77 protein-coding genes and 1 tRNA gene (1 of these 78 only partly in view) are annotated in these 115343 nt (G+C 53.5%); 35 read left to right on the forward strand and 43 right to left on the reverse strand.

What is annotated here, in order from left to right; genetic code table 11:
- Window positions 1-1126 precede the first annotated feature (1126 nt).
- The 8 genes from RIB44_14265 to RIB44_14300 all read left to right on the forward strand — a co-directional run bounded on the left by RIB44_14265 (window position 1127) and on the right by RIB44_14300 (window position 14179).
- A complete protein-coding gene (locus RIB44_14265; GenBank protein MEQ8617733.1) occupies window positions 1127-1396 on the forward strand; it encodes a hypothetical protein in 270 nt (89 codons plus the stop codon).
- A 55-nt stretch (window positions 1397-1451) separates the two neighbouring features.
- Window positions 1452-1865, forward strand: a complete 414-nt coding sequence (locus RIB44_14270) for a hypothetical protein (protein MEQ8617734.1) — start codon at window positions 1452-1454, stop codon at window positions 1863-1865.
- Between the two features lie 2 nt (window positions 1866-1867).
- Entirely contained in the window at window positions 1868-2359 is a 492-nt protein-coding gene (locus RIB44_14275; protein ID MEQ8617735.1) for a hypothetical protein, read from the forward strand.
- 587 nt (window positions 2360-2946) lie between these two features.
- Window positions 2947-3279, forward strand: coding sequence for a hypothetical protein (locus RIB44_14280; protein MEQ8617736.1), 333 nt, complete (start codon window positions 2947-2949; stop codon window positions 3277-3279).
- A 4-nt stretch (window positions 3280-3283) separates the two neighbouring features.
- Entirely contained in the window at window positions 3284-6577 is a 3294-nt protein-coding gene (gene mobF, locus RIB44_14285) for a MobF family relaxase (protein ID MEQ8617737.1), read from the forward strand.
- A gap of 10 nt (window positions 6578-6587) precedes the next feature.
- Window positions 6588-9059 carry a type IV secretion system DNA-binding domain-containing protein gene (locus RIB44_14290; protein MEQ8617738.1) on the forward strand — a complete coding sequence of 824 codons (2472 nt, stop codon included), beginning with the start codon at window positions 6588-6590 and terminating at the stop codon, window positions 9057-9059.
- A gap of 59 nt (window positions 9060-9118) precedes the next feature.
- Window positions 9119-9634 (forward strand): hypothetical protein, encoded by a 516-nt coding sequence (locus RIB44_14295; protein MEQ8617739.1) that lies wholly within the window; start codon window positions 9119-9121, stop codon window positions 9632-9634.
- A 156-nt stretch (window positions 9635-9790) separates the two neighbouring features.
- The gene (locus RIB44_14300) at window positions 9791-14179 is read left to right on the forward strand and encodes a strawberry notch family protein (GenBank protein MEQ8617740.1); all 4389 of its coding nucleotides are present in this window, start codon (window positions 9791-9793) and stop codon (window positions 14177-14179) included.
- 414 nt (window positions 14180-14593) lie between these two features.
- On the opposite strand, the gene RIB44_14305 is transcribed toward RIB44_14300, so the two are convergent.
- The 12 genes from RIB44_14305 to RIB44_14360 form a co-directional block, all read right to left on the reverse strand.
- On the reverse strand, window positions 14594-16726 hold the full coding sequence (locus RIB44_14305; protein ID MEQ8617741.1) for a heavy metal translocating P-type ATPase: 2133 nt from the start codon (window positions 16724-16726) through the stop codon (window positions 14594-14596).
- Window positions 16727-17114: 388 nt separating this feature from the next.
- Window positions 17115-17630 (reverse strand): hypothetical protein, encoded by a 516-nt coding sequence (locus RIB44_14310; protein MEQ8617742.1) that lies wholly within the window; start codon window positions 17628-17630, stop codon window positions 17115-17117.
- A 56-nt stretch (window positions 17631-17686) separates the two neighbouring features.
- Complete coding sequence (locus RIB44_14315) at window positions 17687-20887, reverse strand: efflux RND transporter permease subunit (GenBank protein ID MEQ8617743.1); 3201 nt, start codon at window positions 20885-20887, stop codon at window positions 17687-17689.
- Window positions 20888-20907: 20 nt separating this feature from the next.
- Window positions 20908-22287 carry an efflux RND transporter periplasmic adaptor subunit gene (locus RIB44_14320; GenBank protein ID MEQ8617744.1) on the reverse strand — a complete coding sequence of 460 codons (1380 nt, stop codon included), beginning with the start codon at window positions 22285-22287 and terminating at the stop codon, window positions 20908-20910.
- A 718-nt stretch (window positions 22288-23005) separates the two neighbouring features.
- Window positions 23006-24376: a TolC family protein gene (locus tag RIB44_14325; GenBank protein MEQ8617745.1), complete on the reverse strand. Its 1371-nt coding sequence runs from the start codon at window positions 24374-24376 to the stop codon at window positions 23006-23008.
- Window positions 24377-24422: 46 nt separating this feature from the next.
- Window positions 24423-25565, reverse strand: coding sequence for an ABC transporter permease (locus RIB44_14330; protein ID MEQ8617746.1), 1143 nt, complete (start codon window positions 25563-25565; stop codon window positions 24423-24425).
- A gap of 2 nt (window positions 25566-25567) precedes the next feature.
- A complete protein-coding gene (locus RIB44_14335) occupies window positions 25568-26278 on the reverse strand; it encodes an ABC transporter ATP-binding protein (protein ID MEQ8617747.1) in 711 nt (236 codons plus the stop codon).
- Window positions 26279-26297: 19 nt separating this feature from the next.
- Window positions 26298-27920 (reverse strand): HlyD family efflux transporter periplasmic adaptor subunit, encoded by a 1623-nt coding sequence (locus tag RIB44_14340; protein MEQ8617748.1) that lies wholly within the window; start codon window positions 27918-27920, stop codon window positions 26298-26300.
- A gap of 43 nt (window positions 27921-27963) precedes the next feature.
- Complete coding sequence (locus tag RIB44_14345; protein ID MEQ8617749.1) at window positions 27964-29133, reverse strand: ABC transporter permease; 1170 nt, start codon at window positions 29131-29133, stop codon at window positions 27964-27966.
- A 64-nt stretch (window positions 29134-29197) separates the two neighbouring features.
- Window positions 29198-29758 (reverse strand): hypothetical protein, encoded by a 561-nt coding sequence (locus RIB44_14350; GenBank protein ID MEQ8617750.1) that lies wholly within the window; start codon window positions 29756-29758, stop codon window positions 29198-29200.
- On the reverse strand, window positions 29755-30453 hold the full coding sequence (locus RIB44_14355; protein ID MEQ8617751.1) for a cation transporter: 699 nt from the start codon (window positions 30451-30453) through the stop codon (window positions 29755-29757). Before RIB44_14355 ends, RIB44_14350 begins: the two co-directional genes overlap by 4 nt.
- A 184-nt stretch (window positions 30454-30637) precedes the next feature.
- The gene (locus tag RIB44_14360; GenBank protein ID MEQ8617752.1) at window positions 30638-31171 is read right to left on the reverse strand and encodes a hypothetical protein; all 534 of its coding nucleotides are present in this window, start codon (window positions 31169-31171) and stop codon (window positions 30638-30640) included.
- 451 nt (window positions 31172-31622) lie between these two features.
- Here RIB44_14360 and RIB44_14365 point away from each other — a divergent pair, with 451 nt between their 5' ends.
- Window positions 31623-32654, forward strand: coding sequence for a hypothetical protein (locus RIB44_14365; GenBank protein MEQ8617753.1), 1032 nt, complete (start codon window positions 31623-31625; stop codon window positions 32652-32654).
- Window positions 32655-33007: 353 nt separating this feature from the next.
- Here the strand turns inward: RIB44_14365 and RIB44_14370 are convergent, their stop codons facing one another.
- Window positions 33008-35170, reverse strand: coding sequence for a CHASE2 domain-containing protein (locus RIB44_14370; GenBank protein ID MEQ8617754.1), 2163 nt, complete (start codon window positions 35168-35170; stop codon window positions 33008-33010).
- Between the two features lie 163 nt (window positions 35171-35333).
- On the opposite strand from RIB44_14370, the gene RIB44_14375 reads away from it, so the two are divergent.
- Window positions 35334-36413, forward strand: a complete 1080-nt coding sequence (locus RIB44_14375; GenBank protein MEQ8617755.1) for a hypothetical protein — start codon at window positions 35334-35336, stop codon at window positions 36411-36413.
- A 1025-nt stretch (window positions 36414-37438) separates the two neighbouring features.
- Here RIB44_14375 and RIB44_14380 read toward each other — a convergent pair.
- Complete coding sequence (locus RIB44_14380; GenBank protein MEQ8617756.1) at window positions 37439-38353, reverse strand: hypothetical protein; 915 nt, start codon at window positions 38351-38353, stop codon at window positions 37439-37441.
- Between the two features lie 62 nt (window positions 38354-38415).
- Complete coding sequence (locus tag RIB44_14385; protein MEQ8617757.1) at window positions 38416-38832, reverse strand: hypothetical protein; 417 nt, start codon at window positions 38830-38832, stop codon at window positions 38416-38418.
- A 268-nt stretch (window positions 38833-39100) separates the two neighbouring features.
- On the opposite strand from RIB44_14385, the gene RIB44_14390 reads away from it, so the two are divergent.
- From RIB44_14390 to RIB44_14400, 3 genes are all read left to right on the forward strand, one after another.
- Window positions 39101-39973, forward strand: coding sequence for a zf-HC2 domain-containing protein (locus RIB44_14390; GenBank protein ID MEQ8617758.1), 873 nt, complete (start codon window positions 39101-39103; stop codon window positions 39971-39973).
- Between the two features lie 40 nt (window positions 39974-40013).
- Window positions 40014-42410, forward strand: coding sequence for an efflux RND transporter periplasmic adaptor subunit (locus RIB44_14395; protein ID MEQ8617759.1), 2397 nt, complete (start codon window positions 40014-40016; stop codon window positions 42408-42410).
- 72 nt (window positions 42411-42482) lie between these two features.
- Window positions 42483-46475, forward strand: coding sequence for an efflux RND transporter permease subunit (locus RIB44_14400; protein ID MEQ8617760.1), 3993 nt, complete (start codon window positions 42483-42485; stop codon window positions 46473-46475).
- Window positions 46476-46786: 311 nt separating this feature from the next.
- On the opposite strand, the gene RIB44_14405 is transcribed toward RIB44_14400, so the two are convergent.
- On the reverse strand, window positions 46787-47335 hold the full coding sequence (locus tag RIB44_14405) for a hypothetical protein (protein ID MEQ8617761.1): 549 nt from the start codon (window positions 47333-47335) through the stop codon (window positions 46787-46789).
- Between the two features lie 475 nt (window positions 47336-47810).
- Between RIB44_14405 and RIB44_14410 the strand changes: the two genes are divergently transcribed.
- A complete protein-coding gene (locus tag RIB44_14410; protein ID MEQ8617762.1) occupies window positions 47811-48392 on the forward strand; it encodes an RNA polymerase sigma factor in 582 nt (193 codons plus the stop codon).
- Between the two features lie 14 nt (window positions 48393-48406).
- Here the strand turns inward: RIB44_14410 and RIB44_14415 are convergent, their stop codons facing one another.
- A complete protein-coding gene (locus RIB44_14415) occupies window positions 48407-49972 on the reverse strand; it encodes a TolC family protein (GenBank protein MEQ8617763.1) in 1566 nt (521 codons plus the stop codon).
- A 175-nt stretch (window positions 49973-50147) separates the two neighbouring features.
- On the opposite strand from RIB44_14415, the gene RIB44_14420 reads away from it, so the two are divergent.
- The 6 genes from RIB44_14420 (at window position 50148) to RIB44_14445 (ending at window position 59437) form a co-directional block, all read left to right on the forward strand.
- Entirely contained in the window at window positions 50148-50741 is a 594-nt protein-coding gene (locus tag RIB44_14420; GenBank protein MEQ8617764.1) for a hypothetical protein, read from the forward strand.
- A gap of 542 nt (window positions 50742-51283) precedes the next feature.
- Window positions 51284-53221: an efflux RND transporter periplasmic adaptor subunit gene (locus RIB44_14425; protein ID MEQ8617765.1), complete on the forward strand. Its 1938-nt coding sequence runs from the start codon at window positions 51284-51286 to the stop codon at window positions 53219-53221.
- Window positions 53222-53231: 10 nt separating this feature from the next.
- Window positions 53232-56795, forward strand: coding sequence for an efflux RND transporter permease subunit (locus RIB44_14430; GenBank protein ID MEQ8617766.1), 3564 nt, complete (start codon window positions 53232-53234; stop codon window positions 56793-56795).
- Between the two features lie 105 nt (window positions 56796-56900).
- Window positions 56901-58313 (forward strand): hypothetical protein, encoded by a 1413-nt coding sequence (locus RIB44_14435; GenBank protein MEQ8617767.1) that lies wholly within the window; start codon window positions 56901-56903, stop codon window positions 58311-58313.
- A gap of 158 nt (window positions 58314-58471) precedes the next feature.
- Window positions 58472-58747: a hypothetical protein gene (locus tag RIB44_14440; protein MEQ8617768.1), complete on the forward strand. Its 276-nt coding sequence runs from the start codon at window positions 58472-58474 to the stop codon at window positions 58745-58747.
- Between the two features lie 93 nt (window positions 58748-58840).
- The gene (locus RIB44_14445; protein MEQ8617769.1) at window positions 58841-59437 is read left to right on the forward strand and encodes a GNAT family N-acetyltransferase; all 597 of its coding nucleotides are present in this window, start codon (window positions 58841-58843) and stop codon (window positions 59435-59437) included.
- Here the strand turns inward: RIB44_14445 and RIB44_14450 are convergent.
- The 8 genes from RIB44_14450 to RIB44_14485 all read right to left on the reverse strand — a co-directional run bounded on the left by RIB44_14450 (window position 59424) and on the right by RIB44_14485 (window position 70199).
- Entirely contained in the window at window positions 59424-60890 is a 1467-nt protein-coding gene (locus RIB44_14450; GenBank protein ID MEQ8617770.1) for a SpoIIE family protein phosphatase, read from the reverse strand. The two genes, RIB44_14445 and RIB44_14450, sit on opposite strands and share 14 nt — an antisense overlap.
- A gap of 84 nt (window positions 60891-60974) precedes the next feature.
- On the reverse strand, window positions 60975-62033 hold the full coding sequence (locus tag RIB44_14455; GenBank protein MEQ8617771.1) for a potassium channel family protein: 1059 nt from the start codon (window positions 62031-62033) through the stop codon (window positions 60975-60977).
- A 5-nt stretch (window positions 62034-62038) separates the two neighbouring features.
- On the reverse strand, window positions 62039-62365 hold the full coding sequence (locus tag RIB44_14460) for a metal-sensitive transcriptional regulator (GenBank protein ID MEQ8617772.1): 327 nt from the start codon (window positions 62363-62365) through the stop codon (window positions 62039-62041).
- Between the two features lie 69 nt (window positions 62366-62434).
- Window positions 62435-63979: a copper oxidase gene (locus tag RIB44_14465; GenBank protein ID MEQ8617773.1), complete on the reverse strand. Its 1545-nt coding sequence runs from the start codon at window positions 63977-63979 to the stop codon at window positions 62435-62437.
- Between the two features lie 14 nt (window positions 63980-63993).
- Entirely contained in the window at window positions 63994-65418 is a 1425-nt protein-coding gene (locus tag RIB44_14470; protein MEQ8617774.1) for a TolC family protein, read from the reverse strand.
- A gap of 153 nt (window positions 65419-65571) precedes the next feature.
- Window positions 65572-67968 (reverse strand): heavy metal translocating P-type ATPase, encoded by a 2397-nt coding sequence (locus RIB44_14475; protein ID MEQ8617775.1) that lies wholly within the window; start codon window positions 67966-67968, stop codon window positions 65572-65574.
- A 1003-nt stretch (window positions 67969-68971) separates the two neighbouring features.
- Entirely contained in the window at window positions 68972-69454 is a 483-nt protein-coding gene (locus tag RIB44_14480; protein MEQ8617776.1) for a hypothetical protein, read from the reverse strand.
- Between the two features lie 13 nt (window positions 69455-69467).
- Window positions 69468-70199 carry a hypothetical protein gene (locus RIB44_14485; protein ID MEQ8617777.1) on the reverse strand — a complete coding sequence of 244 codons (732 nt, stop codon included), beginning with the start codon at window positions 70197-70199 and terminating at the stop codon, window positions 69468-69470.
- 1851 nt (window positions 70200-72050) lie between these two features.
- Here RIB44_14485 and RIB44_14490 point away from each other — a divergent pair.
- Window positions 72051-72227: a hypothetical protein gene (locus RIB44_14490; protein ID MEQ8617778.1), complete on the forward strand. Its 177-nt coding sequence runs from the start codon at window positions 72051-72053 to the stop codon at window positions 72225-72227.
- Window positions 72228-72418: 191 nt separating this feature from the next.
- Window positions 72419-73378, forward strand: coding sequence for an ArdC-like ssDNA-binding domain-containing protein (locus tag RIB44_14495; protein ID MEQ8617779.1), 960 nt, complete (start codon window positions 72419-72421; stop codon window positions 73376-73378).
- Window positions 73379-73415: 37 nt separating this feature from the next.
- Here RIB44_14495 and RIB44_14500 read toward each other — a convergent pair whose 3' ends face one another.
- Together RIB44_14500 and RIB44_14505 are read right to left on the reverse strand one after the other, a co-directional pair.
- Window positions 73416-74558, reverse strand: a complete 1143-nt coding sequence (locus RIB44_14500) for a hypothetical protein (GenBank protein MEQ8617780.1) — start codon at window positions 74556-74558, stop codon at window positions 73416-73418.
- Between the two features lie 164 nt (window positions 74559-74722).
- Complete coding sequence (locus RIB44_14505) at window positions 74723-75007, reverse strand: hypothetical protein (GenBank protein MEQ8617781.1); 285 nt, start codon at window positions 75005-75007, stop codon at window positions 74723-74725.
- A gap of 725 nt (window positions 75008-75732) precedes the next feature.
- On the opposite strand from RIB44_14505, the gene RIB44_14510 reads away from it, so the two are divergent.
- The 4 genes from RIB44_14510 to RIB44_14525 all read left to right on the forward strand — a co-directional run bounded on the left by RIB44_14510 (window position 75733) and on the right by RIB44_14525 (window position 79062).
- Window positions 75733-76698 (forward strand): choice-of-anchor D domain-containing protein, encoded by a 966-nt coding sequence (locus tag RIB44_14510; protein ID MEQ8617782.1) that lies wholly within the window; start codon window positions 75733-75735, stop codon window positions 76696-76698.
- A 162-nt stretch (window positions 76699-76860) separates the two neighbouring features.
- On the forward strand, window positions 76861-77148 hold the full coding sequence (locus RIB44_14515) for a hypothetical protein (protein MEQ8617783.1): 288 nt from the start codon (window positions 76861-76863) through the stop codon (window positions 77146-77148).
- Window positions 77149-77392: 244 nt separating this feature from the next.
- Window positions 77393-77734 (forward strand): helix-turn-helix transcriptional regulator, encoded by a 342-nt coding sequence (locus tag RIB44_14520; GenBank protein ID MEQ8617784.1) that lies wholly within the window; start codon window positions 77393-77395, stop codon window positions 77732-77734.
- Window positions 77734-79062, forward strand: a complete 1329-nt coding sequence (locus tag RIB44_14525) for a type II toxin-antitoxin system HipA family toxin (protein MEQ8617785.1) — start codon at window positions 77734-77736, stop codon at window positions 79060-79062. Before RIB44_14520 ends, RIB44_14525 begins: the two co-directional genes overlap by 1 nt.
- 91 nt (window positions 79063-79153) lie before the next feature.
- On the opposite strand, the gene RIB44_14530 is transcribed toward RIB44_14525, so the two are convergent.
- The 4 genes from RIB44_14530 to RIB44_14545 form a co-directional block, all read right to left on the reverse strand.
- Window positions 79154-81490, reverse strand: a complete 2337-nt coding sequence (locus RIB44_14530; protein MEQ8617786.1) for a S8 family peptidase — start codon at window positions 81488-81490, stop codon at window positions 79154-79156.
- On the reverse strand, window positions 81483-82607 hold the full coding sequence (locus RIB44_14535; GenBank protein MEQ8617787.1) for an ATP-binding protein: 1125 nt from the start codon (window positions 82605-82607) through the stop codon (window positions 81483-81485). The genes RIB44_14530 and RIB44_14535 overlap by 8 nt, the downstream gene beginning before the upstream one ends.
- Before the next feature lie 106 nt (window positions 82608-82713).
- A complete protein-coding gene (locus RIB44_14540) occupies window positions 82714-84267 on the reverse strand; it encodes a ThiF family adenylyltransferase (protein ID MEQ8617788.1) in 1554 nt (517 codons plus the stop codon).
- A complete protein-coding gene (locus RIB44_14545; protein ID MEQ8617789.1) occupies window positions 84264-85349 on the reverse strand; it encodes an E2/UBC family protein in 1086 nt (361 codons plus the stop codon). The genes RIB44_14540 and RIB44_14545 overlap by 4 nt, the downstream gene beginning before the upstream one ends.
- Before the next feature lie 169 nt (window positions 85350-85518).
- Here RIB44_14545 and RIB44_14550 point away from each other — a divergent pair, with 169 nt between their 5' ends.
- Together RIB44_14550 and RIB44_14555 are read left to right on the forward strand one after the other, a co-directional pair.
- Window positions 85519-85944 (forward strand): helix-turn-helix transcriptional regulator, encoded by a 426-nt coding sequence (locus tag RIB44_14550; GenBank protein MEQ8617790.1) that lies wholly within the window; start codon window positions 85519-85521, stop codon window positions 85942-85944.
- Window positions 85931-86851 carry a hypothetical protein gene (locus RIB44_14555; GenBank protein MEQ8617791.1) on the forward strand — a complete coding sequence of 307 codons (921 nt, stop codon included), beginning with the start codon at window positions 85931-85933 and terminating at the stop codon, window positions 86849-86851. The genes RIB44_14550 and RIB44_14555 overlap by 14 nt, the downstream gene beginning before the upstream one ends.
- A gap of 142 nt (window positions 86852-86993) precedes the next feature.
- On the opposite strand, the gene RIB44_14560 is transcribed toward RIB44_14555, so the two are convergent.
- Entirely contained in the window at window positions 86994-88247 is a 1254-nt protein-coding gene (locus RIB44_14560; protein ID MEQ8617792.1) for a hypothetical protein, read from the reverse strand.
- 131 nt (window positions 88248-88378) lie between these two features.
- Here RIB44_14560 and RIB44_14565 point away from each other — a divergent pair.
- A tRNA-Arg gene (locus tag RIB44_14565) sits at window positions 88379-88452 on the forward strand.
- A 67-nt stretch (window positions 88453-88519) separates the two neighbouring features.
- Here the strand turns inward: RIB44_14565 and RIB44_14570 are convergent.
- Entirely contained in the window at window positions 88520-90532 is a 2013-nt protein-coding gene (locus RIB44_14570) for a right-handed parallel beta-helix repeat-containing protein (GenBank protein MEQ8617793.1), read from the reverse strand.
- Window positions 90533-90975: 443 nt separating this feature from the next.
- On the opposite strand from RIB44_14570, the gene RIB44_14575 reads away from it, so the two are divergent.
- Entirely contained in the window at window positions 90976-91737 is a 762-nt protein-coding gene (locus RIB44_14575) for an NAD-dependent deacylase (GenBank protein ID MEQ8617794.1), read from the forward strand.
- A 744-nt stretch (window positions 91738-92481) separates the two neighbouring features.
- Window positions 92482-93990 carry a hypothetical protein gene (locus RIB44_14580; protein ID MEQ8617795.1) on the forward strand — a complete coding sequence of 503 codons (1509 nt, stop codon included), beginning with the start codon at window positions 92482-92484 and terminating at the stop codon, window positions 93988-93990.
- Window positions 93991-94050: 60 nt separating this feature from the next.
- Here RIB44_14580 and RIB44_14585 read toward each other — a convergent pair whose 3' ends face one another.
- The 5 genes from RIB44_14585 to RIB44_14605 all read right to left on the reverse strand — a co-directional run bounded on the left by RIB44_14585 (window position 94051) and on the right by RIB44_14605 (window position 101038).
- Entirely contained in the window at window positions 94051-95871 is a 1821-nt protein-coding gene (locus RIB44_14585; protein ID MEQ8617796.1) for a DUF5060 domain-containing protein, read from the reverse strand.
- Window positions 95872-96286: 415 nt separating this feature from the next.
- Window positions 96287-97162, reverse strand: coding sequence for a PEP-CTERM sorting domain-containing protein (locus RIB44_14590; GenBank protein MEQ8617797.1), 876 nt, complete (start codon window positions 97160-97162; stop codon window positions 96287-96289).
- Window positions 97163-97234: 72 nt separating this feature from the next.
- Window positions 97235-98305 carry a hypothetical protein gene (locus RIB44_14595; protein MEQ8617798.1) on the reverse strand — a complete coding sequence of 357 codons (1071 nt, stop codon included), beginning with the start codon at window positions 98303-98305 and terminating at the stop codon, window positions 97235-97237.
- Window positions 98306-98512: 207 nt separating this feature from the next.
- Window positions 98513-99163: a response regulator transcription factor gene (locus RIB44_14600; protein ID MEQ8617799.1), complete on the reverse strand. Its 651-nt coding sequence runs from the start codon at window positions 99161-99163 to the stop codon at window positions 98513-98515.
- Window positions 99164-99175: 12 nt separating this feature from the next.
- Entirely contained in the window at window positions 99176-101038 is a 1863-nt protein-coding gene (locus RIB44_14605; protein MEQ8617800.1) for a histidine kinase, read from the reverse strand.
- 238 nt (window positions 101039-101276) lie between these two features.
- Between RIB44_14605 and RIB44_14610 the strand changes: the two genes are divergently transcribed.
- Together RIB44_14610 and RIB44_14615 are read left to right on the forward strand one after the other, a co-directional pair.
- Window positions 101277-103652 carry a sulfatase gene (locus RIB44_14610; protein ID MEQ8617801.1) on the forward strand — a complete coding sequence of 792 codons (2376 nt, stop codon included), beginning with the start codon at window positions 101277-101279 and terminating at the stop codon, window positions 103650-103652.
- A 151-nt stretch (window positions 103653-103803) separates the two neighbouring features.
- Window positions 103804-104355 (forward strand): hypothetical protein, encoded by a 552-nt coding sequence (locus RIB44_14615; protein ID MEQ8617802.1) that lies wholly within the window; start codon window positions 103804-103806, stop codon window positions 104353-104355.
- A 142-nt stretch (window positions 104356-104497) separates the two neighbouring features.
- Here the strand turns inward: RIB44_14615 and RIB44_14620 are convergent, their stop codons facing one another.
- The 3 genes from RIB44_14620 to RIB44_14630 form a co-directional block, all read right to left on the reverse strand.
- The gene (locus RIB44_14620) at window positions 104498-105976 is read right to left on the reverse strand and encodes an ankyrin repeat domain-containing protein (GenBank protein ID MEQ8617803.1); all 1479 of its coding nucleotides are present in this window, start codon (window positions 105974-105976) and stop codon (window positions 104498-104500) included.
- A 17-nt stretch (window positions 105977-105993) separates the two neighbouring features.
- Complete coding sequence (locus tag RIB44_14625) at window positions 105994-107358, reverse strand: DUF1552 domain-containing protein (GenBank protein ID MEQ8617804.1); 1365 nt, start codon at window positions 107356-107358, stop codon at window positions 105994-105996.
- Between the two features lie 199 nt (window positions 107359-107557).
- Window positions 107558-109987, reverse strand: coding sequence for a DUF1592 domain-containing protein (locus tag RIB44_14630; GenBank protein MEQ8617805.1), 2430 nt, complete (start codon window positions 109985-109987; stop codon window positions 107558-107560).
- Between the two features lie 196 nt (window positions 109988-110183).
- Between RIB44_14630 and RIB44_14635 the strand changes: the two genes are divergently transcribed.
- Together RIB44_14635 and RIB44_14640 are read left to right on the forward strand one after the other, a co-directional pair.
- On the forward strand, window positions 110184-112559 hold the full coding sequence (locus RIB44_14635; protein MEQ8617806.1) for a multiheme c-type cytochrome: 2376 nt from the start codon (window positions 110184-110186) through the stop codon (window positions 112557-112559).
- 49 nt (window positions 112560-112608) lie between these two features.
- On the forward strand, window positions 112609-114351 hold the full coding sequence (locus RIB44_14640; protein MEQ8617807.1) for a hypothetical protein: 1743 nt from the start codon (window positions 112609-112611) through the stop codon (window positions 114349-114351).
- A 94-nt stretch (window positions 114352-114445) separates the two neighbouring features.
- On the opposite strand, the gene RIB44_14645 is transcribed toward RIB44_14640, so the two are convergent.
- Both RIB44_14645 and RIB44_14650 read right to left on the reverse strand, forming a co-directional pair.
- Window positions 114446-115174 carry a DUF4252 domain-containing protein gene (locus RIB44_14645; GenBank protein ID MEQ8617808.1) on the reverse strand — a complete coding sequence of 243 codons (729 nt, stop codon included), beginning with the start codon at window positions 115172-115174 and terminating at the stop codon, window positions 114446-114448.
- 54 nt (window positions 115175-115228) lie between these two features.
- Window positions 115229-115343, reverse strand: the 3' portion of a protein-coding gene (locus RIB44_14650) for a hypothetical protein (GenBank protein MEQ8617809.1). It continues 1919 nt past the right edge of the window; the window shows 115 of its 2034 coding nt (coding positions 1920-2034); the start codon falls outside the window, past its right edge; its stop codon occupies window positions 115229-115231.

A 115343-nucleotide genomic window follows, 5' to 3' on the forward strand; every position in this document is an offset into this window, starting at 1 on the left:
TAAGAGCCCCCGCAAATTGAAGTCTTAGCGGTCTAGCCATGCCCAATAGGGTAACGGGGCAGAGCGGGTGCGGCAATCACTGAGTGACAAAATGCGCTCTGACCCCACTGGTTCGTTGCCGTAACACGGGACCAAAAAAAGTTGCTTCTCTCACTTCTGCGTGATTTCAAAAGCTCAACGCAGATAGATCTTCCGAAAAGAGCTTGAAGCAGACGGTCCACTGCGGTGGCTTCGAAAATGAGGGGACGATGCGGAATTAGTTGATCCCCATGTGGTGCCAATGCGAGACAGGCTTTCCCGCCTGTCAGCTGTCTCCTCATTGCCAGTTTCAACTTCATTGCCTACTCCACCCACCGTGCCCGTCCAACAGAAGTTGTGCAGCTACGGATCGTCGGAGCACGCTCCATCGCCTACTGCCTAGTCGGTGCCCACTCACCCGCTCGTTCTCGTGGCCTAAACGGCCAACTCAACTTCGCTACTCTCGCTGACTGTCCCGAAACTCCGCTCTGCTTCCCCGAAGTCACCTTAGGCTAACGCAAGAACTTGGAGGCTCACCACTTCACAAACCGTTAGCAGCAGTTGAAAGATTTTCGATTCAAACAGCGGTAGTACTTCTGTCAGGCTCAATCGCTGGTTGCCTCTGTAAGTAGTGCATAGTTGTCTCAATACTAGAGCGGATTCAAGCGTACATCCTGTAGACGACAGCAAGTTGCTTCACGGCGAACAAATCATGGCAACAAAGTTATTCATCAATTCCGTTAAGTTGTCCAAAGCACATATGGAGTAGGCATCAACTCTGGTGCAAGTACCAAACTATGCTTTGATTGCAGTCCCAAATCCTGTGCCTTGATTGCTCTTCATATCCGCTGTGGGCCTATGGTGACTATGCGACAGGCAGTGCCCGTGTCAAGGCAGCTGACCCTTCGGGTGCCCTAGCGGGCACTTTTTTTCGACCCCGCTTAAATTCGCAATGTCTGTAGAGCGGCTTCGCCGCCGTTTTATTTGCGAATCCACGGGGACCCCAAAAAAAGTCAGCAACCTTGACACGGACCCTTACGCCTGCCGCCCAACGTCACCGTCCCACAGGGGATATGAAGTTCAATCAAACCAAAAAAAGGAGAATGACATGACAAAGAAAAAACAAAAAAGTAATGGTCCAATTTACAGAACGAGACTTGGACGACTGCAAATCAGCGTCTTCGAGAACCTATCGCAAGACGGGAGCATTTATTTCTCAACCTACATTCAGCGTAATTACAAGGCTGGTGACGGTACCTGGAAGACGGGAGCATTCAGCGAGGAAGACCTAGACGACCTCAATAAGGCTGGCGAAATCGCACGAGAAAAAATCGAGCTAAAAAAGGCAAGCTACTCAAAGCAGCAACTCGCCGCATAAATCATTTGGCTGGCCCGCCACTGCGGGTCAGCTTTTTACTTTTGGAGAATTAACAATGACAACTATTGACGTGAAACTAAATATTCCGGCTTCGACAACACCCGCACCTAAGCTATGCAGCGTACATGCTGAAGAGGGCCGCGGTGACTTTGGCGATGCCGCTTACCCGGGCAATTGCTCCGGCCTTCTGATACGTGACCTCCTCACGTTCTTCAGTCCCGAGAACTTCCTTGACCCGATGCAAGGTAGCGGTACAGCGATTGACGTAGCTCGTTCGCTAAACATCCCATGCCATGGTTTTGACTTACGAGACGGCCTCGACGCATGCTATCCAGGGAGCTACGATGGTCTCGGCAAGTTCGACTTCATCTGGCTGCACCCTCCTTACTTCGACCTCATTACCTACAACGAGGACCCGCGATGCCTGTCGCAGAGCGGGACATTGGCCGATTTCATGGTGGAGGGCTAAGCATGAAAACTACTTACCTTGAACCACCAATTGAGACGCTTTACCATTCAGACTTGCGAGGCCTCGTGAGAGTATGTCTAGTCGAGAATGGCTTCTTTCTCGCCCTCACGGTCGAGAGAATCGACGGGTCAGGCCACTGGCGGCACGTCAAGACTGAGCACTCCAGCTCTGCTTTCGTAGAGCAAGAGTTCGAGTCTCTAGCTCAATTGCTAGCCACAGGAAGCGTACCCGAGGAAGAGCAACTTCCGTACTTTGTTCTCCGCAAGGGTGAACCACAGGCTCGTAGAGTTGAAGGAGACGATACGCCTGTTGAAATTCGCGATACGCTTCTATTGCTACTCGACCATCACTTCGGCATAGACAGTCAGCAATCCAGCGACCGCTCTGTCGAATCGCTCGACAACGTTATTCGCGTTCCAGGCTGGCTAACGGCCCTGGTCTCTGCCATCGTTGTTCCCGCCATCATCTTTATTCCCTCCTGGCTACCGTTTTAGTGCGAGCCTGGCCAGCCGCTCTTTGTGCGGCTGGCACCCTTCTCCACTCCCGAGTCAACGCTCTGTCCTGGCTCGCTCCCGCTGGTCGCCTTGCCTCTCGCCTACCTTCTCATCATCTCAAAGCCACAACCAAGCTCAACCTATCTTCTGTCGTCAACTCAACCTCAATTACTATCCCGCTCTCAAAACGAGACGCATCGACATTCCGGTTGTAGAAGCCAGAGATTCCTTGCTAATCGAACGCTAGCGGTTCACTCTATTCACCTAGCAAATCCAATCGCCTATGGAATCGAGGCCCGGGATCGAATCCGCTCGCTTCGCTCTCTCCATCTCACCCAGGCCTCTCTTACTGGGCACACCTGATCACCTCCGGTGGACGGTCCCTTTGTAGACGCTCGGCTTATTAGCCGCACGCTTTCCTTGAAAAACAGCCCCGCAGAGCGTCTACAAGTCTGTCTACGCTATGCTGAGCAATCGCCCTAAGTCCTTACGGGCAGACTTGTTGACGCGTATACACTTCATTGAGCATTGAGAGCCTGCTAAATTGACTGCTATCCCGCCCCTATTTGCAGGAATCAGTTCTCCCGATGGCAGCAAGGCAACAACGCGACGAATCCGCACCGGTCAGTTTCCGGCTCGACTCGCTCTACAAGCAGATGCTAGAGGAGCGTTCGGAGCCTGGTGTGAGTCTGCACATGGCCGCCAGGAATCTCTTGATGGAGGCTCTGGAACGGCAAGCCGGAGACGATTTTGACATCAAGGCGATGGCTAGCCAGATTGCTCAGCTAGCTCTTGAGGTTCAGGAACTTCGAACTGATGTTGCTGTCGCTGTCCAGGCTTTGCTCGTTGCTTCCGGCAGGGTCACGAGCGAGGAAGCGAAGCTTTGGGTGGACAAGACGCTCTTTCAGAAGCAGGAGTGAACGCTTGCTCTCCATTAGTCCCATCGCCGACCTTGAGTACTACCTTGAGCTTGCAACAGAGGACTACTTTCTAAATGGAGGCGAGCCCCCAGGCCTTTGGGTTGGAGGTGGAAGAGCCGACATTGGCGTTTCAGGAAAAATAGACAAAGGTGATTTTAGGAGCATCTTCGGTGGCTTTCGCCCTGGAGGGAAAGATAAGCTCGTCCAGAATGCCGGGAAGAAAGGCCGTCGTCCAGGCTTTGACCACACGTTCTCCGCTCCAAAAAGTGTCAGCGTCATTTGGGCTGATGCTGACCGGGAAGTAAGGGAGACAATTCAGCAGCTCCAGCAATTAGCCGTTGAATCCGCCCTGGCTCATCTTGAGCGCCACCTTGCGTTCTGTCGCACTGGGAAAGCTGGCTCTGGAAGCCTAGAGCCAGCCAAGATCATTGCGGCAACGTTTGAGCACGGAACGAGTCGAGCTGAAGACCCTCAGCTTCATACTCATGCCCTGATTGCTAACGTTGGGTTTGATAAGGAAGGCAATTCCCGCTCGCTTTTCAGTCTTCCGCTCTTTGACAGCAAAAAGCTACTTGGGGCCTACTACCGGGCTGAGCTAGCTCGGCTACTTGAGGAAACTTTTGGCCTCAGGATGAAACGCTACGGCGACTCTTTTGATGTCGTTGGCGTCGCAAAAGAGCTAAGCGATCACTTCTCAAAACGCAGGAAGGAGGTGCTGGCTGCCGTCGGAAAAGACGCTACGGCCAAAGAAAGCCTCTACGCAAATCTGGAAACGCGCCGGAATAAGGAAAACGTGCCACCTAGGTCAGTGCTCTTTGAGCGTTGGCAAGCAGAGATTGCAGAGCTTAGGGCTGCCGACAAAACGATTGCTGATTGCTCAGTAAAGAACCTTGGAGGGAAGCCTCCGCGAGACACCGGCAGTCAAATGGCCTCTGCCATCGACGAGGCTCTAAAAGCGGCGCTCAAGACAACGTCGCACTTCAGCAAGGAAGACTTTCTGTTTCAAGCTCTGTGCGCTGCTCCAGAGAAAGCACTCGCACCAGGGGATGTCGTTAGTGCAGCTGTAGATTTTCTTCGAGACAGCGAAGAGATAGTAAGGCTTGATTTGCCAGACGGCTCTTATCGCTTCACGAGCAAAGCCATGCTTCAAAAAGAAAAGCAGTTGCTTGATGACGCTTTTGAGTTGCTTCAAACCGAGGGGGCCAGCGTTCCAGACGACCTAAGGGAAGACACGCTCAGTCGCCACTCAAAGCTAACTTCTGAGCAACGACTCGCAGTCGATGAGCTACTACAATCGAACAATTCGCTTCGTTTTCTTCACGGAATGGCAGGGACTGGAAAAACAAGCTACGTACTCCGGGCGTGTGTTGAAGCGTGGAAAAAACAGGGCTACGAAGTTATTGGGGCCGCTCCAACTGGACGAGCGTCAATTGAGCTCGCTGACAGCGTTGGAATTGAAACGAGTACTCTTCATTCAATGTTCGCTGACTTTGATCCGGAATGGGGCTTTAAGGCGAAGCACCACATAAAGCAGTTCGCTCGGGCCATGAAAGGAAAGCGAACCTATCGATACAAAAAGCCAGCGCCAAGGCGACTAAACGCACGCCAAGTGCTCATCGTTGACGAATCGGGCATGGTGAACCTTCGCCACAACCAGATGCTTTTTGACGAGATTAAGCGAAGCGGGGCAACCATTCTTTTCACTGGCGACCCTTATCAGCTTTCCCCTGTTGAAGGTACAGCTCCATTTTTAGCTTTATCTGAGCGCTGTGGCTACTCAAAGCTTGAAGACATTCAGCGACAAGTTGAAGGATGGGCTCGCGATGCTGCTCGCTATTTCGCAAAGGGGCAGCCCGGAAAGGCACTTGCACTCTATGAAAAGCGGAACCAAATCCGAGTGAGCGACACCAAAGACGCAGCGATTCAGCAGATGGTACTTGATTGGACGGGCGAAGGGCTTACTACTCCTGAGAAAGCTGTAATTCTTTGCTCCACCAATGCTGATTGTGAGGTGGCCAATCAGCTATGCCAGAAAAAGGCACTCGATGCTGGGTGGCTTCGGGCTAGTCAGTGCATAACGGTCAAAGATGACCAAGGATTTGGTCGAAGCTCTGAAGCTGACATCCATGTTCACGACCGTGTTCAGTTCACACAGAACTCAACGAAATACGGTGTTGAGAACGGCACCCTAGGTGTAGTCATCGCGATGGATGCCATCGCAAAGAAGCTAGCCATTAGGCTAGATAACGGAAAAACGGTTCGGATTCCGCTAAAACGCTACTCCAATATTCGCCTCGGCTACGCTCTAACCACGTACAAGGCACAAGGTGCAACTGTCGACCATGCCTATGTGCTTGCAGGGGGAAGAATGCAAGACCTTCCAACGACCTACGTGCAGGCGACAAGAGCGAGGCTTAGGACGACCTTCTACGGGCAAAAAAGCCACTTCGATGAGTGCATGGACAATATCGAGGAGTCACCGCTCGCTCAGCAGATGGCAACTCGCCCTGACCTCTCCATGGCCGCAGATTTACTGCAACCTCCGGATGCAACGAGTGATAGCAAAGACGAGGTACTTAGCACGCTCGTTGGTGACTATCTCAAAGCAAATGCAAAACTCGATTGCAATACGCTTATTCTTACGAGGACTAGCGTTGAAGCTGAAGAGCTAAACAAGCTGTGTCACGAACGCTTGGCTCATGAATCTGCGTCCGTTCTTGAGTCGGCCAATGGGCTAAGACTGGTTCCAGGAGATCGCATCACGTTCAATCAGCCGCCCTACATGGAGACTCGAATCAAACGAGGTGAGCGAGGAAAAGTGGTTAGTGTTGATGAGCAATCAGGCTTTATTCGTGTTGCCTTTGATGAACACAAAATGCTCATCAAGGAAGAAGCGATGCAGCTTGAAGCCAAGCGGCTTGACCTCGCTCGTGCTCATGCCTTAACTCAAGCACAAGCAAAGCAATCCGCAAGTAACGTCGAAGAAATCTACAACTACCAAACCTCTCAAGATCGACCAATAACGCAAGGCTTTGACACTCAGCAATACGCTCAAAGCGGTGGCACTCACTACACTTGCAATAACGCCAGTAGCTGGCAGCCCTTCTCTGTTCAAACATCTACTTGGGCGGATGATTACACAAAGCAGTACAATTACTTGTATCAAGGAGCGGGCTCAAACCACTTGCAGCAGCAGATGTATAACTCAAACCAGCAGTTTAATACCTTCACACAGCAATCAACGCAAACCCAGTACCAAGCGATAACGCAAACCAACGCTTGGGGCCAAGCGTACTAAAAGGTGCATAATGAGCAACTACCTGTTGAACCACGCAAGGCTTGGCAATCCGCACTTCTGGCATCACTACACGGGTGTCTCGCTTAAGTCAGCGATCACTATCGCGAAGACTTTCCCAACGTATTGGTTACATCAGCATAGTCACTCTACGAATAACCTGCATTTTCAGTACGATGAAATCGCTGCTGCCTGGGACGCGCTTAGCTGGGCCTTCGATAACGAAGAGCTGAAACGTATTTGCGAGGGAATATCGAAAGCTAAATCAGTACTAATTGACCTGGAGAAATACTTAGAACGAATTGATCGCGGGGCTGCCGATAGCCAAGACGCTCACAATGACTACGTTCATGCACTCCACAAGGCTCAAGACTCATGGGTAGAGACGTTCAATGCAGAACAACGCCGCTGGGTCGAGGAGAACAAGTGGGAGCTAGTTTACAAAGTACCGGGTAGTGAATGGTTTCCTTTCGTAAACAATGGGGCTTCAGTAACGAGTGGCGCCCCCCTAGTAAGCCAGAACTCACTAATGCAAATCTATGGCATTAGAGGTGACGCTACACTTGACCATTTACGCTTCGGCGCGCTGCTTCTCCCTTATGAGGAGGCTCGGAAAGCGCATTTTTGCATTGTCGGAATGCCGAGGAGTGGGAAAACCGTAACGATTCGACTTTTGATTGAAAGTCTTGGGACACATAGAAAGAAAGAGCAGCAGAAAGTCAGGTTCGTCACCTACGACCGAAAGGGCGAGCTTTATCCGATACTCCAAGGAGTTCCAAGACATCCGGCATACAAAGATCGTCCCCCAGGCACCTTCTTGCTCAATCCCTTCGACAAAAGAGGCGTTGCCTGGGACATTGCAGCCGATGCTAATTCGCTACACTTTGCGCGCGAAATAGCAAAGATTCTTATCCCGTCAACAGGCCACGAGAAGCCTTACTTTGTCAACGCTCCACGAGAGTTACTCGCAGCGGCCATCATGTCGCTTAGAGAAGTGAGAGGAAAACTCTGGACGTTGATGGACCTCCTTATCGCGTGCAAGCCAGCAAACCTCCAAGCGGTGCTCTCAAAAAGTCCTACTGGTCGAGACGCCATTGAAAGCTATCTTCGCTCACCGCACGGTTCCTCAGCCGACATCCTTTCCACGCTTGCAACCTACCTTGCTCCGCTTCAGCCAATTGCAGCAGCATGGGATAAGACCTCAGCCATGCTCAGTATTCGCGACTGGGCTGCTAAGAGTTCAGACAGCATTGTGCTTTCAGATAGCGAGAAGCACTCGCTTGCAATGCGATCGATCAACCAGGTACTGATTCAGTTAATAAGCGAGTGCTTGCTTGACTCCCAAGTCGAAAAGCCTCGCGAAACCTTCCTGATACTCGACGAGTTGCAAAACATTGGCCGCATTCCATCACTTCCCGTACTCCTCAGCACAGGTGCAAGCCTTGGCGTCACAGTAGTCCTTGGACTACACGACTTAACAGCACTCAACAACGTCTACGGTGAAGACACAGAGGGGCTTCTTGGTATGTGTGGGCATTTTGCGTTTCTTCGCGTAAATGCAAGTAAGACCGCCTCCTGGGCATCGGATCAGTTCGGGCAACTTGAGCTTCGAAGCCTCAGAACAACACGCACAACCAATCCTGGACTAAAAGAAACTGACTCTAGTCGCGAAGGTAAGTCAGTCTCAGTCCATGAGGAATCAAAGCCCGCTGTTTCGGCTGACGAAATTCGAGGCCTTCCTCTAGCTTCGACTGAAAACGGATTGCACGGTTTTTTTAAGAGCTACCTTCATCCTCCATACCGAGCAGATCTCCCTGGCAAGGTGCTCTTCACGCACGCTGATCCTGCAACAGATACTTCAATCAGTCTTTTTCATCGCATGCAACTCGTCAAGCGGCCTGAGGTAGGAAACTTGAATGTGGCACAGCTTCGTCTCCGTGATTCGATGCTTGAGACTTTCATCCCCCGTCCAGAGAGTGATCTTCAGCCCCGAGAGTACTTTTTGCCTTTGGAGGCTAATTCAGAGATCGCAGGTCTCGCTCCCCATCAAGAGAACGTTGCTGACGGCGACTATCAAAGAGATATCTTCATGGATGTTACTAATGATTACCTATCATCCATTCCAATCGCTCGTTGGCATACCTCGTACCAGTACATGAAGAAGATTGGCCCGGAGAGCTATGACCTAGTCGCCTTTCCTCAGGCGTTTAGCCCTCGTTTCTGTCGGTTTGCTATCGTCCCGGAGGATGCGAATTCACTTCCGGGTATCAAGCCACTGGAAACGGCTTTCCCGCACAAGTCCGATAATGGAGGGAGTGGCACGATGGACCGCGAATCTGAAGATGCGACATCTGGCGAGCGTGGCGGCGAATCAAGTATCGTTGGAAGCAGTGATCAGAAAACTAAAGAGAATCCAGACACCGGGCCATCGAATCGAAAGAGTGTCGCCGCTGACCTCTTCGGCATTAAGCGTCCACCGCGCTAAATAGTTGGTCGCTGAAAGCACTGCTTATCACTAAGCATGGCATCACTGAGTTATATGCTATGGACATCACAAAATGGCTTATCGCTTACTCTGACGAACCAGGCCGCTACTACGTTGTGTGCCTTGAGCATCCCCGCTGGTACTACATTATGGACCATGTAGAGAGTGACCAAGGCTGCGAAATTCAGACAAGAAGCTTTGGCTCTCTTGCAAGCGGTATTGGCCCTGAGGAGTGCTTCAACGAGGATTTCGCTGAAGCAGCTTACGGAGCGTTCGTTAGCGTTCTAGAGTGGTTTTCGCCGCTACCGGTATGTTCGGATGAGAGCGATCCCCTGCCTGCTCCTCGCTGGATATTCGGTACAGCTCCAGAGCTTTCTCGTGATGGGAGAAAGCTGTTGGCATTTCGGACAGACCATCCACAACACCTTCCTGCCCTGTTCGCATTCGACGACGACGGCTACTTCTGTGACATAGAATCCACTGTTGACGATTTTTCTCTTGAGGCACAAGAAGCCTTTCAACTCTGGACAGGTGCAAACGATAATGAGCCATCCCGCCTTCGTTTTATGCCATAAGTAGTGCTGCTTGGAACAAAGCAAAGAACAGTCTATCTCTTCATTAGAGAAATGTCTCAGGCTCCCCTCTTATGAAACGGCTGACACGAATTTTAGCATATCACCGCTTTCTCACTCAGTGCATTGCTTGCTACGAGTGGGTTTGTGGAGTAAGTAATGCCAAATGCAGTAGTCAAAGTAAGCCGTATATGTAGTAAGGAGAATCAGAGAGCTTCGTCAGAAAAGCAGATGTTGCTGGACTTCGATGCAGCACCTAAGCTTCCGCCAAGGCCAGAGGCTCCCAGAGATACTTCCCCTGTCAGTCAGCTAGCTCTTCGGTTTTCAGCGCTTCTCGCTCAAGACACGACCGTTAACTTCACTAATCCAGCAGTTGAGCTGCTCGCTGTTGAGTTCTTCGGCTCGCGAGCTGGTCATGCTAGGGATACTTACGATGCTGTTGAAGCGGGTTTCAATCTCTATGTTCGACAGGCTGAACTTGACCTAGAGAATCCAGAGAGCGTCATAGCCTGGCTAAGCGATGCCGAAAAGCGGCTTCCAAGGCAGAGTAAACGTGATGAGCGGCAAATTGAGCTGCAGCAGTTCAGCACGCCTCCAACGCTTGCCTACGTTCTCTCAAAAGTGGCTGCAATTCAAGCAGAGCAATCGGTCCTTGAGCCAAGTGCTGGTACAGGCAACATCGCTGTGTTCGCGAAACTAGCTGGTGGCGACGTCACAGCCAATGAGATTGACGACAGACGCCTTGGCCTGCTTCGTCTTCAAGGCTATCAACCTACGAGTGTCGATGCAGAGAGGCTCGACAACCTGCTACCAGCAGGTGCATTGTTTGATGTCGTTACAATGAACCCGCCATTCTCAGCAACCGGCGGGAGAGTCAACGGGCACAGCACAGCCTTTGGTGCTCGGCACGTTGAGCAAGCTCTGCTTCGCCTCAAGCCAGGAGGAAGGCTAGTTGCGATCGTTGGCCGTGGGATGGGCCTTGAGCGGCCAACGATGCGTAACTGGTGGACCCGCATTGGAAAACGTTTTAACGTGCGGGCCAACATTGGTTTGGACGGGCGGCACTACGGCAAGTTTGGAACAACATTCGATCAGCAGCTCATTGTTCTCGACAACACCGGGCCAACCAAGAGCATTGATAAGGTAATAACCGGCGGTGGGCTTAGTCCGTTTGAGGCATACGAAACGCTCAAACATCTCGCAACGGAAAACATCAGAGAGCAAACGGCGACGATGATTCCAAGGGGTGTGGCAACTTCTGCCATACCTAAAATGTCAAGGAAGCTTACGGGGGCAAGGACACTCTTTGATGAGGAGCCAGTACAAGCAGTTGTCGAGCCTGCGGCGACCATTCCAGACTCAGTGGGGCAGCTTGATACGAACGCCAAGGCTGAGCTTGTTGACGTTGAAGAGGGATCGGTCTTTGCCGCTTATCGCGTCCAAAAAGCGGTCGTTCAGGGCTCTCACCCTCATCCAGCGAACGTGGTTGAGTCGACGGCGATGGCCTGCGTTGAACCACCGGCTGTTACCTATCAGCATCACTTGCCAAAAGAAGTAATTGCTGAATCGCGAGTGTCAAACATTCAGATTGAGGACGTAATTTACGCTGGACAAGCAACCAGCGTTTTGCTTTCTGACGGTAGCCGCAAAGGCCATTGGAACGGTGACGGCACGGGAATCGGAAAAGGGCGAGAACTCTATGCATTCATCTTCAACGAGTATGCTCAAGGCAGAACCCGTCACGTCCACATTTCAGCCACGCATCAGCTATGCACCGATGCTGAGCGTGACCGTGACGCTTTGGGTTTGCCGCTTCCCCTCATCCATCAGGCGAAGCTAAAGCCAGACGATGCCATCCTCGCTGACCAAGGTGTCGTGTTCTCGACCTACACCATGTTAAGCAATGATTTCGGAGGCGGCAGGCGACGCTTCAAGCAACTAACTGAATGGCTAGGCGATGACTTCGATGGCGTCATCGCATTCGATGAAGCTCACTTAATGAAGAATGCTGCTGCAACCCCGCATGGTGGTAAAGCTACGGTTGATCGCGGGACGCTTCGTGGAAATATGGGAATCGCTCTACAACGAATGTTTCCTGACGCTCGTGTTCGATACTTCTCAGCTACGGGAGCTACCGAAGCCCGTCACATGGCACCCTATGAGCGACTTGGACTCTGGGGACCAGGGGCACCTTTCGCAAGCTTTCAGTCTTTTCTGATTGCTATGGAACAAGGGGGTGTTGCCGCAATGGAAATGCTCTGTCGCGACCTTAAAAGTGTTGGAACGTATCTTTCTCGAACCATCAGCTACGGTCCAAGTAGAGAGCCTGACGGTTCCGTCGCTCCTAATTCGGCAGTTGAGTATGAGCCGCTTTTACATCGCCTCTCAGAAGCTGAGCGTCGTCAGTACGACAGTATCGCTGATCTTTGGTCAGAGATTCTGTTTGCTTTTGAGGGGGCTGAAGGTAACGCCAATGAAAAGCGAAACGGACATCGCTATTCTCAGTTCTACTCTGCTCAACAACGATTCTTTCTCCAGCTGATGATGGCCTACACCCTCCCCGACCTAATTCCAGCTATCGAAAATGACTTAGCTTCTGGGCGATCCATTGTGCTTAGTCTCTTCAATACTGGAGAATCTCAAACCGAGCGAAAAGTACAGCAAGCTCGTGCTTCTGGTATTGATCTTTCAGAGCTAGACGCAACGCCGCGAGAGATGATTGTGCAGCTCGTCCAAAACCATTTCCCGATTCATCAGTTCATCGAGAAAACTGACCCAGTAACAGGAAATGTCGTACGCGTTCGAGTTGAAGACGAGGACGGCAATCCTGAGATCAATCGCGAGAACCAACGCCAGCAGGAAGCGCTGCTGGACAAGATTGCTGACCTTGACTTCCCACAGAATCCGCTTGACGCCATCATTTCCCACTTTGGAGTTGAGAACGTCGCTGAAATCAGTGGGAGAAGCCATCGCTTTGAACACGGGAAGTACGTCAGGCGAAAGCTTCGCGGTGTATCTCGTAGAGAACTCAATGCACACGAGACAAAACTCTTCCAGAACGGCGAGAAGCGGATTGCGATTATCTCCGGAGCTGGTTCCACAGGAATCAGCACCCATGCCGACAGACACGCTAAGAACCAAGACCGAAGGGTCTTTTACGCCTTTCAGCTTTCGTGGTCAGCAGACCAGCAGATGCAAGCCTTTGGTCGCGTGCATCGCTCAAATCAATCGTCTGCACCAATCGTTCGACTCGTCCTCGTCGATCTGGCTGGGCAAAAACGACTTGTCAATTCCGTCTCAAAGCGGCTCGCAGCACTCGGAGCACTCACTAAAGGCGAGCGGCACTCTCTTTCGAGTGATCTCTTTCGCCCCGAGGACGTAACGGATCATTTTGGGAAAAGTGCTCTTTCAAAGCTCTATCGAGAGGTGCAGCTAAACGAACACCTGGAAGCTGGCCTGAGTCTTAGCACCCTTGACCGCATGGGCGTGCTCAACAGTGAAAGATCAGCCGTCCGCGACAGCTACGCGTCTAACGTTGAGCAATTTCTAAACCGCATCATGGTGCTCCACGTTGTAGACCAGAATAGAATCTTTGACCTCTTCTATGAGCGGTATCAGCGATCAGTCGAAGCAGCCAAACGGCAGGGCTCGTTTGACTTTGGCGTTGAGGAAGTCAGGGCAACAAAGCTTCGTCAAGTCGGTGAGCCAGAAGTGCTCTTCACTGACCCAGCCTCAGGTGCTGAAACAAAGCTCCATGAGCTTGAAGGCCAAGTTAAGGTTCTTCGGAACTCGTTTACTGTTGCAGTATCTGATGCGAAGCTTGGCTTTTTTCAGAACCTAAAAAGCGGTCGCTTATACGCCGTAGCTCCTCATTGGAGCGATGAGCGAAACGACCTATCGCTTACTTCAGTAAGGGGCCAAGCTCGCTCAATTGAACGCAGCGAGCTCGTGGCAAAGTATCGTGAAGTCGAGAAATTCGATGCCAAGCAGTGGTGGGACGCTGAGTTTGAGCGAACTCCAAGCACTGAATCACGTAAGTTCTATGTGCTTAGCGGGGCTATCTTTCCCATTTACGATAAGGTGATGGGGCGAACCGGAATTCAGACGGCGAAGATTGCTCGGGCAAGACTTGCTGACGGATCATCGCTCGTAGGACTCAGGCTGAATTCTCAAGACGTTCCGCAAGTGAAAGAACGTCTTGGAATCGGTACTCCCCTCGCCGCTGCCTCGATTGAAGAGCTAACTGAGCTGGTAGCCGGAGGTTCAACGCTTGAGCTTGATAACGGGTGGAGACTTCGACGTGCTATGATCTCAGGCGACAGAGTGATCGAGCTTGTTCTAAGCGGTGTACCAGCTAATCGCGATGAGCTTCGAGGTTATGGCCTCATAGAGGAAAGCATTCACTTTAAGCGTCGTTGGTTCGTCTTGATAGAAGATGCAAAACCCGTACTAGAAAAGCTCTTGATGATACGAAAGGCAGTGCGAAATACGATCGAATTTGATTCGCTTGTTCCGGGAATGAAGCAGCCTAAGAAAGCAGTCTCCTAAAAACGAGACAACGCTGAGGCTCGCTTCATTCACCCTTTCCTCTGGCTTACATAATCCGGTCAGTCATCTTCTCTTGTAGCCCTTGCTTCTGGGGGCACCAAAGAAACGGTCAAAAAAAGCATGCAGCAAGCTCTTGAATCCTCTACCTCAAGCTCAAAGGTTCCAGGGATCGAACAGGCCTGATTTTATTCTACAATCCGCCGGGGACTAGCTAGCGTCCACACAGTACACTCGATAGGCATCGCTGTGAATTTTTCAAGCCGCGCCAAGGCATTCCGAGAACCTTCAAAGTGTTTTCACTGGGCCATCAAGCAACAACAGGATAGATACGTCTGCTCGGACGCAGCATCACATTGGTAGCATAAAAAGATTGCAGATAGGCAAATCCTCATTTTGCAACATAGAACTTAGTTCTCACGATTTGAGCAGACGCAAGCCATTCCCAATAACGAGCAGGGACGCTCCCATATCAGCAGCTATTGCGGCCCATAGTGATGCGAAACCAGCAAATGTCAGAACCACGAATAGCACCTTGATGGCGAGCGAAAAGATAATGTTTTGACGAATTACTCGCAGGGTGCGACGTGAATGGTGAATTAACCAAGGCAGCTTTGAGAGATCGTCAGACATTAACGCGATGTCAGCCGTTTCAATGGCAGCGTCACTTCCGGCAGCTCCCATCGCAAGACCAAGAGATGCACGAGCCAGTGCCGGTGCGTCGTTAACGCCGTCGCCGATCATTGCAACGTGTTTGTGTCGTTTGACTAGCCGCTCGATGGCAGTCACTTTGTCTTCAGGAAGTAACTCTGCATGAACTTCGTCAATGCCTGCTTCCCTAGCGATCGCTTTGGCCGTGCCTTCGTTGTCACCGGTCAGCATCACGAGTTGCTCGACACCCGCTTCGTGAAGTTGGGCAATCGCGTTACGGGTTTCTTTGCGAATGGCATCCGCCAGTGTGATGAATCCACAAACGTGCTCATTGTTTCCAATTACAACGACGGTCCGTCCGGCTTCCTGCATGGACTCCAATTGCTCGTGAATCTCAGGAGTTTCCTGCCCACGTTCTTCCAAGAAGCGATGCGAACCCAGCCAAAAGGGCTTGCCGTTAAGGATTCCCGCTGCCCCCTTGCCTTGAATGGTTTCGAACTTGTCGGCTGGGACGAGTTGCAGGTTTCGGTTTTTGGCTTCTTCAACAATCGCACGAGCCAAGGGATGGTTGTTGTTTAGTTCTAATGCACCGGCTCTCATCAGAAGTTCCGCGTCGTCATGTCCGTTCATCGGTACTACGTCAACAACTGCCGGTTCCCCCCGTGTCAATGTGCCGGTCTTATCCATCGCTATGGCCTTTAATCGAGCGGGGATTTCAATAAATACTCCCCCCTTAATGAGAACGCCGTTGCGAGCAGCAGCAGCCAAGGCAGCTACGACACTCACAGGTGTTGAAATCACGAGTGCACATGGGCACGCGATTACCAGCAATACGAGCGAGCGGTAGAGCCATTCGGACCACTCACCTCCGAAAGCCAGCGTTGGAATCACCAGCATCAGTAAGGCAACAATCATAACTACGGGTGTATAGATGGCTGCGAACTTCTCCACCCATTTCTCCGATGGAGCACGCTTGGAGCCTGCGTCACCGACCATTTTGATGATGCGAGCAAGCGTCGTATCAGCAGCAGCTTTGGTTGTTTTGATCTCTAACAGGCCGTCTCCATTTATGGTTCCGGCGAACACTTCATCACCAGCTTCCTTATCTGCCGGCACGCTTTCTCCGGTAATAGGTGCTTGATTCACGCCGCTGATGCCACGAATGACTCGCCCATCAAGCGGCATTTTCTCACCTGGACGAACAACAACCGTAGATCCAACAGGGACATCCGCTGGAGGTACGTCCTTAACTTCACCCGCTTCATCCTGCAGATGAGCGGTCGGCGGTGACAAGTCCATCAATGAAGCAATGGCTCGGCGTGCTCGGGCTACACTCCATGACTCAAGCAGTAGTGAGAACGAAAACAGGAAAGCAACTGCTGAACCCTCGAACCATTCGCCGATAAGTACCGCCCCCACAACTGCGATAGACATCAAGAGGTTCATATCAGGACGAACTGAAACGAACGACCGCCAAGCCTTCGGGAGGACCATCACCAGACCAGCGATGATGCCAGCGAGATAAAAAACGATGGCCAGTAAAGAAACAGTCTCGTCCGCTTTGCTGAGCGTCAGTTGCAATCCCAAACCGATCGCACCGGCCACGCCACTAGTCGTAGTTAGGATTGCACGTTGGTTGCGTTTCCAAAACGTCAAATCGCTGTCGCTCTTTGGATCATCGCCCCATACTTCGGCACGCAAACCGGTACGCTCAATCGCTGCCCAGATCTTCTCGATTGGTACATCGACCCCTTGAAGGTCAACGGTCAGTTTACCGTTGAGTAAATCAAACGCTAATCGCTCATCTCTACCCAACAACGGCACTAACTCTCTCTTGAGAATCCCGACTTCTTCGGCACAATCCATCCCATGAATACGTAGTTGAATTTCTTGTGACATTATTTCTTCCTACACGTGCATTCTCTTTTCACAGACATCTTGGCAAAACGACCGTAGTCATTACCATCATCACAGACGCCTCGCTCTATCTCTAATGCATATCATTTCTTTAGCACCGTTAGGTAGCGTCTATCGAGTGACTCGATCAGCATCACAACAGGCTTATCGTGAGACGATTTCGGCAATCTTCACATGCGAAATAAGCACTCCCGTTGTTTCCGATTGATTAGCCGGATTGTTGTGCCGAGTCTGGATGCAGTGCATTGTTGGCAAGTCGTTGCGTTTAGTGAATTAAAACAACGGGAAAGCGAGTGCAGTAGCGAGCAGGGGCAAGTCACCACAGTCTCGCTTTCCCGTCCTAATCAACCATCCATCAAGCGTTAGACAACTAATGATCATGACCTTCGTGATCGTGATCGTGTTCAATGGCTCCCCGATACTGCTTCCCGCCAATCGAAACCACCAACTGGGCTTGGACACCCTCGTGGTCAAGTTCTTCCACCAGTTCAGCATCGCTTGAGACAAACTTCGATGCTCTACCAGGAGGATCACCAACGTCAGAGGTGGCAAGCAGCTCGAATTGCTCAGCTTCGCCATCGTGGCTCAGGTTGATTTGCAGTTGCTTGCTATCAACCGGTACGGCTGCTATAGCCGCCGAATCAAGTAGATAGATTGTGACCGTCCCCGCCGCATCATCATGTACTAGTTCGGCGTGGTATTCCTCGCTACCGAGTTCGATCAGACTACCGTGGTGCGGACCCTCGGAGGGATGGTCATGTCTATCCGCCGCAGTCGAGGGGCTAGTCGCAGTAGGGCTGCTCTCTCCGCAACCCATTGCGGCAACTAGGGTGAGGCTAAGCGTCGTCAACGCAAGTTGACGACATAATTGAAATGCACTCTTCATCGGACGTTTCCTTTCAGTGAAAATGTTGCGTCACGCGACGCCTAACGGGACAAGTGTTATGTGGCCGCACTGGTGGAGGTGGCGGCAAGTTCATCCTCTTCGATTAGTTCCACACGCTCTTTCGATGACTCGACCACTGCCCGCGCGGCGTTCAAGCCTGCTGTCCAAAACAGAGCGGGTCGGACGAGAAATTCCAGCAGCGTACTTGTAATCAGCCCCCCAATAATGACAGTCGCCACAGGGTAGAGAATCTCTTTACCTGGCTCGCCCGCCGAAAGTGCCAATGGTACGAGCCCAATGCCAGAGGTAAGCGCGGTCATCAACACGGGAGCTAATCGATCTTTTCCAGCATGGACCACCATATCGCGGGTCCACCCTTCTCCTTCGTATTTCACAAGGTGCAAGTAGTGGTTAATGAGCAGGATGCCGTTGCGAGACGCAATGCCGCATAAGGAAATAAATCCGACCATGCTGGCAATCGTGAGTGTCTGCCCTGTGAGGTAGAGTGCGGCGACGCTGCCAATGAAGGCCATCGGCAGGGCCACCATCACTTGCAAAGCCAGGTTGGCTGACTGGAACATTTTGTAAAGCACAAGAAACATGCCAACCAGTGAGGCGGCAAAGAGGACGGCAATCGTTCGAGACGCCGACTGCTGGCTCTCAAATTGTCCGCTGTACTCAACGAAGTATCCTGTGGCTAGCTCTGCTACAATCGGTTTAAGACGTTGCTTGATATCCTCGACCACATCGACCAGCCCGCGGCCCGACACATTGCACTGCACGACGATGCGACGACGCACCTGTTCTCGGTTGATCGTGTTGGGACCACCCGCTTTGTAGATACGGGCGACATCTTCCAGCTTCACCCGACCACCGTCTGGCAGGTCGATTTGCAATCGTTTCAGCGAGGCCAAGTCTTCCCGGAATTCCTCGCCTAAGCGGACTAGCAAGTCAAAAGTGCGCTGGCCGTTAAGCACTTGAGAAACGACCTCGCCTTGCATAGCTGTTTCAACGAATTCATTGACGTCGGAACGACGCAGACCGAAGGTTTTTAGCTTTCGACTATCCGCCTCAATACGTAGCTGCGGAATGATGACCTGCTGCTCGACTTGCAGATCGCGTACCCCTTCGACATTCTGAATTGCCGCCTCCATGCCCTGAGCTTGACGACGCAGCTCATTTAAGTCGTCACCGTAGAGTTTGATGGCGACTTGCGCTTTGACGCCTGAGAGCATATGCGAGATCAAATGGGCAAGCGGCTGTTCGACGGCAGTGACAATCCCAGGAATGTCGGCCAAGGCTTCGTTAATCTCTTCGATGATTTCTTCCCTTGACCGCTCAGAGTGTGGATCGACTGAGGCGATGATTTCGGTGACATTGACCCCTTCGGCATGTTCGTCCAACTCCGCACGGCCCGTTTTGCGAACAAACGCAGTAAGGTCCTCCAGTTGAGCTAGTCTTTGCTCAACTCGCAGTGCAACCTCGTTGGAAGTCGCTAGCGATGTTCCAGGTGGCATCAGCACATTGACTTGCACTGCCCCTTCATTGAACGGCGGCAAGAAATCACTTTCTAGTTGGATTACTGCCCAGCCAGCGACCACCACGGTAAGAGCGGCAACTGCGAGGATCAGCCATGACAGCCGCAAGCTAAGCCGAATTACCACATCGGCAAGACGCTTCAATCCGCGAAGCAGCAAGCCATCCTTTTCTTCCTGGGCATTCCCTTTACCTTGCAATAGCAAGTAACTAAGCACCGGAGTGACGGTAAGTGAAACAAGGAGCGATGAGACAATCGAGACGATGTAGGATATTCCTAGCGGAGTAAACAACCGCCCTTCCATTCCCGACAGGGCAAACAACGGCACGAAGACGAGTACAACGATGATCGTCCCGTAGACAATCGAGTTGCGAATCTCCACGCTCGCCTGAAAGACCACTAACAACGGGTGCTTTGGGTTATCGCTCTGGCGATTCTCGCGGAGCCGACGAAAGATGTTCTCGACATCGACAATCGCGTCATCCACCAGTTCGCCGATCGCGACCGCAATACCCCCGAGGGTCATCGTATTGACTGAGAGGCCGAAGGCGGCAAATACGAGCGCTGTGATGACGATCGATAATGGAATGGCCGTGAGTGTGATGAGCGTAGTGCGGAGGTTCATCAGGAACAGAAAGAGGATAACGACCACTAAAATTGCCCCGTCGCGGAGTGCCTCTACGACATTTTCTACAGCCAGATCGATAAACTCCTTCTGCTGATAGAGTTCAGGGAGAACATGTACATCGTCCCGCAGCGTCGGCTCCATTTCCTTAAGTGCTTTGATAACACGCGCGGTCACATCTCGCGTGTCAGCCTGTGGCTGCTTGAGAATGGTAAGTGCGACGGCGGGGCCGCCAACCATCTCGCCGCTTTCGTTTCTGGCGTAGGCAGAACTGTCGCCCCGCTTGACTTGCGGCCCTTCGACAATCTTGGCGACTTGGGAGAGTGTGATCGACTGTCGCTCACGCTGCTTTACGACAATGTCGCCAATTTCCTCAATCGAGGTTACGCGGCCCAAGGAACGGACCAAGAATTCGCTCGGCCCTTGCTCATCGAGATATCCGCCCGCTGTGTTTTGGTTGCTATCTTCGATGGCCTGTTTGATTTCATGCAAAGTGACGCCGAAGCGAAGCATGGAGTCGGGATCGACAAGCACTTGGAACTGTTTGCGGTCGCCGCCCATCACAATCACCTGCGACACACCGGGGATTGTGAGTAGCCGTTGTCTGACCGTCCAATCGGCAAGCGTTCGCAGTTCAATTGGCGTAGTCTCTTCACCTGCGGTCATGCCGAGGATCATGATTTGCCCCATGATCGACGAAATGGGCATCAATTGAGGTCTTACGCCCGGCGGGAGCGTTTCGGTGGCCAAGGCCATCCGTTCGGCGACGATTTGGCGGTCGTTGTAGATGTCAGTGCCCCAATCAAACTCGACATACACGACCGACAGCCCAATTCCTGAAGAAGTCCGCACGGCTTGCACCCCGGTTGCTCCGTTGAGAACCGTCTCAATCGGAAACGTCACCAGTGTTTCGACTTCCTCCGGAGCCATACCGGGAGCCTCAGTCATTACCACCACGCGGGGTCGATTGAGGTTGGGAAACACGTCGATTGGCAATTGGGCAGCTTGCCAACCACCGTAGCCCAGCAGGAATAGCGAACCCGCTATGATTAACAGGCGGTTATGCAGCGAGAATCGTATGATAGCGTTCAGCATAGGAGTTATCCTTCGCGGGCTTAATGGTTATGCCCAGCGTGCGGATCGACCCCGCCGCCAGCTTGGTTCTTGAGAGCCAGATGCATCTGATACGCCCCGCTACCGGCAATCACATCGCCAGGAAACAGCTCACCGTCATTAGCGATGACAATGGCGTTCCGGTCGCGATGGACTACATGTACGGGGACCTGATCGAAATGGTCGCCATTTTGTCGGTAGACATACGACTCTGCTCCGTCATCGACGACTGCCGTCGTGGGAACAACCAGTTGGTTTTCCCAGGTTTCGATCGGTACGCTAACTTCCAGACGCTGGCCAGGCTTGTAGACCCACTCGATGAATCGTTTACCATCCGGAAGAGTCTTGTCGAGCGCCACTTCGTTTGGCAGACTCAAATAAATCTTGAATGCCCGCGATACACGATCGATTTGATCAGCGACATAAAGTATTTCAAGTCCGTTAATGAGTCCGCTCTTAGAGTTGCTTGAGACTAAGTTAGCTGTAACGTTCCTGTTCGCTCTCGCTGCGGAACGAATAGCATCGGCATCGTCTTCGAAGGCAATCGCCTCAATATGTAATCGGCAGTGGTCAGAGAGCATTGCAAGCTCACGGCCAGCGTCAACCTGTTCCCCCTGAGCAGTGCCTAATTTCTGGACTTGAAACAGATGTTCACCTGAGCAAGACTCGCCTTCATCGGTGTGCTTTGGGGCACGGACAGTGATAGAACGAAAAAGGCGACGTGTTTTCAGGATATTTTGTACTTGCGGCTCAGTGATTCCGTGCAGACGCATTGCCTCTGACTCGGCGCGAAGGGATGCTTCAAGCTTTTGCTTTTCATATTTTTGCTCCAATATTCGTCGGCCAGCGACAACTCCCTCTCCGAGGCCTTCAAGACGTGCAATCTCACGGTTAACGATATCAAGGTTCTCAGCGGTACGAAGAAAATCTCGTTGTGCCGCTACGAGTTCTTCGTGAGTTAACCGCATATCAAACAATGGCTGCTCTGGTCCGACCGCTTCTCCGGGAACTGCGTGAATCGCAGTAACAACGCCAGTCAATGGCGATGTGATATGCAGCTGCGAACGTCCGGGCCGCTCCACTACTATCGCTGGCAAGCTAAGCTTCTTGACGAACTGTGTCGAAGTCACTTCGAATGGTTTGTAGCTAATGTTTCGTAGCGCGTTCGCACTCAACTCGATTGAAGCAGCTTCGTTGTGGCCGGCATGACTGTGATGGTCCTCCTCGCTGTTGAGCCGGTGTTCTGCTTTAGGCTCAGTCGTTGCTGATTGGAAGCCTGGAAGCCAGCGCTCACGTGTCAGTAAGGCTATCGCACCTAGGAGCAAGCAGACGAGGCCCGTTGTTACCACGCCAAACAAAGGTCGATTTGTTATAAAGTTCATAGGGAAATCTCCGCGATTAATCGCTAGCGCAGCAATACGCGCATAAAACATCTAGGGTTTTGGGACCGGGAACAACGCAAGGCTAAGTTGAAGAAGCCTTATCATCAGAGCAGAACCTGAGTGCACCGTGAGATGTACTAGCTCTGCAGCCCCGTAAAAAAGGGCTCAGATAAGAAGTACGCAATTCACCAAATGTGCGCGCACCGATGGCGCGAAAGACCATCCAGTTGCCGAATAGGCACCCTCACTATTACCGGAGGCGAACGTAGCGATCCGGGGTTCGTACGGAGTCCAGATGACACTCATTCCAAGCCCAGAGGCAAGCGAGCCTACATCTTGACGAACTTCTGGAGGAAGCCACTTACATTGTGGGTGCGAACATGAATGTTCCGGCGTACGAGAATCTTTAATGCAAGTACAGCCACCGTCATCAAGAGCCAGACTAGGCTGTTCTGTTCTATGATGATCGCAGGTGTGAAGCTCGGTCTCAGTACCATGGTGCGTACAAGTATGTCTCTTCGCAGCGTGCGCTTCATGGGCGCAACACCCGAATATCGCGTGGATTAAGATACAGCTCGCAGTAACAAGCGCGGTAAACTGAGACATTCCAAACACTAATTGATTATAAAAGAGACTGATAAGCTTATAGCACGAAGTTGTAATTGCCGTCTAGACAAGCACTTGGAGTACGACTGCCTTGGTGGCAACTAAGTAGCACCTAATTAAGACTCCCTTCAAGCAGTAGGCCATCGATCTGAAGGTAACTTCCCCAGAGAGCACCTAACGCATCTAAATAGGCCAGATTTGTTTGGGAAAATGTCTGCTGCGCTGCCAACAGGTCAAGATAGCCGATTTCTCCTTGCTTATAGCCCCGTTGAACCAGCTCAAGCGTCCGTCCTGCTAAGGGGAGAATGTCTGATGCATAGTTTTCGGCGGTAACTGTTGCATCGGTGTACCTGCGAAAGGCAGTAGATAGTCGCTGGTTTAGACTCAACATAACTCGATCTACATTCTTCTTTGCACCGCTGACCTCTGCTTGTGCTTGCTGGATACCGCCTTGATTACGATCCCACATTGGTAAGGGAACACTCAACTGTACACCAACGATGGTATCCTGTGTTGCATCGTCATACTGAACGCTAAGCTGCGTGTTGATGTCGGGGATTGCCTCCACAGTTGCGCGATCCAACGCATATCGCGTACGCTCAACCTCAGCCATCGCAATCGCTACTTCTGGGCTCTGTGTCTGGAGACGCTTTAGCTGCTCCTCCCAATCTAAAGACTGGGGTAGTTGACGTATGTCTCCGACAAGAGTTTGCGGAGCCAAATCAGGTCTGCCAACAACTGCCGCTAAGCCACGCCACGCTTGCCTTAGCGCGTTCTTACTCGTTCTAGCCATCGTTTGCGCATTCTTCAGTCGTACCTGAGTCTGCAGCAAACCAGCTACAGGAATTTCCTCGGCATTCAATAACGCACGAGAAGCATCAACTGTTTCAGTGGTTATGCGAACCAACTCCTCAGCTAGCTCTACACGTCTTTGGGCCAGTAAAGTGTTGTAGTAACCAGTGCGAACGTCGGTGCGAACTTTCTGAATTATTGCCGCCTGCTCTTGTTCCGCTTTGTGAATTTCGGCTCCGACTACAGCACGGTTCCTCTGGAGTTTCGAGGCAGTAATGATCTCCTGGCCGACGAAGCCTCCCTGCTGGCCAGACGCTCCGTCGTTGCCGATTTCGCCAGCGACGTAACCTACGGTCGGGTTCGGCGGCAATCCGACCTGCACCAGCTTGCCGCGGAGAGCTTGAACACGAGCTTCCGCCTGAGTAACCGATGGGTTGCTCGAGAAGGCTAGCTCTTCTAACACTGGCAGTGTTAAACCGCTATCCGAAAGTGCGGGACCAGCATCTATGGATTCTAGTTCGCTTAGACTGGGTGGCTGGAGCAACTCGGGAGTCAGAGGTTTTTCATAATCGACCTGCTTGATAGCTTGTGCAGCGAGCGCAACGTTTGGTTTATCGGGCTGCGGTGCACTTGCTGCACACCCAGAGAAGACGATAGCGAAAACGCCAAATAATGGTGACCATTTTGTCATCCTTGAACTCCCGTTACCGTGTATATTCGTCTGGAAAATCGACCTGCTACGCGTGTCGAAGCGCCTGAACGATTTCTGTATTCGATGCTTGCCATCCTGGAGCGATCCCTGCCAAAACCCCTACTCCTAATGCCACCCCAGCACCCTGGAGTGCGATCGCCAACGAGGGTTCAAAAGCTATCGTGACTCCCTCAGCAGCTACGGACATACCAGAAATTGACAGCAGTAGGATGCTGCCAAGCACGCCTATAATGCCACCGATTGTGCTTAGCAGCAAACTCTCAATCAGCACTAGTCGGAAGACCCGGAAAGGGCGCAAACCCAAAGTCTGAAGCACAGCATGTTCTTTGATGCGATCCTGCACAGACATTACCGTTGTGGTTGCAACGAGAGACAGCACCAAGCCAACGCATGCGTAGCCGAGCCAATGCACAAAGCCAATCAGTTCGGCAAGGTCCGCAAGGGTGTCGGCTTGGAACATCCCCTTAGTACGAGTGGTCGTGCCGACCGGACCAGCATAAAACTCTTGGTCAATTTGTTTTGCCATCGCCTCGGGGTCGGCAGTGTCGTTGAGATGCACTTCTAGCATGGTTACGGTGCCTACGTCGTTTGCTCCCCGTGCCCTCTGCAAAAACTCAAGCTGAGTGAAGATCAGGTTGTTCTCGGCGGCAGTGGGTGACTTGAACACGCCCTGCACGAGAACCGACACGTCGCCGATAGTAAACTTGTCACCAACGCTCAGGCCTCGGCGTGTGGCGACATCAATGCCAACAAGGGCGGCGTCGTCTTGGCCGGAGAAGGCTGACCAGTTACCCGACTGCAAATCAATATCCCTCCAAGCCTTCAGCTTTTCCGGCTGCACTCCCTGAAACACAATCGCATCAAGGCTGGCTCGGCAGTTGTTTGTAAATACTTTGACCGGTACGACATCTTGCACGCCCGGTAATTTCGCAATGGTACTTTCATAATCTTGCGGCAATCGACTACTTTGCGGGCAGAACCGATTCTCCTGAAAGACAATGAGCGTCCGCCCAGCGTCGTCACCAGAGGTCAGTGCGAGCAAGCCTTGCTGCACTGACCCAATGAAGCAGAACACCAGCAGCGCGACTGCCGTGCCACTGACGGTCAGGAGCGTCCGGGCACGATGCCGCCACAGGCTCTTGAAGACGTAAGGAATGAACTTGGACATGATTAAGCCGTTTGTAAATGAGCTGTTTGTAGTGCCTTGCCGTTCTCCATCAATCGGCCACGCTCCAACCGAATTTGCCGCCTCGCTCGCGCGCCCGCGCTAGCATCGTGGGTGACCATCAGAAGCGTCATGCCGAGTTCTTTATTGATCCGGCTTAGGAGAGTGAGAATCTGCTCGGTCGTCTCGTCATCAAGGCTACCCGTCGGTTCGTCGGCCACGACCACCGTAGGGTTGGCAACGATGGCCCGCGCAATACCTACCCGCTGTTCCTGGCCACCCGACATTTGCCGTGGGTAGTGAGTTGCTCGTGAAGTGAGGTCAACCGCTTCCATCGCAATTTCGACCCGTTTGCGACGCTCGGCGGCCGACATCGGCAGCAGCAAGAGCGGTAGCTCGACGTTTTCATAGGCGGTCAGCACAGGAATCAGATTGTGCGTCTGAAACACATAGCCGATGTGCCGTGCTCGCCAGTCGGCCAGCTTGCCACGTGAGAGTTTCGTGATGTCAGTATCTGCGACGACGATTTCGCCCGAAGTTGCTCGGTCAATGCCGGCAATTAGGTTGAGCAGCGTACTCTTGCCGGAGCCACTTGCTCCCATCAGAGAAATGTAGTCGCCTTCTTCAACCGTCAGGCTCACGCCATCCAGCGGGCGAATCGTTTCTTCGCCGTTCGCATATTCTTTGGTGACATTGGTGACTTGTACGAGTGACATATTTCTTGATCCTTTTGGGCTAGTTGTTTGCTGCGGTGCGAGTAGCGGGTTCGCTCGTTGTTAGTGAGCTGTTACTGCCCGAGAGAGTTCGATCTTCACCAGTGACGCGTATGCGTGTTCCCACGACGACGGATTCTCGTCCCGCGACGATCAACTTATCCGTTGGTGAAAGCCCGCTGGTCACTTCGACCAGTCCGCCGTCAGTTGTTCCACGGGCAATCTGAATAGCTTTCTGTTGGGCGATTCCCCTAGTGAGGTCGGCTACCCAGACTTGCGTACTTTGTTCGCCAGAGACGACAAGTGACTGCGGAATGAATAGCCGTAGCGGTGATTCGCCCTGCTCGTCGTCAACGACTGGTGAAGGCGGAGCAAGAAACGTCACCTTACCCAGCATTTCTGGCTTAATGACCGATGGGGGATCGCTAACCGCCACTTTGACTTGCAGCGTGTTTTTCTGGATGTCTGCGAAAGTAGTGACGGAAATCACTTCGCCTGCCAGTGGCGCTGAAACCGCTGCTGTTTCGATTTGCGTTGGCTGACCGATCTGTACTTGTGGCACGTCCTCAAGGCGAACATCTACCCGTACCTGCAAGTTCTGTGGGTCGTACAACCCAACGACGACGCTTGACCCCTGAGAGGCCGAAGAGCCAGCACCGGACAGCCACTGCCCCGGTCGAGCGTTTAAGCGAAGCACGCAGCCATCAATGGGTGAGCGGACAACCATTCGCTCTAGTTGTAACTCGGCGCCTTCGACGCGAAGGCGTGCTTGTGCGAGTTGCGCCATAGAAGACGCTAGATTCGCTTTGGCCTCGGCGACGGCCCGCGTCTCATTGGTCAATAGGCTAAGCTGTCTCTTGAGAGCGTCACGCTTATCGGCGAGTGACTGCGCTTGTGATTGAAGCCTTGGCTCGCGGGCAATCAGTTCCGCCACGACGTTCTCTGCGGCGGCCAGTTCGCTCCGAGCTTCACGCAAGACTCGCCCGGAAATCGCTTCTCCCGCCAACTCTTTACGCCGAACATTCTCTTTGGCTAGTTGCAGGCGTGATTTAGCCGTTTCGATCGCGAACGGCAAATTGCTCAAGGCGATCTCGGTTTCATTCAGCTTTGCCGCCGCATCCGCGAGTGCCGCTTGCAACTCGGTCGGTTGCGCGAGATTCGTCGTGGCAGCAGCAAGGGTCGCCTCTGCACGAGCTACTTCTGCCTCTTGCAATTCAAAAGCGGCCTTGGCTTCGGCGAGCGCTAACTTCGCATCGGTATCAATCAGAGTGGCGACTGGTTCACCTTGTTTAACGTGCTGGCCCTCAACGACCAACATTTCTTTTACGACTCCGGGAGCTAATGCAGACGCCATCGCCGGTGTCGGTCGAGGTTCGATCCAACCTGCTGCCTGAAACAGCGGCGTACCTTCCTGCTTAACTTCGGCTCGGCTCACGACGACCGGCGTAATCGTGATCGATTGGGCAGGCAAAAAACTGTCCCGAGCAGCCCAGCCAAACAGACTCACGAAGCCAATGAGGATGGCGAGAGGCAGGACGTATTTGGTGAACCACGAACGCTTGATGCGAACGCGCGTACCTTCTCCCGGTCCGCTGCGGTCAACAGCTAATCGGCTAAGATCAAGTTGTGATGATTGTTCGGACATGACTTGCGGATGCCTTTCGCATCACTGCGTTAGTAGCGGTTGATTAAATGGACTTAATGGCTTCGACCACAGGCAGTCGCATTGCTTTGACCGCAGGGGGCAACGCCCCGACGACCCCAAGTAGCGCTGCGACACCACAGGCCACCGCTATACCGACGCTATCGACTGAGAGCATGAAAGCCCCCATCGTGAAGCGAACGGCAGTGCCATCCACAAGCAGCAGTCCCGCAACACAGGCGACAATCGCTCCGGCACAAGCGAGCAGCGTCGCTTCTTGTACGAGTGTCAGTAGGATGGCTCGCCGACGAAAACCGAGGGCTTGGAGCGTTGCGAGTTCGCGTACCCGACCCACCACAGCGCCATACATCGTGTTGAGTCCGGCGAAAATTCCCGAACCGGCAACCAATGCCACGACCACCCAGCCCAACATGCGAACTGGTTTGTAATGTTTTTGAAGAGAGGCGTAGTAGCCACTCTCCGACACGGCTTTAAGTTCCAGATCAATCCTCTCGCGGCAAAACAGGTCCACATCGGCAACGCCATCAGGCGAATCCATTGCTACCGCAACCATACTCAGGTCTTGTCGTTTCAGTGCGGTTTGCAAATCCGCCAATGGCGCCCAAATCTCTGACTCAAATGCTGAACCCGCCGCGGTGAAGCTTCCGCTGATCGTCCAGGTTTGCCCGTCAAAGCTGACTTGTTGCCCAACGGCCAAATCATCTTCCTTCGCTCCGAGTTTTGAGTGAGCGAGGCGTCCAACCATCACTTCACCACTTTGCGGCCAAGTGCCTTCCGTTAGCTGAACCTTGTCTCGCACCAGAGGAGTGGTGGTTGTAACACCACGAACGAGGCCCATTCCTGGTTCACTCATGCCTGATGCAGTGATACGCGTTGCCAAATAAAGCTCCGGCGAAACGTACTCCACGCCATGCTGGCGACGCACACCGTCAACGCTGGCCGACAATAAGGAAGGCGTCCGACCAGGAATGGACGAGTTCTCAATGTCTGCACCCGAAGATAAAGCATAGACGAGCACTACGTTCGGATTGCCCGTTGCCGCGAGAGACTTCTCAAGGCCACGGATAAAACCCACGACGACGAGCACTAGCAGCACCACGATCGTAAGACCGCCGAGTGTGAGCGCACTGCGGGACGGACGGCGGAACAAGTTCCGCACGCCGTAATCCCAAGGCAGTAGCTTTTGACCTAACATGGTTGCTGTCTCCAGTGTGCGTGATGCCCAAGTTCGGGTTCAGCAGACGATTGCTCGACGGTTCTTACTTGCGAATAAAGACGCCCTTGGCCAGCATCACAAAATTCCCGGTCTTGTCCTTCTTAGCGATCCCCTGAACCACGACCATGTCGGACTCTTTCAAGCCGAGCAGTTCACGCGAGTCCATTGGCACGAGCTTGCCCTGTGAATCAACGACTTTCACGAGCGTGGTGCAGCTTTGGCGTTCCAAGGCGCAGCAGTCTCCCGTGCATAGTTCACCCTCTTCGTCAGAATCTTCTCCCTCGGCTACGACCGACATCGAAGCATCAAGCATCGTGAACGCCGCACGGCCATCGACCCAGGGCCGCGCCGTTCCACCAACTCGGCCCACCAGCACAATTGGGGTGCCATCCTCTGCCGACTCACGTGCGGCGATAACGCCGACCGCACCTTCGGGTTCTTCCTCTAGTCGATACTGACTAGCGTCGATGTTGGGTACAGAACTCGAAGCCACAGCGGGCGATTCGGTCGCCGTGCCACAGCCAGTCGTCATTACTAAGCCGGTGAAAGCTACTGCCAACACACAACAGAGCGTGCTGGCTGATGTTTTTGCTGAGTTACTCATCGAGAAATCCCTCCGACTCGGGGTTGTTGGGCTTGGTGATGGGGCTTCGCGGCTGCTTTGGACGCATACTCAACTCTGAGTTCGCCATGACTGCCGAAGATGGCCAGTGGTCGTTCTTTGACCTTCGATACGGCGTCTACTAAGGCCCACGGCGAGAGCTGCACATCGCGGTGCGTCTCCACAAACAGCATTTCCTTTTCCATGTCCACGCTGACCCTCGTTACGCTCTTGAGCGTGTAGAGTTGAGCGGCAATCTTTTTCGCACAGCCCTTGCAATGAAGATTATCGATCACAATAGTCAGTGGCGATGCGACACGTGGCTGCGGAATTGCCGGATCGACTTCGGGACGGAGCAGCGTGTAAGTCGCCTCAGCGGTGACTAGCTTCGTCGGTGTTCCCTCACCTCTTTCGACGGCGTGCCAGAGTTGGCCGAGCATTGCGGGGGTTGGCTCAGGCAGCGAAACTGTCAGCGTGCGTGACTTCATATCCACGCCCACTTCCTTGACGCCACGTGTGGCGTAGAGCTGTCCCGATACCTTGCGGGCACAACCAGCACAGCACATTGCCTCATCAACAATCTCCACCTGAGTCGCAGCCAAACGCGAAGCTGCGACCGCAGCATTCGAATTGAGCGCGATGACGCCGGTCGCCAACGCCGTAATAAAGCCGTAGGTTCGGTAGCACTTCCTGTGCATAATCTTCTCCTTGAAAGAAATTGGACTGACGGTAAAGGTTCACTGCACGCGACAAAGCGCAGCAAGAACTGCCAGCAAAACGAGAAGCAAGGTATCCACGACTGGCTCAATCGACACGCCCCTTAAGGGACGGCTTTGAGCAACGGATACGCAGGCGGCAAGCAGAAGGCTTGCGGCATAGAAATCAGATTAGAAAGCGACAAAGCGAAGCGCAACGCTCTGGCGAAGTCTGTGCGAGCAGACTGTTAGTACTGTTGTACGGCTCTGCATCAACGCTAATGGCGACAGATGTGCAGCAACCACTCGATAGCAGAACGATTAACTGAGCTACGCTCGATTCCGACGGCCCCCGAGGCAGCTCCAACGGCTGCGGCGTTTGGTTGCACCAGCAGTCAGGAGGACAAGGACATGAACCGTCTTGATGAGCCAATCCGCTGTCATTATCGACCAGCTTCGCGGTCGAAGGCTTCGCAGCTATCCGGGGAGCGGGCGAATTGCATGAGTGTGAACAGGTCGTTGCCGCAGACTCATCCGCGTCATGATGCTCACACGATTGGCCCGTAGCGACTTCCGCACATCCGCCCAATTGGCAAAGCAGATGCGTATGCTCGACGCCAGACAACAACGCGAGCGCTACCCCAAGCAGGGCAACTCCACGCTTCAAGTTGTCGTAACGACGAAACACGCTGGTCTCACTTTTGGATGGTCTGGAAGGCATGCGTACCTACCTAATCAATCGGTTCGGCACAATCCATTAGTTTAGACACTTCTAGGCTACCAGACAAATCCAGTTGGATTCCTCGAAAAATGCTCACACGAGGCTCGGGGGCTTCACTTTTCCCACGCCGTAAGTCCATGTACCCGAGAAGCTTATGTTTCCAATGTGCCGATTGCTAGAGCTGATGGAGTGACGCCGGAATGGTTCGCTCAGCTAGCTAGCACTCGTGCAGCTAGATCGGGAATGCCACGCCAGCTAGAATGAGGGCGACAATTTATTTTGACGCGTATCCACGCTCAAGCTCCGCCGAAAATTACGACCGGTGCCTGTTGGCACTGTTTTTTTGCGAGCACTTGCCGTGGCCGCTCCCCGAACGGGGAGTGCGGCCCTGCATGCTCGTACAGGGTGTCGTAACCCTTCGGCGGAATGCTTGTGTCGCACTCCCTTTTTCATGGAGCGGCTCATGCCTTTCGCCAGACCCCTGATACTTACCCATCTCGTAGTCTTAATTCTCAATGCTTCTTCCGCCTGCGGACTTGCAGGCACCATCATCAATGGTGATGGTCTCAGGGGTGGCCTTCGCTGGGATGCCAAGCCGTACTCAATTGGAGGCTTTGAACGTTCGCTTGATGGCGGACTTCGCTACTCGCTACAAGGAGGCTCATACGAAGCGCTCAGGAATCGCTTCACCTGGGATGGTGATGCTCCGTCGGTCTCTGCATTCGCTGATGCAGTGAAACAAGCCTTCCGCGCTTGGGAATCTGTAGATCCCGTAACCGGACTTGGTACCGACATACGCTTTGTTGAAGACCTAGCTACGCCCGCTGACGGAGATGGTAGCTTCGGATCGGTGAGTTTCTTCGGAGCCGAGATTGACATCTTCGGCTACGACGGAGGGGCTGATGGTATGGATGGCTTTGCTGCGTGGAACTTCTCGAACAAGCCTGCAAACCTCACATCTGGGGTAGATAACTACCCTGGCAGCACAACCTTCATTGGTGTAGACATCTCAATGAACTCCAACTCTGCGAAAGTATGGAAGCTAGACATTTTCAGAAGAGTGCTCACTCACGAGATAGGCCATGCAATTGGGCTAGGCGATCTTGAGAGCGACATCAATCCAGATTTTATTGACGACAACTTCGATGGCTCGGATGCCGATTCTGTCCGAGCGACGCTGACAAATTCTTGGGCCAAGTTGGTGAACCCTTTTGACCCTGCTTCGTCACCGCTTTCGGTTTATACAGTGCCACAGGGTGATCCCGGACTTCAAACAGTCGGCATCGAACTCCTGATGGAAAGTCGTGCAGACGATGATCCCCTCGGTAATCCAGCATCAAACTTAGTCCCGCTGATGAATGATGACTATGGTATGCGACAGTTTCTTTATCCTGTTCATGTTCCAGAACCAGCATCTTTGCTGCTTGTTGGAATCGCTTCATGCCACATCATGACTTGCTCAAGACGGACTAAATCAGGCTAGTAGCTCCACCCCTAGAGATTTTCTAGTCGCCAGAAGTGCTAACAAGTACGGTAGGATGTGAGAACGCATAGTTTGAGTTCATTTCACACATTCATAAAACCTTTAGTTCGTCGGGTTTCTGCCGACTAATTTACTAATGAGAGCGGTATCTGAAGTATTGACAACAGTCAGACGAAGCCAAAATGGCTCCGCTATACTTGAGTACGCCATAGCGATTGCCTTGATCAGTCTTCTCGCATTAGCTGGCATCAGCTCAACTGGGCAATCCGCAAAGAAGAACTTCCGATGCATTGGTAAGAATCTAAATGGCATTCAGTGCGACAATGCCGGCGGTCAAGGAAACGATGGATAGGTTACTCAATAAGCAGGTGAGCGATGCGTTGTGCTCGACCGCTTCTGAGAATCACCTCAACCAAGCCTCCTAGAACGACAACAACTGCGACGCCAGTCAGAGGGATGAAATAGCCCTGAAAGAGCCAAACGAACTGGAGCGTTGGCAGCAATACCGCTGACGCTACAGTCGCTGCTAGAAGATTCTTGTAATTTAGCAATCGAAACCCGAGAGCGAGCAAGAATACCAGCCATGCACCCCCGTAAGCAATAACCTTTGAAGGAAGGCCTCGAATCCAGTCGCCTTGCAAGAGGTTTCCAAGCATTGTAGCGTGAATCTCGACACCAGCCGTTTTGCCAGAATACGGGGTCTGAAACATATCTGGTCTAACTGACTGCGTTGGTAATGTTCGGTGGAAACCAATCAAAAACCAGGAGTCTTTGAATGGCTCAAGCTCGGCATCTGAAAGCGACAGTACGTCAGCAAAAGAAACGCTTCGAAGCGTTCCGTTCGGGCCGTAGTAGTTGATTAGATCATTTGATGAGGGTACTTGGTGATACCCGAAGTTCTCATCACCGAAAACAACTGGTGCAAGCGGAGGGTAGTTAAAACTGCTACTGCCAACGAGTGGAAACTCGCGAATCACTCCGCTACTCTGTCGAATCCCAATCGAGAAGACTCCCGCAGCAGCTTCTTGAAATTTAGGGATTGGGAGGATTCGTTTCGTTGTAGTACGAATCACTCCGCTGGAAGTTGCCCGTACACGGTGCTGGACACCCTCTGCGATGAAGGTTGGAGAATGAGCCATCGCAGCAGCTAACTGATTATCGGTAGCCAGCTCGGTTTCCTCCTTGAAGACAAAATCTATGACGATTCCACGGGGCTTCGCATCAGCTAAGCGCTGAAGGAGTCTTGTTTGAAGCTCTCTTGGCCAAGGCCTTAGTTCTGACGCTCCTAGTCGCTCATAGCTCTCATCATCTATCCGAACGACAACGATGTTCTTGGGAGGCGTTGTCGCTCCACGCAGCATGAACCAAGTGTCAAGGGACCAAAGGTTGGCTTTTCCTAAGAGGCCGTTGGCTGGCGTCACCAGAATTAAGTAGCTGAGAGCTAGAAACGTTGCCGCTATAAGATTCTGCCGCACAACGCTTAGCTCAGACCAAAAGCGACTCAGGAAGTTCCAAACTCGTTGGATAAGCCTCTTCTGATTTTCAGATTTCTCCTTTCGAAGGTGCCTCATCGCATCGTCGTTGGCGATGATGCCCTCAGTCTTCAACTTATCAGTTAAAAGCACTACAAGCTCGCGAGCGGTCTGGTAGCGGTGATCGGGTGACTTTGCAGCGCACCGCCTAACCATCGTCTCAAACCAGGAGGGGGCAGTCGCCCCAAACTCACCAAGGGTAGGAAGACGCTCCGCGATGTGCTTTCCGGCCAAAGCGACGTGGCCATCGGCTTCAAACGGCTTCTTTCCGGTTATGAGTTCAAACGCAACTATCCCAAACGCGTAGATGTCCGCACGAGTATCGAATCCCCCACTGCTGAATAACTCAGGAGCCATGTAGTATGAGGTTCCGAGGGCATTGCCAGTCTGAGTAAGGCCCTGATCCTCAAATAGCGACTTTGCGATACCGAAGTCGGCTAACTTGATTGCTCCGGCTTTGGTGACCATTACGTTTGATGGTTTGAGGTCGCGGTGAATTATTCCTTCGGCGTGAGCAGTGTGAAGGGCGAGAGCAATTCCGCGAAGAAACACAAGTGCTGAACCAAGACTGAAGGCACCTCGTTCTTCAAGTGCATCGGCAAGAGTCTCTCCCTCAACATACTCCATTACGATGAATCGCAACCCGTCTGAGGACGTGCCGCTATCAAAGACACGAACAATGTTTTTATGAGAGAGTTTTCGAGCCAAATAGACTTCTTGGTCGAATCGTTTGAGGTGATTCTCGTCTCTTGAAAGCCCCCAAGAGAGCAGCTTCAACGCCACTCGTTGATTACGCAGGGCTAAGTCCTCGGCCATGTAGACTGAGCCCATACCTCCTGCACCAATTTTCTTCACTATCCTGTACCGCTCCGCGATCACAACGCCGTCGAAAAGCTCCACATTTCCCTCACGGTTTACGTTTGCAACAGATATTAGTCGAGAGACTATGGTTGAGCAAAGGTAAACACAAAGAACAACGCTCACAGCTCGCCAGCAGGTGAATTGGCGTGTGTGATTAGCGAAGAAACGGTATCAATCAGCTAATACTAGATCACCAATTTGCGTCCATCTGCTGCACTATTGCACGCTCGTTGAATGCTTGCGAATAACTCTCACAGAACAGCAAGCTGCTTAGGGGAGTTATACGATGGAAATTGTCAATGCAATCTTTAGACGAGAAGAAGGATCACCAGCGAAATTATCCGACGCTGATCTTCCATCGCATAGAACAGCTACACGTCTCCACTCTCCTGAGCAAGCAATATTTCTAGCTCGTAACGTAGTTGACCGTATTCAATCTTACAGAGATGCTTTCGTCAGGCATGGAGTAGATGGACCGGCAGCGGACTTGCTCGTTGATTGTGCGGGCAACCCTCGGGTCATTGGAGCAACCTACCGAGCAATAAAGGAAAGTCTTCCAGAGGTAATCAATCTGGAAGCCCTTACCTTGCTAGTGAGGTCAGCGGAAGGCAATCCTCAGAACGTTAGAGATATAGTATCTCGCTATAAGAAAATTGAGGCTTCACTAGGCATCGATTTAGACTCTTTCGGAGGATTATCTACGGAGGAGCGCGAAAGAGTTGTAGCAGATATATGCCTCGGAATGACATGCCTCGGAAACAAAGACTCCGAAATGTCAGTTGCACCGCAAAAGGCTTACGACATGCTTATTAACATGTACGGACGCTATAGGGATGTTGGGATGTCTCCTTTAGTATCCGCTAACATGCTGAAGTTCTATTCAGAACCAGCTGTCTGCACTAGCACACCTAAGCAGCTTCACGATCGCCTTGCCTATATCGAGTCATGTATCAGCCCGCGTGCTATGGAAGACAACGTATATTCAGCCGCAAATATATTCTTTCAAAGCCACTACGCTCAGATGCCCCTAGATCGAGTTCTGACGCAGTTCACAGCACGCGAAGAAGCACTACGGCAGAATGAAGATTACCTTCCAGGAAATGCAAGAGCTTGCCTGTTCGTCTGCCTAACAGCTGAGATGATGGCCGCTGCCTCGCCCTATAGCTTGGCGGAAGCAATGCAAAGAACGTGTGCCCTATATCATGTCCTTCGTAGTGAAGGAAAATCGAGTGCCCTCGCATCGACGATGGTCCAAGCGTCGATAAGCTATGCTCCACCACAAGCAGATGACGCTAGCCCCACTAATGACCCAATTGATAGAATGGAAGAAGAACGAAGAAGAATTTTGGAGGGAGCATTGGATTAACCAGAAGTTTACATGTATGAAGAGCGTCTCGCAGACACCGGCTTTCTTAAGTCCAGAGTTTGATCGGTGCCCAGCGTGAGATATATCATTGAATGTGCGAAGGCCATTACCACTATGCCTTGCCATCAAATAGAAACCCAACCTCGCACTTCAGGTTGCTGCAAATAACATCAAGAGTTCGCAGCGTGATGTTAGCTGACTGGCTTTCTATTCGACAAACAGTTGTCCGGTCAATCCCGAGCCGTTTTGCGAAATCTCCTTGGCTTTCGTTGCCTCGGAGTTTCTTCATTGTGATCGCTAGCTTTCTGGCCAGTTCTGCTTTCATCAGGCAAGCTAATCACGTCTACCTGTGAACATGTGCACATTCCTTGAATACCTCTAAGGTGCACTGGCATCTTATACGTAAATTCACTGACTGGAGGCTCTTGGCCACGATAATAATCTGTGATGACAGCGAGTTATGCCGACGCGTTTTAAGGCTCACCATCGAGTCGATGCGTAATGATGTGGCATGTGTGGAAGTTGCAACGGGCGCTGAACTACTCAACTACATTAAGGCGAACGAGCACCCAAGCTTAGTTTTCTTGGATTTGAGAATGCCCGATAGGGACGGCTTCAGAACGCTAGCGGACCTTCAGGCAATGGAGGCCAGCTTCAAGGATTTGAAAATAGTAGCCTACAGCGTACTCGCGTCAGAAGCGGATAAGGTTCGGTCGCTGGAAGCAGGCTTTGACGCATTCCTTGGCAAACCTTTTAGTCGCTCTGAGCTAACGCTGCTTCTAACCAATTTACTTGGAGGAGAGACTGGTGGCTTCTCATAGAGTAAGCTTGCCAACACTGCCTGTTGCGAATGTGTTGGAGGCCGTTTAACAGGTGCATTCATGCAGCAAGTATTAATCCTGGTAGTGTCATTATTTAGCGAATCGACTTCGAAAATCATCACGTTCCACGTTCCAATCGCAATACGTTATCGTGAAACTGGAATTGATTGGGCTTGCTGTGGCTAAGCACTCCATTTCTTAAAGTCATTCAATCGTCGGCGGCTTTACTCCCATCTTCTTAAGTTTAATGAGATACGCGTCTGGATCGGCATGCAACTTCTTTGCACAGCCGGCACAGCAAATGTAGACAGCCTGACCTTTAACATCGACCTTGAGCGGAGCACCCATCCCGCCGAGCGGCTCATCCATTACCGGACACACCTTTTGTGCGTCGATCGCCTGGGCATCGGCTAGCGTGGCTTTGAAGACTCCGGGGCGGACCTGCTCGCCTTTCGCCTCGTAGTACTTGGTAAGGTACAATTGCGGCGATTTCTTCACTTTTTCGCTGCATCCGGCACAGCATACGAACAGTGGCTTTCCATCTACCATGACCTTTGGCGGTGCCCCCATAGAGCCGAGCTTCTTGCCGCTAACCGGGCAAGTTCGCTGCAAGCTGACCAGCATTGCATCAGCCAACGTATTGTCTTTCACGATGCCCATCGCATGAAATGAAAGCGGTTGCGCGGCAATGCCATCGAGAGTCACGTCCATATGGATGGTGTGGTCGATGATTTTAGATAGGTCAACGCCGACACCTATCGCGCTGTTCTTGAGCGGTTTCAATTCGTACGGGTACTCCTTGGTATTATCGTTAATTCGCAAGGTTAGCGAGCCAGACGCCTTCGGCGCTGCGAGTACCTTTCCTTCCTTGTCTAGCAGCATGAACATGATGCCTCTGGGGACAATGACGGTTTCGATGGTATGTGATCCAACTGTCGGAACAGTTCCGCCATGTGTCCCCTTTTCGCTCTCGCCGTGGTCGTGCTTCTCCGTTGTGGCATGATCATGTGTGCTGTGCTGGTGTACGGAGTGACCATGCTCTTGGCCGGACACATTGGACGTGATGATACAAGTCGCCACAGCAACCGCTAGTAAGCTCGGAAGGGTTTGCGAAGACATGCGTATATTCTCCGTGAGGGAAGGAAATGGATGACGTGAAATCGTAACCGTTAGCAGCCTGATTAATCGTTGAGCTGAGCTAGGTATTTATCCGGATCGGCGAGGAGTTGGTCTTTGCAACCGTCACAGCAGATCCAAACCGTCTGGCCTTTGACTTCGACCTTTTTCGGCTCCCCCATCGTGCCGAGCATTTCACCGCTGACCGGGCAGAAGTGTTGCTTCATCGCTGATTCGCGATCTTCTTCGGAGAAGCTAGCTAGCGATTCTTTCATTTTCTCCATATCGGTCTTACCCGTATCGTCGCTGTCCCCGTGGTCATGCCCGGCATGGCCATGCTCCAAATCTGCGTGAGCGGTCGAATCTGCTTCGACATCCGGCGTTAAAGCGTTTGGTGTGTCCAACTCGGTAGAACCGCAACCCGAGATGGCTACTATCAGCCCAAATCCGAATACGGCGGTGAGCAAGAGCTTTAGCGGCATGGGTTCGCTCCCAGAAAAACGGTGAACTAGGTCATTGAGGACCCGATGTAGAGTTCGATGCCGATGCTGGGCAATTCTTCACGTGAAATCTGAGAATCTGCGGCCCAGCAGGGTTGGCCGCGTTACTTCCGGTTTCTCGCGTTCAAAGCGTGAAGAAGTAGTGATACCGAGCATCAAAATCGTGTCCTCCAAGATCGCTTCTCGGACCGGCGAGAGCACGGCATAATGCATTTGTCCCTGCTTTGGCCCCCTGAATGGATGTTTCGCCATGAAATGCACCGATATTCAAGATCAACTTTCGGCATTCTATGATGGCGAGTTATCCGATGAGTCGCACGCTAGGATGGCTCAGCATCTGGCCGAATGTGAGTCATGCGCTGCGGAATTTGCGGGCTTCACGGATGTGGCGCGGGCCGTGAGCCAAATGCCTCAGCCGAAGGTTCCACCTGCGATTTGGAAAGGTCTCGCGGTTAAACTGGCCGCTGGAGAATCGAATGAATCGGCCAAACCGCAACCAGTGTCATGCCAAGACCACAACCGGCACTGGTGGACATTGTCCCGACAACTGGCTTTGGCCGCGTCGGTGCTGCTGATGTTGGGCTTTGGATACTGGATGAGTCGCGGTACGGACCACCCTCACTCCGGTGATCAGGCACATGGTGCCGAATTCGTGGCGACGATGGATCATTATTTGAGGCAGCTTCCTGCCGATCCCGACGCGGCTGAGCAGTTCCTCTTGAATAAGTACGATGGACAACGCGTTAATGCGGACGACGCAGTCCATTTAGTTGGCTATCGTCCTGCCGTTTCCAAAGGACTACCGGACGGCTATTTGCTGGCTTCTACTAGCGTTCTCAAAATGCCCTGCTGCACATGCGTCAAAGCAGTGTGTAAACGGCAAGATGGCTCGACTCTCGTTTTGTTTGAACATGACGACGAAAAGGCAGAATGGTTTGGCGATCGTCAGACAAATATGGCAATGTGTGGAGACAAGGAGTGTTGTCTGGTCGAACTTGATTCGAACATCGCGGCCACTTGGAAACGGGGTTCGCGATCATTGACTGCGGTTGGTATTCAGGATGTTGAGGAAGTCAACACACTGGTGAGTTGGCTGGACGCGAAAGTTGAATCAGCACTGTAAGAAGGGGCTCACAAACGAGGAAATGGATAGATCACCCGCAATGAATCGACTTAGTAAGTTCTACCAACAACATCGAAGCAAACTGTGGATTGCCCAGGCAATAGCGCTGCTGGGAATTGGTTTGCTGGTGGGCATGTCGATGCGCGGCGATGGGTTGATGACTCACGGCACGTCTGCCGAGGAAGACCATTCAGGCCGTGCTCATGCGTCAGCCAGCGAATATGAAGCACAAATCTGGACTTGCTCTATGCACCCGCAAATCCGCCGTGACGGACCGGGTAGCTGTCCAATCTGCGGAATGGACTTGGTTCCGGTAAAGAAGTCGGTCGCTGGTGTTCGCACCATTTCAATTAGTTCGGACGTCAAGAAACTGATGAACGTTCAGACAATTCCAGTTGCACATCGGTATGTCACTGCCGACGTTCGCATGGTTGGCAAAATTGAATACGACCAGACCCGACTGGCTCATATTACGGCTTGGGTTGCCGGTCGCTTGGATAGACTATTCGTCGATTTTGAAGGTGTGGAAGTCAAAGAAGGCGACCACATGGCATACATCTACAGCGAAGAACTCTACACCGCCCAGGAAGAGCTGGTCTCCGCCCTGCAATCCAAGGCCGAGCGGACTTCATCACGCTTCTTAGAACCATTGAATCTTGCTGAGTCGGCTCGCGAGAAACTACGGCTGTTGGGCATCACCGATAAGCAAATAAAAGAGATCGAACAGCGTGGAAAGCCGAGTACGCACCTGACAATTTACTCACCCGCAGGGGGCATCGTCGTCAAGAAACACCGCGAGGAGGGCGATCGTGTCCGTACTGGAGATCGCATCTATACCGTGGCCGACTTGGACCACCTCTGGGTGCAGATGGATGCGTATGAATCCGACTTGCCGTGGCTTCGCTATGGACAAGATGTGGAGTTCACCACGGAAGCCTACCCTGGTGAAGTGTTTCATGGTCGCATCGCATTCATAGACCCAGTTCTCAATGAAGCGACTCGAACGGTGAAGGTGCGAGTCAACGTCTCCAACGAAGATGGGCGACTCAAACCGGAAATGTTTGTGCGCGCGGTCGTAAAATCCAAAATTGCTGCCGGCGGACGAGTTCTTGATTCCTCGCTCGCCGGGAAGTGGATTAGCCCGATGCACCCCGAGATCGTCAAGGACGAACCGGGCAATTGCGATGTCTGTGGTATGCCACTCGTGCGAGCCGAGACGCTTGGCTACGTGACAGCAGAACCGAGTGACACGGCCAAGCCGCTAGTAATTCCCGTTTCCGCTGCACTACTCACCGGCACGCGTGCTATTGTCTACGTGCAGGTTCCCGACGCCGAAGAACCGACGTATGAAGGTCGTGAAATTGTGCTTGGTCCGCGTGCCGGGGACTACTACCTCGTTAAAGGCGGGCTGGAAGAAGGCGAACTGGTTGTCACCAACGGCAATTTCAAATTGGATAGTGCTCTGCAAATTTCTGCCAAGCCCTCCATGATGACTCCCGAAGGTGGCGGCGGAGGTGGAGGCCATGATCACGGCGGCGAATCGAAGCCTGCGGCGGACGGCGAGCCGATGCAGATGGCCGAGCATACGGGAATGTCGCTGCCACAGGAATTGAAAAAGCAACTCCATCAAACGATTGAGTCGGTCGAGACAATCGGCGAAGCCATCGAGTCCGCAGAACTTGACGCGATTCGCGCCGGCTTCAATCAACTCGGAAAAGGCATCGCTGGCTTGAAGATTGACCAGTTGTCCGGCGACATGCGAGCGCAACTGGAAGAGTTTGCCATGCTGTTAAGGAACGATGCGATCGAAGGTCAAGCCGTACGGACACTACAAGATGCAGACCGAGTCTTCTTGGTGACGAAGCGACACGCTGAGCGGTTGCAGCAAATGTTTGGGCTATCTCACGCCGGACACCAGATGACTGAAGAAAGCCTCGATGTCCCTGCTGAGTTTCGCACTCAACTCAGCGGGCTCGTTAATCCCTACCTTGCGATATCGCAGGCGCTGTCGGCAGATGATGCCAGGGCCGCAACGAACGCCGTAGCACATCTCCATCAGATCGTCAGCAAAATCAGCGCTCAGTCGTTATCGGGTAAAGCCGCAGAGCGTTGGAAGTCAGAACTCAACAGTCTTTCGACAATTACTGCGCGATTGTCCAAAGCCAGTGATCTCAAGTCGCTCCGTTCGGCCTTCGCTCTCTTGTCGGACCAACTGTTGACGCTTCAACGCATGTTCGGACTGCCCGATAGTGATCAACTCTTCGAGTTGCATTGCCCGATGGCGTTTGAGGGTCGCGGAGCCAGTTGGATTCAAGCTGACGACGCAGTTCGCAATCCGTACTACGGAGCTTCCATGCTCAAATGTGCGGACAAGGTCGAGCCGCTGAGTGATAAAGAGCCGCCACGCGATGAGCACGCCGGGAGCAATCACGGGTAAGGAGGTAAGAAGCGTGCAAACCTCTGAGGCAAAAACGTTTATGGAAACCAACAAAGAGAATACACCGCATTGATGTCTGATTCTACCAATGATGAGATAGCCCCTGATATCCAAAGCGGTCGGCGAACCCTGCTCGGTGGAATCATTTGGTTTTGCCTGCACAACAAGCTCGTTGTCTTCTTACTCGTCTTGGCCATCATTGGCTGGGGCATCATGGTCGCCCCGTTTGATTGGCAGGTCGGTAGTCTGCCGCGCGATCCAGTTCCCGTCGATGCGATTCCTGACATTGGCGAAAACCAGCAGATCGTATTTACCGAATGGATGGGCCGTAGTCCGCAGGATGTTGAAGATCAAATCGGCTATCCGATGACGGTTGCTCTCTTGGGCATCCCTGAAGTCAAAACCATCCGCAGTTACTCGATGTTTGGCTTCTCGACGATCTACGTGATCTTCAATGAGAAAGCTGAATTCTACTGGTCGCGTTCTCGGGTACTCGAAAAGCTCAACAGTCTACCAGCCGGAACGCTTCCCGAAGGCGTGCAGCCAACGCTTGGGCCAGATGCCACGGCACTTGGTCAGATACTCTGGTACACGCTTGAAGGTCAAGATCCAGACGGAAATCCAACCGGCGGTTGGGATTTGCACGAGCTACGAACGATTCAGGATTGGTACGTTCGCTACGCCTTAGCCTCAGCGGAGGGCGTTAGCGAAGTCGCTTCCATCGGCGGCTTCGTTCAGGAATACCAGATTGACGTCGATCCTGATGCGATGCGAGCCGCGAAGGTGTCACTGGCGGATGTTTTTCAAGCCGTCCGCATGTCAAACGTGGATGTTGGTGCGAGGACCATTGAACTCAACAAGGCTGAGTACGTCATTCGCGGGCTCGGCTTCATCGAACATGTTGAAGATATTGAAAAGACTGTCGTCAAGGTGGCTGACAATGTGCCTATCACGATTAAGGATGTGGCGACGGTGACCCTTGGCCCGGCATTGCGTCGTGGAGCCTTGGACAAGGCAGGAGCCGAAGCGGTCGGTGGAGTAACCGTCGTGCGTTACGGATTCAATCCACTCGAAGCCATCAAGAACGTCAAGGAGAAGATCGTTGAGGTCTCGCCGGGGCTTCCGAGTAAGGTCCTCGTGGACTACACGCAGACATCCGCCGCCCAAGTCGATGCGTACGCCAAGGCGAACGATCTTCCTTCCCTCACCGGACCTGATCCGCAGCACGACCCGTGGATTCAACACTTACGCGGCACGCCACGCGACCAGTGGCCGAACTGGATCACGACAAGCCAGGTCCGTGTGGTTCCCTTTTACGACCGCACCGGCGTGATTTATGAAACACTCGGCACGCTCAACACCGCACTCTCCGAAGAAATCCTTGTTACGATCATCGTGATTCTGGTGATGGTGCTGCACCTGCGCAGCTCCATTCTCATAAGTGCGTTGTTGCCTCTGGCCGTCCTGATGGTTTTCATCGCTATGAAGACGTTTGGCGTCGATGCCAACATCGTCGCCTTGTCGGGTATCGCTATCGCGATTGGAACGATGGTCGATATGGGAATCATCCTGTGTGAGAACATTCTCAAACACTTGGACGAGGCGGACCCTGACGAAGATCGCGGCCATGTCATCTTCCGCGCGTCAAACGAAGTGGCCAGTGCCGTTCTAACCGCTGTCTCAACGACCGTCGTCAGCTTCCTCCCCGTGTTTACGATGATTGCAGCCGAAGGAAAACTGTTTCGGCCACTTGCGTTCACTAAGACGTTTGCACTGGCTGCTTCCGTAATTGTCGCATTGACCATCATTCCTCCGGCAGCTCACATCCTCATGGGCGGACGGATGCAGGCGGGCTTGCTTCGCCGCTACTCAATGCTCGCCCTTATCGCTGCCGGAGTGCTGGCGATGTTTTTTGTCTCGTGGTGGGTAGGAGCAATCGTCATCGGACTCGGTCTCTACAAGCTGCTTGAACCTCGCATCCCGACCGAGTACAACCACTATGCTCCTTACCTTGCCAGCGCCATTGCGGTATTGGTTGTTGGCGTGGTGCTTACCGAACACTGGCTACCGCTGGGGCCGCAAAAGGGTCTCACGCGAAATCTATTGTTCGTTGGGCTGCTCATTGGCGGTCTGCTCGGGTTCTTTACGATCTTCCAACGCTACCTCTACGAGCCAATCCTGCGATGGTGTCTCGCCCACAAGGTCATGTTCCTATCGATTCCAACCGCGATTCTGCTGTTTGGCGGTAGTGCGTGGCTTGGTTTTGACCGCGTGTTTTCATTCATCCCGAAACTCGTATCGAATGTCGGAATTGAGCAATCGACGATCCGCCAATCGAAATCGTGGACAGCCGCCAGCGAAACGCTTCCCGGCATCGGCAAAGAGTTCATGCCGCCTTTGGACGAAGGTTCCTTTCTCTACATGCCGACGACGATGCCCCACGCTTCGATTGGCGAAGCAATGGATGTGCTGCAATTGCAAAACAAGTTTCTCATTTCCATTCCCGAAGTGGATTCCGTCGTAGGCAAGATTGGCCGAGCGGACAGTCCGCTCGATCCGGCTCCGATTTCGATGATTGAGACCTTCATCACCTACAAGTCGGAATACAAGACGGACCAGAACGGCAATCGCCTCAAATTCCGCTACGACGAGGAAGCCGAGGATTATGCTCGCGATCAGAAAGGTGAACTGATCGAAGACCCTGACGGTCGTCCGTTTCGGCAATGGCGAGATGAAATCAATTCGCCGGACGATATCTGGCAGAAGATCACTGAAGCAGCCGACATTCCCGGCACCACGTCGGCTCCCAAGTTACAACCGATTGCCGCACGTATTGTGATGCTGCAAAGTGGTATGCGTGCCCCGATGGGCATGAAGATCAAAGGCCCCGACCTTGAAACCATCGAACGCGTTGCTTTACAGATTGAAGGACTACTAAAACAAGTTCCCACAGTTCAGGCGTCTGCCGTGATCGCTGACCGCATCGTCGGAAAACCGTATCTGGAAATCGACATCGACCGCGACGCGATCAAACGCTACGGCCTGCATATCCGCAGTGTTCAGGACGTGATCGAAGTCGCAATCGGCGGACGCCGCATCACCACAACAGTCGAGGGCCGTGAACGCTACCCCGTGCGTGTCCGCTACGCACGAGAACTTCGAGACGATGCAGAATCGCTGGAACGCATCCTCGTACCAACGCCGATGGGGCAGCAAATTCCCCTCGCCCAGTTGGCCAACATTCGCTACGTCCGAGGCCCGCAGGTCATCAAGAGCGAAGACACATTCCTACTGGGATACGTGTTGTTCGATATGAAGGCAGGCAACGCGGAAGTCGATGTTGTGGAAGACGCTCAGGCGTTCTTACAAGAGAAGATCGACAGCGGTGAACTCGTGCTGCCTGCTGGCGTCAGCTATTCCTTTGCCGGAAACTACGAGAACCAACTGCGATCGCAAAAGACCTTGATGGTCGTCTTGCCTCTAGCACTCGGCATCATCTTTCTGATTCTCTACTTCCAGTTCAAATCGGTCATCACCACGTCGCTGGTGTTCAGCGGCATCATGATCGCGTGGTCAGGCGGCTTTATCATGCTGTGGCTGTACGGCACCGACTGGTTTCTGAACTTCAATCTGTTCGACACCAACATGCGGGATCTGTTTCAGGTTCACACGATCAACCTCAGTGTGGCGGTCTGGGTCGGCTTCCTCGCGTTATTCGGAATCGCCACCGATGATGGCGTAGTGATCGCTTCTTACTTGGAAGACAGCTTCCGCCGCGATCGAATCACCAGTGCCAAACACGCCCGCGAAGCCACAGTAACTGCCGGCCTACGCCGCGTTCGACCGTGCCTGATGACCACCGCGACGACGATTCTCGCGTTGATCCCGGTGCTGACGTCTACTGGCAGAGGCAGTGATATTATGGTCCCTATGGCCATCCCCAGTTTCGGCGGCATGGTGATTGCAATCATCACGATGCTGGTTGTCCCGGTACTCTACTGCTCGGTGATGGAGTGGAAGCTCAAGTTCGGCATCGCCGATCCAAGGTTTGCCGAGAACGCATGATGTAGGCGACTGGAAGAGCGATTTCATCTTCTGCTTATCAGAGGGTGCTGGCTATCTAAGCTCGCCGTACAGTTTGTAATTGTGTCTTCTGAAGGCATCTTAGCCAACGGAAGCAGGCAGTGCCGGTTAGGCGACCGGCTTGTACTTCAAATATGTGGTCAACCCTGACAGAGCAACCACGTCGAGGTTCTGCATGCAAAGTTGCACGATACTAGCTCTGACGTGGAACAATCGGCACTGGCTCGTTCTATTCGAGCCAGTGCCGCTGTAATGACCGGGGTTAAAAACTTAAGTGTGCCTCCCGTGCTAGCTCATTGCGTTGACTGCGCCTTGATTTCAAGCAATCGTATCAAGGCATCGTGCTCGGCTTGAGCTTTATCCAAATCCAATAGAATCTGATTGCAGTGCTTCATGCAAGCCAAGCCATCGACCGATTCCTTACAGCATTCCTCATAAAGCAGCTTTTGCTGTTTTTCAGAAGAAGCAAGGTGCTGGTGGATCGTTTTCAGCGGAGCCGTTGCGGCTGGGTCGTTACCTACCTCTTGGCGGACTGTGGCCAGTTGCTGTTGAGCCGTCGTTATATTGCGACCCAATGTTTCTGCATCGGCCTTTGCTACGCTCGGCTGAATCGTTTCCGGGACTCGTGAGTAGTGATAAATGTCCCGCGAGTAGTCCCGAGCGTGACGAATACTCCGCGACGCGCGTTGATTGCTGTAAGAACTGCCGGGGCGTAAACGATCTCCACCCGTAAGGCCTCCAGGGCTCTTCCTTTGAGCCTGGGCGACAGTTGGCCCCGCCGCAACAACTGCGGTGAGAATAATCACCGCCAGGCTCAGCAGTCGCTTCTGTTCGTAATACATGGCACACGTTCTCCTCTGGAATTTGCTCGGAGTTACCGGCCTTCGGAAAAAAGTTCTAACTGCCCGAGCGGTGGATAAAGAGCCGGATCGCGATCCCATCACGGCTGACAGGTATTGCTACATGCACCTCCTGAATATTCGACCACCCTTCAATACCCTATCTGGGTATGCTACTCTGAGATTCTTCGTAGTTTCGGTTGCAACGACCTAACACACGGCGGATCGGGGAACTTGCGTGGATTCCTGATATTGCACATAGGGTTTCAACGGATACGACTCCATGACCGAGATACGACTGCCGTAGCGGACCGAACTGGAACCGATGGAGCTGTGCAGCTACGGGCGGTTGACTCTGCTTGAACTTTTGATGCGGTACATGCCGTTCCCTTCACCAAAAAACAGAAAGCTCACCTGCTGCTTAAGCGTTTCCTCCAAAACTTCACTCTGGACAGTGCCGCAAACGGAGCCCTAGCGTTTGAATGAAGCGAGCCAAAACAACGGAGACCCGTCGATTCGCGAATCGCCTACAAATGCTTCCACCCAGCAATTGGTTGATGCGTGTGTCGCGGGTGATCGCTGCGCGATGCAGCAGCTTTACGAGCAATGCGCTGACAACGTGTACGGATTGATGGTCCGTATGGTCGGGCGGCAGGACGCTGACGATCTTACGCAGCAGGTATTTCTTAGGATGTTCCGTAAACTGGAGCAATTCAACGGGCAATCCAAGCTCGAAACGTGGCTCTACCGTTTGGCAAGCAACGAAGCCTTGCAACATCTTCGTCGTAGCAAACGACGATCCACGGCACCACTTGTCACCGATCCCGCAACAGATGATCCAGACCGGATCGGCAAAGCCGAGGAAGCCGAGCTGCTTGAAACGGCTATGTCGCAGCTCGACCCGGAACTTCGAGCAATACTGATTCTGAAAGAACAGCAGAATCTGTCTTACCGCGAGATCGCCGAGTCTATCGGCATACCCGAGGGCACCGTCGGTTCGCGGCTAAACCGGGCACGGAAACTACTTCGCCAAGAACTTGCGCAACTCGGTTGGGAGTGAGTTCGACCGTCAACTCAACCTCCGTAGGGACACCCAACGGTGCGTTCGATTTGAGCGATCGTCCCAGCAAGTGTTGCCTCAATGCGTGCCAACTGGGTCTCGAACATCAGCAGTTCGCGATAGGTCTCGATCAGCGCGAAGAAGTCGGTTCGCTTGCCGCGGTAATCGGCGAAGGAGAGTTTGAGCGTATCTTCGGTTCGCGGAATAATTCGGTCTTCATAGATACCTGCCTGCTCAACCAAGGCGTCGGCCTGGGCCATCAGCCGTCGCAACTTGCCTTGTATGGCATCGCGTTCGGCTTGTAGCCGTTGCGCCGAACTACTGGTCCGGTTGGCTGCTTCGCGGATGCCAGCGTTGATCTTTTCACGCCATATAGGAAGGGTAAATCCAACCATGAAGCTGATGTTGTCGTGACCGTTCGCCACAGGGCTGATGGCATTCGTGTCGTCATCAATGATTGCGTAATTCAGTCCGAGGTTGAAATCAGGATATTTTTGCAAGTAAGCGAGCCGCTGCTTCTGACGGTCGCGTTGGATCTCTGATGCGATAGCTCGAAGTTCTGGACTGCACTGCTCGGCGAGGGCAAGTAAGCTTTCCAACCGCTCGGGCACATTCCTTAACCCAATGTCTTGCTGAGCTTCGGGGATAAGGGTGACCGGCTGCTGCACTAACGCTGCCAAATCGGCCTGAGCCTGCTCTTTTTGCTTGCGCAACCCTACCAGTTGGTCGTCCAATCGGTCTGCTTCAAGTTGCGCTCGCAGTACGTCTTGCTGAGTGCCGCCACTCTTGTAGCGAGCTTCCGCCACTTGCGTCAGGTCGTCCACTAACTCGCGAGTTTCTTCGACAATCGTGATCGCCCGAGTTGCAAACCAGACTTCGTAGTAAGCCAGACGAACGGATTCGGTGATCTCGCGTTGGATTCGATTGAGTTCTGCTTGCGCTATTTGGACTTCGCGACTGGCGATCGCCGCTTTTGCACGCAGCTTCTCCGGCCACGGGACGCCTTGCCCAAGCTGGAACTGATGCCCTACGCGACCACCGGCCGTCTGCAGAGCCTGGTCTTGAATCGGCCAGAAGGTGTTGTTGAAACTCGGATCGGGCAACGCTCGCGCTTGCGGGATTACATTCGCTGCAGCGGACACGCGGTTTTGGGCCGCTTGGATTTTTGGATGCCCACTTAGGGCCACTTGTATGAAATAATCCACCGGCTGCTGTTGCTCCGCCACCGGAGGAATTAAAGTTAGTTCCATCGGCTGCACAAGTTCTTCTACGGCTTCGGAAGCCGATTGATCTTCTCCCGACTGCTGGCCAGAACCACTGCTTTCTTCCACCTCATTATTGAGATCATTGGGGGAGAGAGACGGCAGACTGATGTCTTCGGTTTGGCTGGCTAGCTGAATTTTGCTCTTCGGCGTAGCTGAATCCTCAGTGGGTGCCTTGGTCCTTTCCTCCTCTCTACCAGACGCAACGCTTTTAGGATTGCTGCTCGATAGCACATATTCCTGCGTCGTTGCACACCCACTGGCGACAATCAAAGCCAGCGTGGCTAGCAGAAATCGTGTTTTTCTGCGAAAATCCATTAGCATTTCCCTGTTACGCCGCATTCACAAAGCGGCTTCGCCAGCCAAATAGGTCTGTAAATTGCTCAATTAGCCAAATTGGACTTGTACCATTGCCCTTCATTCCCGATATAGTTGATATACCGTCAGAGGGTATCTATCGGAACGAACAATGAGAAACTTCCCGACAATTTGCATGGCCCGCGTAAATCGAATCATCGTCAATCTTTTACTCATCGTTGCCATAACGATGCAGCCGACGCTGACGCTCGCGTTCCAACAAGGTTGTTGTTCTGTTGATTGCACGTACGAATTCACCTGTCAAGGTTGCGGTTGTTGCAAGGTGCAATTGCAGACGGAGAAGTGTCCTTGTTGTAGTGGCGGTGTTCCGGACGAGCATCAAAGCTGCTGCGGGCATGCCGGTCGCGACAAGTCGCAGCGGGCCAAAGAGCCTAGCGTTGACGACCCATTTGCGGACATGGTTCTCGAAGAAGGACCGGTGCCGGAGAACTCCGAACAACCGACCGATGAAGGCCAAGCAAATAGACAAGAGGTTGCTAATGCGACTCTATCTACCACTTGCCAATGCCTGAGCAAACGCGACCCGCTTGATGCTCCTACGCCACGTTCCCCGATTACGGAACTACGAGACGTTCTCTCATTGAGCAGCGCTCAATGTGGCATCCTCTACTCGGCAGAAGAGCATCCGCCTGCGTCTACGCTTGACGCCGCATGTGCTCCAATTGCGCCTCACTTCTCGCAGATATCTTTCTGTGTCTGGCGGCTATAGTCGCCCACTTCTAGGAGTACTGCGCACGTTGCGTGGCAGTACTCGCCTTCTGTTGTGCAGGCAATCGGTCTGACTCAGCGCACTCCGCGAGCTTGCTGATCTGCTTTGCAACTCAGAACTACTGGCAACCAATGCAGCTTGATGCTGCGCGGTGACTTCTGGTCTACGGTTGCCGTGCTACTAAGCCCCTCCATGCACTGAAAGAATCCGTGCGAGCAGAACTCCTATTCGTGCATTGAAAACGCACGAAGTGAGAAAAGATCATGATGCATCACGAAACGCCAAACCCGGCCGACGACCACGACGGCGCAGTCAACCCCTCTCGCGGACAGGTCGAAGACACAGAAACCACTTCGGAAACCAAAGCAGATATGTCGGATGACGTAACTGATCGCTCAGCATCTGTCGCGAACGCTTCGGCCAGTGACGATGCCGCTGCAACCGACGCTGTCGCAGCGAGAGCAGAGGTCCCCTCACCAGCCAATTCTACTACCGCAGCCGATGCCCAGCTTGGTGGTTGGTCTTGGCTTCTGCGTTTCGCCGTGAAATCGATCGGGGTCGTCGCGGTCGGAGCACTGTTGCTGTTCTTAATCGGAGTCGCTCAGCGAACCGAATGGGTGACCGCCGACGGCTTTTCCGCCACCGGCGGTGAAACCACTGCCAAAGCCGCCGCAGCTAGTGAAGACAAACGTTATATCTGTCCCATGATGTGTACCCCGCCATCGACCGAACCGGGTCGTTGTCCGGTGTGTGCGATGGAACTTGTGGAGGCTACCAGTGGTGGTGGCGGCGACGGGATTTCGGTCACCATCGAATCGGCCGCGCGCCGACTCGTCGGCATCCAGACCGCAATGTCGAGGATGGGCGAAATGACGCGCACCATTCGCACCATTGGCTCGATTGACTTTGATGAAAGCAGACTGTCTACGATCTCCGCTTACATCGACGGACGACTAGAAAAGCTGTACGCCGACTACGTCGGCGTCGAGGTAACCCAAGGAGAAGACCTCGCGCTGATCTACAGCCCTCAACTCTATTCCGCTCAGACGGAGTACATAACTAGCCTTGAAGGTAATGCGTCCAAACGGTTCCAAATCGGCGATAGCAACCTGGAGGAAATGTCTCGCCAGAATCTCAGTGAACTTGGCATGACCGAGCAGCAGATCGAGTCACTGCGCCAGAGCCGCAAGCCGCAATCCCGCATTCGTATTAAGTCGCCGCAAAGCGGAACGGTCATTGAGAAGACGGCGGTTGAAGGCGACTACGTCAAGACCGGACAGAAGCTCTACCGCATCGCAGATCTGAGTTCCGTCTGGCTGATGCTCGATCTGTTTCCCGACGACGCGGCAACGGTCCGCTTCGGTCAACAGGTCGAGGCGGAGATCCAATCCATGCCGGGTGAAGTCTTCTCGGGGAGAGTGGCGTTTATCGATCCCACCGTTAACTCGCAAACTCGCACCGTACGAGTTCGTGTTGAAGTGATGAACTTCGACGGTAAGTTGCGGCCCGGTGACTACGCCACCGCGCGGATCACGGTGCCTGCGATTCCAACCGACTTAGTCTACGACCCGGCGCTCTCCGGCAAATATATCAGTCCCATGCATCCCCAAGTCATACGTGACGAGCCCGGAGACTGCCCAATTTGTGGCAGGGACTTAGTGCCGACTAGCCAGCTTGGCTACGCCACCCAGCCGCAGCCCGAACAACGAGTCGTGACTGTGCCCCGAGATTCCGTCTTACTCACGGGCGACAGCGGTGTGATCTATGTGGAAACCGAGCCGGGACGGTTCGAGATTCGTCGGGTCGCCGTCGGGCCGATGAACGATACCGAAGCGGTGATCATTGAAGGGCTGGCTGCTGGCGAGACCGTTGCCACCGGTGGTAACTTTCTGATCGACTCGCAAATGCAGTTGGCCGGCAATCCATCTTTGATGGACCCTACCAAAGCTCCGAGCTATTCGCCCGGTCCCCTGGAATTGCCTGAGAGCCAACCGGCCATGCTTGCCGCCGACGCGGGTCGCCACTTCGACAGAGCCTACGACGCCTATTTTGAAATCCAATGTGCGATGGCTGCGGACATGACTCCGCCGCCAGTCTCACTTAATACCCTGTTGGATTCGCTCGCGCATTTAGCGATGTCCGCCGAAGTTCCCGACGACGCTCAAACAGAGTTAGCCAAAGCCCGCCGAGCCGCCTTGCGAATGGATGGCTCACTGGAGACAGCCCGCGAGGCTTACCGAGCTGTCAGCCACGGGATGTTGCGAGCCGCCGTAGTCGCACGCGGCCCCAAGACGGCAAGAGCACTGACGCACTACTACTGTCCGATGGTCCCGGGCGGCGGTGGCGACTGGATGCAACCTGGCGGTGATCTTGCCAATCCGTATTGGGGCGATGAGATGCTTCGCTGCGGCGAAATCGTGCGAGACATGGCGATCGACGAGCCTGTTTCGGCTCCTTCTGTTGCGAAAATGCCGAACTAGGAGACACTCCATGCTCAACATCATCATTCGCTTTTGTGTGAAAGAACCGTGGCTCGTCCTGCTATTGGCGATCGGGCTAAGCGTGGGCGGCTGGTTCGCCTACCAGTCCGTGCCCATCGACGCCATTCCCAACGTCGGTGAGAACCAGGTCATCGTGCTGACGCCATGGCCCGGACGTTCGCCGAAAGACATCGAAGATCAGGTCACGTATCCGCTGAGCGTCTCTCTGCTCGCCGTGCCAGGCGCCGAATCGGTGCGCGGCAAGAGCATGTTCGGTTACAGCTTTGTGCAAGTGACTTTCAAGGATGAGATTGACTTCTATTGGGCGCGAAGTCGCGTCTCCGAGCAACTTGGCTCGGCAGCGTCTCAGTTGCCCGATGGAGTCGTTCCGCAACTAGGTCCCGACGCTACCGGACTTGGGCAAATCTACTACTACACGTTGATCCCACCGCAGCTCCGCGAGGGGCAGTCTGCTGAAGCAGGGATGAGCTTGGCGGAGCTACGAAGTTTGCAGGACTTTGTCATCAAGTTCGAGCTTCAGGCAGTGGAAGGGGTGAGTGAAGTCGCTTCGATCGGCGGCTATGTTCGCCAGTATCAAATCGAAGTCGATCCTGACAAGCTTCGCTTCCACAATCTGCCGCTAGATGCCTTAGCGATGGCCATCAAGGGGTCCAACTTGGACGTGGGCGCCAAGACCGTTGAAACAACGGGGATGGAATACATTGTGCGTGGGAAAGGATTTCTTGGCACCGATGGCGACCAGCGGAAGACTATCCGAGACATCGAAGAGACGGTGATTACGCAGCGAAACGGCGTGCCTGTTCGCGTAGGTGATGTGGCGAATGTGCAACTTGGCCCAGACTTCCGCCGGGGAGCACTCGACTACAATGGGGCCGAGGCAGTCGGTGGCGTCGTTGTGATGCGCTACGGCGAGAATCCACGGGATGTCATTGACCGTGTGAAGGAGAAGATTGCTCAAATCGAACCCGCATTAAAGGGAGTCACGATTCACGGCGTGTATGACCGAACGGGCCTCATCGACGAAACGATGGCCACGCTGACCCACGCGCTGCGTGACGAAATCCTGATTACCGCCGTCATCATTCTGCTGTTCTTGCTGCACATTCGCAGCAGCTTCATTGTGGCGATCTGTCTGCCGGCCGCCGTGCTGATGTCATTCATCGCCATGCACGTTGTAGGCGTTGAATCGAATATCATGTCGCTTGCCGGGATCGCTATCGCCATTGGCACGATGGTCGATATGGGCATCATCGTCTCAGAGAATATCTATCAGCATCTTGCGGATTGGGAAAAAGATCAGGCAGCCAACGGCGGGAAGCAGATTAAGCGTTCCAAGAATCGTGCAGATGTTGTCTATGAGGCGGCAATCGAAGTTGCTCCGGCAGTCGTTACGGCGGTGGCAACGACCATCGTTAGTTTTCTGCCCGTGTTTTTTCTCACGGGGCGTGACTACCGGCTCTTCTCGCCGCTGGCTTACACGAAGACGTTCGCCATCGCGGCGGCCATGATCACTGCCGTCACAATCGTCCCAGCGATGTGTCGTCTCATGCTCCGCAGCGCCGAGTACCAGAAACGAACGGCGCTGGCGGCCGGCCTGGGACTGGCGGCTCTCCTGGGGCTAGCGGCTCACTACATGTGGGCGGAGCCACTGGCCCACCACTTCGGCATCCCAACTTGGTCGATAACCGCACTGGCGGTAGCCGTGGGCTTCATTGCCGCATGGCAGTTGATGCAGGAACGAATTCGCCCGATTGAAGAGATTCCTTCTAGTCGTTTTGTTCGCTGGCTCTATGCCGCTCGTTTGCGGCAAGCGCTCAACCACAAGGTGCTTGCCCTTTCATTTCCTGCGTTATTACTGGTTGTCGGTGTCGGCGCCTGGATTGGGATGCCAACGGTCATGCGTCCTGTTGAGAAGATCGCCCGTGTCTTTGGAGCAGACCTCAATCAGTTTCCCGGCTATGTGGACGCCAAGCATGTGTTTACCGGGCTACAGAGCGACGACTGGATCGCTCTGGATGAGGGCAGTTGGTTTTATATGCCGACGCTTTATCCGGCCGCCAGTTTTTCGCAGGCAATGCAGGTCTTGCAGACGCAGGATGTGCTGATTGGGCAGATTCCAGAAGTGAAAGATGTGCTCGGTAAAATCGGCCGCGTTGAATCGGCGCTCGACCCCGCGCCGGCTGCGATGGTTGAAACCTATGTGATGCTTAAGCCTGAGAGCCAGTGGCGAGAGGGTGTTACCCCTCGCGATGTGTGGGATGAGATTAACAAAGTCGCCACGCTTCCGGGCGTGACTCCCGCGTCCGCCCTGCAACCCATTGAAGGCCGGGTGGTGATGCTGCAATCGGGCATCAAAGCGCCGATGGCTATCCGCGTCTACGGCGACAAGCTCGATACGCTGGCCGATGCCGCGATGGATGTGGCTGCGACACTGAAGACCTCACCGCTGGTCAACGCCGGAACGGTCAATCCCGACATTGTGCTCGGCAAACCGTATATCGAATTCACCGTCAACCGCGAAGCCGCCTCCCGCTACGGCCTGAGTGCGGCGATGGTCAATCAGATAATCGAAACCGCTCTCGGTGGAATGAATCTCATCAAGACGGTTGAAGGCCGCGAGCGTTATCCCGTGCGGCTCCGCTACAACCGCGACCTTCGTGAACGGATCGATCAACTGAGCCGCTTACCGGTCGTGACGCACAGCGGCGCGGTGGTGCCGCTGGAGGAACTCGCGAAGCTGGAGACCACCTGGGGGCCAGGCGCTATCAACAGCGAAAACGGCCGACTGGTGGCTCATGTTTCCTTCATGACCAGCGGCGCTAAAGGCGACTTGGAGTCGGTCACTGCGATCGAAGAGCAGCTTCGTGAGGCCCAGTTGCTACCACCATCCGATCCGAATCGACTGGCGCTTCCAGCAGGGTATTCGTTGGAGGCAGTTGGCAGTTTCCGCAATCAAATTGAGGCCAACACGAGGCTCATGTGGATCATTCCCGTGGTCATTCTCATCAACCTGCTGCTGATCTATTTCGAGTTCCGCAATCTGCCGATTTCAATGGCGGTCTTTAGCGGCATTCCGGTCGCCTTTGCCGGCGGAATGGTGTTGGTTGCTTGCATGGAAGTCGAACTGAACACCGCCGTCTGGGTAGGGTTCATTGCGCTCTTTGGTTTGGCCGTCGACGACGGCGTCGTCATGGCGACCTACATCCATCAATTGCTGAAGCGTCGTAAAGTACGAAGCGTCGAAGACATTCGCAATACGGTCTACGACGCGGGACTTAAACGCATTCGGCCGTGTGTGATGACGACGGTCACTACCCTTGCCGCACTCGTCCCCGTGTTGATTGCAACCGGGCGCGGCGCCGACGTGGCTCGCGCCATGGCTATTCCCGTCTTCGGCGGCATGCTGGCCGAGCCTTTTACTTCCTTCATCGTGCCGACGCTTTATTCTGCCTACCTGGAAACGAAGATGCGTTTCGGCTTCCACGATCCACTTTGGGAAGGCGCCGAAGCAATGCCCACTACTCAAAAGGAGGAACTCATGGACGCTGCCTAAGAATATTTTTGGCTATTGCTGAAGGAATCGTTCCTTCAAGCATCCAAGTGTCACAGAGACCCTTGGATCACTTTCACCCCCAAGCACATTACTGGGAGAACAAGGATGAGAATTCACTCAATCAAGCAGTTCACGCTAGCTTGGATGCTGGTTGCCGCTGCCCCTATTGTTACAAACGCGCAATCAGAGCATGAAGCCCACGGTCATCAGCATACCATGCCGAATCAGGCATCCGCTCCGCAGAGCGGACCCAATGGCGGCACGCTGAAACAAGTCGGCGAACTCCAGTTGGAGACCGTTGTTTCAGAGGGCGGCATCAAGATGTTTGTCTTTGCTCGCGATGGCCAGCTGCTGGCGGTCGAAGGAGGACGCGGCGCGGCGTCGTTGCGAGTGGAAGGTAACGCGAAGCGTTATCGCTACGACCTGCTGCCCGACGGGAAAGGAGCACTCACCGCTCCCGTGAACCTGTCTCAAATCGCCGGGCGACAAATCGAACTCGACATGCAACTGGTGGGACTGCCGGGAGCCGGAAGTCGCCCGATTACCTTGCAAGAAGTTGCCACCGTTCCGGCAAGTCCCGAGCAGCTCGCGGCTGCTGCGATTGCACGTCAGAAGATTTGCCCGGTTAGCGGTAAGCCACTGGGCAGCATGGGCCAACCCGTGGCGGTCGATGTTAACGGACAGACGGTCTACGCCTGTTGCAACGGATGCGTGAACGCCATCCAGTCCGATCCGGCGAAGTACGCCGCCGGACGCCCTGAAATCACAATCACTACGTCAACTGCTGCTGACGCAGCCGCGATCGCTGCTCAGAAAGTTTGTCCCGTGATGGATGAACCACTTGGCGGCATGGGAACGCCAATCAAAGTCATGGTTGGTGACAAGCCCATCTTTCTCTGCTGCAAAGGATGCATCAAGAAAATTCAAGCTGAACCCGCTAAGTACTTAGCGATGGTGTACGGTGGCCAGTCGCAGCAAATCGCCATTGCGGAAGCAGGCCAGCCAGTGCGACCGAACGTCTTCAAAGTGACGGCTGCTGATGCGCCGTATGTCGCCGCACAAAAGAAGTGTCCGGTAATGGATGAGCCGCTCGACGGGATGGGCGGGCCCTACCGGGTGAATGCCAATGGCAAGGCCATTTACATCTGCTGTCCTGGTTGTGCCAAGAAGATCGCTGCCGAGCCGCAGAAGTATCTCGATATCTTGTCGCAGCAAGGCGTGAAGCCTCCCGCTCTGCAACCTCAACGCGATCCGGCAGTCGTACCCTCCGGAGGCGAGCAAGTGCGGCCGGGCGTGTTCAAGGTGACGCAAGCCGATGCCCCGTTTGTCGCGGCGCAGCAAAAGTGTCCGGTGATGGATGAAGCGCTCGATGGGATGGGCGGACCCTACCGGGTGAATGCCAACGGTAGGGCCATTTACATCTGTTGCCCAGGCTGCGCCAAGAAGATTGCCGCCCAACCACAGCGGTATCTGGCGATTCTCGCCCAACAAGGAATTGAAGCCCCAAGTATTCGGTAAGAAAACACGATGGAGTTGCTTCCATCGACTCGATCGCGGGGGCGGTGTCGTGACGATTTACGCCTTCGGGCGTGATGATGCATCACGCCGCTCCTGCCCTTTTTAGTTTCTTAAAAACTGTCAGCAATCAATCACTTTCAACGACAAGGATGTCACTAATGTCACTTCGACCACTCTACGTTAGCATCATTCTCAGCACGGTTTTCTCTATTTGTGCGACCGGTTGTTCGTCGCCGCCTTGGCGAAAAAAGCAATCAACGATTGCAGATAGCACGGATGCCTATTACGAACAGGTCGCCACAGAAGCTCAATACGATTCTGCCCCTGGCGACTCGAGTGAATATCGGCGTCCGCCCGAATCGGAATCGACCTACGCTCCCGCATCGCCAGTCTCACGCAGCCAGAGCAGCGGTTCCGGTAGCTGTTGTCACTAAACTAGACAGTAGGTCAAAATGCTGCCAAGCAAACTGCTGAATTGGATACGTTTCTTTCCGTACCGTGTGATAAGGAGAATCGGTACCGCTGACATGAGCTGCGTCTTTGGAATCAAAGCCAATCAACTGCATACTCCAGAACTCAGAGAAGAATTCCGGTTTCTAGAGATTACTTCCAAGAACATTGCCAAAATGTGCGAAGCTTATCCGGAGTTCTTCGATGAGCGTCAAGCCGAGCAACTCATGACCGGCCAGTTTTTTGGAATTGCGGTTCTTCAGCAAAACGCACTGGTGGGGTTTGCTTGGCTAGGTATTGGCAGCATTCCTGCGGAGTCCAACCACAACGGTGATGACCGAACTGGCTTACCAATCGACCTGCCGGCGGATACCGGATATGTCTACAACGTATTGGTCCTTCCAAATTATCGAGGTCGCAGACTGTACGGAAGCATCATGGGCAAGCTCGCCCAGCGGATGCAATCGCGAGGCGTTTCGCGGCTTATTCTGACAACTGATGTGATGAACACCAGTTCGCTCAAGGCACTTCATCGCATGGGATTTCAGGACCTTGGAAGAGCGTGGCTGTTCCGCATCGGTCCGTTTTCGATGGCGAGCTATCCACCTTCGCCGATATTCGACACGGTTCGATTCGGCAAGTACACAGGAGATACAAGAGTTAGTCGGGAGTAGGCGAATGTGACGCACCAACCCTCGCCGCAAGCAAGGTTGTGTCATCGAATGGGGGCCGAGATCCACGAAACCGGGCAAGTGCCTCGACGAATTCGCTAACCAGTTGCCGAGGAGAGGTAGCCGACGACTCCGCCATCACTTGGCCAACTCGCTCAGTGCCGAACTGGTTCTCATTCGGGTCGAACGCTTCAGTCACGCCGTCAGAAACGAGCACCACCTTTGTGCCGCTAGTTATACTCACATTCTGCTCCGTGTAGGCTGTCTGTTCGTCCACGCCCAACAGCAGATTGCTGACCGAAAGACGTCTAACTGACTGGCCCGGCTCATGAATAAACGGCGGCTCGTGCCCGGCGTTGGCGCAGCTCAGTGTCATTTCGCCTTGATTCGCAACGACAATCACCATCGTCGCGAAGTGGCCCGGCACAATAATCTCGGCGTATCGGCGATTGATGCGATTGAGTATCTCTGCTGGACTACGGGTCACTTCTAGGGCTTCCAGAACTAAGGCTTTGATGACGGTAGCAGCCATCGCAGCCGGAACGCCGTGGCCCGAAACGTCAGCCAGACACAAGAGGCATTCACCATTGCCCAGCGGAATAACGTCGTAGTAGTCGCCGCCGACGTCATCGGCCGGCTCAAACAACTCGGCGGTGTCGACGCCTTCAATCTTTTGATTGGTCGGACGCAAGTGCTGTTGGATATCCCGAGCCTTCTTCATGTGAAGCCGTCGCTCTCGATCAGCAGCCGCTAGCTTTTTGGTCATCGCGTTGAGTCGTTCTGACAGGTAGGTCAGTTCTTCGCAACTACGTTCTTCCGCTTTGGCTTCAAGGTCACCATCACCAATGCGGCTGAGAGTGGCGACAAGGCGTCGCAGTGGTTTGGTGATAACTCCTCGCAGCACAAAGTGAACCACCAATCCGGCCAACGCGCTACCGAACAGCACTACGATCACTTGCCGAAGCAGCTCTTGCCGAGCGCCTCTCAACGCCGAGCTTTCTGACTCAGACACGTAGATCGCGCCGTGCGGACCAGCGAACTTCGCGGCCACGAGTGAGTACGAGTCTGTGGGCGGATGATTGCTGTCTCCAGCCGCAGCACGCATGGCACGAAACATATCGTGAGAAGCTCGACCGTGTGACTTGGCCTGCATTGAACTGCCTTGCCACTTGACCGCGATGTGATGCCCCGGCGATTCGGACGAGTTCATGCGGGCACAGACATCGTCAATCAACTGCTGTATTGCCTCATTGCCGCGATTCGCGATTGCATCAATCGACTCGTAAACTGTCTTCGCTTCCTCTGTTAGCGCAATTCGCTTTTCCTGCTTCGCCTCGCGAATCCGCACCCCATGACCAACAACAAGAAACAAGACCACGACAAGTAGTAGCAAGCCATTGACGGCCAGCATCAGTTGCCGCCGCAGCGGAAGGCGTTTCCAGAATTCGATACTCACAAGACCGACTCTCCTGCTCGCACGGCGCATGGCTCCACACCGTTTGATGCACGAGTTTCCGGTTTCTTCATCCAGTGCAGGGGATTAGTGGGAATCTTGGGGGCGGTGGCTGCCGGTCATCGTGCATCGCTCTAATGACCTCAGGTCATTGGACCACTGTCGGCAATTGACAGTGTAGGCAGAAGCAAATGCGTCGGGATCAATTGCTAAAAACGCCGACTCGGTTGAGCGAAGGTGGTCAGAAAGCCGAGCAGCAAGCGATGAGTCAACATCGTCTCGCGATACTTTGCAAATGACAAAATGCTTTTGGGCATCTTCCAACATTTGTAGACTCGCATGCCAGAGTCGCTCGGTCGGCTCCGCGTTCACCGTCGAAACACTGTCTTGCGACTCGTTTATTGCCCTTAACAGCGACGCCGTTTCCAAACAGAATCTCAGCATCCGACTCATTGCATATCGCGGTTCGCGGAAACGAAAATAGTGCAGAGCAGGATAGAAATGGTGCGATTCAAGGAGGTCGGCCAGTTTGGATGCCAAGTCATACAAATCCTGTTGAAGCAGTGATCGGTCATCGCAGGCGAGGTGCGGTAGCAGATAACCTAACACATCTCCGGTACGTCCCGTACGATAGTCAATCTCAGATGCAAATTGGTTGCGTCTGCCCAGTGCGCTGTAGACCGATATGACATATGCCAAAACGAGCGTAAAGAAACTAAACCCGATAGCGGATGCGGTAATTGTGACCATTCGCGTGAATGTCGTTTGCGGCACTAGATCGCCCATCCCTAGCGTCGTCACGGAGAATCCGGCGTAGTAAACCGCCGTGGCTAAATCTGTGCCTATTGCCTCGCCACTTGCGTACACGATACCCCTACCGAGTTCCGGCCTGACTACGAGGCTAATGCCGAGCAATAGAAGAGACGCCCAGACGATCAGCTGACAGAGGATCAATACCGGACCGCTGAAAAGCAACAGCCTACTGTTCGCCCCCAGCAGCTTCTGAGAAACGTAGTGGTAGACTCGATAAGTCGCCGCCGTTACCGGACCGCTTACCGCGCGAGGATACAGGACCGCTATGCACGTCTCTAGAACGCCCAGCGTAGCAATGAGCCAACCGAAGATTACCAGCACAAATTCCAGCACGCCATTCAATCGATGACACCTGCGTATTTGCGAAACAGCTTGATCAGCTCTTCCAGCTTCTGCTCTCGGTCGGCGACATCCTTATTTTGCATTGCTTCAGTCACACAAGTCTTTAGGTGATTTTCCAAAACAATTTGTCCGACTTTGGCCAGAGCACCAGTCGCCGCGGAAATCTGCATTAACACGTCAACGCAGTATTCCTCATCGTCGATCATCCGCCCCACCGCTTCAACTTGACCGTTGATACGCTTGATGCGGTTCAGTACCTTCTTTTTTTCATCGGACTTCAGCATGTTCCCTACCGGTGGCACCGCAATCATCGTTTTGGCCATTAAATATCAAAGCCTGGCAGCATATAGCGACCGTCAGATTCTAGCGTATTTAGGCGGTTGGGGACAGGATCAGCCATCCATCGACATCATCTCGTGCTTCGGTGCCGGTTCGTAATGATCGGGATCGCCGAAGCGTCGGACGATCTCTGAAAAAACGGCTCCTTTTTCGATTGGCTGGTCGGTCTCCATGACCAACTCGTAGAGGTCATCGGGTAAGACTCGCATGACCGTCATCAGACCCTTCACAGCCATCAAGTAATTTGCACGCATCCCCTGTACTTCGCGACGACCCCAGTAGATTTTCATATCTTCTTCACTCATAGACATCCCCATCATCTTCTGAGGGTAACCGGGCGTGTTGAAACCCGCTCTTTGCGCAGCTTCTACTGACGGTCGGTTGTCAAGGTTCGCCAAGTAGCGATCTACGGAGGCCTGTCGTATTCGCGGTCCCACCTGCTTGGTCATGTGGTTCATCATGTGGTGAACCATGTGGCAGTGGAAAATCCAGTCACCGGGATTGTTTGCCACGAACTCAAAATCGGAAGCCTGTGCAACACCCACGAGTTCGTTGTTGCGAGGAATCCATGCACTCTTCGGTACCCTCGCTCCCTCATGTCCAGTCACCCAAAACGTGTGACCATGCATGTGAATGGGATGGTGCTGCATTGGTGCAAAATTCAGTAACCTCACCCGGACACGTTCACCGTGCTTGCAAACCAAGGGCGTTGTGTAAGGACCGCTTCGTCCGTTTATCGTGTGCCAGTTCCAATCCATTGACCAACTATCAGAAACCGTCTGGTTGGGACCGACGAAAAAGTTTTGAAAGATCAAACCAAAGTCTCGGTCAACCGGCGGGTCGAATACTTTCTTAGGATGAACGATGAACCATCCAACCTGTCCAAACGCCTCCTGCATGGCTACATGCGAATGATAGAAGAACGTGCCTTCTTCATGAACGTCGAACTCGTAAACAAATGTTCTGCCTGGTTTTATCGGCTCCTGATTGAGCGTCGCGGCACCGTCGTATTGCACGGGCAACTCGAACCCGTGCCAATGAACGAAAGTGTCCTCCGGTAGTTCATTCGTCACGACTATGCGGACACGGTCTCCCTGATTGACCTCTATCGTCGGCCCCGGCATACTGCCATTGTAGCCGTAGACATTCATTTTGACTCCGGGATGGAATTCTCTTTCGACCGCCATCGGAACTAGATGAAACTCCTTTGCACCGTTCACCATCTCCCACGGCAACTTCTCTAAATCTGGAGCCACGAATGGAGCCGGACCATCTTCCGTTTTGCGAAATCCCGGAACCAATTTCCCCAAATAGTAATCTGAATCAGGGTCGTTTCCCCGCCCCGGCTTGAACCGCGAGTAACCGTCATATTCTTCACGAACATCTGTTCCAGCTGGTATGCTTGGCTTCGCATTCCGGCTGCCAATCGGTTTTTGGGAATGCCCATGTGCATGCGGCATTTTCATCGCTTCCTGAGCCGTAGCGGCCGAAGCGAGCATCGCCGCTGTCACACCCGTCGCGGCAGCTATCGCCCCCTTTGTGATGAACTCCCGCCGACCAGCCGACTGTAACAGTTTGGTTTCTTTTTCGTATCTCATGATGTCGTCCTCGATTAGCGTGGCTTCGGTACGGAGTCGATATGGCCAGCGGGCATTGGCCCAGACGCGGCATTAAGCCCACCGTCAAGCAGGTAACCCTGAATCAAGACTTCGCTTTGACGTAACTGCTCCTCATAGCTGATTTGGGCGAGCCGAACTTCAGCGTATTCTGCTTGAGCTTGCAATACCTCCCGCCACTCAATTCGATTTTGCTTGTAGCTGCTGAGTAACTCGCGATACGCTGCCCTCATTTCGGGAACGATGGAGTCGCGATATTCCGAAGCATGCTCGAACGACATTGCGTACTGTTCATAAACCATTGCCAAGCGCTGTCGAAGCGTTAGTTCAGTCCGTCGCACTTCTCGTCGCTGACGGTTGAAGTCGGCACGGGCTTGGCTAATTGTGCCCTGATTTCTATCGAATAGCGGAATCTCAATGCTGATATCAGCGACTGCCACAGTTTCCCTGGCATCGAAGTTATATCCAGTGCCTGCGGAGAAAACGATGTCGGGAATCCACTCTACTTCTTCTCGTTCGATCGTAATTCGATCTGCGGATAGCTTGGCTCTTGCTGCAAGCACTTCGGGACTTTCCGCTACAATTCGCGCTAAGGTGCCATCAAAAGTTGCGAGCGGCTCAGTTGTCGCTAACGTTCCGACCACCGCTCCCACAGGAAGATCAAGTCCGACAAGCGAAGTTAATTCACGAAACCGCATCCGATACTCGTGTTCGGCTTTTTGCACAGCAAGTCGAGTCCGCTGGAGCATGACATTTGACTTGCGAACATCGTATCTGTTGGCTTGTCCGACGTTGTAAAGCTCCCTTGCGGTAACCGCTGCATCTTCGGCCGTTTTGAGAAGTTCTCGTTGCATCTCCAAACGTTGTTGAGCGGCCAGTGCTCGGTAAAAGTGAATCCGAACATCGTTGCAAACGCGATACTGCTGAGCGACCGCCAAGTGTTCCGTAACATGTGCCCGACGAAGGTACTTTTCTCGACTGAGGCTTAGTTTGCCAGCAGTAACAATTCGCTGCGAAATGATCCCCCCCTGAAATTCACCCGGCGAATCTGTATCTCCTTCAACATCCACGAAGATTTGCTCACCGGCGTAGGCTAACGTTGGATTCGGGTACAAGCCAGCCTGCTGTGCTTTGGCAAGCTCTGCTGATATCTGCAAACGCGCTTGCCGTAGTGTTGGATTATTCTGCGTTGCTAGCGACAAGACTGTTTTCAAATCGAGAACTTCGCCCAGGCCCAATGGAGTGTCACCGACCGATGCCGGCTGAGTGGGGCGAGCAGGTGGATTGATGAACTGGCTTCCGGCAGATGGGGCCGGTGGTTCTGCGATACGGGCCGGTGACTGTAGTAGCTCCTGCGCCCCAGCTCCGTCAATAAATAGAGCCATCAGCATAACGACTGCTGAGATACCAAATTTACTCATCTCTGTATGCGACCCCCGGTTTCTTCCATGAAATCCCTTACGACGTTCATCGGCGGATACCCATACTGGGTATAAATGATTTCCTTTCGTTTCGCAAACTTGCCCACTAATGAGCATTTAAGCGATCTAGGCAGGCGATGCCCTTGAGATATCCTAAGCCAGCTTGGCAGCTCGCAGTCGCAGCGCATTGGCAATCACGGACACGCTACTGAAACTCATTGCCGCTGCGGCGATCATCGGGCTAAGCAACACGCCGAACACCGGATACAATAGGCCCGCTGCAACCGGAATGCCCAGCGCGTTGTAAATGAATGCGAAAAATAGATTCTGCCGAATATTGCTCATTGTCTTGCGACTGAGATTGTTTGCCGCCGCAACCCCCCGCAAATCGCCACCAACGAGCGTCACTCCCGCCGACTCGATCGCAACGCCGGTGCCGGTTCCCATTGCGATCCCCACATTCGATTCCGCCAATGCCGGAGCGTCATTGATCCCATCACCCGCCATTGCAACGACCTTACCTTCCTCCTTGAGTTGTTTGACGAAGTCATGTTTGTCCTGCGGTGAAACACCTGCGTGAAATTCATCGATTCCTAGCTTCTCTGCCACAGCCTTAGCAGTCGGCTGAGCGTCCCCAGTGAGCATCACAACTCGCAGCCCAAGTTCATGGAGCGTTCTAAGCGCCGCTGGGGTGCTATCCTTGATCGGATCGGTGATGGCCATGCTGGCGGCAAGCTCGCCGTCGATGGCAATGAATATCACCGTGGCTCCTTCCGATTGATGCTGCGTTGCCCGCTTGCGTCCTCCTTCGACGCCAGAGATTGACAGCTGGTCGAGCAAGTCGGCTTTTCCGATCAGCACATCGCGGCCATCAACACTTGCACGAACTCCGCCGCCGGTAATGCTGTCGAACTCTGAGGCATCAGGTACAGACAATTTGTCGGCCTTAGCTCGCCGAACCACTGCCTGAGCCAAGGGATGTTCGCTCTGGGCTTCCACGGCAGCAGCCAGCTTCAACACTTCCGTTTCACTCCAGTCTCCAGAGGTTTCAATCGCTGTCACCTCTGGACGGCCTTGAGTCAGTGTGCCGGTTTTATCGACGACAACTGTGTCGACATTCTCCATCACTTCCAAAACTTCCGCGTCCTTAATGAGAACGCCTTCCTTCGCACCGCGACCCACGCCAACCATCACCGACATCGGCGTGGCCAGTCCTAACGCGCACGGGCAAGCAATGATCAACACGGCCACCGCCGCTACAAATGCGTGAGCCAAACGAGGCTCCGGACCGAACACTGCCCAGCCGACAAACGCAAGAATCGAACAGACGATGACAGCCGGAACGAAATAACGTGACACAACATCAACCAGTTTTTGAATTGGGGCGCGACTTCGCTGGGCTTCGGCAACCATCTGTACGATTCGATGAAGGACTGTATCACCGCCCACGCCAACCGCTTCCATGACCAACGCTCCGGTCTGATTTAGCGTGCCGCCTGTAATCTCATCGCCTTCGCTTTTACTGACTGGAATCGGTTCGCCTGTCAGCATCGACTCATCAACACTGCTGCTACCGCTTATGACGGTCCCATCGACGGGAACTTTCTCCCCCGGTCGCACTCGCAGGCGATCACCTTGATGCACGTCGCCAAGTGCGACTTCTTCCTCGCCGTCCTCGGTGATGCGATGCGCGGTCTCCGGCGCAAGCTGCATGAGTTCGCGAATGGCACCGCTGGTCTGTTGTCGAGCACGTAGCTCCAATACCTGGCCTAGCAAGACCAGTGTGATAATTACTGCCGCCGCCTCAAAATAAAGCGGCGGCTTTCCATTTTCAAAAAACGCCTCGGGGATCATCGCGGGAAACAGCACAACAAACAGGCTGAATAGAAAGGCGGCAAGCGTTCCCACGGCGATCAGCGAGAACATATTTAGATTCAACGTGCGAAACGATTTCACTCCACGAACTAAGAGTGGCCAGCCACACCAGAACACGACCGGCGCGGCGAAAGCGAGTTGCAGCCAGCCGAACAGCCGATCCGACATCTGTTCAGCAAGATTCCAGCCGACCATCGGTCCCATCGCCAGCACCAAGAGCGGCGCCGACAATATTACCCCCACCCAGAACCGCCGCAGTATATCTCGATACGACCCTTCGTCACCGTGTTCCGCCATATCGACGTACTTCGGCTCAAGGTCCATTCCGCAGATCGGGCAATCGCCCGGTCCAACTTGCTCAACCTCTGGGTGCATCGGGCAGGTGTAAATCGCATCGGGGTTTGCTGCTGGCGAAGCAGCGGCCGCCTCTTTCCCGGCGCGTGAATCCCCACCGTGGGAACAGCAACTATGATCGTCGCCTGACTTCCCACCCTTTTCAGCTTCTAGTTGAGCGGCTTTCGCCAGCACCGCAGCCGGATCCTCCTCAAATTTCCGCTGGCAGGACTCGCTGCAAAAGAAGTAGTCGCTGCCTTGGTAGTTCGACGACCGCGCTGATTCAGAATCAACCGTCATACCGCAGGCGGGATCGATTGCTTGAGTGTCCAGTTTGCTCATTTTATTCCCTTATGACCTGTCGCATGGTCCTGCATCAGCTCCCGTACTCATTTTGCGCCGATACCCCTATACGGTATACTGCTTGCTGCTAAAATCCAAGGGCTGAGTGAGCGGTTTGCTTAGACTAACGAAATAAGAGAGGAGAAAATGATGACTCAGACAGCAACTTCTAAAGACACTTGCATCCAAAATTGCCACGAATGTCAGGTGACGTGTGCTCAGATGCTTGCGGACCACTGCCTGCAACAAGGCGGCGGCCACACGCACCAGGATCACGTCAAGGCCATGCTGGACTGTATTGCAGCCTGTGCCGCTTGCGTAGACTTCATGTCACGGAACTCTGACCACCATGCGCTCTACTGCAAAGCTTGTGCAGAGATTTGCCGTGCATGTGCAGACAGTTGCGAGAAAGTCGGCGGGATGGACAAGTGCGTTGAAGCATGCCGCGCCTGCGCCGAGTCTTGTGGCTCAATGGCGGCCTAGCCTATTGCCTTTCTGTTCGCGAAGCCAGTATGCGCCGCCGCGAGGCGGTGCGTACGGCGTCGCATTTGCCTGTCAGAAGCTAACTGGTGCATGTCCTATTTCACTGTCTTGTCTTACTAAAGCCTCATAAACCAAGCCCTGCCCGGACAAGATAATCATCTATAAATATGGTGGGTCATGGTGAAGTGTATTAGAACTCTATTATTGACGTGATAGGAAGCGACGTGGCGTGTGTGGAAGTCTCACAGCTACCAGACTGCTCAACTGTGTGGTGCTGGTGACGACCTTTGTCTCGACCTTCACGAACCTAGAAAAGTCCGATAGCGACGGCTTCACAACAGCAACAGACGTCTAAGAAGTAAAAGCGGAACATGACACTTGTAAGTAGTCGTCTACAAGTGTACTCGCATCAGAAGCGGACAAGGTTCGGACTTTGAAAGCAGGCTTTGATGCGTTTCTACGCAACCCCCATTGTCGTTCTGAGCTATCAACGCTTCTCGTCTCTTGTACAAGAGACTGCTTAAGCTGCCTCTGGGAGTACTATCTCTTCAGGGCGAGTTGGCAGCCGCCTTATGAGCATTCGCACAATAGGCCAAACTCCCTGTAGTGTTACTTTAAGCGTCGTCCGATCTAGTGGCCATGCTCGTGGACTGCTTGGTTCAAACGCAGTAAATACGCCGATGATGTAGTTTAGGCCCTGTTCTAGCTTGTCCGCCATAGAGTCGTAGCCATCGCCTAACTCACCTCCTCTAATCTGGTTGAGCTGCGTCGACATTTCGTTGAACATCCCACGATACTCGGCAACGAGCGCTAGAGCTTTTTCGCGATCCATAAGCAACTCGTGCGATAAGTCCCGAAACATCTCACGAAGTATCATCGAGAGGTCTCGTAACTCGTAGAGCTTCTCTTGCCTTCGATGTTTGGCGGCCTCTATAGAGACGTTCTCAAACAGGTCCACACCGCGAAACGCGATAACGTTATTTTGGTTGCTTTTTTCTTGCATAAGTTACTCCTTGTTATGCTGCTAAACTTAAATCTGCTAAATCGAGGGACGTTTTTCGGATGAGCGGTCCCTTTGGCTCAAACGGTTTGACAGGTTTCCGTCTTTTCTTGATAAAGCTCGTTGGAATTGCTGGTAGACCTGCTGCTCCACGCTTTAGGTTCATCGAACGAAGTATTGAGTAGCGTTGCTTTAGTACGCCCCCATATGCTTCATAGGGAAATGTTGCTAATTCTTCTCGCAGATAGGGTAACGGCTTAAGTGCCAGGCCCAGGTAGTAGCTTCTTAAGCCCGCCATTGCTTTGCTTGTAAGTCTTACGGTTAGCTTGTCGTTGAAAAAGCCAACTGAGTATTCGTTGAATTGGATCGCCGATTTTCGAACATCACAGAACCACTGCTCCTCTATCGCTCCATCAGCGTCCCGTCTGCAATTACGCTCGAAGAAAGCATTTTCACCCTCCTGGCAGAGTAGAATCCAGAAATTGCTGAAGCGGAGATATTGGCAGTTCGCGAGGTGTCGACCGCTATTGCCTATCCGCTTTCGACGGCGACAGCGTGCGAATTTAGAGATCGCTACGTCATACTGAGAAAGCATTCTTGAGTCGTGCTCCGCCGGCGTTCGCCATGATGGAACGCTTCCTTGAACGTAGAAGTAGTATTTGCCGTTCGTAACGTAGCTAACAGCAAGCTGGAACAGGAATCCTTCAATGGATGTTGCAACGCAACGATAGTGAGAGCGATTTGCCATCGATTAATCTCCGCTTCAATGTCAACCGCTACAGTCGCTGCGTTATGCGAGAAACGCCATGACGTGTAGCACAGAAAGTCGGAGGGAGGTTGCTTTTTGCTTCGCTTTTTCTTTGCTTTCTTGCAACGCCTAAGTAGGTTCCTAATTAGTCGTTGCCATACTTATGGCGTTGCCCTTACTGCATCCGCAGATTCCGATCTTTTTTCTCTTGCTGACGCCACCCACTTGGGAGCGTTGCAGATTGCGTGCCACTGTACGATTGCTCTAGGCTGTTGCGGTGAATTGATTTGTACCTAGAAGATTTCTAGTGTTGAGGTGAAATAGAGGATGATTTGATTGAAGTGTAACCTTCAACGGCTCAAATCATCCGAAAAAGCCGCAGCAACCTTTTGAGTGAGTTTGCTCGTGTTGAGCCCACCCACTTCAAAACCACTGTCGGACCACTAAACGCTACTACCTGTCTGGGCAGTACCGCATAGTTATCGCTAGGCTCAAAGAGCCGAGCCACTGGTGGGAGTAGCAAAGCTACTCCCACCATGACCCCTGCTGTCGCTTCATGCCGGCAATGCCGGTGAGAGCTTTCCTCGTTGCGTGTGCCGTAGCACCAACTCGGTTACCAGCCGAGTCCGCCAACGCCAGTGGACTGCCTTGCCCGCAGGGTACTGATTGCTCAGCACGCTACCCGAGGTATTACCCCCGGTTTGACGCCCGTCTCACAGAGACGGCTCGTACTCGCCCAAACTCCCACTCTACTGACTTTTAAGCACCTGCTTGACCCCTTAGGCCGTTGCGAACAGAGCAACTGCTTTGGAGCAGGCACCGAGGAGCTACCCCCGGCCTCAGTAGAGCTTCCCTCTTTAGTAGCAGCCAATGAAATCAGAATCACGTCGGTAAGCGGCTTAGGCCGCAACTCCTTTGAGGTACGTGCTTGCTGTCAGGCAAGCCGCAGTTTCCATGTCGAAGACATGATTTCTGGGTCCAGAACCTACAAGCTGACCCTTACCCATCCTCAAAAAAGCTGTCCCAGTTCAGCACCGTCTTTCTGACTTCTAACGAACAAGCGATTACTCGCCTTTCATGGGTTGAGCTATTGCCCGCCTAGTTTCCTAGGTCGCCGAAGCATGTCATAGCTTCGATGCCAAGCGTTGCCGCTCGGCGAGGACCCCCACGTTCGCAACGTTGCACCGTCCGAGAATCTCGGAATCAGGCCCCGTCGACAGGATTTTCACCCGCTTTGACTGCCACGGCCTTCCTATTCAAACAAAAAATAGAGAGGTTTTTCAGAGTCGCCCAGGCTCAAGCATCATTTGCTGCATCGGGTAGAAACGTGTGGATTACTCTCTCGGGACAATCTGGAATACAAAACCAAACAGCCCTTCGAGGATTACTCACCGTAGCCCCCATTCGTTCTACGCAAGCGCCTCTCGACGCACGTAGCACCCCCGGACGAAAGCAGCAGGTAGCAAAACTCCTGCACCTTAGCCAAGTTGGTAAGACCTGGGTTAGCGGTTGCTCTCGCCGGCATGAAACTTAGCCAGTACGACGTGACTGACGGAGGGCGTTATGCGTTGCAGTAAAATCGTGTCGCTTATGCGACACGCTCTCGGCTACTCGGCATACCATGGAAATTTTTAAGTGTGGGAGGCGTTACTGTGACAGTCAACATACCGCTACGACGCAGTGCGTCTCTCCACACTTGCTTTTCAAAGGAAACATATGGAGAGAGCAACTAAGAGATCAACGACATGCAAGCCAGGTGACGTCAACGTTCGTTTTTGGAATGGGAGCGTCGGGGTTTGTCTTACACCGCTCAAAAAACGCGATGGCACCTACTTTTGGAGCTACGAGCCGATGCGATTCTTCAAGACTGCGGACGGAACACCCCGCTACAGCAACCGATTTACCGACAAGCACGATAAGCAGCTGGCAGAAGTGCTAAGCGAAGCGTTTCGTTTTCGTGACGAAACGGACGCCACTCAGCATGTGGTTCAGGTCATGAGCGATCTTGAGCTGAAGCAAGCAGCTTAGCAGGTAAGCTCCAAGCCGACTGCGGTCGGCTCTCGCTGTTGTTGCCAAGGTTGCAACAGCGAGGGCAGGCGTGCTGTCACGCGATGGTTTTTTTGGAGGTTATTTTCGCAGCGCGATTCTGCACTGCGGGTTTTTTGCAGCCAAACGGTTCATCGTGGCACGTCTGTCAGCTTATTAAGAGGAGACAGCTAATGAGAGCAGTAGAGCAAACCAATCAGACTCAGCCAGAAACTAGTCAGCAGCAATGGAAAGGAACCGAATCATTGCCGAAGGCTAATCGCTGGAAAGAAAAGCAGCAAACTAAGACAGCGAGTGAACCTGACTCGCAAAGGGCCAAAAAACAAGATGTCGCTACGGTACTGACGGAAAAGAGTCTTGCGAAACTAAACGATGCTCTTAGCCGTGGTCAGAGCGAGACGCTCACCAAATACCTGGCGTTCACGGCCAAGTTTCATAACTACAGCTTGCGAAACTGCCTGCTTATTGCAGCCCAGAAACCAGACGCGACCCACGTTGCTGGCTACCAGAAGTGGAAGCAACTGGGTCGGCAAGTGAAGCGTGGCGAGAAAGCAATCACCATTGTCCAACCTAGGTTCTCAAAGCGGGAAGCTGAAGTGGTCAATCAGGCGGGAAACACTGAGACCAAAGAAGTTAAGAAACTAAGCGGTTTTGGGCACGCTAAGGTCTTTGACATATCGCAAACAGAGGGCGACGCCGTTCCTGAGTTCGCCACGATCAGCGGTGACCCCGGTGAAAGCCTCTCTAAGCTAGAGCAACTTGTGATGGACAACGACATAACGCTTAGCTATGAGACACCACCAAGCCCTGGAGCGATTGGTCTTTCGTCTGGAGGACACATTTACGTTACCCCTGGCCTAAGCGATGCTGAGACCTTCTCTGTCCTTGCTCATGAGCTAGCCCATGAGTTAATTCATAAGGGTGAGCGGCGACACGAGACAACGCCTACCGTGCGAGAGACGGAAGCTGAGGCTGTAGCGTTTGTTGTGTCAGAGGCGGCCGGTCTAAACTCTACTGAGCGAAGCAGTGACTACATCTCGCTTTACCGAGGCGATCCAGAGGTTCTTTCTGAGTCCCTAAAATTCATCCAGAAAACTGCTGGCTACATTATCAAAGGGATTACTGAAGAGTGACACCACGAGCGGAGGCGGCCCCTGCCGTTCTCTCCGCTCAGCCTACTTCTTTCGTTTGCATCGCCCATTCAACGAGGAGTCGCTGGTATTGCTCAAACGCAGCTCCCCCTGCGTTCTTGGTTCTGGCATAGCCTTCCCGTAGAAGCACGGGGCCACGCTCCAGTGCTAAGCCAAGGTTTGACTCTAGCTGATGGTTTGAGAGAACAGGTTTGATCCTGCGTCGCGAAGTTTGCTGAGAATTTGGGGTTCGCTTTGCGGTTCGAGTCGCTACACGCTTGCGGCCTTTTTTGCCGTCTGCCCAAGCACGCGATGCTGGCCCTGCGTTGAACCGGACAACAGGCTCTCCAGCGTTTTTCCCGAACACATAAGACATCGGAGCAGTCTCTACGATCCCGTGCATGACGAGTTCTTCAACAGCTGGTTTGAGCTGATGCTTGTACTTTCGTGCTGGGTAATTCCTGTTCAGACCAATCTTCTCGCGACACAAATACTCAAGCGGAAACGCAAGACGCTTGCGACAGAAGAACCGTTTCTCTAAGAATCGGTAGAGTCGCCTAGCCGCTGGGCTCTTGAGCGTGAGGTAGAGATCCCAATCGAAGCTACGCTTGTATGTACCTCTGAAGCTCTCGCAGATTTCGCCTGCGAACAGAAGCCATGTTAGTCCATTTTGGCAGCCTCGCCGTGTGTTAACTTCCCACTGAATGAGCTTTAAGGGAGCAAATTGCACCGTCTTCCAAGCATCGCCATAGCGCCACAGGTCGCAGTCAATCGAGAGTCTTGACCACTTTTGAATCGATCTGCGAATCCGCTGAATTTCACGTTGTCGATTCTTCGTTTCAGTTCCCCCCAAGGTTCGCCAAAGGTCAACGAGGCGAAAGCCGAGCGTGCTTTTTTTGAACTTATCGCTTTCGTATTTCAGCTTGAGAAGAGCAAGCAGTACGTCAACGTCTTTCCAAGTTGGTGCCCAGTCTCGGGCGGGAAGGTTCCTATCGAGCGGTCGAACTAAGTAAGTGCGATTGATTCGCTTCCCGAGTGATGCATCCCTTACTGAATCGCTAAAACAGATGCCGCTGCTTGAAGTGCTTTGCGTTACGCTCCCAACGAGCGGTATCTCGCAAAGGTTCAATTCATCGTAGGCAAAGTTTCTCCAGTTGCTCGCAATCCCGCCATCTACATACATAGGTCTCTATCAATCCTCTTTCTTTTTATTAGTTTAATGATTCTTTAGGCGAATCGATTCGTGAAACTTTTCGAGGGCTTAGCTTCTATTTTTGTCCAGCCAATGAGGTGTATTCGTCCAGGGTTTGAGGTCATAACGTCCTACTTCTGAGGAGAGGTGTCCGGCTATTGAGGTAGTTCCGCACCGCTCATGTTACCGTTCGTGCGACACCAATTTGGGTAGTTGCAGCCGCTTCGGTTGTTTATATGACACCATCCCGAGGACTTCGCTAGCTGGAATGTTTCTAGCCGAAAGACTCCCTCAGACTTCTCCAACAAAGACGGCAATTCGCCTTCTCCGTCTGCACCAGCCATCAATCGCCAGCCAGGGGTGAGCGACCGATGGCTGGCTCCGACGAAGACGGCGCATTTGACCCAATCTCCCCATTGCCCCCGCCAAGGGTTGCTCAAGGGTTTCAATCCTCTGGCGAAAATGTCTGCTATGCGTCAGCCGCTGTTGGCACTAGCATCACAGGTAGAGAATCGCTTCCCGATTGAGTTGCATCAAAACGCTTGTTCTAGACTAGACCGATGAATCAGGGAGTTCGCTAATGCTAGTCAGCTTTCCAATAAACCGCGAGGCGGTGTGTCATTCGCTTAGAAATGCTATTTGCCTATTTGTATCAGCCGTGGTTCTCTCCGGCAGTAGCACGAGTGCAGTCGAAGTAAGGAAAACAATATCGTTCCCCTCGATAGAAACTCGTTTAGAGGACGAACTTCAACTTCCCGAAATCATCGCCCAATTACCGGTTTGGTCGGTAAACGATAGTAAGACCGAGCGGCTGTCTCCGGACCAGTTCGTTTTGCCAGCAGGAGCAACTGTCAACTCTGCACGGCTAGAGTTCGGAGTAAATATATCCGCTTTTCCGATGCTATTTGCAGCCGTCAGTCCTTTGAGTGCAGAAACCGACCTCCAATCGACTCGTACCGTCGCTGTTCAAATACTGGCGAACAACGAAAGCCAGTCCTTGCCATTGTTCGGCCATAATTCAATCACTCAAATGCGGCGATTCTACAGGCGACCATACCCCAGCACGTCGATGGGGTGGGACTTTCAGCCTAGACGCTTCTCGTTGAACCCAGACTTGATTTCCCGGTCAGCTGGATCTTCTAATTCCGCGCGGTTTGACTTCGGATTGAACCTTAGCTCAGCGATGCGTTTTGGGGGTGTTTGGAAAGGAGAGTGGTCAGGCTTAGTCAATGTGTTTGAGACTTCTTCGCTCGGATTGTCCTCTGCCCAGTTCATTCTTGACTACACACCACCCCTCAATCCAAACCTGCGTTCACAGACAAGTTCAACGCTCGACAGCCGAGGAGAACTTGTGGGTGAGGTAAACGGTGAGACATTCGACTTCGGAAAGCTACGCGTGGGAACGAGCGAGACGCGTAGCGTATCGCTTCGCAACTCAGGCCCACAAGAAAGCAGGCTAACAGGTACCATTGGCGGAATTCTAGACGACCCGCTCGGAAGCTTTTCCATCGTTAATGGTAAGTCGTTTGCTTCTCTTGCTGGCGGCGAATCGCAGACGAAAGATGTATCCTATGTACCAGAGCAGTTTGGATCAGAATCAACTTATCTGGCAATCAACACCGGAGTTGACGATTTTTATCTTCCACTCAACGGTACAGGTACTGGTCCTTTTTTCTCGTTGAGTAATGGGGCGAATACGCTGAACTTTGGACAAGTAGCCGCTGGTGAAGCTAAAGAGCTGAGCATTGAGCTGACCAATGACCTGATTTCGCTGATCGACCGAAGCGGTGAGTTGCTGGAACTCACTGGTCTCACAATCTCTAGTGTAGAGGTCCTGGGAAACGGCTTCTCTGTAGACGCATTCTCTCCTGTGGTCTTGCATGACAGCACAGGGTTTGACGTAACAAAGGCAATCAGTGTCAGCTTCGCCCCTCAGGATGCCACTGGCATATCCAGCGGTTTGCTTCGAGTCTTCACTGACCAGGAATCAGTCTTCGGTTCATCAGGGAGAATCTTTGAGATTGAGCTAAGTGCAACCGCTGTCCCTGAACCCTTATCAGGTAGCCTTTTTGCCACGGGTATCGCACTACTCGCTTGGCGAAGAGTTCGTTGTGCCGTTCTACCGAACTAGACCCCGTTCACCTGGCTTGCTGGCCTCAGGTCCGCTTTAGAAGTGTTTGACCCAATGGAGAATATTACCTAGCTTGAGAGAGTCAGAAGCCGAGCCCTAGCTGTCGAGAACTCTCGTGACGCGTCACCGTGATGCGTCCTCCTCCTGGGTCTGGAGACGAGAGTGACCGACAGAGGCGACAACTCGGTATGCGGGCACCGTGCCCGCCGCAATCGCCCCACTGAGGGCGTTCTGACCCGCTGGTTGAGCGTCGAGCAGATCCGAAAGCAGCAACGCATGCGTCGAGAGACGGTCGTAGCTGCCATGTTGTCCGGGGCACTGCCTTTTGAACAACGCGGTCGCATTCGGTATGCGCGCGTGAGTGACGTTGAGGCGTGGGAAGAATCCCGCTTGGCCGGTGGTCAAGTTGCCAAAACGCTCGTTCATCCAGCACTAGCTGGACTCGGCTAGCCCGCTGGGCCAAGCACTTTTTGGTGCCTCTGGCCCAGCACTTTTAAGGCTAGACAGCTCATTTGCCAGTCTAGGCATGCGGCTGGCTGGTTAGAGTCAATGGCGATAAAGCGTACGAAAAGGCGCTTTATGGCAGCTTTTACCATTGATCGCGCATCTTACGACGCCTTAAAGGAATTATATTTGTGCACGTTCGTGCGCTTTGTGCTAAGATTGTGGTGTTAAGCGCATGAAGGTGCACATTATGAACATCGAAAAGCTAAGCGATGATGCCATCCTCCAAGAGATTGGAGAGCGGCTCAAAAGAGCACGACTGAACCGTAACCTTACCCAGCAGTCCCTGGCGTCCAAGGCTGGAATTGGTCGCCGAACGCTACAGAAAGCGGAAGATGGTCAAGTCACGACACTTGAAACACTGGTGGCCATTCTTCGTGGCTTGGGCCTCATTTCTGAGTTAAACAGCTTCCTCCCCGAGACTCCATTGAGTCCGGTCCAACTCGTGAAGCTTCAAGGCAAGACTCGCAAACGCGCATCTGGAAAACGCAAAACTGAGAAGGCTAAGAAGTCTTGGAAGTGGGGTGAGTAATGGCTGTTAAGGTAGCAAACGTTGTACTCTGGGGCTCAGCAATAGGTGCTGTCTCGTGGCTTGAGGAGCGCGAGTGTGCAGCGTTTGAGTACACGCCAGAGTTCCAGCGTAGTGGCATTGAACTAGCCCCACTCACAATGCCATTAGGACCGGAAATTCATACCTTCCCTTCCCTGGCAAAAGAATCGTTCTATGGATTGCCAGGTCTACTCGCTGATGCTTTGCCTGACAAGTTCGGAAACATACTCATTGATGAATGGCTTGTTCGGAGTGGACGCGACCTTACAAGTTTCACTCCCGTTGAACGGCTCTGCTACGTTGGAGCACGTGGTATGGGGGCTCTAGAATTCGAGCCAGTACTTGGTGGCGCACGTGATCGTTCTACGAAGGTCGATGTCGGGGATCTTGTCAGACTTGCGGCAGATGCCCTATCTCAAAAAAAGCAGCTTGATACTCGCCTTACCGGCAACTCAGAAGCAGACGTTGAGGCTATGCGAGACATTCTTCGCGTAGGAACGTCTGCTGGGGGAGCACGTGCCAAGGCAGTAATAGCTTGGAATGAGTCAACTGGTGAAGTTCGATCTGGTCAGATTGAAGCTCCTTCCGGATTCGGCTACTGGCTCCTTAAGTTCGATGGGGTAAGCGGCAATAGTGATAAAGAGCTTGAAGACCCAACCGGCTACGGAAAAATCGAGTATGCCTATCACTTAATGGCACAGGACGTTGGAATTGAGATGACAAAATGCCGCCTCTTTGAAGAGCACGGGCGAAGTCACTTTATGACAAAACGCTTTGACCGAACCGATGATGGCGAGAAAGTATTCATGCAGTCCCTTTGTGCATTGGGACACTTCGACTTCAATCAAGCAGGAGCATATAGCTACGAGCAAGCGATTGAGGTCGCTCAGCAGCTTGGACTAACAAGGACTGATTTTGAGCAGCTTTTTCTGCGGGCCACATTCAATATCATGGCTCGCAATCAAGACGACCACACTAAAAATATCGCCTTCTTAATGGATAAGTCGGGGGCATGGCGATTAGCACCGGCGTTCGATGTCATCTATAGCTACAACCCTGATGGTGCTTGGACGAGCCAGCATCAGATGAGCTTGAACGGCAAGCGTGACGGCTTCAACGTCAGTGACCTGCGTACGGTGGCTGATAGGTTTCGGCTGTTTCGTGGAAAGCGGCTCAATGAGTTGCTTGCGAAAATCGACCGCACTCTATCGAGGTGGCCTAGTTTTGCTGAAACAGCTGGTGTTACTGAGAACACAGCTAATGCGATCTCCAAGCAGTTCCGTCGGCTAGATGGTCTTGGCGACGATTAAGATGGGGTTGAAGAATCGGACTGCATCCTTCAATGATTGTTTCCCACGACTTTCGGGCCATCTGAGACTCTAACTAGGATGGCAACGATGACTAGATTTGAATCCTGGTTTCGGCTTCGGTTCGAAGGCGAATAGGAGCGAGTGCTGGATACTCTTGTCGGATTTCAGTATAGAGGTCGCCTTCAAACTTTGCAGCTCGAAGCGTTACGATAACTACATAATCGAACCGTTCATGAGCACCATTTCGACCTATTGCATGCAGTGTCATCAGCGGCGACTCTACTTTTTCGGCACGCTTTGACTTGGATCGTCGCACAATTGATTCCCATTTACAGTCAAGCCTTCGCTCTTCTTCGTCTTGGTAGGTATTTCCTGACTCACTTAATGGCCAAGCTGATTGTTTCCACTTGCTCTTTAATAGTCTCTTGATTTCCGCCTGGTCATCGACCACGTGCAATCGCTTAGTCTTTTCTTTCGTACCCTTTGGAGGGCGAAACTCGTACTTTTGGGCATTAGGGTAAAATGTCTCTTCAAGGCAGCAGGACGTGTAATCGCCGGGATGCATCGGATCTACTGGGGCAAGTGCCGCTACGGTCCAGTGAACGTCAATCATTCCTGGAATCGTGACATTGGACGGCCATGGAATTGGTAGCTTCGCCATTCTTCCTGGCAGTATGTCTCCCTGGAAGACGACCGTTACTGAGTCATCTTCACAAAGCAGTACATCATCAATTGATTCAGGAAGACATCCGTGTCCAAGCAATGAGTCTGATTTCTTTGCTTGCTTGGCTTTGCCAGGGAAATTCGCGGCGTGCACCAAGAGGGCACGACCTAATAGGGCAGTACTTCTATCAAACAACGCAATTGCCTGAGCGTTAAGTCGCGATGCTAGCGGCGAAGCAAAACTAGTACCCCACCAAAGAACTTTCTCACTATCAGAAGTTGAAACCAAGTGAATTGGAGTATTGTCGCAGCCGCCAAACGCTGACAAGTCAGGCTTGACTTTTCCGCATTCGCGGCCTGGTCCTTGGCAAGAGTAAGGAGCATGAACAGGCTTGGCTGAGTCAAGTGTAAAGGCACCAACCCCAAGTCCATGGACTAAGTCTGCGGGACTTTGGATGCGCTCTTCCCCAACTACGTCGCCGTCGTTTCCCACTGCTACACAGAATGCAACCTTGTGAGTAGTGGCGAGAGTGTCCAAGACGTACGTAAAACGCGAAAGTGTGTCGTCTTCTATAGGACCACGTGGGCCAAAACTAAGATTAAATACCTTAATGTCGTTTCGAGCAGGCACGGCCTGTTCGATGACGTCAATCGCTTCAAACAAGTCAACATCTAATGGATCTGATGTTGGAAGTACACGAAAACTAATAACAGAAACTGGTGGAGCAGGAAGCCTCTCCGTTGCCTTGAATGGGTTCAAAGGCCCATGCAAAATTGCACCCGCAACCGCCGTTCCGTGGGAAACACATTCGCTATCTTCCGGCGTTTTTATCGAGTTCGCGTCATCTTGCTCAGCGTGTCCAGCCAGCAATTGGACACTTGGGTCAATTCCACCATCAAACATTCCCACTTTAATGGTTGATCTTGTGGAGGTGGATGGCGGTTTGGGAGCTTTCGATTTCGGTGCGTTTCGTAAGCTGCTCAAGCCATCGAAGTGAAGAGGATGGACGGACCTTAAAGGATTTGCTCCTGCAAGTTGATTCAAAGAAGCACGGTTCAAAAAGCATGACACAAACGTAGGGCCACCGGCGTAAGGGCGAATCTTGCTCTTTTCTGCGTCTATGTTGGACCATTCGAACAGCTCAAACAAGAACTCTGTTTGTCCTTTTTTCGCGTTCCGGCTTGGGTGGAGAATCAACTCAACTCGACCTTCCGTCCAATCTTCTGAGAAACCTGCTAGTTGCTCATCAGTTGCGAGCGTGTCGAATCTTTCGATCCGCTGGATTTCTTCCCTAAACTTACGAGGAAGTGAGGATTCAGCACGGTCGAGTTGTGCAAGAAAACGGTCGAATCCAACGGGGGAGCTTTGCACGAACACGAGGCGTGCATCAACGCTAGTGATCTCTTCTTCAAGCTTTTTTTCAATCCTAGCCGTCTGTGCAACCTCTTTAATAGGCGACCGATAGTTGCGTGACCCAACGCTCTGGAGCTCAGGTACCTCGTCAAAAATTGTCGCTGGATCATATGACTTTGCTGTCACGTCTGGATGCAATCTCATGCAAAAGACGGCCTCTTCAGGAACCTTCTTTTCCGCCGGTAAATTTTCAAAAGAGCGGATTGCCTCGCTAACCCCAGACTTGATGCGATCTCTCGCTTCACCGTAAGAGCGCGGCGGCTCTTTGCTTCGTCCAGTCAACGTCTTCTTGATTGGCTCTATGTATTGTTCACCATTTCCAAGAATGAGGCGGCGTTGATTGTCAGCCATGTTGCACCTCTTTTTTCAAATGGTGCTGAATCGTCGATGGGCTCTTACCAAATAGCTCAGCCAATTCGCGAACCTTAAACGTACCACGTGACTTTGATTGCAAAGTACGAAGAAATTCGCCAATGTTTTGGCTACAAAGCCGCTCGCTCAGTCGCAATTGAATAGCTTCGATCAGACTACGCACCATCTCCTGCTCGGAGGCCAAGTGGTGGCGAACAGCTGCTGACATGAGCGAGTCAAGCTCTGACCCGTTTGCACCCTCAAGGCTACATGCGATCGCGTACATAATCTCTGCTGGCACCTCTTCTGTAAAACGTCGACCTGAACGTTTCAAAATTTCGATTCGTTCAGCTTCGCCCGGAAGCGGTATGTCCATCACGACATCGAAACGGCGTGCAATGGCTCGGTCGAGCAATTCGGGGTGATTTGTTGCTGCTATTAGCACTGATTGCAGTGGCCAATCCTCCAACTCTTTAAGCAGGACATTGACGATCCGTTTTAACTCTCCCACTTCGGAGACATCATCGCGTCGCTTCGCGATGGCATCGAACTCGTCCAACAACAGAACGCAGGGACGTGACCTCGCGTAGTCGAGAGTCCGCCGCAGATTAAAACCTGTTTTTCCTAGAAAGCTCGAAATTGATGTCGCCAAGTCTAGCGTTATGAATGGCAAGTCCATCTCTCGTGCCATCCACTGAGAGAGCATTGTTTTGCCAGTCCCTGGGGCACCCGTCAGCAATACTGAACTTGGCGGCAGGAATCCCTCTTCCAACAACCGCTCGCACCTCTTTCGCTCACCTACAAATTGGTCAACCCTTTTCATAACGGGCAGCGGCAGCACAGGTGTCTGAGCATTCTCGACCGATTCGGTTCTCACCAAGGCGAACCCCTCATCAGCATCAACAGGCGGCGGCCCACTCTTCTTCCACCTTAGCCCGTTGGGATTTGTGGAAAATTCAGCCAATAATTGCCCAAGATGCTTGCTCGTGTCCGGTGAGATACGTTTGAGCGCGCGAATCGCTTGCACTAGGACGATTTCGAGCTTTTTTTGATCTCCCGCCAAGCCAGCCTCAGCTATTTTTGGCAGCCAGGAATTAAGGCTATCTGTTCGATTCATGTCACGACCCTTCAGTATGTCGAACAGAGGTAATGCTGCATATGCAAGCAATTGCACCCCATTTGTTCGATTCGACACCCTGTTATCGTCCATATCGAACACGATCTCAAGCGGATTCTCGAGTACGCACTTCAGTAAATCCCGCAGGTTCAGCTAATTCGATTGCTCGACGGGACCAATGGGCTGGAATGGCAACGTTTTTGAACGGAGCTGCTGCATCACCCCAACCCAAGTAGGATTGGCACTGGCAGCCTTCACGCACTGAAATAGGCGGAGCCACAAAGCCAAAATTCGCTCTTCCCATATCATATTGCATCTCTGACTGGGGGATTTCAAAGCACCCAGTTAGGGCACCCTCAACGTAGCCAGCGGCCATGGCACCTGCCATAGTTGTCAGGTATCCAACGGTATGCAGTTGGCGCGGTCGTCCTTTCCAGTACTGATCCTGGTCGATCCCTCCCTCAGCAGCCAACACCGCTTGCTCGTGCATGGCCCGCCGTTCGTCCTCAGACATCAACTCGTAACTCATTTCCTGCGAATTCACATTCCCGCGACAGTAAGCACATGCCAGTCCGGCTCTGTAAGTCGATAAGTTAACGAGTTGCTCACTCACTAAACCGCTTCCCCCGGACATCTTGACACCCACATCAAGCACTGGGACCAAGTGATGCCGTGAGAGTTCGTCCAACGCTACCCTACCATGCACAGTATCCATACAGCCAAGAACGTAATCGCAGCGAACCAACTCATCAATGACATTTGTATTTAAGACATTTCCAACAAGTGAGGTCACTTCGGCTGTAGGATTAATTGATAAAATTAAGTTCCTCATCAACGCGACCTTGAAAGGAGATTCAGCCAACTCAGCATGCTGCCACTCGCTTCCATGCATTCTCTCAAGGTTCGATGGTGCAAATCTCTGTGGATCAACAAGAATAAACTTGCCTACACCTGCACGGGCCAAGACTTCGATCGCAGGCGACCCAGTACCGCTATTTCCAATCACACCTACCACTGCGTCACGCAATCGCTGCTTCGACTCTGGTCCCATGACAGATTGCAGTCTCGCTGTCGGTGATTCAGTCAGCAAGGTATCTAAACATGACATGTCCGGCAGCAACTGCGACCGCCAGCGCGACACATGCGGCCCAACGCTGATTAGTGATTCTACGGGCAGCCAAACACCGCGGTCATAAATTCTCCCTGAAAAGGATAGCCCCTCAGCACTTCGCTCAAAAATCAAGCTGCAGTATGGCCTGCCACCACTGAATGCAGTCATCTCAGAAGCAAAGTAGCTATCCATGTCGTCATCCAAATCGCTTGGTCGGACCGGACAGTCAACCGGGTGCGAATGGATAACGCCTACAGCAAGGCCTTCATGGTTTCCGCTCTCATGAAACGCGCGACGCGAGTAGTTTTCATGAAACTTAGTCATTCCAGACTGACGGTCCAAATCTCCGGGCTCTGGCCAAATGCCCTCAATGAAGTAGATCGCGATGCCCCACTTCGTACGGCGAAATCCAAAGCGAAAGAAAGTACCCCACTCACGACTGGGGTACCTCTTAAAAATATGTTTCTCTAGCTGCGACAAGTCAGAGTCACGGATTCGAAACATCGCCACTCCGGCATCCGCTGCGACCCGTAATGAGGCATAATTCATACTGTGTCCTGCAACCATGACATGATCTCCCCTATGTACGTATGAATGCCGTGGCGTGTTGGATCCCACGCCGGACCGATGCCATTAGTGTGGGGGTGATAGCTAACGAGTTTCCAGCGCCTCCCCTCTGCCGTTACTAAGTTTGATTGAGGTTGACCTTTCACTCGACCAAAAAGTGGTGAATCCTCTGGCAGGTAAGCTCCATCGAGCAATTGGCCTGGATAACCATTGGGAATAAGCACGAGCACGTCCGACGTAGCCACCGGCATTCCGGGCTTTACCGACAGGTCGTGGTAGATGACAGCTTTGGGCTGCTCGATAGCCGTGACTCTCGCACCGCCCTCCGTCAGTTTTTCAATTTCCATCCCGACACGCGTTTGCGTGTATCCACCCGTAACACCTTTGCGAACGACGTCAAACGTTACGCAAAGTGCAATTGCGATGGATTGTGCAAACTCAATTAGCTTTTTTTCACCTGACGTGAGCCAAACACAAGTTTCCTTCGGACTCTCTGGGTAGACCAGGGCGGCAATTTCACCTCCAGTCATCTCAGGCTTTACGCCGTCATCTTCCGTAAACACTCGCGAGTTGACTGTTATCTTTAATCCATCCTCACGCTGGCGTGTTACGAAGACAGGGCCGTGCCCATAGACTAGGTCTTCATCAATGCCGATTGGCTGATCGTTCGGGCTCTCAAAGTCTCGGAGCAATGAAACATTGAGCGGAATACTGAACAGTTGCAGCACTGTTTTTCCTGTCTGCTCGCGACGCGTTACAATCTCGGCCCGGTCATCGACAAAGAGTGCTAGCTTCGCCGGTTCTTCGCAGTGATCGTGCGGCTGCACATCGCAACGGCGAAGCGTATAGAACACGTTTCCGTCTCCTAAATCTATTTCGTCTTCGTCCCCTAGCACAACGTCACGTGGTGAGTTGTGATCTCGCACGATGGCGAATTCGTTGCCCACATCTGCCTGGGCACGAATTACAGCAACTGAAACGATTCGTTGGGGCACCGGAACCCCAACGTCGTCGACAAGCACACGCCACTTTGGCTCTCCGCAATCGGTTTTTTTCTTAGTCATCTCTATTTTTCTCCGTATGAAAATTCACGCCGGCAAGGCCCCGCGCCTCGCTGACAATCTCATTGTAGCGAGCAATGCTAAGTCTGTCAAGCAATAATTTAGCAACGCTTGACCTACGCGGCAAAGTGTCCTATGCTTAGAAGAGGTATAAGCGACTAGGAGTCCGAATATGGCCAAAAAACCTGCGAAGTCTGATAAAGGAACCTCAGGTGGTTCAGCGGGTGACCAGACGCTTGGCGAATATCTTGCGAGTCTTCGCGGCATGAAGAAGATGACACTTCGCGAAGTTGAAGAAGCGACCGAGAAGGAAGTCTCCAACGCCTATCTGTCGCAGCTAGAAAACAACAAGATCTCAAAGCCCTCGCCGAGCGTGTTGCATTCATTGTCAGCTGTTTACGGCCAACCTTACGAGAAACTCATGGAAAAAGCTGGTTACTTGCCTCAGGCCTCATCTACCAGTGCTCTTCGGAGTGGTAAACGGCATGGACGGGCAGCTACCTTTGCCAATGAGAATCTGACTGATGAGGAAGAGGAAAAACTCATCGAGTATCTATCGTTTCTCCGCTCAAGGAGGGGTAAAGGTGGTTCGTCCTGATGACTGCACGCTAACGCCTCGACAACACCGTCTTGTTCGCAAACACGCTCGGCAGGCACTTCAGAGTGCCGGTGCTTTTGGAGTTTTCCCTACTCCAGTCGATGCAGTGATGGAAGCGGCTGAGATCCTCGTCGCTCAAGAGGATCTGGCTGATAAGGGATTCTTAAGAAAGATGAGACGCAAGGCTAAGTCCGCTGGCCATACGCTAAAAAGAGCGCTCGACAAGATTCTTGGAGTCATGCATATCACGGCGCGTCTCGTTTACTTCGATAAGGCGGTGCATGTTGCTAAACTACCATTTCTAAAGCTTCATGAAACAGCGCATGCAGTTCTTCCTTGGCAAAAAGACATTTACGCAGTCACAGAAGACTGCAAGCACACACTGGCTCCTGAAATTGCGGACGAGTTCGAGCGAGAAGCGAACGTATTTGCCACAGAGGCAATCTTTCAACTAGACTCGTTTACCAAGGAAGCAGCGGACAGCGATACAAATATCCTAGTGCCTGTTCGCTTGAGTAGACGATACGGAGCTTCCATCTACTCTTCTATTCGTCGCTACGTTTCAAAGCACCATAAAGCATGTTTAGTGCTCGTTTTGGAGCCGCCAGTTATTGACGAAGTCCGTGGATTCACTTGCAAGTTGCGGCGGGTAGTGCCTTCTGAATTATTCCTTCGGCACTTTGGAAATCTACAATGGCCAGAAAGCTTTTCGCCAGATGACGAAATCGGGGCTGCAGTTCCTGTCGGAGGAAAACGAATGTCGGGTCGGCGACCAATTACCCTGGTCGATCAAAACGGGAACCACAACCGCTGCATAGGAGAGGCTTTTACGCAGACCCATCAAGTGTTTATTCTGATTCATTCAGTGAGTACTCTCAGTGCTAAGCGAGTCTTGGTGCGAGGCTAGAACCAATCTTCGCTGCTTGCACCGACTGAATCCAGGTAGATTTAGAAAAGCAATTGAGAGGCTATTTGAGAATGGCTTGATGGCAAGGCGTTTGCTTACCCTGGCATCTGACGGGGGTCCAATTCCGAACACTGGTTACTTCTCAGATTTTAAGGTTTGCTTTGCTGCGTTTCAGTGAACTCCTCACCCATTCAACGACATCTTTACTCTCGGGCGAAACAGGCTTCATGTAGACATCAGCTACTTGAGAGCTCGCCGAGTGGCCTAGCCATCGCTTCATCTCGCCTATTGAGCTACCGGGCCGTGAGCCAAACTCAGTAGCCCCTAGATGCCTCAAGGTGTAGAAGCCTCCAAGAGAATCACACGGCTTCCCTAGTTTTTTTCTCAATCTTTGCCACCAGAGGCCAATCGAGTCGCTATTGCCATGAACGAGCGGCATGCCCTGCTCAGTGCGAAACATCAAGCTATCTGACTCATGCGAAGAGTTCTCTAAGTGAGCAAGGATGGATTTCCAGACAAGCTTTGGTGTCTTGCCGTAGCGTTCGATGCCAGTCTTGCTCCTTCGCAAGTCGTAGCCTCTCTCATCAAACTGATTGACATGCACTTTGGCTAGGTCACGTTGACCAAATCCGCAGCCAATCGCCATCCAGACCATCGCAGTACGATGAGCGTCACAATGACTAAGTACCAGCTTAAGCTGTTTGAGTGTTGGCAGCTTCCGCGACTCCGACGCTTTCCCGTGGGAAACGTCACGAGCCTCCCAATTCCAGGGTAGCAGTTGCTCACCGTATTCCGGACGTCCTGCACGGTCGATTATCGCTTTAACCAATCTCATGCGTTTCTTAACCTGCGAAGCCGAGTAGCCTGCCGATACCAGCAATTGGTTGTACGCCTCAATGTCATGCATCTGCAGATCAACGAGCATTATTCTGCCAGCAGCCCCTTGGCCGTGCCGCGTGTTGAGAAACTTAAGAAACTCCTGGGCAAACTGCTCTCTAGAACCGTACGTCTTCTTAGTGATCGTCCCCTTGCGTCGAACCCCGTCATCGGGTGCGATACGTGACTGTTCAAAATGAAGAAGCCCAGACGTTACTTCGAGCAGACTCCCTGGCACCGCTTCAGTACCCACTGAACTATCGCTGGGCTTCGGGGCTGCGAGTTGATGAGTTAGCTTCCTGCGAGATGGCTTTGGCTGTGCAGCGGGAGCTTCGCCCCTTAGGTGTGAAACTACCCATTCATGGTACATCACTTCTGCTTCCTCCTGACTTACCATCCCAAAACGCTTTCGCCTTGGGCTGCCGGTCTCAGGGTCGCGATAGGAAGCGTGCCACCCAATCTTCTGACTGTTCGTATACCGCAGCTTCGGCACTCGTTTCTTGCGGTGCTTTGTGGGCATTGCTACAATTCTCCATTCGCCGTTGTTCGCGGCTGTTCCCCTCCAAGAATAGACAGCCGAGCTAGGTCTTGTTGCTGAATTGTAGTACGAGCAACGAGAGAAATGTAGTATGGCGGACCAAAAAACACTCAGTCCCCGTAGCTCAACTGGATAGAGCGTCGGCCTCCGAAGCCGAAGGTTACTGGTTCGAATCCAGTCGGGGGTACTTGAGCGAGGCATTCGCTGCAGTACTCGGTTTCTAGCCTGCGCCATGCGCACGCTGTTTGAATTGGCTAGGGTTTCTGAGAATCCTCTTGCGAGAGCTGGTTCCACTCTTTTGGCGGAAGCTCACCGTCTTTCAATAGTGGTAAGCCATGCCAGACCTTGAAAGTATTCTCTCCCTTTTCGAGAGCTTGGAACGGCCCCGGCTTTCGTCCGTCTGGGCCGTCAAAGTCATTCGAAAGGTAGTCCTTCGAGACTTTGGGGTGAGCGAATGTCTTTACCGATTTGGGGTCTAAGGCGAGTCGCAACGTAAGCGTCTGGTCTTTTTCGTCATAGCTCACTTCGCTGGCCGAAGAAAGTTGACTATGGCGATCGTTCTCTAGCCCATGACTCTGCCAGAACTGACGCCAACCTTCGAAAGAGATTCGCACGTGTCGGTCGCCGGTGTCTTGCGGAAGAATCTCCTTGCCTGAATCGGCACTCACCAAGTCAATGAATTCCTCTTCACTCCAAGGCGAGGGCTTTTCGGATCGGCTGTTCATGTGAAATACTTTTTCGTCGCGGCTACATCCGTAAAGGTTGTAGTCGAACCTCTGTGGTCCACTGCGATGCGAAGGATAATTCACATCCAAGATCACCGAATTGTCCAGCATGAGGTTATTGTAAAAAGTATGGTGATACGTTTTCGTCCTCGCGGAGACTTGCCTGATGTACACTGCCTGACCGTACTCGCGTTGTTCCTTCGTCCCTGCCAACAAGTTGTGGACGAACGTCGCCCCGGAAGCGTCGTGGATGTAGACGGGGTTTTCATGATTACCCACCACAATGTTGTTATCGACGAGCAGACGATCAAAGTCGTAGTCGCTCATTTCAAGAAAAATGCCCGCGCGTCCGTTATTGCACAAGACGTTTCTCGTCACGCGACTGTCTGGGAACTGATTGTCGAGCCAGACTCCGTAGGTCAGCAGGTTATCAGCCACGTAGTTGCTCTCGATCAGGCCATCTCGAAAGTGATGGCACTTGATGCCAGCCTGCTCCCAGCGTTTCATTCCGAGGAAGTTTAAAAGGTTGTTACGCAGAATGACGTTGCCACGAATCACCATGTTCTGAGAACGGTTGGAGAGAATCCCGGCGGAGCCATTCTCGACGACATAGTTTTCCTCAATCAGGTTGTCATGAGGAACCATGTCGCGCGGCGTGCGCTTATCAACATAGCCGGCATCAATGGCAAAGGATTTGGCGTGCCGGATAAGGTTGCGACGGAGGATCCAATGATGTCCTGCCTCGATCCCCAGTGCGCCTTTCTGGGCATTAGCATCGGTCGTCCAGAAATTGGTCGGGTATTGGTTCCCGCAATGCTCCATGATGAAGCCTTGCACGGTGATGTAGCCTAGTCCCCGTTTGGTAGGCGCAAAAATGCGGCGGCGCGTCGTGAGTTCGACAAACTGTTCAGCCGGGTTGGTTTCGCCAAAATGGACGTAGATGTTCCCCGAGGATTTCTCAAAGTGCCAGCAACCCGGTTCGAGTTCTTCGTTGAAGGGAACTTCCTTGAAGCGTGCTCCGTCCACAAACACCTGCCCGCAAGTGTAGACGATTGTCTCGTCCCCCTTGAACCCGCGTTCAACTTCTCTTCGCCCCTCGCGTTGCCAAGGAGTGGAGGCCAACTCAACTTCCAAGGGATTATGACTGTCGGGATACTCGTCCTGGAGATCATTGAACAAGGCAGGGTCAGGAATCGCACAATAGATTCCCTCCCCCACTTCGATCCATTCCGGCTGCCAAACTTCGGAGCCCTTAAGAATCACCCGCTCTCCGGCAGCCGCCTGGTAAGTAATCCGCTTCCCGGGCTCGCCCCCGCGTGGAGGTGCAACACGCTCACGGTAAACACCTTCCCGCACGATCACCGTGTCCCCAGGTTGTGCAAGCACCGCGCCACGGGAAATCGTCCTTAGCGGATCCTCCGAAGTCCCCGGATTTGAATCTTCTCCGCCCGTCGAGACATAAAACGTGGTGGCGTGACTATTTGGAATAAGGCTAAGCGCAACGAACACGCAGCCACAGGCGAGCAAAACTTGACGAGACATAACGATCCGGCGATTGATTTTAGTAACTCAAACTGAAAAGGGTATTACCACGGAGTCACGGAGGGCACGGAGAAACTGCGGGAGAATAAAGATTGATGACGACTCAACGCTCGGCAGGCTTCTTTCCCATTCTCCTCCGTGCTCTCCGTGACTCCGTGGTAAAATTATTCCTGGCTTTCACTTTGAGTTCGTAATAATTGGAATGGTGCGGCCTAACGTCAGCAAAGACCTTTCCAGAAAGAATGACGTCCGCTGGAAGGCTGCTTTCATGCCCGACCTAAACCCCTATTGAGTTGCCCTAACGCTAGGGACTTGCGAGAGCGACGATAGCCACTGTAAAAATTCTCTGGTTTTACGCCTAGGAGGTCCGCTAACATGAATCCATGCGTCACTGCACGCCCGGGGCGCAGCGCGGTTGACTCAATTCGATCATACAAGCAGCAATGAAAGAGCATCTCGATCCTGTCGCCGAGAAGATTGCTCAGTGGCTGAAAGAGGCCGAGCATGCCGTTGTGTTTACGGGAGCAGGGATCAGCACGGAGAGCGGCATCCCTGACTTTCGCTCGCCCGGCGGGGTCTGGTCGAAGTATCGGACCGTCTACTACGACGAGTTTCTAGCCGATGCCGACGCACGGCACGAGTATTGGCGGCAGAAGGCCGAGGGGCATCAAGAGTTTGCCGACGCACAGCCCAACGACGGCCATAAGACCCTCGCCAAATGGGAACGGCTCGGTTTGATTCGCGGAGTCATCACCCAGAACATTGACGGTTTGCACCAACTGGCCGGCAATCAGGCGACTCTCGAGTTGCACGGAACCGCCCGACAAGTTCAATGCCAGGACTGTGGCGCGCGGTACGACGCGGCCCCCCTCGTGGATGAATTTCTCAAAACGGATCGCGTTCCTGCTTGTCGCGATTGCGCGAAAGGGCGGCTCAAACATGCGACGGTCTCCTTCGGTCAATCGCTGCCGGTTGAGGTGTTTCAGCAGTCTGCCGCTTGGTCCCGCCAAGCTGATCTTTTCTTGGCAATCGGCTCGTCGCTGGTTGTCTCGCCGGCAGCCGACTTACCAGCCCTCGCCACGCGAAGCGGCAGCCGACTGGTGATTATCAATCGCGACAGCACTCCGCTCGATCACCTTGCCGATGAGGTGATCCGGGAATCGATTGGTGAAACGCTGTTGAGCGTTGATCGATACTTAGAGTGAACACCTGGAGAAGGGTGACACTGCTGGCTTGTTTCAGATAGCCCTTTATATGGGATCGAAAGCAATTATTCGGTATGGCAATCGTGCCCACGCTGCCTACTACCAGCAGTGCAGCTACCGGAATGCCAACGAGTGATGCTGTACCCTGAGAAAGCACTGCTGGTCAACTACAAACGGGTGAGTTGAAAGCAGCCTGTGCAGAGGGGTGATACCGATCCAGCTAATCAGCCGCGACAAGCCAGCAGTGGCACCCGGCGTCTTTGAAACCCTCCGGGAAACGATGCTTGGCATTAGCATCATGCCAATAAACAAACGCCGAGGATTCTAGTCCTCTGCGTTCGAATCTTTCCGGAAAAGGGTCAGAAGTGGGAAAGTCAGCCACCGTATTTTTTGGCCGTCCCTACCATGCAAAAATTCTATTGGAGAGAGATTGGCAATGCTGGATTAGCTTCCAAGAGCTGGTTAAAATGATTTCTCAATACATTCTTTTTTCGAGACACCTGGATGAATAGCCGCTTCGTATTTTTCCTGATATTTAGCATATCAACGTTTCAAAATGCCGCGCTTTGCAGCACCAGGACGGTGATCCTCAGCGACGACTCCTTGCCCGGGCTTGCAAACGATATTTCCTCTTTTGGCAATAGACCGCAAATCAACAATCAAGGGCTGGTAGCTTTCGATGTTTTTGCAGGGAATGGCTCTGGGGAGAGTGGATTATGGACGAGAGATGTTGCAGGTAACACCTTGGCAGTCGCATTGAAAGGCGACGACGCGCCTGGAACTGCCACCGGCGTCGAATTCCGCGAGATTCAGCGGTACATTCTCAACAACCAAGGACAAGTCGCCTTCGAAGCAGATTTGATGGGCACCGATGTTACTTCGAGTAGCCAACGTGGCATTTGGAGCCAAGAGAATGGTAGCGAGCTAAAGCTGGTTGCTAGAGCAGATTCGATTGCTCCTGGCACTGGGGATGCTGAAAAGTTCTTCAGCTTTATCAACATAAGGTTTAATGACGCGGGCGAGACAGCTATCCTTGGCCAGTTAGCGACACAAAGTACCCATAATGTGGGTCTGTGGAGTGACCGAAACGGTAGCGACCTAGCTCTTGTGGCACGAGCGGGAAGCCCAGCTCCAGATGTTGAAACGGGGGTTACTTTTGGTGCAGGCTTTAACTTTGGTGGATCTGTTTTTTCATTTAATGACAACGGCAACAGCTCGTTTCTTGGAGCCCTTGAAGGTCCAGGTATCGACAGTACCAACAACATTGGTATTTGGAGCGAAGAGGGAACAAATGGGCTCAAATTGGTTTCTCGAAAAAGCCAACCCTTGGACACGTATGTGCCTACGATTGCGTCCAACAACAACGACCAAGTTGCTTTCATTTTCCAAGCGTTCATGCCTCGCACTCAGTTTGTAGGAGACAGCAGCGGCGTAACCAACATCACCACTACTGGCGACGCGGCACCTGGAACGGGCGATAGTTTCCTTGGCTTCCCTTTTCCGACTGTCATCAACGGAAGAAACGAGATAGCATTTCTAAATTCGACGACCGGGACTGGAAACCCACAAGGCGTATGGAGCGGAGGAGAAGATGGCCTGCGGCTCGTTGCCCTCAGTGGCAAACAAGCTCCAGGAACCAATGAAGGTGTCGTTTTTGCGGGCTTCGAGGGTGTTGCTGCTGGGCTCGATACTTTTTTTGCCCCGGCGTTTAATGGCAATGGACAGACTGCCATCATGGCGGCACTGTCTGGAAACGGCGTAGACGGTAGCAACGATATTGGCATATGGGCAGAAGATCCGTCAGGTGACTTGCAACTAGTAGCTCGTGAGGGCGATACGATCGACGTTAATGATGGTCCAGGCGTCGATTTGCGGACTGTCTTCTCACTGAACTTCGTACGAGAGACAGGTAATGAAGATGGTAAGGCAAGCGGCTTTAATGATTTAGGCCAACTGGTGTTTCACGCAAGCTTCACCGATGGAAGCCAAGGCATCTTCGTTTCAAATCAGGCTGCTATCCCACAGTCCTACGGCGACTTTGATGCCGATGGAAATGTGGGGGGGTCAGATTTCCTCGCCTGGCAACGCGACGATGCCACAGCAGCAGGATTAGCAGCTTGGCAAAACAACTACGGTATAACCAACCAGTCACTCTCGGCTACACAATCGGTACCAGAGCCGAACTCTATTTGCTTCGCTACCAGTCTAATTCTGTTACTGTTAGCTCGAAGCCAGACAAAGAACCGCACGTAATCGCAAGTAATCCGACAAAGCGAACGCTCGCCACGGGTAAATGAAGACCTGAAGCAACCTCTAGTTCTTCGATGGCTCACTGATCCGAACCACAGCCAGCCAGTCTTGCTCTGGTTCGCTTGGCGGGTTGCCAAGGTCGACTTGGCCGCCGCCTTTCACTTCTTTCACAGAATCAGACGCCAAAGGCCCGCCTTCGCGCGGGTTGAACCACTCGACGCTGAACGCGCCTTCGGCACCTGTGAGATCGAGCGAGAGATCACCCTGCTCCTTACGAAAAACCAAGTACAGCTTGCCAGGCTCCTGCAAGCAATAAGCGTTCTTGGTTGAGAGCTTCTTGTTCGCGTTCTTCATCTTCCAAAAAGGAATCTCGTGATCTTTGAAGAACTGCAAGGCAAGGCGGCTTTGCGTCCACATGTTCTCTCGCACGCGGAAGTCCTGGCAGGTCAGATCGCTATGGGGATGCTTGTAGCCGAAGTACCACTCGACCCCCGCACCACCAGCCATTAGGTTCCCCCACAAGGCATTCTTGCGTGCGTTGTCGTGGGTTGGGTTTTCCGCGTCGGTCACCAAGGAATGTTGAGCATCACCGGGCTCGTCACAAGCCACGACCCAAGGCTTACCCGCCTGAACAGACTTGTTGAGATACCGTAACGTGCTTCCATGCACATGGCTAAAGTCCGGCTGGCTTGTCTGCAGCGAGAATCCGGTCAGCTTCGAGGCGTCGCCCAGCATATCGTAGTGGTTGTTGCCGTTATGAATGACCTGATGGTGTCGATACGGATCATGCGTCCAGAAATAGTTACTCCAGGCGACCTTTTTCTCGGTGCTGACCTTGTGCCCAAGTCCGACCTCTTCGCCAAGGTTCCAGTTCAAAGCTAAGTGATGTCCGAACCGGGCGATGAGTTCTCGGTAATACAGCTTTCGCTGCGGACCCAGTTCGCCGTTGTCCAAGAGATTCACGTTCTCTGCTTCCTGCGTCTTGAAGTGCAGGTACATACCCATCTTCTGGCCGTGGCTGAAGACGATCTCCCACTGATCCATTCGCGAGCAATCAATTCGCATCCGCTCATCATAGTTCGTATAGGGAAACACGTTGCGGTCGTCGCCGATGATGTTGAGCGTGATGAATGAGAACACATTTAAACCTTGCGACGCGAGATAGTTGATTGCTCCGATGATTCCTTTCCCTTTCCCCTCCTGCCATGTGGGATCTCCCGGTTGCCAATCTTTAATATGGGGTCCCCAGTTCTTGACGAGCTGATCTTTATGGCCGTCGGTTTTGAAATCGCCATCGAACTCCTCATAAGCAAGGAAGTTCTCCGGCGCGTCGGCACCAGCTTTCAGAAAGAACTCTCCCGTACCGGCAAACTGCAGATGATGCTTTCCGACGTAATCGAGGCGACCTTTGCCACGCAGATCGCGACCCTTTTTATCGGTCGCTTCAATCTTGAAAGTCCCCTTCAGTCCGTCAACGCCTTCGACGGCTGATCCTGGGCCGGCATCGTCAGAAATGGCAACGCTCGGTCCTGCTCGAAACGAAACTTCGTAGGTCCACTCGCCAGCGTGGTCGGGCGCGAGGTGCGCACGCCACTTGTTCCCTGTACTGGCCGAAGTATTGGCCGCATCACCGTCCGCTGCGAAATAGCCCGGTACGTTGTAAGTCAGCCCTGATTCCGCGTGGTGGAATTTCACCTGCAGACGAAAATCGAGAAACGGATTCGGATCGCCCTCTTCTGAGGCCTCAGGACCGGCGAGTGTCAGCGTCACTTTATGCCACTGCTGCAGTTCGCCCGTGACCGATAAGTCAGATGCTTTAGCCGTTACGGACAGAATCGATATTGCGAGAGCTGCGCTGATCCCAAAGTTGACGCAAGGCTTCATAGTCATGCCTTTTTCAAGAGAAAGTTATCCAGAGAGCTTTGTGGCGTAGTGCATTGTGGCATAGTCGAGTTTTTTTGTACTCGACCCTCACTTAGTTACAGATGCTTGGGTACAGAATTCCCTCGTAACCACGTCACCAATTTAGGTGGTAAACCGCCCGCAGTAAACAACTGGGGCGTTCTAGCCCACCACGGGAGGTACTACGCGCCGAATCGGTCGTTTCGGACTCGAAAGTGCCAACGAAAGCGGCGATTTTCACCCGCGAAGCATGACTTTGGCCGTGACACGGGAATCCAGCAAAGATCAAAGCCAACCTACCCGCTATAGGATGCCGGGCAGATTGGCTTCGCTTGGAGTTCGCTGATGAGCGACGTCTGTTGATCCTGCGCTGCGGAGCGCGAATTCACCCGGCGAGTCACTGTCGACGGCGTCGGAGTACGGCAGCACCGGTCATCGTCAGCAGCAAGCAGGTTGCTGACGCGGGTTCGGGGACGGCGGCAATCCGAATCTCACCGACTCCCCGAAAGGTGCCCGTGATGTCGATGATCAGATTGAACCCGTTGTCGTCAAACGGAAGTTGGGTGTTTTCTAGGAGGGTGGTCACCGCAACGCTATAAACGCGTTCGTCCCCATCGATTCCCACGAAGTCAATTTGCACATCGTTGACGACCCCCGTCGAAATGGAATCGTTGAATTGATCGACCGGCGTGTCGGCCAGACTAAAGGTCTCGTCAATGGGGACGGCCCCCAGGAACGAGGTGAGCGTTCCGTCGATATCAACCGTCCCCTGTCGAGCGACCAGATTCGTATTTCCAGACTCGAACGATCCGTCCGGGTTCACAGCAATCGGTCCCCCTTGCGTACGCAAGAAACCCTTGATGCCGTTGGGGACGACATCAGCATCGATACTGATGAGCCCGTTGTTGAACAAGACCTCAATCGCACCGCCGGTGAACACGTGCGAAATATCACCCGGCTCGCCAACGAATTCAATGCTGCTGGCAAATGGATTGTCGAGGTCGGAGAAGTCGATATCCAAATCGACTTGGATGCCCGTCTGGTTCTCGTCAATGTAATCGACGGTGACGGGCCCACCCTCGATATCGACCCCAAGTCCGGGCTCGGTGATCTGGAAGAGCGTCTCGAAACGGTTATTCCCTGTTGACGGATCCTCCAAATCCAGATCAACCGAAGAGAAACTGGTGCTGAGTGCAAAGCTGGTATCACACTGGCCGCAGGTAAAGGCGAACGCCAAAAGAACGAAGATGGAACGGGAAGTTGGTTGAGTCATGTGTAGGTCTCGCTAGTCGGAAGGAGAGATCAATCGCGTCAAGCCGCGCGGAAGTTGTCAATTCAAGTCACTTTAGATTGATCTGTGGCTAGCGACTCCTCGATCTACGAAGCGACTTCGGCCAATTCGTCGAGAAGCAACGAGACCGGAACATAGGACAAGAAGCAAAGTTCCCGTCGCGGGCTCGGGGATTCCGGTAAACCCTGGAATCGTTAGCCGAGCGCCTGTGTCGAGTACGCGAATTGCGACATCGAGCGTGTTACTGCTGTCGATGTACGAGGTGCCTGTCCCGCTTGCGCCTGTACTCGCGTCGCCGATCACTGCAACGCCATAGGTGTTATTCGGATCGAGCGGGATGTCCATCTGATACGAGAAAACTGCTTCCTGCTGACCCGTGGGGCCGCTGCCTGTGGGCGTCACGGTAAAGTTGTCGCTCAGGTCGTTATCCCCCATCGTGAAGATTCCCGTGACTCCCCCGACTTCATCGGTGAAGTAGAAACCGCTTACCTCAGTCATCAGTGTTGGGTTTTCAGGATCGGTCACATTGATTAGTTGGATGCTAACTCCTTCGCTGAGGAACGCGTCGCCGGAGAAGTTCACCAAGCTATCCAAGTGGATATCCAGATTCACAATCGTTTGATCGTCAACGTCGTTGATCTCAAACGGCGTATAGTTCTTAGCAATCGCTTGCCCGTCGATGAACGGTCCATCCGGCTGTCCGATATCGGTCACTTTGCGTTGGTGAGTAGAGAACTCAGTGAACCCGTCCTGGAAGTTCCCAACGCCGCTGATGCTGTTGTCTGCCCACATGTCGTTGATCGTGAAGGGAACGTTGTCAGGGAAGAGATCCGAGAGGCCCTGACCACCGAGAGGAACTTCCTGCCCTGAAGTAAAACCGGGAATCGGTTCGACTTGATCCGAGGGCAAAGTAAAGCCGTTCAGTCCGGTCGTCGTTTCGTCGAACTGCCCCGATTCAAACATCGCGTAGGTGAGTTGCGTACCTGCGCTAAAGTTGAAGGGGAGAAAGTCGTCGCTGCTGTAGTCGAAGATCCCGTCGTCGAGAGGACCGGGAGTCCCCGTTGCCAAAACGGTTTGAGCCGTCAAAAGTCCGACGATGAGGGTTGCACTAATTTGTTTAAGCATGATTCTTCTCGGTGCCAAGTTGTGCATTGGGAGTAAGCTGACATCTCAGCCAAGAATCTCACGCAGTGAATTACACGAGAAGCTGGCTGATTGAACCATTCTTTCTCGCAGCAACCCGTGGGAAATCAGGAACAGCCGCCTAAGCACGTGGGCAATTGCCCTGATGGGCGCTTGTTCACCTGTCGAGAATCAGCAAGTGAAGTGCGACTATTGCGAGTCAATCAGCTCAAGATCAATCGCCGTACGGACCAATTCAGCCACACTGCCCACCTCGAGTTTGCGCATGATGTTCGAGCGATGCGACTCGACCGTCTTCACGCTAATGCCCAGCTTAGAAGCGATGCGCTTGTTCGTGTCGCCATTGGCAACGGCGTTGAGCACTTCCAATTCGCGTGCGGAAAGGCTGGGAGCGGGCTCGACTTGGTGACCAACCAAAAGGTTCGAGACACCCGCGCTGTAAAATCGCCGCCCCTGATAAGCCTCCTCAACGGCCCGCGTTAGGTCAGCAAACACCTCGTCCTTGAGCACATAACCCAACGCTCCGGCCTCCGCAGCACTTACGGCGTGTTCGGGCTTGCGGCTGCTGGTGAGGATAACCGCCGCGGAGGTAGGCTCCGCCTTGCGCCACTCTTTCAGCAGTTCGATTCCCGATTTCCCCTCTAATCGCAAATCAATCACAGCGACGTCAGGCTTGAGATCCATCAGGAGCGAGATCCCCTCCTCAGCACTGACCGCTTCACCCACGACTTCCAAGTTGGGCTGATCGTTGAATAACGCGACCAGCCCTTGCCGAAACATGGCGTGATCTTCGACGAGAACAACGCGAATCGACGGCGGGTGGTTGGAAGCAGTTGCCACGGACAAGTCTTATCAAATCGTCAGCGGTAAATCTACCTCGACCACGACGCCCCGTGGTTCGCGACGACGAATCCGGCTCATCCCGCCCAGCAACATCGCCCGGTCGCGAATGTTCAACAGCCCCTGTCCTGCCGATGGCCCCTGCTCCTCGGACGATTCATGACCTTCAGAAAAGCCGCTGCCGTTGTCTTCGATCCGAAGTCCCCAACCCGCGGGCAAAGGCTGCAACGTGACCCACGCCTGCTTCGCCTCGCCGTGTCGGAAGGCGTTGGTCAGCGCTTCTTGCACAATTCGGTATAGGTGCGACTTCATCGAGCTAGGCACGTCGCGATCTTCGGGAGCATTGACTTCCGTTCTGAGCCCGACCCGATGGCTCAGTTGCTCCGCATACCAGCGGATTGATTCGCCCAAGGTTCGATCGAACAAAAACGTCGGCTGAAGATCGTGCGACACATCGCGCAGCTCCTCAGTCGCTTGGCCAAGTCCTTCGGCAAGCGATTGAACGCTCTCGGCAAGTTCCGGAGAAGCGTCCGAAGCTTTCTGACTAAGCCGTTGCGCTTCAAGCCGCGAAGCCTGCAGAGATTGCGCGACACCGTCATGCAACTCTCGCGAAAGACGTTGACGTTCTTGCTCTTGCGCGGAGAGAACTCGTTGCGAGAGCTGATTCACGTTCCGCTGGGCGCTGTGGTAGGAGGAAACGGCACCCAGCAACATGCTGAACCGAAAAATCCACATCATCGAGAGTGGAAACAGCCAACGCCACAGACCGTTCGGCGAAAGCCACGGCGTATCCAAAGGGTATTGTGCCGCGAGCCAAATCACCGTTGCCAGGCCCGTCGCGACGGGGATCGACCCCGGCTTCCTCCGATACACGGCAATGCCAACCACCGTGGTCATCATGATCAACACCAGCATCGAACTGGTCCGCGACGCGATCGTTAATCCCACGCCCAGTGCCGTTGAAGGGCCAACGAACGACTCGGGGAAAATCCAGCGAATGGTCAACACCGCCACACAAGGGGCGACACAAACCCAAGTCCACTTCGGCATGCGTTGTCGAAAAAGCAAGACAACATAGATCAACAACGCCACGGTCGAAAGCACCCCGGCAGTCACGCCGAGAATGCGATTCAGCAGCGAGATTGTCTCTCCCTTGCCTTCATAGAAATTCGCAAGCGTTAAATTGAGAGGCGAACAGAACAGCAATACCTCAGAAACGAAAAGTGCCAACACGTCGCGCTCTTTGATCAACACCCAAAGAATCAGTGCCGCCAAGACGAACACCGCCGAAACACCCAGATCGATCCCGCGGACGACTCGATAGAACCGTTCTTCAGGGCGCATCCGTTGCAGCAATTGCTCGTACGGCCCGATTGTGACTGGCCCGACCACTTCAATTGCTTCACCCACCGATCGCTGCACTCGCATGCTCAGCACGTTTTGCTCACCGGGAATGAGCAGCCCCTCAGGAATCGGATACACGCGTACGGTGGGATCTAGTAGAGGCTTTCCCCAACCAATCTCGCCCGTGCTTCCAATCGGCTGACCATTGAGAAAGACTTGGTCGTTACGATAAACAACGCCCAAGGAGAGCCCCATCCCTTGAGTAGAAAAATCCAGCGGCACCTGAAACTCAAATCGCCCCCAAAGCGCCTGAAAACCGCCACGCTCCCTGGGCACCGGCCACACCCCCGGGAAGTTTGCTGTATTCCAACCGTCAGTGGCTAACTCGATCTCCGCGTAGGAGGGTTCGTCATCAAGGCTGACGCGAAGCACTCCCTCTAGAGGCAATGAATCTTCAGCCCAGGCCGATCCACCAAGCAGCAAACACAGTCCGAGGAGCGGTAGAGCGAAGGAGGCAGAAAACTTCGTCATCAAGCAGCGAGCTAGCAGTAGAAAACCGCGATTTCGAGGAGGTTAGTTTTCCTGCATTCTAAGCAGGCCCTGAAGGTCAAGCAAACGACCATCGAAACTGTTCTCGCAACCAGCGATATCCTGCGAAACTTATCCGCACGCCTGGTGTACAATAGGTAGTTCGCACGAAATCCAACCTCTTCATGCCACCGGGAACAACATCTTGAGACGAGGAGCCCTCTACCCGCTTTGCGCGCCGTTGCTGCTCGCGCTCGCGATATGCGCCACCTGTCCGCTGGCTAACGCACAGCCGAACATCATTCACATCGTGGCAGATGATTTAGGCTGGACCGACTTGGGCACGGGTGCCACAAGCTACGGCAACGGCTCCGACTTCTATCAGACACCAAACATCGACTCGCTAGCTGCAGGCGGCATGAGTTTCACCAGCGCCTATGCCGTGCAAACCTGCGTTCCCACGCGAGTCGCAATGCTCACCGGACAATACGCAACGCGGACCGGTGTTTACAACGTAGGGGTAGATATCTCAGGAAATGAGAACGACCTGCTCGTCGGAGCAGCGAACAACGGAATCATTGACCCTGCCGCCACGACCATCGGCGAGACCCTCCAGTCGGCTGGCTACACGACGGCTCATTTTGGCAAGTTTCACACAACCCAAAACGCCATGCAGATCACAAGCCAGCACGGCTACGATTTCAACTTCGGCGGCAGTACGACAGGTGGACCGGGAAGCTACTTTGCCGCAGGAGGCCAATTCGGCAACTCGATCAGCTCAGGACTCGACCCCTATGCCACGCCTTACACGCAAGCCTACGTGGATACGAACCTCAAACCTTATGCCAACGGCACTAATGTAGATTCACTCGTGGGTACCGACAAGCACCTGACCGATGCGATGGCCGACGCGGCGATTGACTTTATGGAAACCCAACTCGCCAGCTCGAGCGAACCGTTTTACATGAATGTCGCATTCAACGCCGTCCATACACCGATCGAGTCTCGGCCTGATCTTCACACAAAGTACAACGACATTCTTTCTAGCAACGGCGGTGTATCTCCCGACCCGCGGCACGACGATCCCGCCTACGCCGGGTTGCTGGAAGGAATGGATCAGGCGATTGCTCGCATCATTGATTTCGTGCAAGACCCAGACGGCAACGGTGACCAATCGGATAGTATTGCTGAGAACACCGTGGTGTTTTTCTACGGCGACAACGGTGGTTTTAGTGGTGTGACCGACAACACCCCACTCCGTTCGGGAAAGGGTTCGCAGTATGAAGGTGGCCTCCGCGTGCCTCTGATCGCGTGGGGACCAGGTACGATTGCAGCCGGTAGCGCTTCGGATGAACCGGTTCACGCGGTCGACTTTTATCCCACCTTTGCCGATTTCGGCTCAGCTCCGCTTCCCAACGCTTCATTGCATCCGACCGATGGAGAGTCGCTCGTCGGTCTGCTCTCTGGTCAAGAACCTGAACTTTCGCGCGACACCGTCTTCTTCCACTTCCCCGGTTACCAGGGTGCCAATGTGCCTGTCTCGACAGCCATGTTCGACGCGGGAGCCAACCGTTACAAGTTGATGTACTTCTATGAGAAGCGCACCTTCGAGCTTTATGACCTGAACAACGATCTCGGCGAAACGAACGACCTCGCCGAAGGCAACCTCACCCCGCTGCAATACAAACTGGCAGCGCGGGCGACACGTGAACTTCGCAACTGGCTCGACGAGACCGGCGCGTTGTACCCGACAGTGCGAGCCGACGGCAGTCCGGTCCCTGCACCGCAACACCTGCCTGCCGTTACCTTCGATCTCGACACCAGTCTTCACGGACTCACCTCGGCTCAGATCGACAAGCTAGGCATCACGCTTTTTCTTTCGGCTGGTGGCAACGCTGCTCAGTTCGATGCGGATGCAACCGGAGTAGGAGTCGTTTCCAGCTTCGACACCGGCACCGCCACGCAGCGTCGTCGCGTGAACGGCTCCTACACCACTCCTGAAACGATTGAATTCTCGTTCGATGAAGACGTCTTCTTAAAGTCGCTGCTGCTTGACGCGCTCAACACCAACGGCGAGGAAACGGTCACACTCAGTTTTGTCTCTGGTGACAATCCTTTCACCGGACTCACCGGCTACGACGACAATGGCTTGACACTTGATGCGGACTCACTCACCTTTGCTGCCGCGAACGCCGACGGGATGGAGCACCTTTTGGAGTTCGGTATCCTCGGCCAAGACGAGTTGTTCCTCACCGCCGGAACCGTCCTTTCTCTGACTGCCGATCCCGTGACTGGCGGCGGCATACTGCTTAACGCGATTTCAATCGCCCAACCTTTAGCGGCGATCGATGACATCTTGCTCGACTACGATCTCGACGGCCAAGTCACCGCGTCCGATTTGGCTCTCTGGCAAACCACCTATAACGCGACTGACGACTTACGTGCTGACGGCGACACAGACAACCAAGTCGGCGGAGGTGATTTTCTGCAGTGGCAGATTCACCGTGATGCCTCTACCGTGTTTTCCCAATCAGTCCCCGAACCGTCGACGCTGGCGACGCTCATTGCCGGAGCCGCGGTTCTGCTCAGCATGAGAAGATCGAAGAGCTTACCCTAGCTCGTCTGATTGGTACCCTTTACTTGATCGCACTCGGGAGTGGTATCTCCTCTACACTCCAAATCGTGCTGGGATTCGCAGGGAGTGATCGCTACAATCGTGGAAGTCGTTTGCGGAACAGCCGGCCAGACCACCTCGAAGCTTTCACACCATGAAGATGAAACGCACACTCCCGGTTGTTCTCGTCGCCTCGGTGGGAGTGCTCTTTTTTCGACCATGGCAGAGTGAATCTGAAACCGAAGAAGAGCTTCCCACGACGCAGACCAATGTCGAAACCGAATCGGTCAGTGACACGTCCATCGAACGGACTGGGCCACTGATTTGCCCAGGGACTTGGAAACAGAAGCCGCGCGAGGACGACTCAGGACGGCGTTATCTCAAGGTAGAGTCCGACGGCGTAGGCGAGCTAATCATCCAGCTCGATGGCACGCAGAAATTGGTGATCGGGTCAGGCGAAACGGTCGTCGACACCACTTGGCGAGTCGAAGACGAAACGATCACTTTCAAGCTAACCGGCGGCAAACCTGAGTCCGCCTACAAACGCCTCCTGGCCCTCGCGTTGGAAGAAGAAACCACATTCGTCATCCGATCAGCCGAGCCCAAACGCATCGTGCTCGAACACAGCACCGAAGGCGACATCACCGAGTGGAACCTCCAAGGCGATCCGCTCTGTTATGAGAAAACTCGAACGGATGAAGAGTAAGTCAACTAAACTGTCATTCCGACCGAGCGACAGCGACCGAGGAATCCGGCGTGCAGTACGGTTGGCATGACGACTCAACAGTTGTGCTGACCAGATTCCTCGGTCGGCGAGCCTCCCTTCGGAATGACATGAAAGCGAGCTATCAATTCGCGGCTCTAAACTGAAGCTTCGCCTTTTCCAAAGCCGCAATCGTCGGGGGCGAGGGCTTCAAGGAACCGGGCCGTTTCCCAGCGGCAATCATTTCCGGCGTGTGGCCGTATTTATTTTTCTTGTCCCAAACCTTTGGGTCCGCGCCGTGCTTGGCGAGTCGCGTGACCGCCTCGGGATAGTTGCGATAGGCGGCTCCGTGCATTGCCGTTTGACCTCGTTTGTCCTTAGCGTTGACATCGACGCCTAAGGAGACGAGCCAATCGATCGCGGCCAGCACTTCGTCGACCGTGCCCGGCTCTTCGCCAACGGCAATCACTCCGATCCCTGCCGAAGCCATAAGCGCGGTGCTCTCGTCAGCGTTCTTTGCGAGTGGATCGGCCCCCAATTCCAGCAGCAACTTCATCAACGGCATGTCAACGGTTTTTGCAGCGAGCAAGAATGGTGTGGCTCCCTTGTTGGAAAACACGGCTTCCGCGGAATGGCCTCGCTCAAGCCTCGCATTTACGTCAGCTCCCATTTCGACAAGCCGTCGTACGAACTGCAGACTGGTGACGCTCCCCGATCCTCGCGGGGGAGGATCGCCAGCCGGGTTGTCGCCGATACTGGTTCGTCTCACCCAACTCACGGCGTGCAGCGGCGTGAACCCGCTCTGTTGGTCGTTCGGATCAGCACCCAGTTCGACGAGCTTCAAAGCAAGCTCAAAGTGCCCGCTCTCAGTGGCGAGCATCAATGCCGTCATTCCTTTGCGTGGTGCCCGTTCTCCACCCCACTTGGGCTCCATCGCATGATTTACGTCGGCGCCGGCCTTGATCAGCGCAAGTGCCACTTCGATCTTCCCTTCACGCGCTGCGAACTTCAGCGCATCAAACCCGCTACCAATCGTGCGGTCCCGCTCCGCTCCCGCGTCGAGCAGCGCGTGAGCGATCTCAAGATGCCCTTCCGCCGCCGCCCACATCAGCGCCGTCTGGCCACGCTTCTCAGCAGCCTTCACCTTCGCGCCCGCATCAATCAGAAGCCTAAGCGTCTCCAGCGAACCACTCCGCGCCGCCAGCATGAGCGGCGTTTCCCCGCTGGGAAGTTTCCGGTTCACCTCGGCTCCCTCGCCAAGCAAGATCTCAACCAACTCCGCATCTCCGGCGTGCGCGGCAATCGAAAGCGGCGTCACCCCGTAACGTGTGCGAGAATCAATCTCAACACCCGTGGCAACGAGCGTGCCCACCGTCGGCACATGTCCGTGATACGCTGCCCAATGCAGCGCGGTCATCCCATCGGGTTGGGTGAGGCTGGGATCGTGGCCTTCGCGGAGGAGGGGCTCGATGAGGTTCCAGTCACGTTGCTCTGCGGCTTGGGCGAGTGCCGGGCCCTGCTTAGCGGATACTTCTTGCCCACAAGTTGAATCGCCTACGGCGAAGACGCAAGCGAATGTCAAAACGACACAAAGAAATCCGTGACGGACGCATTCATTATTCATCATTGATCGTTCATCACTCAAATCGCTACTGGCTCAAATAACGCCTCGACTTTCCCATCGCTGTCGGCGAACGTCTCCAACGGCACGCCTGCTTTGTTGAGGAGCGTGAGGTGCAGGTTGGCTAGCGGGGTTGGCTTATCGTAGTGGATGTGCCGTCCGCCACGCATATTGCCAGCGGCTCCGCCGGCAACGAGGATCGGTAGGTCGGTGTGATCATGGGCGTCGCCGTCGCCCATGCCGCTGCCGTAAAGGTAAAGCGAATGATCCAACAGCGTGCCGTTCCCCTCGGGTGTGGCGGCGAGCTTTTCTAAGAACTCTGCGAACAACGAGACGTGGAACGCGTTGATCTTCGCTACCTTGGCGAGCTTCTCCTCGTTGTGCCCGTGATGCGTCAACGGGTGATGCGGCTCGGAGACGCCGATCTCAGGGTAAGTACGCGTGCTTGCTTCTCTTGCCAACTGAAAGGTGACAATTCGCGTGATGTCGCCTTGGAAGGCGAGGACTTGCAGATCGAACATCAGCCGTGCATGCTCGGCATACTCCGCGGGCACACCGACGGGGCGGTCGAGATCGGGCAACGGGTTTTCTTTGACGTTGCTCTCGGCACGCTGGATACGTCGCTCGACTTCGCGAATACTCGTGAAGTAATCATCAAGGCGATTCCGGTCTGTCGCGCCGAGCTTCAAGTTCAGTCGCTTCATCTCTTCGGTGACCGAGTCGAGCAAGCTCGCTCGCTCCGCGATCGCTGCGCGTCGTTGGTCGGGCGTATCCCCTTCACCGAAAAGCGTTTCGAAGACCAAACGTGGATGTGCTTCCGAAGGCAACGGCGTCGTCGGTGAAGCCCACGACAGGTTGTTCTGATAGACGCACGCGTAACCATTGTCGCATTGGCCGATGTTGTTGAGCAGATCCATCGCCAACTCGAGCGAGGGCAACTGCGTCTGTTGACCGATATGTTCGACGGCAATTTGATCAACGGTCGCTCCCAAATAGTAATCCGCACTCTCGGTCCGCTTCGCGCGAGCCGCGCTCAAGAACGCTGCATTGGAAGTCGCGTGCGAGCCTGGGTAAGCGTTCTGCAATTCCATCCCGGTAACGACCGCCACTTGATCCTTCACGCCGGCGAGTGACTTGAGACTTGGTGTAAGCTCACCAAGGGCGGCGTCGCCTGAAGTCTTCACGCCAGCCGGCTTCCACTGCTTGGGATTAAAGCCCATCGGAATATAAACATATCCCAACCGCCGCAGCTTGTTTGGCGCAGCAGCCGTCTCCTTCAGCGAAGCCATCGCCGGCACCATCGCGTCGAGCAACGGTAAAGCCAACGCGGTGCCCGCGCCGCGAAGGAGTGTTCGTCGTGATAAGCAATTCTGAGTTCCAATCATAATGCGATCCCTTGACTAGGATGCACACTTAGGAGTCTCACGCAAAGGCGCAAAGACGCTAAGATGTACTTGTCACATACTGCTCCGGCTTGAAATAATCACTATCGATGAAAAGGCGTTACTTGGATACGATTTTGTGCACTACGGTTTACTACTTAATGGTGACTACTCTTCGCGCCTTAGCGCCTTTGCGTGAGACTTATTCCACCTCCATCGCTTCGCGCATCTGAAAAGGCACACTCTCGACAATCCCCATGATAATCGATGAGAAGCGATAATCCTCCTCGGCTGCCTGCCGAACAATCTCGCGTATCGCGGGGCCATCGGTAGGTTCAGCGCCGCGGCCTAATGCATAGGTTAGCAACTTTTCGGTTAACGTGCCCACAAACATTTCTGGGCGGGCCAGCAGGCCCGCTTCGATGTCAGCGACGCCTGCCAACTCCGTTCCGTCTGGCAATGCACCGGAAGAGTCGATCTTTCCCTCGCCTTCAAAGTCCCGCCAACGACCGACCGCGTCATAGTTTTCGAGTGCGAAGCCCAGCGGGTCCATCAAGTTGTGGCAAGACGCGCACTGGGGATTGGCACGATGCTCCGCCAAGCGCTCGCGAATAGTGAGCTCGGCGAGTGTTGTTTTCTCTTCCAACGCCGGCACGTTCGGCGGTGGGGGTGGTGCCGGGGTGCCAAACAGATTTTCCAAGACCCAGTTGCCGCGAATCGTTGGGGAGGTACGTGTCGCGTAAGAAGTCACCGCGAGAATACTGCCATTCCTGAGCAGTCCACCGCGTCGATAGCGGTCCTCAAGTTCTACCCGTCGGAAATAATCTCCCCGGACCCCAGGCACTCCATAGTGCTTGGCGAGTCGTTCATTCAAGAAAGTGAAGTCCGCTTGCAGAAGGTCGAGGACGCTACGGTCTTCGCTTCGAACACATTCAAACAGGAGCTGCGTTTCACGACGCATCGCTTTGCGGAGGTTGTCATCGAAATCAGGAAACCGGCGCAAGTCAGGAGAGAAGGACTCCAAGTTGCGTAAGTAGAGCCACTGATCAGCGAAGTTCGTCGCCAGTGCCGTTGCCCTTTCATCAGCCAACATCCGCCGCACTTGGTCGCCAAGCACATTAGGCTCATGCAATCGGTTCTGTTCAGCTAGATCCAAAAGCTCGTCGTCAGGGATGCTACTCCAAAGAAAGAACGACAAACGCGAGGCCAGTTCGACATCGCTGACTTGGTAAGGTTCGCCTGCTGCTACTTCTTCAGGCTCTGACTCAACGCGAAAGAAGAAATTCGGATTCACCAACACAGCAGCCAGCGCTGATTCGATCCCCGCGTCGAAACCACCCGGCTTCCATGTTTCCTTGAAGAATTGCATTGGCTTCTTCAAATCATCTTCCGAAACCGGGCGTCGGTAGGCACGCCGGATAACTGAGCGCAGAATCCTCTCAGCACATGCAGCCGCTTCCATCGAGCTGCTAGGATCGTTAGGTCGAGTAACAAACAAGCGTTGGCGACTCGGCGTTTCACCTTCCTGCAACTTGTCCGCAACGCTTGCGTCTTCGCCGTCATCAGGTTTCCCCAGTGGCCCCGTTACGGCGATCTCAAAAATCGCCGGCTCCGGTCGCGGATGCCGGTGCCGATTGTAACTTGCGTCAAAGGGTTGCCGTTTAATCTCGCGCAGCGCGGCCGACGTCTGCGGAAACGTCGCTCCGATCGCATGCGGGCCCGCAGTCACATGAACACGGACTTTTAAGTTCGCATCGATCAGCGTGTCATCACGTTGGTATCCCTGCTTCCCTTTCTTGGGAGCCACGACGGTAAACCGTTTCACGAGTTCGCGATCAATAAGTAGGTCGATGTCGTGCGTCCCTTGCAAGCCTTCAATGTACTCGTCGCGATCGCGGGTGAGGCGGATCTGAAACTCATACTCCCCTGCCCTCGCAAACGTGTGCTTGAACAGGCCCCCGCCACGCGTCCCTAACGGCAAGCCTTCGAGATGCGTAAGCTGCGTGCGATCCGGCGGGATCCGAAAGTTCACGCCCCCCACTCCCCGATGACGACTGCCAACCGCCATGCGGCTAATCTGTTGCGCTGCAGAGATGTAGCGATTCAACAACGTCGGGGAGAGATCGCCCACCGTGACGTTATCGAAACCGTGACTCTCTTGATCCACCGGTAAAAGCCGCTCAACCTCGATGTCGAGATGCAAGAGATCGCGAATTGCATTCTTGTATTCGGTGCGAGTCAGCCGACGAACCGACTCGGTGCGTCCTGGCTTCGGGCTTCGCTCGGCACGTCCGTCGAGTTCTTCTTCAAGAATCTTCAGCACCTCGACATACTCCGACTCGTCGGGACGCGTCGCATCTGCCGGCGGCATCTGTCGAGCGCGGAGCCGCTTCACGGCTTTCTCCCACGCCTGGTTTTCCGCTTTAGAAAGTGGTCGATCTGAACGGCTCAGCAGCGTGCTGACTTCGAAGGTTTCCCAATCCAACGCCGCTTCAGCCCCATCGCCTGAGTGGCATTCCAAACAGTAGTTGCCAAGAAAATCGGAGACATACTCGACCGACTCTGCACTCAAATCAAGTGGTGCGAGAAAGACAAAACCGAAACACAGCAGCTTTTGAAGAAGTGCTAGCATGTTTTCGATTTTAACCGTTTGATGAGAGAGATGCGAACTGTGTCAGAGTGACCCATTTCCAATGCTAGCGTGGGAAGCTGTAACGGTTGCTCCTGGAATGCTCAATTCACCGCCGGCAACGGTTCGATGCGTGAGGAAGTATGCGGTCGACTCGTCCGCAAGACTCATGTCGAGCCTCTCTTCAACTGCCACTCTTATGCGAGCGAACTCACAAAACCGTGCAGGAAATCTCCTGCCCAGTGCGCTGCTCGTTGTCGTGGGCTGCGGCCTGCTGGGGTACTGGTTTTGCACTCCCGACAAACCAGAGCGAACGATTCCGACTGCGCCGGTCACCGTAGAGACGCTGGCCGAGTCTTCTCAGGCGGAGACAAAAGAACCCTCAGCGCTCAACTTGAAGGTGCAAGAGATGCTCGCCCAGGGTGGCTGCCCTGGGTGGATTACTTTGGCGAGCGAGCCGGAACTTCTCTCCGAGCCAACCCTCGAAGAGTTGCCTTCCGTTGAAACGCATAATGACGCACAAGTCCAAGCGACTTCGTTCGACGACTCGCTTCTTGAGGAAGACGACCTCTTGGGCGACACCGACGACTTGCTGGCGGCACCTGCTGATCCGCCGAGTCTCGAAGAGCTTCCCCAGCCGAAGGATCCCGAGCCGAAAGATGATGCAGAAAGTTTGCTCGATGCTCGCGATGACTTGTTGACGCCTGAACCGAGCGGCGACGCCAACCCCAGGCTTGCGCCAGGGCCTAGTGCAACACAAGAGAGAGAGCCGCATGCGCAAGCATCCCCTAGCCCCCAGCGCAAGCTGGGGGTTGCGCCACCAACGACAAACAACAACGCAAATCAACTCTTCGCACCACCCAGGCAGTCGACCCCCAATCCCCACGCCAACGCAAGCCAGAACACGCGCCCAAAAACCCAGCAAGAGCGTTGCCAGTTCGTTGCCGATTCGCTTTATCCCGAGGCCGCATCGTGCAAGACTTGCCATGAGAAGATCTACGACGAATGGAGCATCTCGAGCCATGCGTACGCGGCGGTCTCGCCAATGTTTCAGAAGTTTGAACAGACGATCAATGACATTACTCACGGCACGGTCGGCTACTTCTGCCTACGCTGCCACTCGCCTGTAGGAACGGCACTAAACATTGATCGCACAACGCCGCTTTGGGACCAGCCCCAAGTCGCCCGTGAGGGGATTACCTGCGTCGCCTGCCATCGCATCAACGAGGCGTACAGCAAGACCAACGGTCAGCGTCACATCGTTCCCGGCGACATCTACGCGCCGGTGTACGGCTCCATCGGCGGTCACGGCGTCGCCGAAGTAATCGCAAAGAAGAATGATTACAAAGTAAAAGTTGACCCCGCCAATAAGAAACCGGGGCAGCCGATTCATCGCGCGGGTGTTCGATTCCCTCAGTTGGCCAAAAGCGAATTCTGCACCACTTGCCACCAAGTCGCTGTGCATCCGGGCATCAAGTTAGAAGTCGTTTGGGAACAGTACCGCGCATCTCCCGCCTGCAAAAAAGGTGTGAGTTGCCAGGACTGTCACATGGGCCGCATTCCCGGTGTGGCCAGCGGCTATGAAGTCGGCGCTGCCGCAATCGTTAATAAGAAGAAGGTCAACGAGCATCGGAAACATTCGAACCACACCTTCTACGGACCCGGCTACTCGATCGCTCACCCTGGGATCTTTCCCTGGAATACCAAGGCACAGCGTTGGACGATGCAGGAGTGGCTCCTCTTTGATTGGAGAGCGGGCTGGGGAACAAAGGAGTTTGAGGACGCGCTGGATGACAATCTCATTCATGTCAGCTTCCCAAAAGTCTGGGACGACGTCGACGACCGCATGGATGCACGAGAGATCGTCGAAGACAACCAAAAGAAGCTCGCCCACAAAAACGAGCTTCGGCGAGCGGTCCTCGAGAATGGCTCGCATATCGATGGCCCTTTCTTCAAACACCCACCTCGACTTGGGCAAGACCTCAAGTTCAGCTACACCGTGATCAATACCAACGACGGCCATAACTTGCCAACGGCCTCGCTCGGCGCGCAGCCGCAACTTTGGGCCAACGTAGTTCTGATCGGCCCAGATGGTCAGCGACTCTGGGAGACTGGCTACCTCGACCCGAACGGCGACTTGGCCGACATCCATTCGCTCTACGTTCGCCACAAGAAAACGCCATTCGATTGGCAACTCTTCAACTTGCAAACGATGTTCCTCATCACGGGTGTGAAAGGGACTGACCGCGAGTTGCCGCTGCCCGTGAATGTCAGCATCGATCAACTTCCATTCCTCCGTCCGGGTGCACAACCGATCTCGACGATTAACCACCCACCGTTCATTCGCATGGAAAGCCGCTCGCTTCCGGCGCTTGGCTCGCGAACGGTTCCCTACAAAATCCCGGCCGAACTCATTCGCCAACCGGGACGTTACCGACTCAGTTTCCGAATGCGAAGCCGCGCGGAGCCGCCCTACTTCATGCGTTTCTGCAGCAGCACACCGGAAATGATTCGTCGCATGACGGAAGGGATTATGGATTTCCATCAGTCCAGTTTTGAATTTGTCGTGAGGTAAGAAGCTGTTAGCGGTTAGCTATTGGCTGTTAGCTTTTTATTGAGAGTTCATGCAAAGCACGCACATCGATTATCGAATGAGCTTCAATCGACTGCTGTATCGATCGATAACAGCGTGCGCTTTGATGGTTTCTTCTTTGCAAACATCATTCGCCGGGCAGCCTTTGTTTGATGCGCCCGGTGCTTATTGTCCGGGGCCAGTTCGACCTTCGACGAGCTTCGCGCCACCGGCATTACCGTCGCCTGGCTATCTGCGTGGACCGACGCGACACGGTGGTCTTGTCGCTCCGGTCAATCCGGCGGTTGTCTCTGCGCACGCTCCTCCTTGGGAAGCTTATGCAGACGCGCCTCGCAAGAAAGATGAAGCACTTCACCTAGCACCGCACTTTGTGCCACACGCGCACGATTGCCGCGGGTGCGAAACCCAGTATTCGTCCGACGATTTCTCACCTGACCCGATCTGCCCGCAGTTCAGTTTCGATTCCTTTGGTGAGTTACAGATCTACGGCGGCAAACGGCCCATCTGCGAACAGCGACCTCTCTGCGAGAAGCCGCTGCCATTCTATCCCAACGGCCCGTGGCCTCCTTCGTTCTATTTCTTGGGCCCCACAAACCTGGTTCAGCCGAAGTTCTTCGTCTATGGCGATTACCGTCAGGCGATCGCTAATAACAACTTCAACGGCAATACCGAAACACGTTGGAACAACCGACTGAACCTCGAGATTGATTTCTGGATCACCAGTACCGAACGCGTTCATGCGTTCTGGGGGCCACTTGATCGTGGTTTAGATTTCACGGGGATCCTTTTCGATGGCGGCGATGCGACCTACCAAGAGAACTACGACGGGTTCGATCAAAACACCGACGCGCTTTATTTTGAAGGAGACTTCGGCCAAATCCTCGGCGGCTTCCGTGGCATCGAAGCACCGTTTGATGCACCGTTTGCTGTGGGACTGATTCCTCTGCTATTCCAGAACGGCATTTGGTTGGAAGATTCTTTCGTCGGAGCCGCGGCGACGATCCCGGCGAGGAACTCGCCAGGGCTTGATTGGTCGAACTTCGACACGACATTCTTTGTCGGCTGGGATGAACTAAACACCCGTGCCTTCGATGGACCTGCGGCTGACCAAGCCGACTTTGTCGGCGCCACGACGTTCATCGAGCGTCGCGGAGGATACTTCGAGGCCGGCTGGGCGTACGTGAACGATGTCACAAACTCGGGTCGCAGTTATCACAATTTGGCTTTCAGCTACACGCGGCGCTATGCAAACTTCGTTTCGAACTCAGCGCGTCTTCTGATCAACACTGGGCAAGACGGACCAAAAGATCTGCGGACCGCCGATGGCTACTTGGTGCTGCTAGAGAACAGCTTTCTCACACGCAACCCCTATCGCGTGGTACCTTACGCGAACCTGTTTGCCGGCTTCGGCAGCCCTCAACCCTTGGGACGCATTCAAGGCGTGTTGAAGAACACTGGCATCAACTTCGAAAGCGACCTGCTCACCGGCTATCCGATTCTCGACGATACAGCGCGGAACACTTACGGAGCCGCCCTCGGCGTTGACCTGCTAGGCCAGATCTTTGAGAAACAGCTCATCCTGGAATTCGCCACCGTGCAAGCCTACGACGATGCCGCTAATCGCAACGCACCCGGCGATCAGTATGCCTTCGGGGTACGTTACCAACGCCCTTTGAATCGCTCAGTCATCTTGCGAACCGATGCAATGTACGGTTGGCTCGATAACGCCGACGACATTAGCGGCATGCGGGTTGAACTGCGGAAGAAGTTCTGAGGAATCGATTACAGGTAGGGTATGCCGAGGCACGAGGCATACCAAGAAGCAAGGCATGGTATGCCTCGTACCTCGGCGATACCCTACTACCCACTTAGTGCATATCGCGTTGAATCTCGCGCATCACTTTCTCAAGCTCTTGCTTGAGCCCGAGCTTCATCGAGAGCTGGGCGATGTTCTTCGAGACGATCTTCACCTTCTCTGGCGAAAGATCACACACCACGTTCACGAGGACGAGATTGTTTCCTTCTGAGCCGATGACGAACAGGCCACGGATCGCGCCATCTTCTCGGAGGGCTGAAACGATTGCCGTTGCGTTGCGCTCGCGGACGCGGACAAGGTCGTCCCAATTGGCTTCTTTGATACGCTTCTGGTAGTGTGCAATCAGAGCAGAACGCTTGCCGCTATCCTCCTCGGTCAGTCGGTCGTAACCGCGAATCCGCACTTCGCTAACCGCTCCACCGACTTGGTTGATGATCTCTTGAACGGATTTTAGGTACTCCGCAGACTGCGTAATCGCTTGTGACTCCTGGCCCTTCACGCTTTCCAGCAGCCCCTCGACGATGCCATCCAAGGCGGCTCCAAACAGGCCGCTGACATCGGTCAACATGCCCTTGCCAAGGTCTACTTCAAAGGCTGCCTCCGCATTGGGAATCGCCGCGTGGTCGAATTCAATCCGACCGGTAATCGTTTCTTCTTGTGCGTTGGCAGTCGCTGCTGCACTGCCGAACAAGGCCACCAGCAAAGCGACGGTTACTGGAGTGCTACCCGCAGGCTTACGCCTTGCGGCTCGGACGCCACTGACTTCTTTTGCTACCAACATGATCGAATCCCTCGTCTAACAAACCACAAAACTCTTGAGACGCACCATGCGGCTCTATCTTTGTAATTCGCTACCGGGGAATCGATCTTGGTTATCGACGGAAAGTTTTTCTTCCGTCCTTTCAAGAAGGAGGGAAGCGTCGAGTTCGCTACCTATCGGATCAACATGA

It is taken from the genome of Lacipirellulaceae bacterium, from assembly GCA_040218535.1.
Taxonomy (GTDB): Bacteria; Planctomycetota; Planctomycetia; order Pirellulales; family Lacipirellulaceae; genus Adhaeretor.

Bases quoted from the DNA above. Each gene is read 5' to 3' on its own strand.
- RIB44_14265 (MEQ8617733.1), top strand. From the start codon at position 1,127: ATGACAAAGAAAAAACAAAAAAGTAATGGTCCAATTTACAGAACGAGA.
- RIB44_14270 (MEQ8617734.1), top strand. From the start codon at position 1,452: ATGACAACTATTGACGTGAAACTAAATATTCCGGCTTCGACAACACCC.
- RIB44_14275 (MEQ8617735.1), top strand. From the start codon at position 1,868: ATGAAAACTACTTACCTTGAACCACCAATTGAGACGCTTTACCATTCA.
- RIB44_14280 (MEQ8617736.1), top strand. From the start codon at position 2,947: ATGGCAGCAAGGCAACAACGCGACGAATCCGCACCGGTCAGTTTCCGG.
- RIB44_14290 (MEQ8617738.1), top strand. From the start codon at position 6,588: ATGAGCAACTACCTGTTGAACCACGCAAGGCTTGGCAATCCGCACTTC.
- RIB44_14295 (MEQ8617739.1), top strand. From the start codon at position 9,119: ATGGACATCACAAAATGGCTTATCGCTTACTCTGACGAACCAGGCCGC.
- RIB44_14300 (MEQ8617740.1), top strand. From the start codon at position 9,791: ATGCCAAATGCAGTAGTCAAAGTAAGCCGTATATGTAGTAAGGAGAAT.
- RIB44_14305 (MEQ8617741.1), bottom strand. From the start codon at position 16,726: ATGTCACAAGAAATTCAACTACGTATTCATGGGATGGATTGTGCCGAA.
- RIB44_14310 (MEQ8617742.1), bottom strand. From the start codon at position 17,630: ATGAAGAGTGCATTTCAATTATGTCGTCAACTTGCGTTGACGACGCTT.
- RIB44_14315 (MEQ8617743.1), bottom strand. From the start codon at position 20,887: ATGCTGAACGCTATCATACGATTCTCGCTGCATAACCGCCTGTTAATC.
- RIB44_14320 (MEQ8617744.1), bottom strand. From the start codon at position 22,287: ATGAACTTTATAACAAATCGACCTTTGTTTGGCGTGGTAACAACGGGC.
- RIB44_14325 (MEQ8617745.1), bottom strand. From the start codon at position 24,376: ATGACAAAATGGTCACCATTATTTGGCGTTTTCGCTATCGTCTTCTCT.
- RIB44_14330 (MEQ8617746.1), bottom strand. From the start codon at position 25,565: ATGTCCAAGTTCATTCCTTACGTCTTCAAGAGCCTGTGGCGGCATCGT.
- RIB44_14335 (MEQ8617747.1), bottom strand. From the start codon at position 26,278: ATGTCACTCGTACAAGTCACCAATGTCACCAAAGAATATGCGAACGGC.
- RIB44_14340 (MEQ8617748.1), bottom strand. From the start codon at position 27,920: ATGTCCGAACAATCATCACAACTTGATCTTAGCCGATTAGCTGTTGAC.
- RIB44_14345 (MEQ8617749.1), bottom strand. From the start codon at position 29,133: ATGTTAGGTCAAAAGCTACTGCCTTGGGATTACGGCGTGCGGAACTTG.
- RIB44_14350 (MEQ8617750.1), bottom strand. From the start codon at position 29,758: ATGAGTAACTCAGCAAAAACATCAGCCAGCACGCTCTGTTGTGTGTTG.
- RIB44_14355 (MEQ8617751.1), bottom strand. From the start codon at position 30,453: ATGCACAGGAAGTGCTACCGAACCTACGGCTTTATTACGGCGTTGGCG.
- RIB44_14360 (MEQ8617752.1), bottom strand. From the start codon at position 31,171: ATGCCTTCCAGACCATCCAAAAGTGAGACCAGCGTGTTTCGTCGTTAC.
- RIB44_14365 (MEQ8617753.1), top strand. From the start codon at position 31,623: ATGGAGCGGCTCATGCCTTTCGCCAGACCCCTGATACTTACCCATCTC.
- RIB44_14375 (MEQ8617755.1), top strand. From the start codon at position 35,334: ATGGAAATTGTCAATGCAATCTTTAGACGAGAAGAAGGATCACCAGCG.
- RIB44_14380 (MEQ8617756.1), bottom strand. From the start codon at position 38,353: ATGTCTTCGCAAACCCTTCCGAGCTTACTAGCGGTTGCTGTGGCGACT.
- RIB44_14385 (MEQ8617757.1), bottom strand. From the start codon at position 38,832: ATGCCGCTAAAGCTCTTGCTCACCGCCGTATTCGGATTTGGGCTGATA.
- RIB44_14390 (MEQ8617758.1), top strand. From the start codon at position 39,101: ATGAAATGCACCGATATTCAAGATCAACTTTCGGCATTCTATGATGGC.
- RIB44_14395 (MEQ8617759.1), top strand. From the start codon at position 40,014: ATGAATCGACTTAGTAAGTTCTACCAACAACATCGAAGCAAACTGTGG.
- RIB44_14400 (MEQ8617760.1), top strand. From the start codon at position 42,483: ATGTCTGATTCTACCAATGATGAGATAGCCCCTGATATCCAAAGCGGT.
- RIB44_14405 (MEQ8617761.1), bottom strand. From the start codon at position 47,335: ATGTATTACGAACAGAAGCGACTGCTGAGCCTGGCGGTGATTATTCTC.
- RIB44_14415 (MEQ8617763.1), bottom strand. From the start codon at position 49,972: ATGGATTTTCGCAGAAAAACACGATTTCTGCTAGCCACGCTGGCTTTG.
- RIB44_14420 (MEQ8617764.1), top strand. From the start codon at position 50,148: ATGGCCCGCGTAAATCGAATCATCGTCAATCTTTTACTCATCGTTGCC.
- RIB44_14430 (MEQ8617766.1), top strand. From the start codon at position 53,232: ATGCTCAACATCATCATTCGCTTTTGTGTGAAAGAACCGTGGCTCGTC.
- RIB44_14435 (MEQ8617767.1), top strand. From the start codon at position 56,901: ATGAGAATTCACTCAATCAAGCAGTTCACGCTAGCTTGGATGCTGGTT.
- RIB44_14440 (MEQ8617768.1), top strand. From the start codon at position 58,472: ATGTCACTTCGACCACTCTACGTTAGCATCATTCTCAGCACGGTTTTC.
- RIB44_14445 (MEQ8617769.1), top strand. From the start codon at position 58,841: ATGAGCTGCGTCTTTGGAATCAAAGCCAATCAACTGCATACTCCAGAA.
- RIB44_14460 (MEQ8617772.1), bottom strand. From the start codon at position 62,365: ATGGCCAAAACGATGATTGCGGTGCCACCGGTAGGGAACATGCTGAAG.
- RIB44_14465 (MEQ8617773.1), bottom strand. From the start codon at position 63,979: ATGAGATACGAAAAAGAAACCAAACTGTTACAGTCGGCTGGTCGGCGG.
- RIB44_14470 (MEQ8617774.1), bottom strand. From the start codon at position 65,418: ATGAGTAAATTTGGTATCTCAGCAGTCGTTATGCTGATGGCTCTATTT.
- RIB44_14475 (MEQ8617775.1), bottom strand. From the start codon at position 67,968: ATGAGCAAACTGGACACTCAAGCAATCGATCCCGCCTGCGGTATGACG.
- RIB44_14480 (MEQ8617776.1), bottom strand. From the start codon at position 69,454: ATGCAAGAAAAAAGCAACCAAAATAACGTTATCGCGTTTCGCGGTGTG.
- RIB44_14485 (MEQ8617777.1), bottom strand. From the start codon at position 70,199: ATGGCAAATCGCTCTCACTATCGTTGCGTTGCAACATCCATTGAAGGA.
- RIB44_14490 (MEQ8617778.1), top strand. From the start codon at position 72,051: ATGCGATTCTTCAAGACTGCGGACGGAACACCCCGCTACAGCAACCGA.
- RIB44_14495 (MEQ8617779.1), top strand. From the start codon at position 72,419: ATGAGAGCAGTAGAGCAAACCAATCAGACTCAGCCAGAAACTAGTCAG.
- RIB44_14500 (MEQ8617780.1), bottom strand. From the start codon at position 74,558: ATGTATGTAGATGGCGGGATTGCGAGCAACTGGAGAAACTTTGCCTAC.
- RIB44_14520 (MEQ8617784.1), top strand. From the start codon at position 77,393: ATGAACATCGAAAAGCTAAGCGATGATGCCATCCTCCAAGAGATTGGA.
- RIB44_14525 (MEQ8617785.1), top strand. From the start codon at position 77,734: ATGGCTGTTAAGGTAGCAAACGTTGTACTCTGGGGCTCAGCAATAGGT.
- RIB44_14530 (MEQ8617786.1), bottom strand. From the start codon at position 81,490: ATGGCTGACAATCAACGCCGCCTCATTCTTGGAAATGGTGAACAATAC.
- RIB44_14535 (MEQ8617787.1), bottom strand. From the start codon at position 82,607: ATGAATCGAACAGATAGCCTTAATTCCTGGCTGCCAAAAATAGCTGAG.
- RIB44_14540 (MEQ8617788.1), bottom strand. From the start codon at position 84,267: ATGAATTATGCCTCATTACGGGTCGCAGCGGATGCCGGAGTGGCGATG.
- RIB44_14545 (MEQ8617789.1), bottom strand. From the start codon at position 85,349: ATGACTAAGAAAAAAACCGATTGCGGAGAGCCAAAGTGGCGTGTGCTT.
- RIB44_14550 (MEQ8617790.1), top strand. From the start codon at position 85,519: ATGGCCAAAAAACCTGCGAAGTCTGATAAAGGAACCTCAGGTGGTTCA.
- RIB44_14560 (MEQ8617792.1), bottom strand. From the start codon at position 88,247: ATGCCCACAAAGCACCGCAAGAAACGAGTGCCGAAGCTGCGGTATACG.
- RIB44_14570 (MEQ8617793.1), bottom strand. From the start codon at position 90,532: ATGTCTCGTCAAGTTTTGCTCGCCTGTGGCTGCGTGTTCGTTGCGCTT.
- RIB44_14575 (MEQ8617794.1), top strand. From the start codon at position 90,976: ATGAAAGAGCATCTCGATCCTGTCGCCGAGAAGATTGCTCAGTGGCTG.
- RIB44_14585 (MEQ8617796.1), bottom strand. From the start codon at position 95,871: ATGAAGCCTTGCGTCAACTTTGGGATCAGCGCAGCTCTCGCAATATCG.
- RIB44_14590 (MEQ8617797.1), bottom strand. From the start codon at position 97,162: ATGACTCAACCAACTTCCCGTTCCATCTTCGTTCTTTTGGCGTTCGCC.
- RIB44_14595 (MEQ8617798.1), bottom strand. From the start codon at position 98,305: ATGCTTAAACAAATTAGTGCAACCCTCATCGTCGGACTTTTGACGGCT.
- RIB44_14605 (MEQ8617800.1), bottom strand. From the start codon at position 101,038: ATGACGAAGTTTTCTGCCTCCTTCGCTCTACCGCTCCTCGGACTGTGT.
- RIB44_14615 (MEQ8617802.1), top strand. From the start codon at position 103,804: ATGAAGATGAAACGCACACTCCCGGTTGTTCTCGTCGCCTCGGTGGGA.
- RIB44_14620 (MEQ8617803.1), bottom strand. From the start codon at position 105,976: ATGAATAATGAATGCGTCCGTCACGGATTTCTTTGTGTCGTTTTGACA.
- RIB44_14625 (MEQ8617804.1), bottom strand. From the start codon at position 107,358: ATGATTGGAACTCAGAATTGCTTATCACGACGAACACTCCTTCGCGGC.
- RIB44_14630 (MEQ8617805.1), bottom strand. From the start codon at position 109,987: ATGCTAGCACTTCTTCAAAAGCTGCTGTGTTTCGGTTTTGTCTTTCTC.
- RIB44_14635 (MEQ8617806.1), top strand. From the start codon at position 110,184: ATGCGAGCGAACTCACAAAACCGTGCAGGAAATCTCCTGCCCAGTGCG.
- RIB44_14640 (MEQ8617807.1), top strand. From the start codon at position 112,609: ATGCAAAGCACGCACATCGATTATCGAATGAGCTTCAATCGACTGCTG.
- RIB44_14645 (MEQ8617808.1), bottom strand. From the start codon at position 115,174: ATGTTGGTAGCAAAAGAAGTCAGTGGCGTCCGAGCCGCAAGGCGTAAG.